General features: G+C 55.5%; 78 protein-coding genes and 1 pseudogene (1 of these 79 cut by a window edge). 57 read left to right on the top strand and 22 right to left on the bottom strand.

All coding sequences use genetic code 11. From position 1 onward, the window contains the following. The first annotated feature begins 131 nt into the window (after window positions 1-131). Both B2Q93_RS18340 and B2Q93_RS18335 read left to right on the top strand, forming a co-directional pair. A complete protein-coding gene (locus B2Q93_RS18340; protein WP_286783328.1) occupies window positions 132-587 on the top strand; it encodes a DUF4385 domain-containing protein in 456 nt (151 codons plus the stop codon). A 152-nt stretch (window positions 588-739) separates the two neighbouring features. Beyond that, window positions 740-2047, top strand: a complete 1308-nt coding sequence (locus B2Q93_RS18335) for an MFS transporter (RefSeq protein ID WP_212478437.1) — start codon at window positions 740-742, stop codon at window positions 2045-2047. On the opposite strand, the gene B2Q93_RS18330 is transcribed toward B2Q93_RS18335, so the two are convergent. From B2Q93_RS18330 to trxC, 5 genes are all read right to left on the bottom strand, one after another. Continuing rightward, entirely contained in the window at window positions 2044-2367 is a 324-nt protein-coding gene (locus B2Q93_RS18330) for a YfiM family lipoprotein (protein ID WP_286933987.1), read from the bottom strand. The two genes, B2Q93_RS18335 and B2Q93_RS18330, sit on opposite strands and share 4 nt — an antisense overlap. A gap of 44 nt (window positions 2368-2411) precedes the next feature. Further along, window positions 2412-3767, bottom strand: coding sequence for a CDP-diacylglycerol--serine O-phosphatidyltransferase (gene pssA, locus B2Q93_RS18325; RefSeq protein WP_040074448.1), 1356 nt, complete (start codon window positions 3765-3767; stop codon window positions 2412-2414). Between the two features lie 110 nt (window positions 3768-3877). Beyond that, window positions 3878-6541: a bifunctional acetate--CoA ligase family protein/GNAT family N-acetyltransferase gene (locus B2Q93_RS18315; protein WP_286933986.1), complete on the bottom strand. Its 2664-nt coding sequence runs from the start codon at window positions 6539-6541 to the stop codon at window positions 3878-3880. 35 nt (window positions 6542-6576) lie between these two features. Next, window positions 6577-7275, bottom strand: coding sequence for a tRNA-uridine aminocarboxypropyltransferase (gene tapT, locus B2Q93_RS18310; protein WP_286933985.1), 699 nt, complete (start codon window positions 7273-7275; stop codon window positions 6577-6579). Between the two features lie 71 nt (window positions 7276-7346). After that, window positions 7347-7766 (bottom strand): thioredoxin TrxC, encoded by a 420-nt coding sequence (trxC, locus tag B2Q93_RS18305; protein WP_040074452.1) that lies wholly within the window; start codon window positions 7764-7766, stop codon window positions 7347-7349. A 205-nt stretch (window positions 7767-7971) separates the two neighbouring features. On the opposite strand from trxC, the gene B2Q93_RS18300 reads away from it, so the two are divergent. After that, complete coding sequence (locus tag B2Q93_RS18300; protein ID WP_040074454.1) at window positions 7972-9042, top strand: tRNA/rRNA methyltransferase; 1071 nt, start codon at window positions 7972-7974, stop codon at window positions 9040-9042. Window positions 9043-9089: 47 nt separating this feature from the next. Here the strand turns inward: B2Q93_RS18300 and ung are convergent, their stop codons facing one another. Beyond that, window positions 9090-9779, bottom strand: a complete 690-nt coding sequence (gene ung, locus B2Q93_RS18295) for a uracil-DNA glycosylase (RefSeq protein WP_207292230.1) — start codon at window positions 9777-9779, stop codon at window positions 9090-9092. 314 nt (window positions 9780-10093) lie between these two features. Here ung and grcA point away from each other — a divergent pair, with 314 nt between their 5' ends. After that, entirely contained in the window at window positions 10094-10477 is a 384-nt protein-coding gene (gene grcA, locus B2Q93_RS18290; protein ID WP_286933984.1) for an autonomous glycyl radical cofactor GrcA, read from the top strand. 49 nt (window positions 10478-10526) lie between these two features. Here grcA and srmB read toward each other — a convergent pair whose 3' ends face one another. Further along, entirely contained in the window at window positions 10527-11855 is a 1329-nt protein-coding gene (srmB, locus tag B2Q93_RS18285; RefSeq protein ID WP_046884527.1) for an ATP-dependent RNA helicase SrmB, read from the bottom strand. A 132-nt stretch (window positions 11856-11987) separates the two neighbouring features. On the opposite strand from srmB, the gene trmN reads away from it, so the two are divergent. Beyond that, window positions 11988-12725, top strand: a complete 738-nt coding sequence (gene trmN / locus B2Q93_RS18280) for a tRNA(1)(Val) (adenine(37)-N(6))-methyltransferase TrmN (RefSeq protein ID WP_286933983.1) — start codon at window positions 11988-11990, stop codon at window positions 12723-12725. On the opposite strand, the gene nadB is transcribed toward trmN, so the two are convergent. Next, the gene (nadB, locus tag B2Q93_RS18275) at window positions 12710-14329 is read right to left on the bottom strand and encodes an L-aspartate oxidase (protein WP_046884529.1); all 1620 of its coding nucleotides are present in this window, start codon (window positions 14327-14329) and stop codon (window positions 12710-12712) included. The genes trmN and nadB overlap by 16 nt on opposite strands. Before the next feature lie 86 nt (window positions 14330-14415). On the opposite strand from nadB, the gene B2Q93_RS18270 reads away from it, so the two are divergent. The 13 genes from B2Q93_RS18270 (at window position 14416) to acpS (ending at window position 24080) form a co-directional block, all read left to right on the top strand. After that, window positions 14416-14697, top strand: a complete 282-nt coding sequence (locus B2Q93_RS18270; protein ID WP_286933982.1) for a hypothetical protein — start codon at window positions 14416-14418, stop codon at window positions 14695-14697. After that, window positions 14685-14753, top strand: coding sequence for a rpoE leader peptide RseD (gene rseD, locus B2Q93_RS21240; RefSeq protein WP_231313890.1), 69 nt, complete (start codon window positions 14685-14687; stop codon window positions 14751-14753). The genes B2Q93_RS18270 and rseD overlap by 13 nt, the downstream gene beginning before the upstream one ends. Then, window positions 14750-15325 carry an RNA polymerase sigma factor RpoE gene (gene rpoE / locus B2Q93_RS18265; protein ID WP_032613187.1) on the top strand — a complete coding sequence of 192 codons (576 nt, stop codon included), beginning with the start codon at window positions 14750-14752 and terminating at the stop codon, window positions 15323-15325. The genes rseD and rpoE overlap by 4 nt, the downstream gene beginning before the upstream one ends. A 31-nt stretch (window positions 15326-15356) precedes the next feature. Then, window positions 15357-16007: an anti-sigma-E factor RseA gene (gene rseA / locus B2Q93_RS18260; RefSeq protein ID WP_040074461.1), complete on the top strand. Its 651-nt coding sequence runs from the start codon at window positions 15357-15359 to the stop codon at window positions 16005-16007. Beyond that, complete coding sequence (gene rseB / locus B2Q93_RS18255) at window positions 16007-16960, top strand: sigma-E factor regulatory protein RseB (RefSeq protein WP_040074462.1); 954 nt, start codon at window positions 16007-16009, stop codon at window positions 16958-16960. Before rseA ends, rseB begins: the two co-directional genes overlap by 1 nt. Next, window positions 16957-17433, top strand: a complete 477-nt coding sequence (rseC, locus tag B2Q93_RS18250) for a SoxR-reducing system protein RseC (protein WP_046884531.1) — start codon at window positions 16957-16959, stop codon at window positions 17431-17433. The genes rseB and rseC overlap by 4 nt, the downstream gene beginning before the upstream one ends. Before the next feature lie 186 nt (window positions 17434-17619). Then, entirely contained in the window at window positions 17620-19419 is a 1800-nt protein-coding gene (lepA, locus tag B2Q93_RS18245; RefSeq protein ID WP_046884532.1) for a translation elongation factor 4, read from the top strand. 15 nt (window positions 19420-19434) lie between these two features. Then, on the top strand, window positions 19435-20409 hold the full coding sequence (gene lepB / locus B2Q93_RS18240) for a signal peptidase I (protein WP_040074466.1): 975 nt from the start codon (window positions 19435-19437) through the stop codon (window positions 20407-20409). Window positions 20410-20632: 223 nt separating this feature from the next. Continuing rightward, the gene (rnc, locus tag B2Q93_RS18235) at window positions 20633-21313 is read left to right on the top strand and encodes a ribonuclease III (protein WP_040074467.1); all 681 of its coding nucleotides are present in this window, start codon (window positions 20633-20635) and stop codon (window positions 21311-21313) included. Then, complete coding sequence (gene era / locus B2Q93_RS18230) at window positions 21310-22215, top strand: GTPase Era (protein ID WP_040074468.1); 906 nt, start codon at window positions 21310-21312, stop codon at window positions 22213-22215. Before rnc ends, era begins: the two co-directional genes overlap by 4 nt. Before the next feature lie 18 nt (window positions 22216-22233). Then, window positions 22234-22944 carry a DNA repair protein RecO gene (recO, locus tag B2Q93_RS18225; RefSeq protein WP_046884533.1) on the top strand — a complete coding sequence of 237 codons (711 nt, stop codon included), beginning with the start codon at window positions 22234-22236 and terminating at the stop codon, window positions 22942-22944. Window positions 22945-22968: 24 nt separating this feature from the next. Beyond that, window positions 22969-23700 carry a pyridoxine 5'-phosphate synthase gene (pdxJ, locus tag B2Q93_RS18220; RefSeq protein ID WP_046884534.1) on the top strand — a complete coding sequence of 244 codons (732 nt, stop codon included), beginning with the start codon at window positions 22969-22971 and terminating at the stop codon, window positions 23698-23700. Continuing rightward, the gene (acpS, locus tag B2Q93_RS18215; RefSeq protein WP_040074471.1) at window positions 23700-24080 is read left to right on the top strand and encodes a holo-ACP synthase; all 381 of its coding nucleotides are present in this window, start codon (window positions 23700-23702) and stop codon (window positions 24078-24080) included. The genes pdxJ and acpS overlap by 1 nt, the downstream gene beginning before the upstream one ends. Here acpS and B2Q93_RS18210 read toward each other — a convergent pair. Both B2Q93_RS18210 and B2Q93_RS18205 read right to left on the bottom strand, forming a co-directional pair. After that, window positions 24077-24337 carry a YfhL family 4Fe-4S dicluster ferredoxin gene (locus B2Q93_RS18210; protein WP_040074472.1) on the bottom strand — a complete coding sequence of 87 codons (261 nt, stop codon included), beginning with the start codon at window positions 24335-24337 and terminating at the stop codon, window positions 24077-24079. The two genes, acpS and B2Q93_RS18210, sit on opposite strands and share 4 nt — an antisense overlap. A gap of 56 nt (window positions 24338-24393) precedes the next feature. Continuing rightward, entirely contained in the window at window positions 24394-25242 is an 849-nt protein-coding gene (locus tag B2Q93_RS18205) for a MurR/RpiR family transcriptional regulator (RefSeq protein WP_040074473.1), read from the bottom strand. A gap of 118 nt (window positions 25243-25360) precedes the next feature. Between B2Q93_RS18205 and murQ the strand changes: the two genes are divergently transcribed. Genes murQ through tadA form a run of 4 tightly spaced genes read left to right on the top strand, consistent with a single transcriptional unit; the run spans window position 25361 to window position 28820 of the window. Then, entirely contained in the window at window positions 25361-26254 is an 894-nt protein-coding gene (murQ, locus tag B2Q93_RS18200) for an N-acetylmuramic acid 6-phosphate etherase (protein ID WP_286933980.1), read from the top strand. Window positions 26255-26264: 10 nt separating this feature from the next. Further along, window positions 26265-27617: a PTS transporter subunit EIIC gene (locus tag B2Q93_RS18195; RefSeq protein WP_286933979.1), complete on the top strand. Its 1353-nt coding sequence runs from the start codon at window positions 26265-26267 to the stop codon at window positions 27615-27617. Between the two features lie 3 nt (window positions 27618-27620). Further along, a complete protein-coding gene (gene yfhb, locus B2Q93_RS18190) occupies window positions 27621-28256 on the top strand; it encodes a phosphatidylglycerophosphatase C (RefSeq protein ID WP_040074477.1) in 636 nt (211 codons plus the stop codon). A 24-nt stretch (window positions 28257-28280) separates the two neighbouring features. Further along, complete coding sequence (tadA, locus tag B2Q93_RS18185; RefSeq protein ID WP_286933977.1) at window positions 28281-28820, top strand: tRNA adenosine(34) deaminase TadA; 540 nt, start codon at window positions 28281-28283, stop codon at window positions 28818-28820. On the opposite strand, the gene mltF is transcribed toward tadA, so the two are convergent. Then, entirely contained in the window at window positions 28708-30258 is a 1551-nt protein-coding gene (gene mltF / locus B2Q93_RS18180) for a membrane-bound lytic murein transglycosylase MltF (protein ID WP_286933976.1), read from the bottom strand. The genes tadA and mltF overlap by 113 nt on opposite strands. Window positions 30259-30405: 147 nt before the next feature. Next, window positions 30406-30490: pseudogene (locus B2Q93_RS21290) on the bottom strand (hypothetical protein); the annotation flags it as partial. 36 nt (window positions 30491-30526) lie between these two features. On the opposite strand from B2Q93_RS21290, the gene purL reads away from it, so the two are divergent. From purL to glnB, 5 genes are all read left to right on the top strand, one after another. Beyond that, window positions 30527-34414, top strand: a complete 3888-nt coding sequence (gene purL, locus B2Q93_RS18175) for a phosphoribosylformylglycinamidine synthase (RefSeq protein WP_286933975.1) — start codon at window positions 30527-30529, stop codon at window positions 34412-34414. A 544-nt stretch (window positions 34415-34958) separates the two neighbouring features. Further along, a complete protein-coding gene (gene qseE, locus B2Q93_RS18170; protein WP_286933974.1) occupies window positions 34959-36392 on the top strand; it encodes a two component system sensor histidine kinase QseE/GlrK in 1434 nt (477 codons plus the stop codon). Further along, the gene (qseG, locus tag B2Q93_RS18165) at window positions 36389-37096 is read left to right on the top strand and encodes a two-component system QseEF-associated lipoprotein QseG (protein WP_286933973.1); all 708 of its coding nucleotides are present in this window, start codon (window positions 36389-36391) and stop codon (window positions 37094-37096) included. Before qseE ends, qseG begins: the two co-directional genes overlap by 4 nt. Further along, a complete protein-coding gene (gene glrR / locus B2Q93_RS18160; RefSeq protein ID WP_040074483.1) occupies window positions 37086-38420 on the top strand; it encodes a two-component system response regulator GlrR in 1335 nt (444 codons plus the stop codon). The genes qseG and glrR overlap by 11 nt, the downstream gene beginning before the upstream one ends. A 79-nt stretch (window positions 38421-38499) precedes the next feature. Then, window positions 38500-38838 (top strand): nitrogen regulatory protein P-II, encoded by a 339-nt coding sequence (gene glnB / locus B2Q93_RS18155; protein ID WP_003860685.1) that lies wholly within the window; start codon window positions 38500-38502, stop codon window positions 38836-38838. 64 nt (window positions 38839-38902) lie between these two features. On the opposite strand, the gene hmpA is transcribed toward glnB, so the two are convergent. Then, complete coding sequence (gene hmpA, locus B2Q93_RS18150; RefSeq protein ID WP_286933972.1) at window positions 38903-40093, bottom strand: NO-inducible flavohemoprotein; 1191 nt, start codon at window positions 40091-40093, stop codon at window positions 38903-38905. 304 nt (window positions 40094-40397) lie between these two features. Between hmpA and glyA the strand changes: the two genes are divergently transcribed. Further along, the gene (glyA, locus tag B2Q93_RS18145; RefSeq protein ID WP_046884544.1) at window positions 40398-41651 is read left to right on the top strand and encodes a serine hydroxymethyltransferase; all 1254 of its coding nucleotides are present in this window, start codon (window positions 40398-40400) and stop codon (window positions 41649-41651) included. A gap of 68 nt (window positions 41652-41719) precedes the next feature. Here the strand turns inward: glyA and B2Q93_RS18140 are convergent, their stop codons facing one another. Next, window positions 41720-42142, bottom strand: coding sequence for a DoxX family protein (locus tag B2Q93_RS18140; protein WP_233801479.1), 423 nt, complete (start codon window positions 42140-42142; stop codon window positions 41720-41722). A 158-nt stretch (window positions 42143-42300) separates the two neighbouring features. Between B2Q93_RS18140 and B2Q93_RS18135 the strand changes: the two genes are divergently transcribed. Continuing rightward, entirely contained in the window at window positions 42301-42798 is a 498-nt protein-coding gene (locus tag B2Q93_RS18135; RefSeq protein WP_263616553.1) for a DUF2569 domain-containing protein, read from the top strand. Between the two features lie 144 nt (window positions 42799-42942). Then, a complete protein-coding gene (locus tag B2Q93_RS18130) occupies window positions 42943-44079 on the top strand; it encodes a 3-phenylpropionate MFS transporter (RefSeq protein WP_286809499.1) in 1137 nt (378 codons plus the stop codon). Here B2Q93_RS18130 and csiE read toward each other — a convergent pair. Next, on the bottom strand, window positions 44076-45353 hold the full coding sequence (gene csiE / locus B2Q93_RS18125) for a stationary phase inducible protein CsiE (RefSeq protein WP_207292214.1): 1278 nt from the start codon (window positions 45351-45353) through the stop codon (window positions 44076-44078). The genes B2Q93_RS18130 and csiE overlap by 4 nt on opposite strands. A gap of 124 nt (window positions 45354-45477) precedes the next feature. Between csiE and B2Q93_RS18120 the strand changes: the two genes are divergently transcribed. Then, a complete protein-coding gene (locus B2Q93_RS18120; RefSeq protein ID WP_286933970.1) occupies window positions 45478-46116 on the top strand; it encodes a DUF1007 family protein in 639 nt (212 codons plus the stop codon). Then, window positions 46107-47087 (top strand): nickel/cobalt transporter, encoded by a 981-nt coding sequence (locus B2Q93_RS18115; RefSeq protein WP_040074491.1) that lies wholly within the window; start codon window positions 46107-46109, stop codon window positions 47085-47087. The genes B2Q93_RS18120 and B2Q93_RS18115 overlap by 10 nt, the downstream gene beginning before the upstream one ends. A gap of 193 nt (window positions 47088-47280) precedes the next feature. Here the strand turns inward: B2Q93_RS18115 and suhB are convergent, their stop codons facing one another. Next, a complete protein-coding gene (gene suhB / locus B2Q93_RS18110) occupies window positions 47281-48087 on the bottom strand; it encodes an inositol-1-monophosphatase (RefSeq protein ID WP_286933969.1) in 807 nt (268 codons plus the stop codon). 125 nt (window positions 48088-48212) lie between these two features. Here suhB and trmJ point away from each other — a divergent pair, with 125 nt between their 5' ends. The 11 genes from trmJ to sseB all read left to right on the top strand — a co-directional run bounded on the left by trmJ (window position 48213) and on the right by sseB (window position 57008). After that, window positions 48213-48941: a tRNA (cytosine(32)/uridine(32)-2'-O)-methyltransferase TrmJ gene (trmJ, locus tag B2Q93_RS18105; RefSeq protein ID WP_212478455.1), complete on the top strand. Its 729-nt coding sequence runs from the start codon at window positions 48213-48215 to the stop codon at window positions 48939-48941. Window positions 48942-49155: 214 nt separating this feature from the next. Beyond that, entirely contained in the window at window positions 49156-49647 is a 492-nt protein-coding gene (gene iscR / locus B2Q93_RS18100) for a Fe-S cluster assembly transcriptional regulator IscR (protein ID WP_040074494.1), read from the top strand. Between the two features lie 170 nt (window positions 49648-49817). Continuing rightward, the gene (locus tag B2Q93_RS18095; RefSeq protein WP_040074495.1) at window positions 49818-51032 is read left to right on the top strand and encodes an IscS subfamily cysteine desulfurase; all 1215 of its coding nucleotides are present in this window, start codon (window positions 49818-49820) and stop codon (window positions 51030-51032) included. Between the two features lie 24 nt (window positions 51033-51056). Continuing rightward, window positions 51057-51443 carry a Fe-S cluster assembly scaffold IscU gene (gene iscU / locus B2Q93_RS18090; protein WP_004866383.1) on the top strand — a complete coding sequence of 129 codons (387 nt, stop codon included), beginning with the start codon at window positions 51057-51059 and terminating at the stop codon, window positions 51441-51443. 15 nt (window positions 51444-51458) lie between these two features. Continuing rightward, window positions 51459-51782 carry an iron-sulfur cluster assembly protein IscA gene (gene iscA, locus B2Q93_RS18085; protein ID WP_286933966.1) on the top strand — a complete coding sequence of 108 codons (324 nt, stop codon included), beginning with the start codon at window positions 51459-51461 and terminating at the stop codon, window positions 51780-51782. 77 nt (window positions 51783-51859) lie between these two features. Then, window positions 51860-52375, top strand: coding sequence for a co-chaperone HscB (hscB, locus tag B2Q93_RS18080; RefSeq protein ID WP_046884550.1), 516 nt, complete (start codon window positions 51860-51862; stop codon window positions 52373-52375). Window positions 52376-52389: 14 nt separating this feature from the next. Continuing rightward, window positions 52390-54240, top strand: coding sequence for a Fe-S protein assembly chaperone HscA (hscA, locus tag B2Q93_RS18075; protein WP_286933965.1), 1851 nt, complete (start codon window positions 52390-52392; stop codon window positions 54238-54240). 1 nt (window position 54241) lies between these two features. Continuing rightward, the gene (gene fdx, locus B2Q93_RS18070; protein WP_040074501.1) at window positions 54242-54577 is read left to right on the top strand and encodes an ISC system 2Fe-2S type ferredoxin; all 336 of its coding nucleotides are present in this window, start codon (window positions 54242-54244) and stop codon (window positions 54575-54577) included. A 1-nt stretch (window position 54578) separates the two neighbouring features. Continuing rightward, a complete protein-coding gene (gene iscX / locus B2Q93_RS18065; RefSeq protein WP_040074502.1) occupies window positions 54579-54779 on the top strand; it encodes a Fe-S cluster assembly protein IscX in 201 nt (66 codons plus the stop codon). A 53-nt stretch (window positions 54780-54832) separates the two neighbouring features. Then, entirely contained in the window at window positions 54833-56119 is a 1287-nt protein-coding gene (pepB, locus tag B2Q93_RS18060) for an aminopeptidase PepB (protein WP_040074503.1), read from the top strand. Between the two features lie 112 nt (window positions 56120-56231). Continuing rightward, entirely contained in the window at window positions 56232-57008 is a 777-nt protein-coding gene (gene sseB / locus B2Q93_RS18055) for an enhanced serine sensitivity protein SseB (RefSeq protein WP_212478458.1), read from the top strand. 18 nt (window positions 57009-57026) lie between these two features. Here the strand turns inward: sseB and B2Q93_RS18050 are convergent, their stop codons facing one another. The 4 genes from B2Q93_RS18050 to B2Q93_RS18035 all read right to left on the bottom strand — a co-directional run bounded on the left by B2Q93_RS18050 (window position 57027) and on the right by B2Q93_RS18035 (window position 61660). Next, a complete protein-coding gene (locus B2Q93_RS18050; RefSeq protein WP_040074508.1) occupies window positions 57027-57797 on the bottom strand; it encodes a MurR/RpiR family transcriptional regulator in 771 nt (256 codons plus the stop codon). Beyond that, window positions 57797-58645, bottom strand: a complete 849-nt coding sequence (gene sseA / locus B2Q93_RS18045) for a 3-mercaptopyruvate sulfurtransferase (RefSeq protein WP_286933964.1) — start codon at window positions 58643-58645, stop codon at window positions 57797-57799. Before sseA ends, B2Q93_RS18050 begins: the two co-directional genes overlap by 1 nt. Before the next feature lie 93 nt (window positions 58646-58738). After that, window positions 58739-60103 carry a 6-phospho-alpha-glucosidase gene (locus B2Q93_RS18040; RefSeq protein WP_046884554.1) on the bottom strand — a complete coding sequence of 455 codons (1365 nt, stop codon included), beginning with the start codon at window positions 60101-60103 and terminating at the stop codon, window positions 58739-58741. 12 nt (window positions 60104-60115) lie between these two features. After that, window positions 60116-61660, bottom strand: coding sequence for a PTS transporter subunit EIIC (locus B2Q93_RS18035; RefSeq protein WP_286933963.1), 1545 nt, complete (start codon window positions 61658-61660; stop codon window positions 60116-60118). 286 nt (window positions 61661-61946) lie between these two features. Between B2Q93_RS18035 and B2Q93_RS18030 the strand changes: the two genes are divergently transcribed. The 13 genes from B2Q93_RS18030 (at window position 61947) to B2Q93_RS17970 (ending at window position 81651) form a co-directional block, all read left to right on the top strand. Further along, window positions 61947-66905 (top strand): alpha-2-macroglobulin family protein, encoded by a 4959-nt coding sequence (locus B2Q93_RS18030; protein WP_286933962.1) that lies wholly within the window; start codon window positions 61947-61949, stop codon window positions 66903-66905. Window position 66906: 1 nt separating this feature from the next. Next, entirely contained in the window at window positions 66907-69231 is a 2325-nt protein-coding gene (gene pbpC / locus B2Q93_RS18025; RefSeq protein WP_286933961.1) for a peptidoglycan glycosyltransferase PbpC, read from the top strand. Window positions 69232-69392: 161 nt separating this feature from the next. Then, window positions 69393-69824: a nucleoside-diphosphate kinase gene (ndk, locus tag B2Q93_RS18020; protein ID WP_003860625.1), complete on the top strand. Its 432-nt coding sequence runs from the start codon at window positions 69393-69395 to the stop codon at window positions 69822-69824. Between the two features lie 169 nt (window positions 69825-69993). Further along, window positions 69994-71160: a bifunctional tRNA (adenosine(37)-C2)-methyltransferase TrmG/ribosomal RNA large subunit methyltransferase RlmN gene (locus tag B2Q93_RS18015; protein WP_040074516.1), complete on the top strand. Its 1167-nt coding sequence runs from the start codon at window positions 69994-69996 to the stop codon at window positions 71158-71160. A gap of 292 nt (window positions 71161-71452) precedes the next feature. Then, window positions 71453-72448 carry a cytoskeleton protein RodZ gene (gene rodZ / locus B2Q93_RS18010; protein WP_207292204.1) on the top strand — a complete coding sequence of 332 codons (996 nt, stop codon included), beginning with the start codon at window positions 71453-71455 and terminating at the stop codon, window positions 72446-72448. Window positions 72449-72474: 26 nt separating this feature from the next. Next, window positions 72475-73593 (top strand): flavodoxin-dependent (E)-4-hydroxy-3-methylbut-2-enyl-diphosphate synthase, encoded by a 1119-nt coding sequence (gene ispG, locus B2Q93_RS18005; RefSeq protein ID WP_040074518.1) that lies wholly within the window; start codon window positions 72475-72477, stop codon window positions 73591-73593. A 92-nt stretch (window positions 73594-73685) separates the two neighbouring features. Beyond that, window positions 73686-74960 carry a histidine--tRNA ligase gene (gene hisS / locus B2Q93_RS18000; RefSeq protein WP_286933959.1) on the top strand — a complete coding sequence of 425 codons (1275 nt, stop codon included), beginning with the start codon at window positions 73686-73688 and terminating at the stop codon, window positions 74958-74960. A gap of 13 nt (window positions 74961-74973) precedes the next feature. Beyond that, window positions 74974-75594, top strand: coding sequence for a YfgM family protein (locus B2Q93_RS17995; RefSeq protein WP_040074522.1), 621 nt, complete (start codon window positions 74974-74976; stop codon window positions 75592-75594). 10 nt (window positions 75595-75604) lie between these two features. Next, window positions 75605-76783 carry an outer membrane protein assembly factor BamB gene (gene bamB, locus B2Q93_RS17990; protein WP_040074524.1) on the top strand — a complete coding sequence of 393 codons (1179 nt, stop codon included), beginning with the start codon at window positions 75605-75607 and terminating at the stop codon, window positions 76781-76783. A gap of 110 nt (window positions 76784-76893) precedes the next feature. Continuing rightward, complete coding sequence (gene der, locus B2Q93_RS17985; RefSeq protein WP_046884558.1) at window positions 76894-78366, top strand: ribosome biogenesis GTPase Der; 1473 nt, start codon at window positions 76894-76896, stop codon at window positions 78364-78366. Window positions 78367-78676: 310 nt separating this feature from the next. After that, the gene (locus B2Q93_RS17980; protein WP_286933958.1) at window positions 78677-80230 is read left to right on the top strand and encodes a peptide MFS transporter; all 1554 of its coding nucleotides are present in this window, start codon (window positions 78677-78679) and stop codon (window positions 80228-80230) included. 69 nt (window positions 80231-80299) lie between these two features. Continuing rightward, window positions 80300-81379 (top strand): oxidoreductase, encoded by a 1080-nt coding sequence (locus B2Q93_RS17975; RefSeq protein ID WP_286933957.1) that lies wholly within the window; start codon window positions 80300-80302, stop codon window positions 81377-81379. 50 nt (window positions 81380-81429) lie between these two features. Continuing rightward, entirely contained in the window at window positions 81430-81651 is a 222-nt protein-coding gene (locus B2Q93_RS17970; RefSeq protein ID WP_286933956.1) for a zinc ribbon domain-containing protein, read from the top strand. Here B2Q93_RS17970 and B2Q93_RS17965 read toward each other — a convergent pair. Both B2Q93_RS17965 and B2Q93_RS17960 read right to left on the bottom strand, forming a co-directional pair. After that, a complete protein-coding gene (locus B2Q93_RS17965) occupies window positions 81648-81998 on the bottom strand; it encodes a protealysin inhibitor emfourin (RefSeq protein ID WP_046884561.1) in 351 nt (116 codons plus the stop codon). The genes B2Q93_RS17970 and B2Q93_RS17965 overlap by 4 nt on opposite strands. Beyond that, window positions 81999-83018 carry a M4 family metallopeptidase gene (locus tag B2Q93_RS17960; RefSeq protein ID WP_286933955.1) on the bottom strand — a complete coding sequence of 340 codons (1020 nt, stop codon included), beginning with the start codon at window positions 83016-83018 and terminating at the stop codon, window positions 81999-82001. 159 nt (window positions 83019-83177) lie between these two features. On the opposite strand from B2Q93_RS17960, the gene B2Q93_RS17955 reads away from it, so the two are divergent. Then, window positions 83178-83622, top strand: partial view of an MFS transporter gene (locus B2Q93_RS17955; protein ID WP_286933954.1) — the start only. 698 nt of this gene lie beyond the right edge of the window; 445 of the gene's 1143 nt are visible here — the first part of the coding sequence; its start codon is at window positions 83178-83180; the stop codon falls past the right edge of the window.

Raw genomic sequence — 83622 nt, 5'->3', positions numbered from 1 at the left:
GGAACTGCCAGGCATCAATTAAGAAGAACCCCGCACCGTAAGGTGCGGGGTTTTTTGCTTTGCATTCGCATACGGCACGTTCACTATTCTCTGGCTAAAATAATAAAACAAATCACAGCAGTGAGGTTATTTTGCCGAACCCTCCTTTTAACTACCAACAAGATTTCGCCAACATAAACTTTCGCGAGCATCCGGAGCTCTACCAGGTCGGACGAGGAGAGCAGGGGGTGTTATTGGTTGAACCTTATAAAAGTGAAATCCTCCCCCACTGGCGCTATAAAAATGCTGAAGTTGCCACGACGTCTGCCCAGGAAATTTACGCTTTGTTCGAGCAATATCGGCAGAAGAATGACTTTGTCGGCATGGACATGGCCCGTAAATTCATTCAGATGGGATATACCCGTGCCAGACGCTATGCGAACCATAAAGGAGGAAAAAAATATGACGAAGATCGTAACGTGAAGCCATTAGATCACGATCCGGTGAAGGCCGAAGCGGCTAAAATCTTTAAAACGTGGTGGGATAAAATCCGCGCAGATGAAGACTATCTGCAACGAAAACAAGAGCATCAAAAGAAATGGGGCTAGGAGACATCACCAGAGGTTATCTTTTTTATGATTTGCCTCACAAAATTTAATGAAACATAAAAATAACAAGTTTTTTACCTAACGCTACATTTTAAATGCGGTTTTACTTGGTATGGGTGCAATGGCCCGCAATGTAAGACAGGGGATTTAAAATGACAGAAACCGTAGCCAGTACAGATACGGATCATAAACAGAGCGCGGTGCAGGATACCCGCCGCAGAATCTGGGCAATCGTTGGTGCCTCTTCAGGTAACCTGGTGGAGTGGTTTGACTTCTACGTCTACTCATTCTGTTCACTCTATTTTGCTCATATTTTCTTTCCATCCGGTAATACCACGACCCAGTTGCTGCAGACAGCAGGCGTTTTTGCAGCTGGATTTTTGATGCGCCCTATCGGTGGCTGGCTATTTGGCCGCATTGCCGATCGTAAAGGGCGTAAAACCTCTATGCTGATTTCAGTCTGCATGATGTGCTTTGGATCGCTAGTGATCGCGTGTCTGCCCGGCTATGCCGTTATCGGCACCTGGGCTCCGGCGCTCTTGCTGCTCGCTCGTCTATTCCAGGGATTATCCGTCGGCGGTGAATATGGCACGAGCGCGACCTATATGAGTGAAGTTGCCGTGGAAGGCCGTAAAGGTTTTTATGCTTCCTTCCAGTACGTAACGCTCATAGGCGGTCAACTGTTAGCCATACTGGCTGTGGTGATCCTGCAGCAGGTGCTGAGCGATGAAGACCTACGTGCATGGGGATGGCGCATACCTTTTGCGCTGGGTGCAGTGCTGGCAATAGTGGCACTGTGGCTACGTCGTCAACTGGATGAAACGTCACAGAAAGAGGTGCGCTCGCTGAAAGAGGCGGGTTCATTCAAGGGGCTATGGCGCAACCGAAAGGCATTTTTGATGGTGCTCGGTTTTACGGCAGGGGGATCGCTCACCTTCTATACCTTCACTACCTATATGCAGAAGTATCTGGTCAATACGACGGGTATGCACGCTAATGTGGCGAGTATGGTTATGACCGTGGCGCTTTTTGTCTTTATGTTGATCCAGCCTGTTATTGGCGCGCTGTCGGATAAAATTGGTCGCCGTAGTTCAATGCTTATATTCGGGGGAATGTCGACGTTATGCACCGTGCCTATCCTGACGGCATTACAACATGTCTCCTCACCCTACGCCGCCTTCGCGCTGGTGATGGTGGCACTTATTATCGCCAGCTTTTACACCTCGATCAGTGGCATTCTTAAAGCCGAAATGTTTCCAGCTCAGGTGCGTGCGCTTGGGGTTGGGTTGTCTTATGCGGTGGCCAATGCCCTTTTTGGTGGCTCGGCCGAGTATGTGGCGCTTTCATTGAAATCGATAGGTAGCGAGACGATCTTTTTCTGGTACGTCACGCTCATGGGCGCGCTGGCGTTCATCGTCTCCTTAATGCTGCACCGTAAAGGCAAAGGTATTCGTCTTTAGTGATCAGCCAGCTGCCATAGGGTATAGCCGGTGGTTGCGCCGGCGATATCCCAGGCAAAATCCTTCCAGCTCCAGCCGCTTCCTGCCGGGCGGCTGTCCCAAAATTCCTTGCTGACCCCCAGACTGACCGAGAACATCAGTCCGTAAGCTGCGCTGCGATCGCGGCTATAGCCCTGGTGCCGGGCATATTCATTCCCGGCGGCGGAGAGCATAGCGGAAGCCAGAAAGTGTTGGGCTTTATCCTGGCCCGCCCAGCTGTCTTGTGCCATGTGGCTACAGCCGCACAGTAGACAACAGCCCAGGAGAAGGAGATATCGCATTGCAACCTCCATAAAAAAGCCCCGTCAATGACGGGGCAGGTGCATTACAGAATACGGCTGATAAGCCGATCAATACGAATGCGGCGTAAACGGCGTATCAGCTTACGCACTTTTACCGGATAGTCAGCGATACTTTGTAGATCGCGGTAGTGGTTCACTATGGTGGTGTGCGTGCGGATCAGATCCAGCTCGCGTTCACGCTGTACCGATAGCTCTTTACGCGGATCGTGGATCAGGATCGCATTCTCAAGATCAAGTCGCCATGCGCGCGGGTTAAGGTTATTCCCCGTCAGCAGCATCCATTCATCGTCAACCCACATTCCCTTCAGGTGATAGCTATTATCTTCGTGCTTCCACAGACGCACGATCAGCTGATCGGTATTCACATAATACTGAAGGCGGCTCAGGAAGCGGCGCAGGTTGATCTCGTAGAGATAAGGCAGCGCACCGATGATTTTAAACGGTTGATCTTCAGGGATATAAAAATCGTTTGCCGTTTTATCGCCAACGATGATTTCCACTTTTTTACCATCGCGCAGTAGCTGGATGATGCTACGAACCAACACTGCCGGCAAATTGAAGTAGGGGGTACAAATCGTCAGTTTCTCGTTTGTACAGGGCATCAAATGGAAGATGGTTTTATTTAACAGGCTCGATTTGCCAAGGCCGACCAGCGGTGTAACCGAGAGCTGGTCGTTATCGGCATCGCCCTGGAAATGGAATGCAGCATCACGCAACTCCTGACGGAATAAGCGAATGTCATTTTTGATTTCCGGGCTTTTAGGGCGATGGGGATCATCAAGGCGATTAACGCCACGGCCGTGTACCAGGTTCTGATCGACCCATGCAAACATCACGTCCGCCATACGCGCATTGCGTACCAGGTGGTAACGATCGTAACGGTACTTATCAAGCTGATGCAGGTAAACGTCATTCAGGCTGGCGCCGCTATAGAGCACGCTGTCATCAATGATGAAACCTTTGAAATGCAGTACGCCCAGGGCTTCACGGGTGTTTACAGGGACACCGTAAACCGGAACGTCAACGCCCGGATTCTGCTGGGCCATGCGGCAATACCAGTCAGCGTTGGTGTTAGAGGCAGCATCGCCGATGCGTCCGCGCTGTGCCCGATGCCAGTCGACCAGTACACGCACGTCCAGTTCCGGACGCTGGCGCTTTGCTTCATAAATTGCGTGTAAAATAGCGCTGCCGCCTTCATCCTGTTCAAGATAAAGCGCCACGATGCAAATACGTTGCGTCGCGCTGGCAATTTTTTCCAGAAGCGTTTCCCGAAAATGGGCGGGAGCGTAAAAGAACTCGACATCATCAACTGACTGAGAAATCTTCGGTAGTTGAGCAAGGTGTTGTTGATGTTTGTTGCGCTTAAATTTTGACAACATCACAGTGCGTTTCTTCTCTGTTCATTGAAGGGTTATCTGTACTAAGCAGACAACAGAAGCGGACAATCATATCATTAGTACCCGCGAAAGTGGTCAACATTTCCAGTACCTTACTCTTGTTTACCCTGCTGCATCAGATGCAGCGTTAGCCCCACGATGCCTTCTTCAAGCTGCACATCTATGGTAAATCCAAGTTTTCGCGCCAGGGCGATCATGCCCCTATTGTTAGGCATAGTAATACCATTAAGGCGCAGTAATCCGTGATCGCGCGTATAGCTAATGAGCTTCTCCAGCAGCCGTCGCCCAAGACCTAATCCTTTCAGATCCGAGCGAATCAGCACGGCAAATTCAGCATCGACGTTATCAGGATCCGAAATGGCGCGCGTTACGCCGAGTATCTCATCACCTTCAGAGGTTCGCCGAACGGCAACAAACGCCATTTCCCGATCGTAGTCGATCTGCGTCATGTTAGCTAAATCTTCATGGGTAAATTCATTGATTTCGCTGAAATAGCGATAGTAGAGATCCTCTTTAGTCACCTGAGCGATAAAGCGCTGCAACTGCGGTTCATCTTCCGGCAGGATAGGGCGGAACAGCGATTTTTCCCCGTTTTTCATCTCGACCCACTCTTCCAGCTGTTGTGGGTAAGGGCGAATAGCCAGCCGGCTTTCGCGATCGCCGCTGAAGGCTGCTACATCCATGGTGACATCCAGAGCGGTCATCTCACTGCCTGACGCCAGCAGAGGATGAATATCCAGACGCTGAATTTCTGGGGTATCCACGATCAGGTTAGAGACCTGCACGAGGAACTGGCTCAGCCCGGCAATATCCAGAGGTCGCAGTGCACTGCGTCCACGGATCTTTTTGCTCTTGATCGCCTGGATCACCAGATAGCGTGCCAGGTTCATGTTCAGCGGTGGCAGAGCTACCACTGCCTGCTCCTCCGGATGCCATTCCACGCCCCCTTCACCAAGCATGATCAACGGGCCAAACACCGGATCGTGCTCAACGACCACCCTCAACTCTTGCGCGCCGGCGCGGTTGGCCATGCTTTGTACCAACAGGCCATGGATGCGTGCCCGGGGCCAGGTCATTTTAACGCGATCGATGATGGCATCGGCCGCCTGCTGAACCTCTGCGGCCGTGCGCAGATAGAGCATAACGCCCTGAACTTCAGACTTATGAGGGATATCCGGAGAACGCAGCTTAAGGGCGACCGGATAGCCGATCTGCTCGGCGATATGTACGGCTTCTGCGCTATCGCTGGCAATCCAGGTAGGCAGGGTATTCAGACCGTACGCCTGAAGAATCGGTTGCACCTCATGGGTGTCCAGCGCACGCGCGCCCTCATCAATGGCCCGCTGTAACAGGTTACGGGCACCACTGATGTTCGCGGTCAGATTGCCGGGAAGCGCGGGGGTTTCACGCAACTGTTTCTGGTTACGTCGGTACTCCACCATATGCATAAACGCGGTGATAGTCCCTTCGGGGGTCCGGTAGGTCGGCAGTCCTGCTTCACTGAAAAGGCGGCGTGCCTCCTGGGATGAAAATTCACCGCACCAGTTGGTCAGTACAGAGACATACTTGCCACGTGGATGATTTTTAATGCCATCAATCAGCGCCCGCGCGCTCTCGCTGCCCGGGGCAACGGCACTGGGCGAGTGAATGACCATCAGAGCATCGAAATCCTGACTGTCGAGCAGAAGGCTAAGGGCCGTTAAATAGTGCTGATTGCTGGCATCGTCACGGAGATCAAGCGGATTGCCCGGCTCAACGCCTGCGGGCAAGGCCTCGCGCAGTCGTTGTAACGTCTCTTCGCTAAGGGTGGCGAGTTTACCATTACGCAACCAGAGCTCATCGAGGGCCAGTGCGGCCGGGGCTGCGCCATTACTGATAATCATCAGCCTCTCTCCACGAAGCGGGCGCATATGGCTCAGCGTTTCAACGGCGGAGAAGAGTTCATGCGTGTCCTGCACGCGTAACAGACCCGCGCGCTGAATGGCGGCATCCCAGGCCGGATCCATTCCGGAGTGGGAGTGCAATAACCGTTGGGCTGCCGGACTACGTCCGCTTTTGATCACCAGGATAGGTTTATTGCGCGACGCGCTACGCGCCGCAGAGACAAACCGCCGCGCATCACTCAAATGTTCAAGATAGAGCAGGATAGCGCTGGTTTTGCTGTCTCTCGCCAAAAAATCGAGCAGCTCATCCACGTCGATGTCGAGGCTATCACCCAGCGCGATAAAATACGAAAAGCCCATCTCACGTTGCTGAGCCCAGTCGAGAATAGTATTGGAAACCGCTGCCGACTGGGAAATAAATGCCAGCTTGCCTTTACGAATGGGCACCGGAGAAAAACTGGCATTCAGACCCTGCCAGGGCGCCAGCAGGCCGAGGCTGTTTGGGCCAAGCAAACGCATCTGATAACGTGCCGCGCAGGCCAGCAGATCGTTGTGCTGTTCAGGAGGAGAGGAGAGGATAATGCAGGTTTTACACCCTTTCTTGCCGAGCGCTACCAGCAGATCCAGATTGCGCCGGGCGTGCGTGCAGAGCACCGCCAGGTCGGGGATATAAGGTAAGCTTTCGACATCCGGCCAGGCAAGTACCCCCTGCACCGCCTTCCAGGCAGGGGTAACGGGCAGCACAGGCCCGCTGAAGCCGCCAGCCAACAGGTTGCGCATCATCAGATAACCAGCGCGTTCTGGCTTCATTGACGCGCCGATAACGGCGATGGATTTGGGGCGGAGTAAGGCTTCTAACCCACGCTGGCTCATTCAGGTCTCCTGAGAGTACGAGTGACCTGATGATTTTAAACGCTTTCTGACTCGGCTGCTGTGACGCTTCCCTTATGTACGGTTTTTCCGGCCAGATAACGTTCGCGAAAACAGGAAAAATGCTGACCCAATGCGCCAGCCGCCTGGCGATCGCCTGCCAGATCCAGCAAGGCAATGGCAACCTCGGCGGTACAATACTGGCCGTCTGCATGCGCTTCGCGCAGCCGGTAGGCTGAGACGCGAGAGAGATCGACAGAGATCACCGGCAGCGCATCAAGATAAGGGCTTTTACGAAACATTTTGCGCGCTTCTGTCCAGGTACCGTCCAGCATGATGAACAGCGGCGGTTTTCCCGCCGCCGGCGTCGTCAACACCTGGCGATCCGGGCCGGCATAAGAGGCGGGGAACACCACCATCGGCTGATAAGCGTCACTGGCTACCAGCTCAAGTAGTGCCTCTGGCGGCTCGGTGCGCGACCATTGAAACGCGACGGTATCTGGCAGGATATCGGCAATCAATCGCCCGGTATTGCTGGGTTTCATGGGTTCTGTATCGAACATCACCAGGCAAAATCGGCTGGTAGCATGGCTCGGCGTCAGGGTAGCGCACAGACACTGTTTCAGCGGTAACAAACAGCGTTGGCAGCGTCGGATGCGGTTGCCACGGGCGAGAAAAGGGCGCGTTGCGCGGGCAAGGCGTTCAGCACGCAGTTGCAATACGGCGTTATCAGTCATGAGAGATGCGCAGAAAAAACGCCATTTTCGCAGAGGAGTGGGCGGGGCACAAGCGGTGTGCCCCGGGTATGTCAGAGGGATTCGTTCAGCCAGCTATCGAAGGGGGCTTTGGGTACCGCGCCGTTCAGCATATCGATGACTTCACCATTCTTGAAAATCATAATGGTGGGAATACTGCGAATGCGGAAACGAGCACTCAGTTCGCGCTCCGCTTCGGTGTTCACTTTCACAAAGCGCATCTTCCCGCTACGCTCTTCAGCCACATCTTCAAAAATAGGGGCAAAGTTACGGCAAGGACCGCACCATGGCGCCCAGAAATCCACGACCACCGGCAGATCGTCCTTCAGCAGTTTATCCAGAGTTGCACCGGTAGCGTTGATGACATCACCATCGAACAATTCATGACCGCAACGTCCGCATTTAGCCACATCATCAATTCGGTCTTCCGGAATGCGATTAAGGGCCTGGCAGTTGGCACATACGGTATTCATAACTAACCTCAGGAATAGCAGTGGAACATAGCGGCCCAGGGCCGGAGTGTTTCTAATATGTTACATATTATCAGTGACCCTGTTTGAAACGACAATGCGTTTTATTCAATAAGAACAATAGTCATAAGCTTTGATACGAAATAATGGCTATGAGTGGATACATCGGGTAATCTGCGCGCTTCGCGCAGCGCTGGTGGAGAAAAGCATGAACGACGAACTGAAAAACAAAAGCGGCAAGGTCAAAGTGATGTATGTCCGCAGTGATGATGACTCTGATAAACGCACCGCAAATCCGCGTACCGGAAAAGGCGGCGGACGTCCGGGTCCATCTCGTGCAGACGGTGGCCGTCGCCCCGCCCGCGATGAAAGAAACAACCGCGGTGAAGACCGCAAACGCGATGACCGTAAACGTGATGATGCCGGTCGTGATGGGGGATCGCCATGGCGTACCGTATCCCGTGCACCGGGCGAAGAGACCTCGGCAAAAACCGATCACGGCGGTATTAGCGGAAAAAGCTTTATCGATCCGGAAGTGTTGCGCCGTCAGCGTGCTGAAGAGACCCGCGTCTACGGTGAAAACGCATGTCAGGCTCTGTTCCAGAGCCGTCCGGACTGTATTGTTCGCGCCTGGTTTATTCAGAGCGTAACGCCGCGCTTCAAAGAAGCACTGCGCTGGATGGCGGCCAATCGCAAGGCGTACCATGTGGTCGATGATGCCGAGCTGACAAAAGCATCGGGTACTGAGCACCACGGTGGCGTTTGCTTCCTGATTAAAAAACGTAATGGTACCACCGTGCAGCAATGGGTAAGCGAGGCGGAAGCCGATGACTGTGTGTTGGCGCTGGAAGATGTGGGTAACCCGCATAACCTCGGTGCGATGATGCGCAGCTGTGCTCACTTTGGCGTAAAAGGTGTTTTACTGCAGGATGCCGCACTGCTTGAATCTGGCGCGGCTATCCGCACGGCGGAAGGCGGCGCGGAACATGTGCAGCCTATCACGGGTGACAGCGTTCTGGATGCCCTCGAGCAGTTCCGCAAAGCGGGTTACGCTATCGTAACCACCTCCAGCCACGCTGGTACGCCGCTGTTCAAAGCAACGCTGCCACGTAAAATGGTACTGGTATTAGGCCAGGAGCGAGATGGTCTGTCTGATGCTGCGCTGTCCAGTGCGGATCTGAGCGTCTCTATCGACGGAACAGGCAATGTTGAAAGTCTGAACGTTTCCGTGGCTACCGGCGTACTGCTGGCAGAGTGGTGGCGTCAGAATAAAGCCTAAACATTGATGTTACCTGTATGCCCGGTTAACCGGGCATACAATCAAGACTACTCCCCTTCAGCCGGTAACACTGGCATCCAGTCAATAGGCTTCTCGCCGCGTTTTTCCAGCCACTCATTCGCCAGTACAAAGTGATTACAGCCAAAGAAACCGCGATGTGCTGACAGCGGTGAAGGGTGCGGCGCTTTAAGAACATGATGACGCTCCGGGTCGATAATCGCCCCTTTCTTCTGCGCATGCGATCCCCAGAGTAAAAACACCACCCCTTCGCAATGCGTGTTAATCAGGCCGATCACTTTGTCCGTAAATGTCTCCCAGCCGAGGCTGGCATGGGAATGCGCCTGGCCTGCACGTACCGTCAGCACGGTGTTTAATAACAACACGCCCTGGCGGGCCCAGCTTTCAAGATAACCATGTTTTGGTCGGGTAAAACCGGGAATCGACCCTTCAAGCTCTTTATACATGTTCAGTAGTGAAGGGGGGATCGCAATACCAGGGCGTACGGAAAAGGCCAGTCCGTGTGCTTGTCCGGGCCCGTGATAGGGATCCTGCCCAAGGATAACCACCTTCACATCGCTCAGTTCGGTATAGCGAAAAGCGTTGAAAACATCTTTCTGTGGCGGGTAAATCGTCTGGCCAGCTTGCCGTTCGGCGGCAACAGTACTGAGGGTATTAACAAAATAGGGTTGTTGTTTCTCTTCTGCCAGTACGTCGTGCCATGTTAAGGATGTTGTCATTTCGCTCTCCTGCAAATCTCAATCGCCTAAGCTTACCTGTTAAATCCTGAGTAGCAAAATTCCACGCTGAAATTGCCGTTAAGTCATTCAATTTGTATTGAATATCTACGCGATAACTTGATTCGGTGAAGGCGTTAAATTGATCTAAAGCAACAAAATCAGACCGCACAGTTTGTGTGGTTGGCGTTTCTATTGATTTACATCAATAAATGGCGGGAGGGTGAGTGATATATATACACACAAGCAACAATGGTTTTACCAATTGCCCGAAGCCGGGCAGACACCATATTAATGTAGTCTAAGGGAGACACCACATGATTACGGGTATTCAGATTACTAAAGCAGCAAACGATGACCTGTTGAACTCATTCTGGCTGCTGGACAGCGAAAAAGGCGAAGCGCGCTGTGTTGCAGCAAGAGCGGGTTTTGCTGAAGACGAAATCGTACCGGTTAGCAAACTGGGCGAGATCGAATATCGCGAAATTCCAATGGAAGTGAAACCAGAAGTGCGCGTAGAAGGCGGTCAGCACCTGAACGTGAACGTGCTGCGTCGTCAAACGCTGGAAGATGCCGTTAAGCATCCGGAAAAATATCCACAACTGACCATTCGCGTGTCCGGCTATGCAGTACGTTTCAACTCGCTGACGCCAGAGCAGCAACGCGACGTTATCGCGCGTACCTTTACTGAAAGCCTCTAAGGTTCAGTTATTGGGCAAATAAAAAGCCGGGTTATCACCCGGCTTTTTTTTACTCTTCAGTTTTGGATTCGGCCGCCGAACTGCTTGGCTTACGACGCTTACCAATGTTTTTGGTGTCGCGGTGGCGCTGTTTAACGCGTGGCTTCTCTTTTTCTTTCTCTTTTCTCTCTGCACGTTTCGCGAGTGCTTTTTTGGACGGTTTACCCGTCATTTTCTCACTCGGTGCACGCGTGGTCGGACGAAGCTCATCGATAACGCGCGCTTTCAGCGGCTCCTCGACGTAGCGGCCGATTTTCTGCAGCAGCAGGTAGTCATGCGCCTCGACCAACGAAATCGCAATACCTTTACGGCCAGCACGACCCGTACGGCCAATGCGGTGCAGGTAGGTATCGCCGCTACGTGGCATATCGAAGTTGATGACATGGCTCACGTCAGGGATATCGATACCACGCGCCGCAACGTCGGTAGCGACCAGGACATTCACGCGGCCATCGGTCAAACGCTTAATCCCTTCAGTACGCTTGACCTGCGCCATCTCACCTTCGAGATAACAGTTATTAATCCCGGCGTTACGCAGCATTTCAGCTAACTCATGCACACGCTCACGCTTGCGTACAAACACAATGGTACGGGTCGCATCGTCCTGTTTGAGCAGGTGCTTCAGCAACTCCACTTTGTGCTCGAGGTTATCGGCGCGGTAATACCACTGATGAATTTTCTTGCGCTCACGGGTGGATGGCGTGGCTGACACTTCTACGGGATCTTCCAGCAGACGCTCTGCAAAGTCTTTGATGGCATCGCCTTCCAGCGTTGCGGAGAACAGCAGGGTCTGTTTACGCCAGCGAGTTTCACCGGCGATATGTTCGATATCTTGCGCGAAGCCCATGTCCAGCATGCGGTCAGCTTCGTCCAGAATGAGTGTCTCAACGGCGCGGCAGTCGAAGTTCTCTTCTTTGATGTACTGCAGCAGACGGCCCGTTGTGGCAACCACAATATCCTGGTTTTCGCTGAATACTTCGGCGTGATTCATATAGGCTACGCCGCCGGTGATAGTGGCGATGTCCAGATGGGTATTCGCCGCCAGTTCACGCGCATGTTCGGCAACCTGTGTCGCCAGTTCGCGGGTAGGCGTCAGGATTAAAATGCGCGGTGGGCCTGATTTTTTACGGGGGAAATCGAGCAGATGCTGCAACACCGGCAGCAAGTATGCTGCTGTTTTCCCCGTGCCGGTTGGCGCAGAACCGAGCACATCACGGCCCTCCAGTGCAGGCGGAATGGCCGCAGCCTGAATGGCGGTCGGGCGTGTGAAGCCTTTGCTCTCAAGCGCATTGAGCAGGCTTTCATCGAGTTCAAGTTCGGAAAAAGTCGTTACAGTCATGTTCTACCTCTGTGTGGGGCGCTGATTATAGACGTTACCGCTGCAATCTTCATCTGTTTGTGTGGATATCCCTTTTCCACCGTTACGCTTTCCCCTATGCTACTTCAGTTTCGTTTAGAAGGTTGCTCTGACATGTCTCAACTCAAAGCGCAATTGCGCCGCGATGGATTTACGTTTAAACAATTTTTCGTTGCACACGATCGCTGTGCAATGAAAGTGGGTACCGATGGCATCCTGCTTGGCGCCTGGGCGCCGGTAGCCGGCGCTAAACGTATTCTGGATATTGGCACCGGGAGCGGCCTGCTGGCGCTTATGCTGGCGCAGCGAACGGAGCAGTCGACGACCGTCGATGCCGTCGAGCTGGATCCCGAGGCAGCAGAGCAGGCGAGCGAAAACCAGGCCGAATCGCCCTGGGCCTCGCGCATCACTATTCATTGTGCGGATGTCCTTAGCTGGGCGCCAGAACAAACCGCACGTTATGATCTTATCGTGAGTAATCCGCCTTATTATGAACCCGGCGTCGAGTGTGCGACGCCGCAGCGCGAACAAGCGCGATATACCAGTTCACTCAGCCACAGTGCCTTGCTTGCCTGTGCCGCGGCGCTTATTTCGGAAGAGGGATTTTTCTGTGTCGTGCTGCCGGAAAGCACGGGTAGCCATTTCATAAATATGGCAACAGAGATGGGCTGGTATCTGCGCCTGCGCACCGATATCGCCGATACCGAAGGCAGGTTGCCGCACCGGGTGCTGCTGGCCTTGTCGCCGAAAGAGGGAGAGTGCTTTAGCGACAGAATGGTTATCCGTGGATCAGACCAGCGCTATTCCGAGGATTACACCGCGCTGACCCACCCTTTCTATCTCTTTATGTGAGCCAGCGGCGAGAGCACGGACGGCCCGGAGTGTTCCAGTTGCTCCGGATAATCCAGCGTATAGTGCAATCCGCGGCTCTCTTTACGCATCATCGCACAGCGAACAATCAACTCTGCCACCTGCACCAGGTTACGTAGCTCCAGCAAATTGTTAGAGACGCGGAAGTGGGCATAGTACTCATCAATTTCTTGCTGCAACATGGTAATACGACGCAGGGCGCGCTCCAGACGTTTGCTGGTGCGTACGATACCGACGTAATCCCACATAAACAGGCGCAACTCATGCCAGTTGTGCTGGATCACGACCAGTTCATCCGGATTTTCGACCCGGCTCTCATCCCAGGCGGGCAGGGTATGGGCATGGCGCGCATAGGGCATGCGCTTAACGATATCTTCCGCCGCCGACCAACCGTACACCAGACACTCCAGCAGAGAGTTAGAGGCCATGCGGTTTGCGCCGTGCAGGCCGGTATAACTCACTTCGCCAATTGCATACAACCCATCCACATCGGTACGACCATGATCGTCCACCATCACGCCGCCGCAAGTGTAGTGCGCGGCAGGTACTACGGGTACCGGATCCCGGGTGAGATCAATGCCTAAGCCGAGCAGCTTTTCGTAGATAGTCGGGAAATGCTGACGGACAAACTCGGCGGGCTTATGGCTGATGTCCAGATACATACAGTCCACTCCCAGGCGTTTCATCTCATGGTCGATAGCGCGGGCAACAATGTCACGTGGGGCAAGTTCGCCTCGCGGATCAAAGTCGGGCATAAAGCGTGTGCCATCGGGCCGCTTCAGGTGTGCGCCTTCACCGCGCAAGGCTTCTGTTAGCAGAAAATTGCGAGCTTGCGGATGGAAGAGGGCTGTCGGGTGGAACTGATTAAATTCCAGATTCGCCACGCGGCAGCCTGCACGCCACGCCATGGCGATACCATCTCCTGAGGAGATGTCCGGGTTAGTGGTGTACTGATAAACTTTTGACGCACCGCCGGTGGCCAGCACAACGGCTTTGGCCTGACAGGTTTCAACCGTCTCTTTATTACGGTTCCAGACCCAGGCCCCGACAACCCGACGCGTGCCGGGCAAGCCGATTTTGTCAGAGACAATTAAATCTACGGCGTTGCTGCGCTCCAGCACCTGGATATTTGGGTGACTCAACGCCTGGCTCACCAGGGTGGTTTCCACCGCTTTACCCGTGGCGTCGGCAGCATGCAGAATACGGCGATGGCTATGACCGCCTTCACGCGTCAGGTGATAACCCTCTTCCCCGTTTGGCTGCACGTGGGTATCAAACAAAACACCCTGATCGATCAGCCACTGGACGCAGTGGCGTGCGTTACTGGCAACAAATTCTGCGGCGTGTTTATCAACAATTCCGGCCCCGGCAATCAGGGTGTCTTCAACATGTGAAGCTATGCTGTCTGTTTCGTCAAACACGGCTGCGATACCGCCCTGGGCGTAGAAAGTTGATCCTTCGCTTACCGGTCCTTTACTCAGGACAATGACTTTTTGGTGTTTGGCGAGCCGCAGGGCGAGAGAGAGGCCCGCTGCACCACTGCCGACGATCAGGACGTCGCAAGAGAGTTCTGGAAGTGTGTTCATGATCTTTGTTTAATTTACTAAACAGTGTCTGGCCAGCATAGCACCCGAATGCGAGAAATCGCACGTTTTTTTTACTGGGTGTTGCAATGACTAAACAAGCCTGGGGGACCGCTCTGGGGCAAAAATGGGAGAAATATTTTGCGAAGCAGATCGTTAGCTTCAGATTATGTGGTGAAATAAAGCCCGCGTTGCGGTACTCTGCTGGCGGAAATGCCATTTCTTATCAGAAACTGGGTGCGTATCGTGAACAGACTTATAATGATAGAAAACGAACAGTCTGCAGCGCGATTAACAAAAACAAAGGCGTGACGGAACTTTTTAAGAAAACAGCCCTCTACACAACTGCTTGCTCACAGTGCAGTGTTTAGAGTGGCGTTTCGATAACGCGTGGATTTTAGGTTTGGGGAGACATTACCTCGGATGAGCGAGCAGTTAACGGACCAGATTCTGGTTGAACGGGTCCAGAAGGGAGATCAGAAAGCTTTTAACCTACTGGTGGTGCGCTACCAGCATAAGGTGGCGAGTCTGGTTTCCCGCTATGTACCTTCAGGGGATGTCCCTGATGTCGTACAGGAATCTTTTATTAAGGCCTATCGCGCGCTGGAATCATTCCGGGGGGATAGTGCTTTTTATACCTGGCTGTATCGAATTGCTGTCAATACGGCAAAGAATTACCTGGTCGCTCAGGGCCGTCGTCCGCCTTCCAGTGATGTTGATGCGATAGACGCAGAAAACTTCGAAAGCGGCGGCGCGTTGAAAGAAATTTCGAACCCTGAGAACTTAATGTTGTCAGAAGAACTGAGACAAATAGTTTTTCGTACCATCGAGTCGCTTCCGGAAGATTTACGCATGGCAATTACGTTGCGGGAGCTTGATGGCCTGAGCTATGAAGAGATAGCCGCTATCATGGATTGTCCGGTTGGTACGGTTCGTTCACGTATTTTCCGTGCGCGAGAAGCTATTGATAATAAAGTTCAACCGCTTATCAGGCGTTGACGATAGCGGGATACTGGAAAAGGTATTAGGCATGCAGAAAGAACAACTTTCCGCTTTAATGGATGGTGAAACGCTGGACAGTGAGCTGCTTCATGAGCTCTCTCGCTCTCCTGAGATGCAAAAAGCCTGGGAGAGTTATCATCTTATTCGCGATTCTATGCGCGGCGATACCAGCGAGCTCCTCCATTTCGATATCTCATCACGCGTAATGGCGGCGATAGAGAACGAACCTGTTACTCAGGCCACTCCGCTGATCCCTGAAGCCCAGCCTGCACCACACCTGTGGCAAAAAATGCCATTCTGGAATAAAGTGCGCCCGTGGGCGAGTCAACTGACCCAGATGGGTGTCGCAGCTTGCGTGTCGCTTGCGGTTATTGTTGGCGTCCAGCAGTATAACAGCCAATCTGAAGTCAACCAGCAACCTGAAGCGCCAGTGTTTAACACGCTGCCGATGATGGGCAAAGCCAGCCCGGTTAGCCTGGGTATTCCTTCCGACGCGTCGGCGGGTGCTGGCCAGCAGCAGCAGGTACAGGAGCAGCGTCGTCGCATTAATGCGATGTTGCAGGACTATGAATTGCAACGTCGTTTGCATTCAGAGCAGCTTCAGTTTGAACAGGCACAAACCCAGCAAGCCGCTGTGCAAGTGCCCGGAAACCAAACTTTAGGAACGCAATCGCAGTAATGAAGCAACTTTGGTGCGCCATGTCTTTGATGGCGGGTAGCTTGCTCTTCTCTGTCAACGCCTCGGCTGATGTATCGTCCGGGGCGTTGTTGCAGCAGATGAACCTCGCTAGCCAGTCACTCAACTATGAACTGGCTTTTATCAGTATCAATAAGCAGGGCGTCGAGTCGTTACGCTATCGCCACGCCCGTCTTGATAAACAGCCTCTCGCTCAGCTCTTGCAGATGGATGGCCCGCGCCGTGAAGTTGTGCAGCGTGGTAATGAAATCAGCTATTTTGAGCCGGGCCTTGAGCCTTTCACCCTTAATGGCGACTACATCGTCGATTCGCTGCCATCGCTGGTTTATACCGACTTTAAGCGTCTTGCCCCCTACTACGACTTTATTTCCGTTGGCCGTACGCGCATTGCAGACCGGTTATGTGAAGTCATCCGGGTCGTGGCCCGGGACGGGACGCGCTACAGCTATATCGTCTGGATGGATGCCGAAACCAAGCTTCCGATGCGGGTCGATCTACTTGATCGCGATGGTGAAACGCTGGAACAGTTCCGCGTGATCTCCTTCAGCGTCGATGATCAGGTCGGCAATAGCATGCAGAATCTTGCTAAAGCCAGTCTGCCGCCGCTGCTCTCTGTACCGGTAGGGGATACCATTAACTTTAACTGGGCCCCGACCTGGATCCCGCAAGGGTTCAGCGAGATCTCCAGCAGCAAACGCCAGCTTCCTACGATTGATACGCCGGTTGAATCGCGTCTCTACTCGGATGGTCTGTTCAGCTTCTCGGTGAATATCAACCGCGCCACCGCGATCAGTGCCGACCAGATGCTGCGTACCGGTCGTCGCACAGTGAGCACGACGGTGCGTGATAATGCCGAAATTACGGTCGTGGGTGAGCTTCCGCCGCAAACTGCAAAGCGTATCGCCGACAGTATCAAATTTAGGGCAGCACAATGATTAAAGAGTGGGCTACGGTCGTATCATGGCAAAATGGCGTCGCGCTGGTGAGTTGCGACGTTAAGGCCTCCTGCAGCAGCTGCGCCTCCCGCGCAGGATGCGGCAGCCGCGTGCTGAATAAACTGGGCCCGCAAACTACCCACACGCTTTCCGTTCCTAGCGAGCAACCGCTGGTGAAAGGGCAAAAAGTGGAGTTGGGGATTGCCGAAGCGAGCCTGCTGGGCTCGGCGATGCTGGTTTATCTCTCTCCGCTGGTGGGCTTGTTTGCCGTGGGTGGTCTTTTCCAGCTCCTGTTTGCCACCGATCTTGCCGCCATGTGCGGGGCCGCTCTTGGCGGCGTAGGCGGTTTTTTGCTGGCGCGGGGGCTTTCGCCCAGGCTTGCTGTGCGCGATAACTGGCAGCCAACCATTCTCAGCGTTGGCTTACCACCCGACGAACTGCGCGTTGAAACACTATCCTCAGAGGCCCGGTAAATACACCGGGCTTTATCTATGTTTGATTCTTATAAACCAAAACCCTCAAACTTAGCGCTATACCTGAATTCAAGAGCATTTCCTGGTGACGAAGATGTAGTGTAGAATGCTGCGTTTTCGCACTGAAAAACGTCAGGCTAAGAACAGCGGCCTCCAGGAATTCGTAAGGCAAAATTATTTAACTATATGAAGAACATACGTAACTTTTCGATCATAGCTCACATTGACCACGGTAAGTCGACGCTGTCTGACCGTATTATCCAGATTTGCGGTGGCCTGTCTGATCGTGAAATGGCAGCCCAGGTTCTGGACTCCATGGACCTGGAACGCGAACGCGGTATCACCATTAAAGCCCAGAGCGTAACGCTCGATTATAAAGCGTCTGACGGTGAAACTTATCAACTTAACTTTATCGACACCCCAGGCCACGTTGACTTCTCCTATGAAGTTTCCCGCTCGCTGGCGGCCTGTGAAGGCGCGCTGCTGGTGGTAGATGCCGGGCAGGGCGTAGAAGCCCAGACCCTGGCGAACTGCTACACCGCGATGGAAATGGACCTGGAAGTGGTGCCGGTACTGAACAAAATCGACCTGCCCGCCGCCGATCCTGAGCGCGTGGCGGAAGAGATTGAAGATATCGTGGGCATTGATGCCACCGATGCTGTGCGCTGCTCCGCGAAGACCGGCGTAGGTGTTCCGGATGTGCTGGAACGTCTGGTCCGCGATATCCCTGCTCCTGAAGGCGACCCGGATGCACCGCTGCAGGCACTGATCATTGACTCCTGGTTCGATAACTATCTGGGCGTTGTCTCGCTGGTACGTATTAAAAACGGCACCATGCGTAAAGGCGAAAAGATCAAGGTTATGAGCACCGGCCAGGTCTATAACGCCGATCGTCTGGGTATCTTCACCCCGAAACAGGTTGACCGTACCGAGCTGAAATGCGGTGAGGTAGGCTGGCTGGTCTGTGCAATTAAAGACATCCTCGGTGCGCCGGTTGGCGATACCTTGACGGGCGCCCGTAATCCGGCTGATAAAGCACTGCCTGGCTTTAAAAAAGTGAAGCCACAGGTATATGCAGGTCTCTTCCCGGTCAGCTCTGATGATTATGAAAACTTCCGTGACGCGCTTGGCAAACTGAGCCTGAACGATGCTTCTCTGTTCTATGAGCCAGAAAGCTCCACGGCGCTGGGCTTCGGCTTCCGCTGCGGCTTCCTCGGCCTGCTGCACATGGAGATCATTCAGGAACGTCTGGAGCGTGAGTACGATCTGGATCTGATCACCACCGCGCCGACGGTAGTTTACGAAGTGGAAACCACCTCGAAAGAGGTGATCTACGTCGATAGCCCGTCCAAGCTGCCGCCGCTGAACAACATTTCTGAGCTGCGCGAGCCTATCGCAGAGTGTCACATGCTGCTGCCGCAAGAGTTCCTCGGCAACGTCATCACCCTTTGTATCGAGAAGCGCGGCGTACAGACCAACATGGTTTACCACGGTAACCAGGTGGCGCTGACTTACGAAATCCCGATGGCGGAAGTGGTACTCGACTTCTTCGACCGTCTGAAGTCGACGTCCCGTGGCTACGCGTCACTGGATTACAACTTCAAACGTTTCCAGGCTTCCAACATGGTACGTGTAGATGTGCTGATTAACGGCGAGCGTGTCGATGCGCTGGCGCTGATCACGCATAACGACAACGCGCCATATCGCGGGCGTGAGCTGGTTGAGAAGATGAAAGAGCTGATCCCGCGTCAGCAATTTGATATCGCGATCCAGGCGGCCATTGGCAACCACATCATCGCGCGTTCTACCGTGAAACAGTTGCGTAAAAACGTTCTGGCAAAATGCTATGGCGGTGACGTCAGCCGTAAGAAAAAGCTGCTGCAGAAGCAGAAAGACGGTAAGAAACGTATGAAGCAGGTTGGTAACGTTGAGCTGCCGCAGGAAGCGTTCCTCGCCATTCTGCACGTAGGTAAAGACGGCAAATAATCCTAAGGAGTTGGCATGGCGAACATGTTTGCCCTGATCCTGGTCATTGCGACGCTGGTGACGGGTCTATTGTGGTGTCTGGATAAGTTTATTTTCGCCCCGAAACGTCGTGAACGTCAGGCTGCCGCGCAGGCAGCCACTGGCGACGGGCTTGATGCGAAGACCCTGAAAAAAGTCGGCCCGAAACCGGGCTGGCTGGAGACAGGGGCTTCGGTCTTCCCGGTGCTGGCGATTGTGCTGGTGGTACGTTCATTTATTTATGAACCTTTCCAGATCCCATCAGGTTCGATGATGCCAACGCTGCTGATTGGTGACTTCATCCTGGTTGAGAAGTTTGCCTACGGCATTAAAGATCCTATCTACCAGAAAACGTTGATCGAAACCGGTCATCCGAAACGCGGCGATATCGTGGTCTTTAAATACCCCGACGATCCGCGTCTGGATTACATCAAACGTGCGGTGGGTTTGCCTGGCGATAAAGTCTCTTACGATCCAGTTGCGAAAGAAGTGACGGTACAGCCTGGCTGCAGTTCTGGTACGGCCTGTGAAAGCGCGCTGCCCATTACCTACTCCAACGTAGAGCCGAGTGACTTTGTGCAGACCTTTGCCCGTCGTAACGGCGGTGAAGCTACCAGCGGTTTCTTCCAGATGCCAAAAGGCGAGACCAAAGAGAACGGTATCCGTCTGACTGAGCGTAAAGAGACGCTGGGTGACGTCACGCACCGTATTCTGACGGTGCCTATTGCGCAGGATCAACTGGGGATGTACTACCATCAGTCCGGTCAGCAGCTGGCTTCCTGGATTGTGCCGCCGGGCCAATACTTCATGATGGGTGATAACCGCGATAATTCTGCGGACAGCCGTTACTGGGGCTTTGTGCCGGAAGCGAATCTGGTCGGTAAAGCGACCGCCATCTGGATGAGCTTCGAGAAGCAGGAAGGCGAATGGCCGACCGGGGTACGTCTAAATCGTATCGGCGGGATCCATTAATTCGTGATATCTGAACACATCGCCCTTTATCTTAAGGGCGATGTGAATTATTTAAGCGATAAATCTCTCCAGACTAACGACAACCCCTGTCGTTGTGTATAGAATATTCCCCCGAAGTTTAAGGTTGGCGCTGAATCAGTGCCACGGCACACGAAACCGCGTTGGCTTTCTCAGGTCGGTTTCGTGTGCTGCATTTTTGACGCATTCATTCTATTGGTATCGCATGAACCCCATCGTAATTAATCGGCTTCAACGGAAGCTGGGCTACACTTTTCAGCATCAGGAGTTGTTGCAACAGGCATTAACCCATCGCAGTGCCAGCAGCAAACACAACGAACGTCTCGAATTTTTGGGCGATTCCATTTTAAGTTACGTAATTGCCAATGCGCTTTATCACCGTTTCCCACGCGTGGACGAAGGGGATATGAGCCGCATGCGTGCAACGCTGGTTCGCGGTAACACGCTGGCAGAAATTGCGCGTGAGTTCGAATTGGGTGAGTGCCTGCGTCTGGGGCCGGGCGAACTGAAAAGTGGCGGTTTCCGCCGTGAGTCCATTCTTGCGGACACGGTCGAAGCCTTAATCGGTGGCGTTTTCCTCGACAGCAATATTCAGACCGTCGAGCAACTGATTCTGAACTGGTATCAGACCCGTCTGGACGAAATTAGCCCAGGCGATAAACAAAAAGATCCGAAAACGCGTCTGCAGGAATATCTGCAGGGTCGTCACCTTCCGCTGCCATCTTATCTGGTGGTGCAGGTCCGTGGCGAAGCGCACGATCAGGAATTTACCATCCATTGCCAGGTCAGTGGCCTGAGTGAACCGGTGGTGGGCACAGGTTCTAGCCGTCGTAAGGCGGAACAGGCTGCCGCCGAACAGGCGTTGAAAATGCTGGAGCTGGAATGAGCGAAGAGAAAACCTATTGCGGATTTATTGCCATCGTTGGTCGTCCAAACGTTGGCAAATCCACCCTGTTGAATAATCTGCTTGGGCAGAAGATTTCTATCACCTCTCGTAAGGCGCAAACCACGCGCCACCGCATCGTCGGTATCCATACGGAAGGCGCGTATCAGGCGATTTATGTCGATACACCAGGCCTGCACATGGAAGAGAAGCGTGCGATCAACCGTCTGATGAACAAGGCGGCGAGCAGCTCTATCGGTGACGTTGAGCTGGTGATTTTTGTTGTGGAAGGCACCCGCTGGACGCCTGACGACGAAATGGTGCTCAACAAACTGCGTGATGGGAAAACCCCGGTGATCCTGGCGGTCAACAAAGTTGACAACGTGCAGGAAAAAGCCGATCTGCTGCCGCATCTGCAGTGGCTGGGCAGCCAGATGAACTTCCTCGATATCGTACCGCTGTCTGCAGAGACCGGTCTGAACGTGGATACCATCGCGGGCATCGTGCGTAAACATCTGCCGGAAGCGATCCATCACTTCCCGGAAGAGTACATCACCGATCGTTCTCAGCGCTTTATGGCCTCTGAGATCATCCGTGAAAAGCTGATGCGTTTCCTTGGCGCGGAGTTACCGTATTCTGTCACCGTTGAGATCGAACGTTTCCAGACGAACGAGCGTGGCGGCTATGATATCAACGGCCTGATCCTCGTGGAGCGTGAAGGGCAGAAGAAAATGGTGATTGGCAACAAAGGCGCCAAGATCAAAACCATCGGTATTGAAGCCCGTAAAGACATGCAGGAGATGTTCGAAGCACCGGTTCACCTGGAGCTGTGGGTGAAGGTGAAATCTGGCTGGGCCGATGATGAGCGTGCACTGCGCAGCCTCGGTTACGGCGAAGATCAGTAACGCAAGACGACGAACAGTATGGAAGGTTGGCAGCGTGCCTTCGTTCTCCATAGTCGTCCCTGGAGCGAAACCAGCCTGATACTGGACGTCTTCACGGAAGAGTCGGGTCGCGTGCGCCTTGTGGCTAAAGGCGCACGTTCCAAACGTTCTAATCTGAAAGGAACTTTACAGCCTTTCACACCGCTGCTGGTCCGCTTTGGTGGGCGAGGGGAGGTCAAAACCCTGCGCAGCGCCGAAGCCGTCTCCCTGGCACTTCCTCTCTCTGGTATCACTCTTTATAGCGGCCTGTACGTCAACGAACTCATTTCACGCGTGCTTGAGCATGAGACTCGCTTCTCTGAACTTTTCTTCGACTACCTGCACTGTATCCAGGCCCTGGCGGGGGTAACTGGCTCGCCTGAACCCGTCCTGCGCCGTTTTGAGCTGGCGCTGCTTGGCCATCTGGGTTACGGCGTTGATTTTCTTCACTGTGCAGGCAGTGGCGATCCGGTGGAAGAGACCATGACCTACCGCTATCGGGAAGAGAAAGGATTTATCGCCAGTATTGTGATTGATAATAGTACCTTTACCGGGCGTGACCTGCGCGCGTTAGCCGAGCGGGAATTTCCGGATGCAGAGACACTGCGGGCGGCAAAACGCTTTACCCGTATTGCGCTGAAGCCGTATCTTGGAGGCAAGCCCTTAAAGAGCCGCGAATTATTCAGGCAGTTTATGCCCAAGCGTAAATGAACAACGAGAAAACCGAGGATTGTCATGGCTGAATTACTGTTAGGCGTCAATATTGACCATATCGCCACCCTGCGTAACGCGCGCGGCACGGCCTATCCGGACCCGGTACAGGCCGCGTTTATTGCTGAGCAGGCGGGGGCCGACGGCATTACGGTACACCTGCGTGAGGACCGCCGTCACATCACCGATCGCGATGTACGGGTGCTGCGTCAAACGCTGGATACCCGCATGAACCTCGAGATGGCGGTGACCGAAGAGATGCTGAACATCGCCGTTGAGACGCAACCTCATTTTTGCTGCCTGGTACCAGAAAAACGTCAGGAAGTGACCACTGAAGGCGGCCTCGACGTTGCCGGCCAGCTGGAAAAAATGCGCGATGCCTGCACACGTCTGGCAGATGCCGGTATTCTGGTCTCGCTGTTTATTGATGCCGATGAGGCTCAAATCAAAGCCGCAGCAGACGTGGGTGCGCCCTACATCGAAATCCACACCGGTTGCTATGCGGATGCCAAAGACGAAGACACCCAGGCAAAAGAGCTTGAGCGCATCGCCAAAGCAGCGACCTACGCCGCAAGCCTCGGACTGAAGGTCAATGCCGGTCATGGCCTTACCTACCACAACGTGAAAGCCATCGCCGCCATTCCGGAGATGCACGAGCTGAATATTGGTCACGCCATCATTGGCCGTGCGGTGATGAGCGGCCTGAAAGAGGCGGTGGCAGAGATGAAACGCCTGATGCTGGAAGCCCGTCGTTAATGGCTATTCTTGGCTTAGGCACGGACATCGTTGAGATTTCGCGTATTGAAGCGGTGATTGCCCGTAGTGGCGATCGCCTTGCCCGTCGCGTACTTAGCAATAACGAGTGGGCCATCTGGGAGACGCACCAGCAGCCGGTGCGTTTTCTGGCTAAACGTTTTGCGGTGAAAGAGGCGGCGGCGAAAGCATTCGGCACGGGGATCCGTAACGGGCTGGCTTTCAATCAGTTCGAAGTTTTTAACGATGAGCTGGGCAAGCCGCGTCTGCGTCTGTGGGGAGAAGCGTTAAAACTGGCTGAGAAGCTGGGGGTAGCGCATATGCACGTCACGCTGGCGGATGAGCGCCACTACGCCTGCGCAACGGTCATTATTGAAAGTTAGATCTTATCCGCGTGGTGCATCAGTACAAATTTATCCCACAGCTGCTCTTCTGATTCAGTGTGTGCCGGATCCTTGAGAATGGTATTCGGGATTGGGCACACTTTCTGACAGGTCGGCGTCTCGTAATGGCCAACACACTCGGTGCAACGGTCGCTGTTAATCTCATAAATGCTATCACCCATGGAAATGGCCTCGTTAGGACATTCAGGTTCGCACATATCGCAATTGATACATTTTTTGGTAATTAACAGCGCCATCAGGTAATTCTCAGAAACATCACAAACAGGGCGGGCATTATACGCTCATTACGTACTCAAACCAGTTTTTTAACCAACGCTTCGCTGTGGCGAATACGATCCGGCGCATGTTCGAGATCTTGCTGCACCAGCGCCATAAACATCAGGTCCGTCAGCAGCATCTGTGCGCTGGTGGAAGAGATGGCCGCGCTCCGGGTCGCTTGCTCTTCTGCAATGGTATACAGGCAGCGAGAGGCGCGTTGCTGTAGGGCATTAGGGGTAAAACCGGTAATCGCAAGGATCTTCCCCCCCGCCCGCAGGGCTTCGTCTGCTGCCAGGTTGATTTCACGGCGTTCGCCGGAATAGGAGATGGCCAGCAGCACGTCACTGGGCTCCATAGCCTGAACGGTGGCCAGCAGAGCATGCATATCTTGCTCGACGATAGCGGTCAGGCCAATTTTATTCAGCTTCCAGCCAAAGTTGCGTGCTACCAGCCCCGACGCGCCAATACCCGTCAGGATCACCCGTCGTGCCGTGCGCAGCAAAGTCACGCTCTCCAGCAACTTCTCTTCAGTATTCACATCCAGGGTAGCGTGCATGGCCGCCACTTTTTCTTTGATCAGTTTCTCTCCGACCAGCCGCATCGGATCGTCGCCACGGATGTGGTTATGTACCGGCATCGACTGTGGGTTAGGGTGGCTGGCCAGCGCTTCGCTGATGGCCAGTTTGAGCGCGGGAAACCCTTTGAAGCCGATCTTCTGCGCAAATTTCACCACGCTCGACTGGCTGACGCCTGCCTCCTGGGCCAGCTGCTGTGAACTCAGATGCCGGGCATGGTCGGGCTGAGACAGCAGGAAATCCGCCAGTTTTTTGTCGCTCTGGGCAAAGCCCGCGTATCGCTGGCGAATTCGGATTAAACAGTTCATGAGGTCTCCTGGCGAAATGTGATAGCTGTTGCAAATTGCGAATATTGCTCGCCCGAATGAATTTTATATTCCATTATAGTGCGATTATTATGAATTAAAAATTCTTGAGGCACAAAAGATGAATCTAGGATCGCTTGTTTCTGAAACCCGTAACCCGCAAACCATGGATCTGGATGCGCTCTCCACTTTTGACCTTGTAAGCCGTTTTAATCAACAGGATACGCTGGTCGCGCAGGCAGTGAAAGAGACATTGCCCGAGGTTGCGAAAGCGGTCGATGCGGCGGCTACTGCATTGAAATCGGGCGGCCGCATTATTTACGTGGGGGCGGGGACCAGTGGTCGCCTGGGCGTGCTGGATGCTTCTGAATGTCCACCTACGTTCGGCGTACCGCACGGCCTGGTGATTGGCCTGATAGCTGGTGGGCCGGGGGCATTGTTAAAAGCCGTCGAGGGGGCGGAGGACAGCCCGCAGCTCGGTGAAGACGATTTACGCGACATTGCCCTGACACCGCAGGATCTGGTCGTCGGGCTGGCGGCATCGGGGTGCACGCCGTACGTGCTGGGTGGGCTGGCATATGCCAGACAGACCGGCTGCACGACGGTGGCCATCTCCTGTAATCCCGGATCCCCCATCGCCCAGGTGGCGGATATCGCTATTTCGCCTGTGGTAGGGCCTGAAGCTCTGACCGGCTCCACGCGACTCAAATCCGGCACGGCGCAGAAACTGGTGCTGAACATGATCTCTACCGGCGCGATGGTGAAATTCGGCAAGGTTTACCAGAACCTGATGGTGGATATGAAGGCCACTAACGTGAAGCTTATCGACAGGGCTTGTCGCATGGTCGTGGAAGCGACCGGCACCACGCGTGAAGAGGCCGAAAAGGTGCTCCAGCAGACCGATTATGACGTTAAGCCTGCCATTCTGATGATATTAAGCGGGCTAGATGCGACGACGGCGCGTGCCCGACTCGACCAGCACAGTGGTTTTTTACGGGCGGCGTTAGAAAACTAAAGAGGCGGATATGGAAAAAACGGCAGCGCTCGCCAGCGGTATCCTGCAGGGGATTGGCGGAGAGAAAAACATCCTGCGTCTGGAAAACTGCATGACGCGCGTGCGGGTGGAGGTAGTAGACGAGTCCAGGCTCGATCTCCCGCATCTGAAGAAACTGCCGGGCGTCAGCGGCTATGTGAAGCAGGGCGAGCAGCACCAGTTGATTGTCGGGCCGGGCAAAGCTGCGCAAGTCGTGGATGCCATGCGCGCGGTGATGGGGGGCGCAGCGGTGGATGACGCCGAGCGCACCAAAGCTCAGGTGAAGGCGCGCTATAAAGCACCGATGAGCGATGCCCTGCGCCAGCTGGCAAACGTCTTTATTCCGCTGATTCCGGCGTTTATCGCCTCCGGGCTGATCACCGGGATCATTAATATCCTGAAGCGCCCGGATATTGTCGGTGATTTTGCTACGCAGTACCCCAATCTGCTGGGGATCCTGGGCATCTTTGGCAGTGCTGTCTTCGCGATCATGAACATTTTGGTGGGGGTCAATACCGCCAAGGTATTTGGCGGCTCGCTTGCTATGGGCGGGGTTATGGCCGGGATCCTCTCCAGCCCACAGCTGGCGCAAATAAGCCTGTTTGGCGAGGCGCTCCAGCCTGGCCGTGGCGGGGTTATTGCCGTGCTGCTGGTGGTCGTGCTGATGTGTTGGGTCGAGAAAAAGCTGCGCAATGCCCTGCCGGGCTCGCTGGAGCTGATCCTCAACCCGCTGCTGACGACGCTCATTACGGGCAGTATTGCGATTATTGCCCTGCAACCGCTCGGCGGCTGGATCTCCGATGCGATTGCGCACGGTGCCTCCTGGGCTATCGACCGGGGTGGATTCCTGGTAGGGGCGGTGTTGGCCGGAACCTTCCTGCCGCTGGTGTTGACTGGCCTGCATCAGGGGCTGGTGCCCATCCACGTCGAGCTGGTGCAGGCCCACGGCTTTAACGCCTTGCTGCCGATTCTGTCGATGGCCGGTGTCGGGCAGGTGGGGGCGGCGATTGCGGTATTGATGAAAACCCGCAATGCACGCCTTAAAAAAGTGATTAAAGGGGCTCTGCCGGTGGGCTTACTCGGCATCGGCGAACCGCTCATTTTTGGCGTCACGCTGCCGCTCGGTAAGCCATTTATCGGTGCCTGCCTGGGCGGTGCCGTGGGTGGGGCGCTGATCAGTTTCTGGAAAGTGGCGACCGTCATCACCTTTGGTATTTCCGGTTTACCGCTGGCATTAACCATCGTGACCGGAAAAGTCATGCTCTATCTGTTAGGCTATTTAATAGCGGTGATCGCCGGGTTCCTCTTTACCTGGCTGTTAGGGTTCAACGATCCAGAGGAGTGAGGTTTGGTTAATAACGAGCGTCGGGTTGTCTTTTTTGATCTGGATGGAACGCTTCATCAACAGGATATGTTCGGTACGTTTATGCGTTATTTATTGCGCCGACAACCCCTGAATGCGTTGCTCGTATTGCCCCTCCTGCCGGTCATCGGCTGCGCGTTACTTATAAAAGGGCGCGCAGCCCGCTGGCCCATGAGTCTGTTGCTGTGGGGATGCACATTTGGCCACAGCGAGGCGCGACTGCAACAGCTGCGTCAGGATTTTGCCGACTGGTTTCGCCAGCATGTTACCGCCTTTCCGGTAGTGCAGCAGAGGCTCACCGACTATCTTGATGCGTTGGATGCCGATATTTGGTTGATTACCGGATCTCCACAGCCGTTGGTGGAGCTCGTCTATTTCGATACGCCGTGGTTGCCGAAAGTGAACCTTATCGCTACCCAGACAGGGCGACGCTACGGCGGTTGGGTGCTCACCATGCGCTGTCTTGGCCATGAAAAGGTGGCGCAACTGGAGAAAAGAATCGGTACGCCGCTGCGCCTGTACAGTGGTTACAGCGACAGTAAGCAAGATAACCCGCTGCTCTACTTCTGCCAGCACCGCTGGCGTGTCACTCCCCAGGGCGAGCTACAGCAGCTGGAATAGTGTTATACATAAGCTGTGTGTATAATGCGCCCGCTTTACAGACTGGAGTGCATGCCGTTGTCTAACCCTGAACCTAATCATGAATACTGGATGCGCCATGCGCTCTCGCTGGCTCAACGCGCCTGGGATGAGGGCGAAGTGCCCGTGGGTGCCGTGCTGGTACACAACAATAAGGTGATTGGCGAAGGGTGGAACCGCCCGATTGGCCGCCACGATCCTACCGCGCATGCAGAGATTATGGCGCTGCGTCAGGGGGGGCTGGTACTGCAAAACTACCGTCTGCTGGAGACCACGCTTTATGTTACCCTGGAGCCGTGCGTCATGTGCTCAGGTGCGATGGTCCACAGCCGCATTGGCACCGTGGTGTACGGCGCGCAGGATGAAAAAACCGGGGCCGCAGGTTCTCTTATGAACGTGCTGGGACACCCCGGAATGAATCATCAGGTTAATGTCATCGGTGGGGTACTTGCACCAGCCTGTTCGGCGATGCTGAGTGACTTTTTTCGAATGCGTCGCCTGCAGAAAAAGCAACAAAAGGCAGAATCGAAGTTACCGGGTGGTTAAGTTCGTCCGGGGCGACCACCGGGTAGTTTTCAGCCATCTGGCGCGCCTGCGCCGCCTCTTTCTCTTTCTCCATCAAATAACCCACCAGGCTTATCTGATATTTACGAATGTTTTCGACGTAGGCGTAGGCCTCATGGCCGCGCGCATACCCGTAGGTGAGCTTGTTGTACCAGGGTTTCTGGCTCAGGAGAGGCAGGCGCTGCTTCACGTCTGACCAGCTGTCCGGGTTGCCTTTGGTTTTGGCCGTCAGGGCGCGGGCATCGAGCATATGGGCGTAGCCCATGTTATACGCCGCCAGCGCAAACCAGATCCGCTCCTCTTCCGGTACTGCCTCCGGGACTTTGCTCATCATGTCCTGCAGATAGCGCGCCCCGCCGCTGATGCTCTGCTCCGCATCCGTCCTGTCGGTAAGGCCGAGACTCTGGGCGGTATTCTTGGTCAGCATCATCAATCCACGTACGCCGGTGGGCGAGGTGGCCAGCGCATCCCAGTGCGACTCCTGATATGAAATCGCGGCCAGCAACCGCCAGTCGATCTCCTGAGCGTATTTCTCAAACAACGGCTGAAGATCCGGTAACACGTTGTCGACGGCCCGCAGGAAGCTGCGGGTATCCACATAATCAAAGTCATCGCCATGACCGAGGTATTTTTCCTCCAGCCGTGCCAGGGTGCCATCTTCATTCAGGCCGCTGAAGAAATCGAGCATTGCGGCAGAGAGGGTCTGATCGTCATCAAGTTTACTGAACCAGGTCACCGGCTGCTCGTCGGTCACGTCCAGCGCCACGGCCAGTTCAGGATGTACACGCTGGAAGAGGCTAATGGCAACCGAGTCGGCGATGGTATAGGGCAGCTTCCCGTCTTTAACCTGTTCGAGCAGGGCCGTCGTGCCCAGCTTTTCATCGACCGTCCAGCTAAGGTCAGGATATTTTTTCTCTTTCAGGACGCGTAAGTCTTCGATTGCCACGTGGCCAGGCGCAATGACCAGCTGTTCAGCGGTCAGATTTGCCAGGGTACGCGGGCGCAGGCTGCCCACGCGGTAGACCAGCTGCTGCGAAACGGAATAGTAGGTTGGGCCCGGCTGATAATTTTTGCTGCGCTCGCTGTTGTAAACCAGACCGGCGGCCAGCAGGTCGGCATCGCCGTTATCGAGATCGTCGAAAAGCTGGCTAATGTTCTGGCGTACGGTTATTTTTAGCTTCACGCCCAGGTAGTCAGCAAAATGTTGCGCCAGCTCGTAGTCCAGCCCAATCACTTTATTGTTGATGGCGTTGTAGGTCAGCGGGGAGGTAATGGTACTGACGCGCAGCTCCCCCCGCGCCTGGATCGCGGCGATACGGTTTTCGGCTTTGCCGAACCAGGGGATAGAAGGCCATAAGGCCGCTGCCAGCAGCAAGGTAACAATGCCGATGAGCAGATAATTAATCTTTAATTTTTTCAATTAGTTAATTCTCTGCGTCAGCGCTTGCCTCAGTCTGCAGTGGCCATGTTAAACGTACGGTTTGCCATTGATTGAGCGGCATTTTGCGTAAACTTAAGCCAGTTGGCAACTTATTACAGATAACGGCAACACCTATTGTTAAATTTCCGCTGTGATTTTATTTCGACGCAAACGGTTTCGTCTGCGCTCAGGATTCTCTATAATGACGCCCGTTTTCCCCCCTTGCGCACACTGTAAGCGCCTCCGGCGCTTCGAAGACGAGAGACTTATGATGGAAATTCTGCGTGGTTCGCCTGCACTGTCTGCCTTCCGTATCAACAAACTGCTGGCACGTTTTCAGGCGGCCGACCTTCCGGTAAGCAATATTTACGCTGAGTATGTCCATTTTGCTGACCTGAATGCCCCTCTGGATGCAGAGGAGCGAGCGAGACTTGAGCGCCTGCTGAAGTATGGCCCGAGCCTGAGCAGCCATACCCCAACCGGTAAACTTCTGCTCGTCACCCCTCGCCCTGGTACCATCTCCCCCTGGTCTTCTAAAGCAACCGACATCGCCCATAACTGTGGCCTGACGCAGGTTAACCGCCTTGAGCGCGGCGTGGCTTATTACGTTGAAGCCTCAACGCTGACCGACGCCCAGTGGGCGACCGTGGCCGCTGAACTGCATGACCGCATGATGGAGAGCGTCTTCGGCGCGTTAAATGACGCGGAGCAGCTCTTCGCCCATCATCAGCCGGCGCCCGTGCAGAGCGTGGATGTGCTGGGGCAGGGCCGTCAGGCGCTGATTGACGCCAACCTGCGTCTCGGCCTGGCGCTGGCCGAAGATGAAATTGATTATCTGCAGGATGCGTTCGTTAAACTGAACCGCAATCCGAACGATATCGAACTCTATATGTTCGCCCAGGCGAACTCAGAACACTGCCGCCACAAAATCTTCAACGCCGACTGGGTGATTGACGGCGAACAGCAGCCGAAGTCGCTGTTCAAAATGATTAAAAACACCATGGAGCAAACCCCTGACCACGTGCTGTCTGCCTATAAAGACAACGCCGCGGTAATGGAGGGTTCCGAGGTGGGCCGCTTCTTTGCCGATCGCGAAGCAGGGCGCTATGACTTCCATCAGGAGCCAGCGCATATCCTGATGAAAGTAGAAACGCATAACCACCCGACGGCGATTTCGCCGTGGCCGGGTGCGGCGACCGGCTCCGGCGGTGAAATCCGTGACGAAGGGGCAACCGGTCGCGGTGCAAAACCCAAAGCGGGTCTGGTGGGCTTCTCCGTTTCCAACCTGCGTATCCCGGGCTTTGAACAGCCCTGGGAAGAAGATTTCGGTAAGCCGGAACGTATTGTCACCGCGTTGGATATTATGACCGACGGCCCACTGGGCGGTGCGGCATTCAACAACGAATTTGGTCGTCCGGCGCTTAACGGTTACTTCCGTACCTACGAAGAGAAAGTGGAGAGCCACAACGGCGAAGAGCTGCGCGGCTACCACAAACCCATCATGCTGGCTGGCGGGATCGGCAACATCCGCGCCGATCACGTGCAGAAAGGTGAGATCGTCGTCGGTGCGAAGCTGATCGTACTGGGCGGCCCGGCGATGAACATCGGTCTGGGCGGCGGGGCGGCCTCGTCCATGGCATCCGGTCAGTCTGATGCGGACCTCGATTTTGCCTCCGTACAGCGTGATAACCCGGAAATGGAGCGCCGTTGTCAGGAGGTGATCGACCGCTGCTGGCAGCTGGGCGATGCGAACCCGATTCTCTTCATCCACGACGTCGGGGCGGGCGGTCTCTCCAACGCTATGCCGGAGCTGGTGAGCGATGGCGGTCGCGGTGGCCGTTTCAACCTGCGCGACATCCTGAACGACGAACCGGGCATGAGCCCGCTGGAAATCTGGTGTAACGAATCGCAGGAGCGTTACGTGCTGGCGGTTTCGCCAGACCAGTTGCCGCTGTTCGATGAGTTGTGCCGTCGTGAACGTGCCCCTTATGCGGTGATCGGTGAAGCGACCGAAGAGATGCACCTCAGCCTGAATGACACCCATTTCGACAACCAGCCGATCGATCTGCCGCTGGACGTGCTGCTGGGCAAAACACCGAAGATGACCCGCGATGTCGAGACCCGTAAAGCGGCCGGCAAAGCGCTGGAGCGTCAGGACATCTCGATAGCAGAAGCGGTAAACCGCGTTCTGCATCTGCCCACCGTGGCGGAAAAAACTTTCCTGGTAACTATCGGCGACCGTACCGTGACCGGGATGGTCTCCCGTGACCAGATGGTAGGGCCATGGCAGATCCCGGTTGCCAACTGCGCGGTAACCACCGCCAGCCTCGATAGCTACTACGGTGAAGCGATGGCATTGGGCGAGCGTGCGCCGGTTGCACTGCTGGACTTCGGGGCTTCGGCTCGTCTGGCCGTGGGTGAAGCGTTGACCAACATCGCCGCTACCCGCATTGGCGATATCAAACGCATCAAACTCTCTGCTAACTGGATGGCCGCAGCGGGTCATCCGGGTGAAGACGCCGGGCTGTACGAAGCGGTGAAAGCCGTGGGCGAAGAGCTCTGTCCGGCGCTGGGGCTGACCATTCCGGTGGGTAAAGACTCCATGTCGATGAAAACCCGCTGGCAGGAAGGTAGCGAACAGCGCGAGATGACATCCCCGCTGTCGCTGGTGATTACCGCCTTTGCCCGCGTGGAAGATGTGCGTCAGACCATTACCCCTGAGCTGTCTCTCGAAGATAATGCCCTGTTGCTGATCGATCTCGGCAAAGGCCAGAACGCCCTCGGGGCAACCGCGCTGGCGCAGGTTTACCGTCAACTGGGCGATAAGCCTGCCGACGTGCGTGACGTGGCGCAGCTGAAAGGCTTCTACGATGCGATTCAGACGCTGGTGGCGCAGCGCAAACTGTTGGCTTATCACGACCGTTCCGACGGCGGTCTGCTGGTGACTCTGGCAGAGATGGCCTTTACCGGTCACTGTGGCGTGGAAGCCAACATCGCGACGCTGGGCGAGGATCGTCTGGCCGCACTGTTCAATGAAGAGCTGGGCGCAGTGATTCAGGTGCGTGCTGCCGATCGCGACGCGGTTGAGGCCCTGCTGGCTCAGCATGGCCTGGCAGATTGCGTGCACTATCTGGGTAAAGCCGTACAGGGCGATCGCTTCGTGATTGAAGCGGACGGCCATGCGGTGTTCAGCGAAAGCCGTACCACCCTGCGTATGTGGTGGGCAGAGACCACCTGGCAGATGCAGCGCCTGCGCGATAACCCGGAATGTGCCGATCAGGAACACGAGGCTAAGGCCAACGATAACGATCCAGGGCTGAATGTGAAGCTCTCCTTCGATATCAACGAGGATATCGCCGCGCCTTATATCGCGACCGGCGCGCGCCCGAAAGTGGCGGTTCTGCGTGAGCAGGGGGTGAACTCTCACGTTGAGATGGCAGCGGCCTTCCACCGTGCGGGCTTCGATGCCATCGATGTGCACATGAGCGACCTGATTGGCGGACGCAGGGGTCTGGAAGATTTCCATGCGCTGGTAGCCTGCGGTGGTTTCTCTTACGGTGACGTACTGGGGGCCGGTGAAGGCTGGGCGAAATCGATCCTCTTCAACAGCCGCGTGCGCGATGAGTTCGAAACCTTCTTCCATCGTCCGCAGACCCTGGCGCTGGGCGTGTGTAACGGCTGCCAGATGATGTCTAACCTGCGCGAGCTGATCCCAGGTAGCGAAGCCTGGCCGCGCTTTGTGCGTAACCAGTCCGATCGCTTCGAAGCGCGTTTCAGCCTGGTTGAAGTGACCCAAAGCCCGTCTCTGCTGCTGCAGGGGATGGTAGGATCGCAGATGCCGATTGCCGTCTCTCACGGCGAAGGGCAGGTAGAAGTACGTGATGCGGCGCATCTCGCTCAGCTGGAAAGTAAAGGGCTGGTGGCGCTGCGCTTCGTGGATAACTTCGGCAAAGTCACCCAGACCTACCCGGCGAACCCGAACGGCTCAGTCAATGGTATTACCGCGGTCACCAGCGAAAGCGGCCGTGCGACCATTATGATGCCGCACCCGGAACGCGTCTTCCGTACCGTCAGCAACTCCTGGCACCCGGAAAACTGGGGCGAAGACAGCCCGTGGATGCGTATCTTCCGCAACGCGCGTAAACAGCTGGGTTAATTCCCCGGCAAGTAATAAGGCCCGGCAAACGCCGGGCTTTTTTATTTGTGATGGAGAACACGCGATAGTGTCGGGAAATTGCGACAAGCGCAATAATCGGGTGTCTCTATATGGTGACACATAAATTATTGATTTTTATAGGGTGGGGTAATTGCACTTTAAGCTGTTGCTAAATGGCGACAGTTAGCCTGAAAATCATTCAGTGGCAAACTAACGTCTTTTATACATTAAACCCTTATAAATCATATAAATAATAAATTTATTTGCATTCTGGCACGAGTGTTGCATAATTATAACCAGTGGCTCATTCACCTTCTTATGTCAGCCCCTTCGGGACGCGCTACATAAACTTCGAATGACGCACAACAAGGTGCCTGCCGTCCAACTACTGATAATTGCTTTGCTTTATCAGACCCAGGGCGAAACGTCGAGTTAGGCACCGCCTCATTCCACAACAAAGCCGGGTTTTTACCCGGCTTTGTTGTATCTGAAGCGCGTAGTCAGTAGCATCCCACTCACCCCCTATTTAGCTGAGAGTAATGCGTTGAAACGCTGGCCTGTTTTTCCTCGCTCCCTGCGACAGTTAGTTATGATGGCCTTTATCCTGATCCTGCTGCCGCTACTGGTGCTGGCATGGCAGGCCTGGCAGAGCCTGAACGCGCTCAGCGCCCAGGCGGCGCTGACTAACCGGACCACGCTGATTGATGCCCGTCGCAGTGAGGCGATGACCAATGCCGCACTGGAGATGGAGCGCAGCTACCGGCAATACTGCGTACTGGATGACCGTACGCTGGCGCGGGTGTACCAGAATCAGCGCAAGCGTTACAGTGAAATGCTGGATGCCCACGCCGGGGTATTACCGGACGATAAACTCTATCAGGCGTTGCGTCAGGATCTCAACGCGCTTGCCCAGCTTCAATGCCATAACAGCGGCCCGGACGCCGACGCCGCCTCCCGACTGGAAGCCTTCGCCACGGCCAATACCGAGATGGTACAGGCTACCCGGTCGGTGATCTTCTCTCGTGGCCAGCAGCTACAGCAGGAGATCGCCGAACGCGGGCAGTTCTTCGGCTGGCAGGCGCTGGTGCTGTTTCTGGTCAGCCTGATCCTGGTGCTGCTCTTTACCCGCATGATCATCGGCCCGGTAAAAGGCATTGAGCGGATGATCAACCGCCTGGGGGAAGGGCGCTCTCTGGGCAATACCGTGGTCTTTACCGGCCCGCGCGAGCTGCGTTCGGTGGGGCAGCGTATCATCTGGCTCTCGGAACGGCTGGCGTGGCTTGAGTCACAACGCCACCAGTTCCTGCGCCATATATCCCATGAATTGAAAACGCCGCTGGCCAGCATGCGTGAAGGCACCGAATTGTTGGCGGATCAGGTTGCCGGGCCGCTCACCCCTGAGCAAAAAGAGATAGTGGATATTCTCGATGACAGCAGCCGCAATCTGCAAAAATTGATTGAGCAGCTGCTTGATTACAACCGTAAACTGGCGGATGGTGCGCCAGAGCTTGAGCGGGTTGAGATTGCGCCGCTGGTCGATATGGTGCTCTCCGCCCATAGCTTGCCGGCGCGAGCTAAAATGATGCATACCGAAATGGATCTGCAGGCGTCAGCCTGTGTTGCCGAGCCAATGCTACTGATGAGCGTGCTGGACAATCTTTATTCCAATGCGGTGCACTATGGTACTGAATCCGGTACCATTTATATTCGGAGTTTTACCCAGGGTTCGCGGATCTGTATTGATGTCGCCAATACTGGAAGCCCTATCCCTGATGACGAGCAGGAGATGATCTTTGAGCCCTTCTACCAGGGGAGCCATCAGCGCAAAGGGGCGGTCAAGGGGAGCGGCCTGGGTCTGAGCATCGCTCGCGACTGCATTCGCCGCATGCACGGAGAGCTAAACCTAATTACTGACGACCGTACCGATGTTTGCTTTCGCATCGAACTGCCGCTTAAGCCGGAAAAATCAATGAAATGAATCTATGCCTGGTGAGTATGTCACATATCTTTTCCCGCGCCATTAACGCGGTATTTAACAGCAAATGTCTACGTATCAGCCTTGCCGGTCTGCTGCTGAGCGGTTGTGTTACCCATGCGCCGACCAGCGCCATTAGCAATAAGCCGGAAGAGAAGCTGCCTGAACATCAACTGGCCGATTTCCTCTCCACGGACTGCAATAATATCTGGCGATTAAAGGGACACGAAACCGAGACTAACCCTCTTTACTGGCTGCGCAGCATGGACTGTGCCGAACGCCTGGCGCCGTCGGTGGCCCGCGCAGAGGCAAGGAACTGGGCGGATGATAGCTGGCAAGGAACCTTTAAACGCGGCATCCTGCTGGCAAATGCCAAAATCAGCCCTGTGGAGCGCCGCGCCTATACCACCCGGCTTGATGCCCTGAGCCCACAGATCCCGGCACAGGTACGCCCCTTATTCCAGGTCTGGCGTGACGGGCAGATGCAGCAGCTGCAGCTTGCCGAAGAGCGTTCGCGTTACAGTAAGCTTCAGCAAGCGAGTGACGAAGAGCTGGATACACTGCGCCAGCAGCAGCAATATTTGCGTGGCGAGCTGGAGACCACTACCCGCAAGCTGGAAAACCTGACCGATATTGAGCGTCAACTCTCCACCCGCAAACCGGTGGGCGATATGCCAAAATCTGAGGAAGTGAGCCATGAGCCGTAAACCTGCGCACCTTTTACTGGTAGATGATGATCCTGGGCTGCTAAAGCTGCTGGGAATGCGTCTGATGAGTGAAGGCTACAGCGTCGTGACCGCCGAAAGCGGACAGGAAGGGTTGCGGGTGCTGGCACGGGAAAAAGTGGATCTGGTGATTAGCGATCTGCGCATGGATGAGATGGATGGCATGCAGCTCTTTATCGAGATCCAACGAGTCCAGCCCGGCATGCCGGTGATCATCCTTACCGCCCACGGATCGATTCCCGATGCCGTGGCGGCCACGCAGCAGGGGGTGTTCAGTTTTCTCACCAAGCCAGTGGATAAAGATGCGCTCTACAAAGCCATCGACGATGCGCTTGAACATACTGCCTCATCCGGCGATGACCAGTGGCGCGAGGCGATTGTGACCCGCAGCCCCATTATGCTGCGTCTGCTTGAGCAGGCGAGAATGGTGGCTCAGTCTGACGTCAGCGTATTGATTAACGGCCAGAGTGGTACCGGGAAAGAGATCCTCGCCCAGGCCATTCACAACGCCAGCCCGCGTAGTAAAAATGCCTTTATCGCCATTAACTGCGGCGCCTTGCCTGAACAGTTGCTGGAGTCGGAGCTCTTTGGTCATGCCCGTGGCGCCTTTACCGGGGCCGTGAGCAGCCGCGAAGGGCTGTTCCAGGCCGCAGAGGGCGGCACGCTATTTCTGGATGAGATCGGCGATATGCCCGCGCCTTTGCAGGTGAAACTCCTGCGCGTCTTGCAGGAGCGTAAAGTACGTCCGCTGGGCAGTAACCGCGATATCGACATCAATGTCCGCATTATTTCTGCAACCCATCGCGATCTGCCAAAAGCGATGGAGCGCAAAGAGTTCCGTGAAGATCTCTACTATCGTCTTAACGTGGTGAATTTGAAAATACCGCCGCTGGCAGAGCGTGCTGAAGATATCCCGCTGCTGGCGACGCAACTGCTGCGCCAGTCGGCTGAGCGGCATAAACCCTTTGTGCGAGCCTTTTCAACCGATGCCATGAAGCGGCTGATGACCGCCGGCTGGCCGGGCAACGTGCGCCAGCTGGTGAACGTGATCGAGCAGTGCGTAGCGCTGACCTCCTCGCCGGTGATCAGTGATGCGCTGGTTGAGCAGGCGCTGGAAGGGGAGAACACCGCGTTGCCCACCTTTGTGGAAGCGCGTAATCAGTTTGAACTTAACTACCTGCGTAAGCTGCTGCAAATTACCAAAGGCAACGTGACCCATGCGGCCCGTATGGCTGGACGCAACCGTACCGAGTTTTACAAATTGCTGTCGCGCCATGAGCTGGAAGCAAACGACTTTAAAGAGTAATACCGCTAAATCCATCGGGTATGATACTGTGAGCAACCGATTACGATGCTGCTGACAGGTACGATTTCAAGGACTCACCATGAAAAAAATTGATGCGATTATTAAACCTTTCAAACTGGACGATGTGCGTGAAGCGCTGGCGGAAGTCGGCATCACCGGGATGACGGTAACTGAAGTGAAAGGCTTTGGTCGCCAGAAGGGCCATACTGAGCTGTATCGTGGCGCAGAGTACATGGTGGACTTTCTGCCGAAGGTGAAAATTGAGATCGTGGTCAGCGACGATATCGTCGACACCTGCGTGGATACGATTATTCGCACCGCTCAGACCGGCAAAATTGGCGACGGAAAGATCTTTGTCTTTGATGTCGCGCGGGTGATCCGTATTCGTACGGGTGAAGAGGACGACGCGGCGATCTAAACCCGCATCACGCTGACTCATCTGTACAAAAAAAGCCCCCGGTAATTGCCGGGGGCTTTTTGCATTACAGCACCTTGTGCGGGCCGAAACATTCGTAATGGATGTTCTCTTTATTGACTCCCAGTTCGACCAGCTGCGCAGCTGCGAACTGCATAAAGGCTACCGGGCCACAGACATAAAACAGCATCTCCGGGGCGTTAAATAGGCCTTTATGCTGGGCTAAATCCATCAAACCTTCGCTATTAAAGCGTGCTGCTGTGCGATCGGTCTCCGTCGGCAGGCGGTACCAGGTATGTGCGGTAAAGTGCGGCAGCTGAGCGGCCAGAGCCTGTACTTCATCGGCAAACGCATGCACATCACCGTTCTCGGCGGCGTGGAACCAGTTTACCGGCGCGCTGTGCTGCGATTTCGCCAGAGTATCCAGCATCGCCAGCATCGGGGTTTGCCCCACGCCTGCGGAAATCAGCGTAACCGGCGTGTGGGTGTCAACGGCCATAAAGAAATCACCGGCCGGCGCGGCCAGATGCACCACGTTGCCTACTTTCGCTTCGTTATGCAGCCAGGTTGAGACCTGACCACCCTCTTCGCGTTTCACGGCGATACGATAGCTCTTAGCATTGGCTTTGCGGGTGAGGGAATACTGGCGGATCTCCTGATGCGGGAAGCCTTCGGGTTTCAGCCACACGGCCAGATACTGGCCAGGCTGATAATCCGCTACGGGTTTACCATCCACCGGTTCGAATTCGAAGCTGGTAATCAGCGCGCTGCGCGGGGTTTTCTCTACGATACGGAAGGCGCGAGTGCCCTCCCAGCCACCCTTTTTGCTGGCATGCTCGCTGTAGATCTGCGCTTCTCGGTTGATAAAGACATTAGCCAGCACGCCGTAAGCTTTACCCCAGGCATCCAGCACCTCCTGACCCGGGCTGAACATCTCATCCAGGGTGGCAAGCAGGTGAGTACCCACGATGTTGTACTGCTCCGGCTTGATCTGGAAGCTGGTGTGCTTCTGCGCAATTTTCTCGACTGCCGGCAGTAGGGCCGCCAGGTTATCGATGTTGCTGGCATAGGCGGCAATCGCATTAAACAGCGCTTCGCGCTGATTGCCGTTACGCTGGTTGCTCATGTTAAAAATTTCTTTGAGCTCGGGATTGTGGGCGAACATCCGGTCGTAAAAGTGGGCGGTAAGTTTAGGACCTGTTTCAACCAGCAGGGGGATAGTGGCTTTCACGGTTGCGATGGTTTGGGCGTCGAGCATGGCTGCTTCCTTTTCTGTAACTCTAATGATGTATTTTAAATACATCTTATAAAAAATAACCCTGCGTTGTAAATGGTTCTTTGCAACGTGAAATATTCACATCACAAACCTGAAAAGAAATCCCTTACTTGCCGTCTGCGCTTTATGTGTCAAACCCTTGCGTGGCGGGCAGGAAAACGTTTGCGTAAAATCGTTTGTCAAGACCTGTTATCACAGAACTAATCAGTTATACTGTTGCGCGTTGTCCAACAGGACTGCCTTTTTCAGGTCAAAATTTTATTGTTAGCTGAGTCAGGAGATGCGGATGTTAAAGCGTGAAATGAACATTGCCGATTATGATGCCGAACTGTGGCAGGCTATGGAGCAGGAAAAAGTACGTCAGGAAGAGCACATCGAACTGATCGCCTCCGAGAACTACACCAGCCCGCGTGTGATGCAGGCGCAGGGCTCTCAGCTGACCAACAAATACGCTGAAGGTTATCCGGGCAAGCGCTACTACGGCGGTTGCGAGTACGTGGATATCGTTGAGCAGCTGGCAATCGACCGCGCGAAAGAGCTGTTTGGCGCCGACTACGCTAACGTCCAGCCGCACTCCGGTTCTCAGGCTAACTTCGCGGTTTACACCGCACTGCTGCAGCCGGGCGATACCGTTCTGGGTATGAACCTGGCGCAGGGCGGCCACCTGACTCACGGCTCTCCGGTTAACTTCTCGGGCAAACTGTACAACATCATTCCTTACGGTATTGATGAGTCCGGTAAAATTGACTACGAAGATATGGCGAAGCAGGCCAAAGAGCACAAGCCGAAGATGATCATCGGCGGCTTCTCTGCCTACTCCGGTATCGTTGACTGGGCTAAAATGCGCGAAATCGCGGACAGCATCGGCGCATATCTGTTTGTGGATATGGCGCACGTTGCCGGTCTGATTGCTGCGGGCGTTTACCCGAACCCGGTTCCACATGCGCACGTTGTCACCACCACGACTCACAAAACCCTGGCGGGTCCACGCGGTGGCCTGATCCTGGCGAAGGGCGGCGACGAAGATCTGTACAAAAAACTGAACTCTGCTGTCTTCCCAAGCGCGCAGGGCGGCCCGCTGATGCACGTTATCGCAGCGAAAGCCGTGGCGCTGAAAGAAGCGATGGAGCCAGAGTTCAAAGTGTATCAGCAGCAGGTTGCTAAAAACGCTAAAGCGATGGTGGAAGTGTTCCTGAACCGTGGCTACAAAGTGGTGTCTGGCGGTACTGAAAACCACCTGTTCCTGCTGGATCTGGTGGATAAAAACCTGACCGGTAAAGAGGCTGACGCTGCCCTGGGCCGTGCCAACATTACCGTAAACAAAAACAGCGTACCTAACGATCCGAAGAGCCCGTTCGTGACCTCCGGTATCCGTATCGGTTCACCGGCCGTTACTCGCCGTGGCTTTAAAGAAGCGGAAGTGAAAGAGCTGGCAGGCTGGATGTGTGACGTGCTGGACAATATCAATGACGACGCGGTTATCGAGCGCGTTAAAGGTAAAGTTCTGGAAATCTGCGCACGCTTCCCGGTATACGCATAATTCTGCTTCGCAGAAAGAGAAAAGGCCGCGCAAGCGGCCTTTTTTATTTAGAGGCGAAAAGGGAAGGTTTAGCGCCGGTCAATAGAAATTGCGCCAGGCCCGGTGACGGCCAATAATAAAAAGGCCCCAGCAATACTGATATTTTTATAAAAGTTAATCATATTCGGCATGACGGCGTCGCCGCTCATATCCCAGTAAGGATGGCCGATAACTGCCGTACCCAGCGTGTAAAAGACAAACAGCAGTGCGATAGGGCGGGTAAAGAAACCCAGCACGATCAAAATAGCCGCCGGGATCTCCATCACCACCGCAATAATCGCCGCCAGCATCGGCATGGGGGCGCCCAGCTTCGCCATATATTGCACGGTGCCATCAAACCCGGTCATTTTCGGCAGACCAAAAATAATAAACAGCAGCACGATAGCGATCCGGGCAATCAAAAGAAGCAGAGGGCGTGACTGACCGAAATCTAAATAGCGAAGTGCGTTCATGATGAGCTCGCTTTTCGGTGGGGCATAATTTAACCCTAATACAAATTATCGGCGCCTGCCATTGACCTTCCCGCAATAAATTAGCCGTTAGGGTGATTTTAATTTCAAGGTCACAGGCTGGCTGTGTAGAATTCTCATTTTTCGGCAAGGATATCGCGATGCAATGTATTGAATGTCAGGAACAACCGGCCAATAAAGAGTCGGGGTTATGTCATCAGTGTGAAAGTCTGGATGAGAAGAAAATTAACGGCCTGCTCTATCTTCCTGCGGCCGGGTTAGTCATCAATATGCTCATCTCCCCCTTCAATGCCTGGGAATTTATCTCGTTCATTGTGGGCTTTATGCGACAAGGAATGGCAATCACCCCTTTCGGTATAGGCGGCGTGGCGCTGATTGTTATTGATGTTGTGCTGACTTTCCTGACGGGCTGGTACTTCTTCAAAAGGAAGCGAAATATTCGCAAGGTGATTATTCCATACTATCTTTTTGGCCTGCTCTATATGCTGTACTTTGTCGCCTTACGCGTGTGGCTGTTCGGGGCCACGCTGGATACTATGGATATTCGCAATGCGCTCACGCCCGTTGTCGGCGCGCTAATCTGGATCCCGTATTTTCTCTTCTCAAAACGGATCCCGCGCGTTTTCACTCAGGAGTGACTCCTGACACCGCGCAATTATAGCCGGGGCAGGAAGGGAAGGCCGGTGATAAAAGTTAAATAAAAGTTAATGCTTAGCCAGCTTATGGACTTGCGCAGTATCGCCTTTCTCGCCAGACTATCGCCTCCATAACGGGAGGGATTCATGGTTTTGCATTCCACACGCTGGCTGGCGCTCAGCTACTTCACCTACTTTTTTAGCTACGGTATTTTTCTACCTTTCTGGAGCGTCTGGCTTAAAGGCATAGGCCTGACGCCCGAGACTATTGGAGTACTGCTGGGCGCAGGTCTGGTGGCGCGTTTCCTCGGTAGCCTGCTGATTGCCCCCCGCGTGAGCGATCCCGCTCTTCTGATCAACGCCGTGCGCGTCCTGGCGCTGTTAACCCTGGTGTTTCTCTGCGGCTTCTGGGTCAGCCAGCAGTTTGCGTGGTTAATGGTGGTGATGGTTGGCTTTAACCTCTTTTTCTCACCGCTGGTGCCCCTCACCGATGCGCTGGCAAACACCTGGCAGAAACAGATCACCATGGATTATGGTCGGGTGCGCCTGTGGGGATCGATCGCCTTTGTCATTGGCTCTGCGCTGGTGGGCAAACTGGTTAGCCTGTATGACTATCAGGCGATTCTGGCGCTGTTAACCCTCGGTATTTTCTCGATGCTGCTTGGGCTACTGTTGCGCCCGTCGGTAATGCCGCAGGGAGAAAGCCGTCATCAGGAGAGCGCAGGCTGGCCGGCCTGGCGCGCTCTGGTAACCCAGAGCTGGCGGTTCCTGGCTTGCGTCTGCCTACTACAGGGGGCGCACGCGGCCTATTACGGCTTTAGCGCCATCTACTGGCAGGGGGCAGGGTATTCAGCCTCGGCGGTGGGGTATCTCTGGTCGCTGGGCGTGGTGGCGGAAGTGATTATCTTTGCCTTAAGCAACAGGCTGTTCCGCCGCTTCGGCGCCCGGGACCTGCTGCTGCTCTCTGCCGTTTGCGGCCTGGCCCGCTGGGGGATCATGGGCTGGACGACAGCGTTGCCGTGGCTCATCGTCGCCCAGATCCTGCACTGCGGCACGTTCACGGTCTGCCACCTGGCGGCGATGCGCTACATCGCTTCACGGGAAGGGGCCGACGTGATTCGTCTACAGGCGGTCTATTCTGCGGTGGCGATGGGGGGAAGTATTGCGGTCATGACCGTATTTGCAGGCTTCCTGTATCAGCATCTCGGTCAGGGTGTCTTCTGGGTAATGGCGCTGCTGGCGCTGCCGGCCATGGTGCTCCGACCGCGCGTGGCAGCGCGCTAGGTCTCCAGCATCACGCGAATATGTTCCTGCTGCTGCGCATTCAACGTCTCTACCGCGTGGATAAGCGGCGGCGAGAAGAGCGGCAGGGCGGTCGCGTAGGGGGTCACTACCAGGGCTGCTTCCCGGGGGGCGCCCTCCTTCTGAAAAGCCTGTAATGGCACATAGCGAATGTTTAAGGGCAGGAGGGTCAGTTCGCGAAGTTGCTGCTCGATCGCCTCTTCGCTCGCTTTATCCGTCCCGGTTAACAGCACCACCTGTTTTTCATGCAGGTCATTTTCCTGCATCAGCCAGGCGCCAAATATCACCGCCACCAGGCTGGCCTCCTCTTCGGAAAAAGAGAGCGAAAACGTGCTCTCCAGCTCCAGGAGCGCATCGCGGGTGGTGCGCATCAGCCGTGGATAAAGGCGCTGGATCTCCTCCGCCAGGCTGTTATCAATCCCAATCCCGAACAGAGACCGGTTTAGTGCCTGGGCAAGATGAATATAGAGCTGATCGGTCAGCCCTTGCTCGTCACTAAAACGCATCCCCGTCTGGCAATGAAAGCGGGTAATCATTCGGCCAATCGCCTGGCGTAACTGTTCATCCTGGTTTTGCATATCCCGTAGCGGATCCGGGGTGCGCAGCATCATAAAGAGTAGCGTCAGGAAAGGCTGCTCATCCTCATGAGGCAGGGGGAGCACGCGGCGCTGCCAGTGGCGGACAATCTCCTGCGCCATCAGATACTCACCACGTTGTTGCGTCCAGCTGCGCTGAATCTCCGAAAACTGCGGCGTCTGGCCCAGATGGTGTTGAATCAGACAATATTGCAGGTAAAGCTGTAAAAACTGCACGTCGCGGCACTCAAATTGACGCTGCAAGCGGCGGGAGCAGAAATTTATCAGCGCCCGTAAATTGGTATCGTCATACAACGTGCGCGCAATGCCATGCTGTTTAAGCGCGGTTTTCAGAGATGGGGTAAACTGCTGCGCGACGAAATGCGGGCAGAGTCGGAGTGCCCGCCGCAGCCAGTGCAGCAAGCATAAGCGTTGGTCAAGTGTGGTGCCTTCAATCCGGTAGCTGCCGTCATGGTGCGTAGCAATGTTGAGCCGATGATAGCGCTGGATTTCATCGCGCGTCTCGGCTATATCTTGCCGGGCAATGCTGTGATCCACCCCGTTGATTTCACCGATGCGCTGCTCGGTGGCGATAAAATCCGGCAGATAGAGCATCAGCAGCACCTGGCAGCGGCGCTGCGAACTGGAAAGCACAGATGGCATTTCGAGAGTCGTCATCATCTGCAAGGTTCCAGTAAGAATGTTTGATAAGAATAGCTAAAGGATCTGCGTAATAGCGCGCGTTCAGGGCTCTTTCCTTCAGGAATGCGGGCGGACATCACAGAATTTTTGACGTGAGGAAGAGATGCAAATAGTTAAACAAAGCGCTGCGGCGCTATTTTTGGCGGTAATATCTTCTGCCGTGGCCGCGCATCCTCACAGTTTTATCACCCTCAAAACCGAGATCGTGGCTAACGACAGTCAACTTACCGGGCTTAAGATGCGCTGGACCATGGATGAAATGACCTCCGCCGATCTGCTGTACGACGCCGGCGATGCGCGTCCGGGAGATAAGATCTGGAAAAAGCTGGCGGCAGAAGTGATGGCCAATGTGCTCGGTCAGCACTACTTCACCGAATTCTGGCATAACGGGCAGAAGGTGAAGTTTCTCAATCGTCCTACGGAGTACGGCATGAGCCGCGAGGATCACCAGGCCGTGCTGACCTTTGTGCTGCCGCTGGCGCAACCGCAGCCGCTGGCCGGGCAGACCTACACCTTCTCTACCTTCGATCCCTCTTATTATGTGGACATGAGCTACGCCGAAGATGGCGATGTCACGCTGCCAGCCGCGCTGCAGAAAAAATGTTCCCTCGCGGTTCATACCCCCGAGCCCAGCGAAGAGACGCTCAATTTTGCCATTTCTCTTGATAAGGACGATGCGCCGCCGGAGGACATGGACCTCGGTAAACAGTTTGCTCAACAGGTGACCTTACAATGTCAGTAACCTTTTCTCAGCCCACCAAACAGCGCCGCTGGCTGCATCTCTGGCCGCTGGGACTCTTTATGCTACTGGCCGTCGGGGCAGCAATCTGGTTATGGCAGGCCTGGCCGCAGGTCATGATGCAGAGCGTTATCTGGCAGCGTGAGGTTAACCAGCAGATGAGCGGGTTGCTGAAGGCGGTGGCGGATAACCCTGCCCGTGCGGGCGGTTCGCTGCTGATTTTCAGCTTTCTCTATGGTGTGCTGCATGCGCTCGGGCCCGGGCATGGCAAGATTGTTATTACTACATGGCTGGCAACCCATCCCTCTAAGCTGAAATCCAGTATTGGCCTGACGCTTGCCTCCTCGCTGCTGCAGGGGCTGGTGGCCATTGCGTTAGTGATCGTGGTGCTAACGCTTCTGCAACTGCCCGCACGCCAGCTTCATGCCAGCAGTTTCTGGCTAGAAAAGGGGAGCTATGCGCTAGTGGGGGTACTGGGAGTGATGCTCTGCTGGCGGGCAATAAAAAAGTTACGTGCGTTGCTGCGTAAGCCGACGTTTAAACGTTTTGCGCCGCATCATGTGCACGATGCCCACTGTGGTTGCGGCCATCAACATCTGCCCACCGGGGCGCAATTACAGCAAGGCGATGACTGGCGCGCCAGACTGATGATCATTCTCTCTATGGGGATGCGGCCCTGCTCCGGGGCGATTATGGTATTGCTCTTCAGTAAAGTTATCGGCGTCTTCGGTTGGGGCGTCATCTCTGCCCTGGCGATGTCGGCAGGCACCTCTATTACCATCAGCGCGCTGGCGTTGCTGGTGCATAGCTTTCGCCAGTTGGCCATCAGGCTTAGCGGCAATAAAACCCCTGTACTGTGGCAGCAAATTGGCTGGACGACCTTAGCCCTGGCCGGCGGGGTGATGTTGCTCGCGGCTGCAGTAGTGATGTGGGTCAGTGCGGTTCCGGTAGGACGAGGGCTGCGGCCGTTTTAGTCTCTCTGCCGACAACGGGTCGGCTGGACTGGGCGCAGCTGGATCTTACAGTGCGGTGTATTTGTCACTGTTATTCGGCGCTGAGAGTTAAATTGCGGGGATGTTTTGCGGTGCTCTGCGTTCGCTGTTGGCTTGAGCGCGTGAGAGATTTGCGGCAGTAGCGGGTGAGGAAAACCTCACCCGCCCACAGAGATTAACGCTTCAGCGCTTCGCTCAGTTCGTCACGCATGCTGGCCAGCATGGCTTTGACGACGCGCGGATTACCGGCAACAAGGTTGCCCGTCATCATGTAGTTGTGACCACCGGTGAAATCACACACCAGCGCGCCGGCTTCACGGGCAATCAGCTCGCCTGCGGCAAAGTCCCATGGCTTAAGGCCAATTTCAAAATAGCCATCCACGCGCGCTGCGGCAACGTATGCCAGATCCAGTGCTGCAGAACCGGTGCGACGGAAGTCAGCACATTCAGTAAAGAGTTTGCCCAGTACCTTCATATAGGCAGGAGCGTGCTGTTTCGCTTTGAACGGGAAGCCGGTCGCCAGAATAGTGCCATCCAGATCGCGGGCGTTGCTGCCGCGCAGACGGTAGCCGTTCAGCTGTGCGCCCTGGCCGCGGGTCGCGGTGAAGAGTTCGTTACGCATTGGATCGTAAACCACGGCGACTTCAGTACGGCCTTTAATGCGTACGGCGATAGAAACAGCAAAGTGGGGCAGACGTTTTACGAAGTTGGTGGTGCCATCCAGCGGATCGATAATCCATTGAACATCCTGATCTTCGCCCACGTGCTCACCGCTTTCTTCGGTGATGATGGTGTGTTGCGGGTAAGATTTGCGAATGGTTTCGATAATCATCGCTTCTGCGGCTTTATCGACGTTGGTCACAAAATCATTGCTGCCTTTCTGGCTGGTTTCTACGGAATCTGGCGTCTCGTAGTGCTTGGCAATTACATTACCCGCCTTGCGCGCTGCGCGCACGGCGATGGTCAACATTGGATGTTGCATCGGTTACTCTCACTGGATGTTAAAGAACGGGGGATACGAAAACGGCGCAGAGTATAGCAGCGAGTTCGGAATATGTCTTCCGTTTATGGTAGCATGGCCGAATATTCTTCAGACTCAGAAAAATTATGCTGCAAAATATTCGAATTGTGCTGGTCGAAACCTCGCATACCGGCAACATGGGCTCCGTGGCCCGCGCGATGAAAACCATGGGCTTAACCAACCTCTGGCTGGTTAACCCGCTGGTCAAACCCGACTCACAGGCCATTGCGCTCGCGGCGGGTGCCAGCGATGTCATCGGTAACGCGCAAATCGTCGATACCCTGGATGAAGCCCTGGCGGGTTGCAGCCTGGTTGTTGGCACCAGTGCACGCTCCCGCACGCTGCCGTGGCCAATGCTTGACCCTCGCGAATGCGGTCTGAAAAGCGTTGCTGAAGGGCAGCACGCCCCTGTGGCGCTGGTGTTTGGCCGTGAACGCGTCGGCCTGACTAACGAAGAGTTGCAAAAGTGCCATTATCACGTGGCCATTGCAGCGAACCCGGAATACAGCTCGCTGAACCTGGCGATGGCGGTACAGGTTATTGCTTACGAAGTGCGTATGGCATGGCTGGCAACCCAGGAAAACGCGCCGGCCACCGAGCCGGAAGAGGCGCCATACCCGCTGGTGGACGATCTGGAACGGTTCTACGGGCACCTTGAAAAAACGCTGCTGGGCACCGGGTTTATCCGCGCCGACCATCCGGGTCAGGTTATGAATAAGCTGCGTCGTCTGTTTACGCGCGCCCGTCCGGAAAGCCAGGAGCTGAATATCCTGCGCGGCATTCTGGCGTCGATTGAGCAGAAGAATAAAGAGTAGCGCCACTCTCTCACTTTTCCCCTGGAAGAGGGGAGAGGTGAGGGCATCAGGCCGCACTTTTATGATACGGCACAGAAGGTTAAATACCTGACTAAAACAGTCAACTAAATAGTTGACCATTTTAGTCGGGAATGTCAGACTTGGCCCTGCTATGCAATACCCCATTTTACAATAAAAAACCCCGGGCAGGGGCGAGTTTGAGGTTAAGTAAGACATGAGACTGACATCTAAAGGGCGTTATGCCGTGACCGCGATGCTGGACGTTGCGCTCAACTCCGAAGCGGGCCCGGTACCGTTGGCTGATATTTCTGAACGTCAGGGAATTTCCCTCTCTTATCTGGAACAGCTGTTTTCAAGACTGCGTAAAAATGGCCTGGTTTCCAGCGTCCGTGGTCCTGGCGGTGGTTATTTACTGGGTAAAGACGCAGGCAGTATTGCGGTTGGCGAAGTCATTAGCGCAGTGGACGAGTCCGTTGACGCGACCCGCTGCCAGGGCAAAGGGGGTTGTCAGGGTGGTGATAAATGCCTGACGCACGCGCTGTGGCGCGACCTGAGCGACCGTCTGACCGGCTTCCTGAACAACATCACCATCGGTGAACTGGTTAACAACCAGGAAGTGCTGGACGTCTCTGACCGTCAGCATAATCACGAAGCACAGCGCAATACCCGCACGCAAGACGCCATCGACGTTAAACTGCGCGCGTAGTTTCCCTGGCCTGTTTTCGGTGCGTTGCAGCCCCGCAAAATAGTCAGGGTAAAAATTATAAAGAATTTTAGAATCAGGCCGGGGCGTTAACTCGCCCCGTGTACTCGGTCGTACATCCAGCCGGTAGCCTGATTCCTTGCATTGAAGCGATGTACGGAGTTTAAAGAGCAATGAAATTACCGATCTATCTCGATTACTCCGCAACCACGCCGGTGGACCCGCGTGTTGCCGAGAAAATGATGCAGTGTCTGACCCTGGACGGAAACTTTGGTAACCCTGCCTCCCGTTCACACCGTTTTGGCTGGCATGCTGAAGAGGCGGTTGATATCGCCCGTAATCAGATTGCTGAGCTGGTTGGCGCTGACCCGCGTGAAATTGTTTTCACCTCCGGTGCCACCGAATCCGATAACCTGGCGATTAAAGGTGCGGCCAACTTCTATCAGAAAAAAGGCAAGCACATCATCACCAGCAAAACCGAGCACAAAGCCGTGCTGGATACCTGCCGTCAGCTGGAGCGTGAAGGGTTTGAAGTGACCTACCTCGCCCCGCAGAGCAACGGTATCATCGACCTGAAAGAGCTCGAAGCGGCAATGCGTGATGACACCATTCTGGTCTCCATCATGCACGTAAACAACGAAATTGGCGTGGTTCAGGATATCGCCACCATCGGCGAACTGTGCCGTGCACGCGGTATTATCTACCACGTGGATGCAACCCAGAGCGTGGGCAAACTGCCTATCGACCTGAGCCAGCTGAAAGTGGATCTGATGTCCTTCTCCGGCCACAAAATCTATGGCCCGAAAGGCATTGGCGCGCTGTATGTGCGTCGCAAACCGCGTATCCGTATCGAATCCCAGATGCACGGCGGCGGTCACGAGCGCGGCATGCGTTCCGGTACTCTGCCTGTTCACCAGATCGTGGGCATGGGCGAAGCGTATCGTATCGCCAAAGAAGAGATGGAAACCGAGATGGCACGCCTGCGTACGCTGCGTAACCGTCTGTGGGATGGCGTGAAAGATATGGAAGAAGTGTATCTGAACGGCGATCTTGAGCAGGGCGCGCCAAACATCCTCAACGTCAGCTTTAACTACGTTGAAGGCGAATCGCTGATCATGGCGCTGAAAGATCTGGCGGTCTCTTCCGGTTCTGCCTGTACTTCTGCAAGCCTCGAGCCATCCTACGTGCTGCGCGCGCTGGGCATGACCGACGAGCTGGCACACAGCTCCATTCGTTTCTCTTTAGGTCGTTTTACTACCGATGAAGAGATTGACTACACCATCAAGCTGGTTCGCAACTCCATTGGCCGTCTGCGTGAGCTTTCTCCTCTGTGGGAAATGTTCAAAGAAGGCGTGGATCTGAACAGCATTGAATGGTCACATCACTAATCGGTTTATAAGGAGAATTCAATCATGGCATACAGCGAAAAAGTTATTGATCATTACGAGAACCCACGCAACGTTGGCTCTTTCGACAACAGCGACGACAGCGTAGGTAGCGGCATGGTTGGCGCACCGGCGTGTGGCGACGTCATGAAGCTGCAGATCAAAGTTAACAATGAAGGTATCATTGAAGATGCGCGCTTCAAGACTTACGGCTGCGGTTCCGCCATTGCCTCCAGCTCGCTGGTCACCGAATGGGTGAAAGGCAAGTCTCTGGACGAAGCGCAGGCGATTAAAAACACCGATATCGCCGATGAACTCGAACTGCCGCCGGTGAAAATTCACTGCTCTATCCTGGCAGAAGACGCGATCAAAGCCGCAATTGCGGATTACAAAAGTAAACGTGAAGCAAAATAATTAGTTGAGGTTGTTATGTCGATTACCCTTAGCGACAGCGCTGCCGCGCGCGTAAGCGCCTTCCTGGCAAACCGTGGTAAAGGTTTTGGCCTGCGCCTGGGCGTGCGGACTTCCGGCTGCTCTGGCATGGCGTACGTCCTGGAGTTCGTTGATGAACCGGCGTCTGACGATACCGTGTTTGAAGACAAGGGCGTGAGGGTGGTGGTCGATGGCAAAAGCCTACAGTTCCTCAACGGCACTCAGCTGGACTTTGTTAAAGAAGGTCTGAACGAAGGGTTTAAATTCACCAACCCGAACGTAAAAGATGAGTGCGGCTGCGGCGAAAGCTTCCACGTTTGATTGTGCGTCACCCGAATAACCCCACCGCAGTTACCTGCGCGTGGGGTTTGTTCTAACAGGCTACCCCTGAGATTGTTATGGATTACTTCACACTCTTCGGACTACCCGCTCAATACCCGATCGATATCCCGGCTTTAACGACCCGCTTTCAGGATCTGCAGCGCCAGTATCATCCGGATAAATTCGCGAGTGGGACGCAGTCAGAACAGTTGGCTGCCGTTTCACACTCTGCCACCATCAATCAGGCCTGGCAGACGCTGCGTCATCCTCTGACCCGCGCTGAGTATCTGCTCTCGCTCCACGGTTTCGACCTGGCGAGCGAACAGCATACCGTACGTGATACCGCGTTCCTGATGGAACAGCTGGAACTGCGCGAAGAGCTGGATGAGATTGAACAAGCCAAAGACGAAGCGCGTCTGGAACGTTTTATCACCCGCGTGAAGGGCATGTTTGATACCCGCCATCAGCAGATGGTGGAGCAGTTGAACAATGAGACGTGGGACGTAGCGGCCGACACGGTACGCAAACTCCGTTTTCTCGATAAACTGCGAAGCAGTGCTGAACAACTCGAAGAAAAGCTGCTCGATTTTTAATTTCGGAAGCAATTATGGCCTTATTACAAATTAGTGAGCCCGGTTTAAGTGCTGCGCCGCACCAGCGTCGTCTGGCGGTGGGCATTGATTTAGGCACCACCAACTCGCTGGTGGCAACCGTGCGTAGCGGCGAGGCCAGTACGCTGGCAGATGAACAGGGCCAGCACCTGTTGCCGTCGGTGGTCCACTACCAGCAACAGGGTCACACGGTCGGTTACCACGCGCGTGCTAATGCTGCCAAAGATCCGGCTAATACCATTAGCTCTGTGAAGCGCATGATGGGCCGTTCCCTGGCCGACATCCAGACCCGTTACCCGCATCTGCCGTATCAGCTGCAGGCGAGTGAGAACGGTCTGCCGATGATTGCCACCGCTGCCGGTTTGCTCAACCCGATTCGTGTCTCTTCAGACATTCTTAAAGCGCTGGCCGCGCGCGCCACTGACTCGCTGCAGGGCGAACTGGATGGCGTAGTGATCACCGTTCCGGCCTATTTTGACGATGCACAACGTCAAGGCACCAAAGACGCCGCGCGTCTGGCGGGCCTGCACGTTCTGCGTCTGCTCAATGAACCAACCGCCGCCGCCATTGCCTACGGCCTCGACTCCGGTCAGGAAGGGGTCATTGCCGTCTTCGATCTTGGCGGTGGGACCTTTGATATCTCTATTTTGCGCCTGAGCCGCGGCGTATTCGAAGTGCTGGCCACCGGTGGTGATTCAGCCCTGGGCGGTGATGACTTCGACCACCTGCTGGCAGATTTCATTCGCCTGCAGGCGGGGATTGACGATCGCAGCGACGCGCGCGTACAGCGTGAACTGCTGGATGCGGCGATTGCGGCCAAAATTGCCCTTAGCGATGCACAAAGCGTCACCGTTGAGGTCGCTGGCTGGAAGGGGGAGATCACCCGTGACCAGTTTAATGACCTGATCGCCTCCCTGGTTAAACGCACGCTGCTGGCCTGCCGTCGCGCATTGAAAGATGCTGGCGTAGAGGCGCAGGACGTACTGGAAGTGGTCATGGTGGGCGGTTCAACCCGCGTACCGCTGGTGCGTGAGCGCGTGGGTGAGTTCTTTGGCCGTACGCCACTGACCTCTATCGACCCGGACAAAGTGGTCGCTATCGGGGCGGCGATTCAGGCGGATATTCTGGTGGGGAACAAACCGGACAGCGAAATGCTGTTGCTGGATGTGATCCCGCTCTCCCTGGGGCTCGAAACCATGGGTGGCCTGGTGGAGAAAGTGATCCCGCGTAATACCACCATTCCGGTGGCGCGTGCGCAGGAGTTCACCACCTTTAAAGATGGCCAGACCGCCATGTCTATTCACGTGATGCAGGGTGAACGTGAGCTGGTACAGGATTGCCGCTCGCTGGCGCGCTTTGCGCTGCGCGGGATCCCGGCGCTGCCTGCGGGCGGGGCACATATTCGTGTCACCTTCCAGGTGGATGCCGATGGCCTGCTGAGCGTGACGGCGATGGAAAAATCCACCGGTGTCGAATCCTCCATTCAGGTTAAGCCGTCTTACGGGCTGACCGAGGGCGAAATCGCCTCCATGATTCAGGACTCAATGAGCTTTGCCGAACAGGACGTGAAGGCGCGTATGCTGGCTGAACAAAAAGTTGAAGCCGCACGTGTGCTGGAAAGCCTGACCGGTGCGCTCACTGCCGATGCCGCGCTGCTAAGCGCCGCAGAACGTCAGGCCATTGACGATGCCATCGCACAACTGCATGCGGTAGCAGAAGGCAATGACGCTGACGCCATAGAACAAGCGATTAAAAACGTTGATAAACAAACCCAGGAGTTTGCCGCTCGCCGTATGGATCAGTCGGTCCGTGTCGCGCTGAAAGGCCACTCCGTGGACGAGGTTTAATATGCCAAAGATTGTTTTTCTGCCTCATGCGGACCTCTGTCCGGATGGCGCAGTTCTGGAAGCTGAGACCGGCGAAACCATCCTTGACGTTGCCCTGCGTAACGGTATTGAAGTGGAACACGCCTGTGAAAAATCCTGTGCCTGCACAACCTGCCACTGCGTCGTACGTGAAGGTTTTGACTCGCTCGCCGAAAGCACCGAAGACGAAGATGACATGCTGGATAAAGCATGGGGTCTGGAGCCAGACAGCCGTTTAAGCTGCCAGGCACGCGTCACCGATGAAGATCTGGTGGTCGAATTCCCGCGTTACACCATTAACCACGCACGCGAGCATTGATATGGGACTGAAGTGGACAGACAGCCGTGAAATCGGCGAAGCGCTTTATGACGCGAACCCGGATCTTGATCCCAGGACCGTACGATTCACCGATATGCACCAGTGGATCTGCGATTTGGAGGATTTTGACGATGATCCTAACGCATCCAATGAAAAAATTCTGGAGGCGATTCTGTTAGTCTGGTTAGATGAGGCTAGCTAAATCACATTACGGGCTGCCTTCAGGCGGCCCGTTTGCTAATAAGGATAAATAAAATGACCGAAGCGATGAAGATTACGATTTCGCATCAGCCAGCCGACGCGCGCTGGGGCGAAAAAGCCACTTACAGTATCAATAACGACGGTATTACCCTGCACCTGACGGGCCAGGATGACGCCGGTCTGATTCAACGCGCAGCACGTAAAATCGACGGTCTTGGCATTAAACATGTCTCTTTAGCGGGTGAAGGCTGGGATATCGATCGTAGCTGGGCATTCTGGGCCGGATATAAAGGGCCGAAAGGCACCCGTAAAATCGAGTGGGCGAACCTCGACGAAGCCGGACAGAAAGAGCTGGAAAGCCGTCTGACCATTATTGACTGGGTACGTGACACCATCAACGCGCCGGCGGAAGAGCTCGGTCCTGAGCAGCTGGCGCAGCGTGCCGTTGACCTGCTCTGCGGCGTGGCGGGGGACAACATGTCTTACCGCATCACCAAAGGTGAAGATCTGCGCGAGCAGAACTATATGGGCATCCACACCGTGGGCCGCGGCTCTGAGCGTCCGCCGGTGCTGCTGGCGCTGGACTACAACCCAACCGGTGATAAAGAAGCGCCCGTATTTGCCTGCCTGGTCGGTAAAGGCATCACCTTCGATACCGGTGGTTACAGCCTGAAGCAGAGCGCCTTTATGGACTCCATGAAGTCCGATATGGGCGGCGCGGCCACCATTACCGGTGCGCTGGCTTTCGCCATTACCCGTGGTCTGAATAAGCGTGTGAAGCTGTACCTGTGCTGCGCGGATAACATGGTTAGCGGCAATGCCTTTAAGCTGGGCGACATTATTCGCTACCGCAACGGTAAAAATGTGGAGGTGATGAACACCGACGCCGAAGGCCGTCTGGTGCTGGCCGATGGCCTGATCGATGCCTCTGCCCAGAAACCTGAGCTGATTATCGATATGGCGACCCTGACCGGTGCCGCGAAAACCGCGTTGGGTAATGACTACCACGCGCTGTTCAGCTTCGACGACAAGCTGGCGGCTCGCGTACTGGCGAGTGCTGCCGAAGAAAACGAACCCTTCTGGCGTCTGCCGCTGGCCGAGTTCCACCGCAGCCAGTTGCCCTCTAACTTTGCCGAGCTGAACAACACTGCCAGCGCCGCCTACCCGGCGGGAGCAAGCACGGCGGCAGGTTTCCTGTCCCACTTTGTTGAAAACTACCGCGAAGGCTGGCTGCACATCGATTGCTCTGCGACCTACCGCAAAGCGGCGGTTGAACAGTGGTCCGCAGGGGCAACCGGGCTGGGCGTGCGTACCATTGCAAACCTGCTGACGGCAGAGTAACTGTTACCGCTTCACCCTGACCCTCTCCCATGGTGGAGAGGGGATGGTTTGCTCCCTCTCCCTTGAGGGAGAGGGCCGGGGTGAGGGGGCGAATGCACCATCTGGAATAATTATGTCCGAAACCAAAAACGAATTAGAAACCCTGCTGGAGCAGGCGGCGACCGAGCCCGCCCACCGTCCGGCATTTTTCCGCACGCTGCTGGAGTCTACCGTCTGGGTGCCCGGTACCGCGGCGGAAGGTGAGCAAGTTGTTGAAGACAGCGCGCTGGATCTGCTGCACTGGGAGAAAGACGACGGCACGTCGGTGATCCCGTTCTTCACCTCTCTTGAAGCCCTACAGACAGCGGTGGAAGACGAACAGGCGTTTGTGGTCATGCCCGTACGTACCCTTTTTGAGATGACCCTGGGCCAGACGTTGTTCCTTAACGCCAAATTGCCGACCGGGAAAGAGTTTACCCCACGCGAAATCAGTCATCTGATGGGTGAAGAAGGCAATCCGCTCAGCACGCAGGAGGTGCTGGAAGGGGGCGAAACGCTGCTGCTCTCAGAAGTGGCCGAGCCGCCGGCGCAGATGATTGACTCTTTAACCACGCTGTTTAAAACCATGAAGCCCGTCAGACGCGCGTTTCTCTGCTCCATCAAAGAGCGAGCCGACGAGCAGCCTGTGCTGTTGATTGGCATTGAGGCAGACGGCGATATCGATGAGATTATCCAGGCGGCGGGCAGTGTGGCGACCGACACGCTGCCGGGCGATGAACCTATTGATATCTGTCAGGTGTTGAAAGGCGAGAAGGGCATTAGCCACTTTATTACCGAGCACATTACACCCTTTTATGAGCGTCGCTGGGGCGGGTTCCTGCGCGATCTCAAAACGACCCGTATCATTTGATGAAGACGGGGTGGTTTTTCACCCCGTTGCTTCCAGCAGCAGTAAATCCATCAGCAACACCAGGTTCGACTCAAACGAGGTGACACCGGCGGCCTCGGCGGCAAAGTGCACCGCTTCGTCATACAGGGCGAAATGCAGATCGGCCATGCCCGCCAGCGTATTTGCCGAGGCGCGCGTAAAGGCCACCACGACCATCCCTACGTTCTGCGCAATCCGCGCTTTATCCAGCACCTGTTCCGTTTCGCCGCTGCGCGAGACGGCGATAAAGACCTGATAGCGGGCGGCATTACTGAGGAAGATATTCCGGCTGTCGCCCGGCCCCGAGATAAACGCCGTTTTTCCCAATACCTGCAGTTTTTTGGTCAGGTACTCGGCAAACAGATAAGAAAACCCGGCACCGTACAGAAAAAAGCTCTCTTTCTCGCTAAGCAGTGCGCGGAAGCGCTGACGCTTCTCCACCGTCGCCCATTGTAATGTCTGCTGATAGTTGGCAATAAACCGATGGAAGAGTTCGGGCACGTCGCTGGAGGCACTGGCCTCAATGGCAATATGCGGGGTGTCAGACAGCAGTTGCTTACAGTGCCAGATAAATTCGCTAAACCCGCTGAACCCCAGCTTCTGGCAAAGCCGCATGATTGTGGCGGTCGAAACGAATGTCGCCTGCGCGAGCTCGCGTACCGTAATGTTGCCGACCAGCAGCGGATGCTCCGTCAGATGGGAAAGTACGCGGTACTCCGCGCGGGTCAGTGACTCCCCGCGCGTGAGAAGCGTCGCCAGACGATTATCCATTAGTGAGCCGGTTCAATCGGCAGATCGTCCCGTGCACCCCATTCGCTCCAGGCGCCGTCGTAAAGCGTGACGTCGGTTTTACCGAGGGTAGCAAGGGCAAGAATTACCACGCAGGCGGTGACGCCAGAGCCGCAGCTGGCAACAATGGGTTTGCTCAGATCCACACCCTGACGCTCAAAGATAGCCTGCAGTTCGTCGGTGGTTTTCAGCTCCCCTTCAAACACTAAATCGCCCCAGGGCACGTTTAGCGCGCCGGGAATATGGCCACGCTTCAGGCCAGCCCGCGGCTCGTCCGCTTCGGCATTGAAGCGTGGGGCAGGGCGGGCATCGACGATTTGCGCCGTTTTTTCATGGCTGACGACCAGCACGTCGGTCAGACGTTTTACGACATGCGGGTCAAAGGTTGCGTCAAACTCCCCTTCCGGCAGCGTCACGTCGCCCTGCTGCAGCGGCAGTTCATCCCGCTGCCAGCCCGCAAGCCCGCCCGCCAGAATAGAGACTTTTTCAACGCCGTAATTTTTCAGCATCCACCAGGCACGCGGCGCGGAGAAAAGATTACCCTCGTCGTAGATCACCAGATGCTTGTCGCGACTGATGCCCAGCTCGCGCATTGCGACGGAAAACGCCTCCGGGCGGATAAGCATATGTGGCAGTGATGAGGTGTGATCGGATAAGGCTTCAATATCGAAAAATACCGCCCCCGGCAGATGCCCGGCGCGGTATTCAGCGGTCATATCGCGGAGATGCTCCTGCCCTGCAGGGGCCATTCGCGCGTCGAGGATCTGGATTTCCGGGTCGTCGCTGTGCTCAATCAGCCAGTCGGCGGCGACAAAATATGAGGTGGACATGGGTTGCCTCCGTTCTTTTCCGTAAAAGAGGATTGTCGGTGTTTTTTCTGACACCGACAAGCAAACCACGTTCAACTCGCGAGCAAGCCCGTATTATTTCACTGCTTCGCCATCCCGCCAGGCTTTTTGCAGCGCTGGCCAGTACTCACGATTCGCTTCAATCATCTCATCCAGAATCGCTTTCGCGTGCTCCATGGTGGGCACGGTGCGGTTCAGGGTAAATGCCTGCAGCGCTTTTTCGTAGCTGCCTTCGATGGTCGCTTCCACCAGTAGCTGCTCCGAAGCGAGCTGCTGCTGCAACAGCGTCTGATGGAACAGGGGAACCTGCCCCACGCGGATCGGCTCTGGCCCTTCAGAGGTGATATAAGCGGGCACTTCCACCACGGCATCGTACGGCAAGTTGGTAATCGCTCCCTGGTTTTCCACCATCACCAGATGGCGCTGACGCAGGTTAAACGCCAGCGAGCGGGCCACATCAACGATAAACTCACCGTGCACCCCCACGTGAAACGCATCGGGCAAAATCCCGGTACGTTGATACTCTTCGGCGGCGGCAAACAGTTTTTTCTCACGACCGTTCATCACTTCGTTAGCGCGCGTGTACTCCGGATTTTGATGCTCGACGATCTGGTTCGGCATCAGGTAATACTGCAAATACGGGTTTGGCAAATACTCGGGGAAGTTATCCATAATTGGCTTAATGTTGCGCCAGGTCTTCACCCATGACGGATCTGAGTGTTGCGGGTCGGTTTTGGCGGCATCTTCCGTTAGCAGGCCAAATTTAGCGATATGGCGACGCAGCTCTGGCAGTCTGTCTTCGCCGTCTACCAGCACGCGGGTAAACCAGCCGAAATGGTTCAGACCAAAATAGTCCACCTCCAGCTTATGACGATCAACGCCCAGAATCGCTCCCATATTGCGCATAGCCGCTACCGGCATATCGCAGATATTCAGCACCCGCGCGTTAGGACGAAGACGACGTACACCTTCGGCGACGATCGCCGCCGGGTTAGAGTAGTTGACGATCCAGGCTTTCTCGTGGGCGTGGCGCTCTACCAAATCGATCAGCTCTACCATCGGCAGGATCGTACGCAAGCCATACGCCAGCCCGCCTGGTCCACAGGTCTCCTGGCCAACCACGCCGTGGCGCAGCGGGATCTTCTCATCCTGCTCGCGCATCTTATACTGCCCAACGCGCATCTGGGCGAAGATGAAGTGGGCGCCGCTAAAGGCGACTTCCGGGTCGGTGGTGACCGTAAATTTGATGCTCTGGCTATGGTCACGAATCACCTTCTCGACCACCGGCGCAATGGTGTTCTGGCGTGCTTCATCGATGTCGTAGAGGCGAATCTCCGCCAGCGGGAAATCCTGCAGGCGCACCATCAGGCTTTTCACAATACCCGGCGTATAGGTACTGCCACCGCCGGCGATAGAGAGAATGAATGGGGGTTTAAACATCTTTAGCTCCTTTCAGAGAAACGTCTCAACGGCTTCTCGCATTTTTTTGACATGCAGCCCGTAGACCACCTGAACATTGTTACCTTGTTTGATAATGCCTTTCGCACCCGTCGCTTTCAGTCGCGGCTCGTCGATGATCGCCACGTCTTTTACCGTGACGCGCAGGCGGGTGTAGCAGTTATCCACCACTTCAATGTTTTCGCGCCCGCCCAGGCCAATCACAATGGATTCACCCAGACCGTCGTTATTGCCTTTCGCCTGATACTCCTGCTTGCTATAGAGACGGGTCTCTTGCTCGTCATCTTCCCGACCCGGCGTCTTCATGTTGAAGTGAACAATCAGGAAGCGGAAAATCACAAAGTAGAGAGCAAACATGATGAGCCCGACCAAAATGTACATCGGCCAGTTGGACTTCTCGGTGCCCAGCGGCAGGTTATAAAGAATGAAATCGATAATGCCGTTCGCACCGATGGCGTGAACGCCAAACAGGGAGAAGAGCATCATGCCAATCCCGGTCAGTACCGCATGCACCACGAACAGCAGCGGGGCGACGAACAGGAAGGAGAACTCGATAGGTTCGGTCACGCCCACCAGAAGGGAGGTGAGGGCTGCCGGGATCAGAATCGCTTTTGCCGCAGCTTTACGCTCAGGCTTCGCGGTCATGTACATCGCCAGCGCCGCCGCAGGCAGGCCAAACATTTTGCTGATACCGCGCGCATCCCAGACCACCGTACTGCTCAGTTGCTTCACGCCCGGACAGGCCATTTCGGCAAAGTAGATGTTGCGCGCGCCCTGGTAGGTGGTGCCGCATACCTCCTGGGTACCGCCCAGTTCGGTATAGAGGAACGGGGTATAGACCAGATGGTGAAGACCGGTCGGCACCAGGATACGTTCAAGGAAGCCATACACCGCCACCCCAAACGGGCCTGCCCCTTTAATGGCCAGCGCCATTGCGCTAATACCATGCTGGGCGAACGGCCAGAGCTCACTCATCACCACGCCCAGCAGCATTGAGACGGGCAGCATCACGATAGCGACGAAGCAGTGACCGGAGTAGATGGCCATCGCCCCGTTAAACTGTACCCCGGAATATTTGTTGTAGAGGTAGCCCGACAGCGCGCCGGTCAGGATCCCGGCGAAAACGCCCATCTCCAGGACTTGTACCCCGAGTACCATCGCCTGCCCGGCAGCTTTCATCTGATCGGCAGGGGCAAGCGCGCCTTGTAACTGCAGGGTCACGTTCATGGCGTTGATAAAGACCACAAAGGTCACCAGGCCGATCAGGGCCGCGTAACCTTTATCGCGTGTCGCCAGGCCGATAGGGATCCCTACAGCGAATACCAGCGCCAGGTTTACTAACACCGAAACGGCAGACTTGGCGATTAACTGCCCAAGGCTCTGCACCAACGGATGCCCAAGAAACGGCAGGTAATCGGCAAGCGCGCCATTACCCAGCACGTTACCAAAGGCGATAAACAGACCAACGATCGGCAGGATAAGTACCGGTCCGTACAATGATTTTCCGAAATTTTGTAGGGCGTTCACGGCTCGTTTCATGGCTATCTCTCTTATTGAACCGCGCACTCGGGGTGCGTCTTAGGCATAAAACTAGCAGGCGCTAACGGAGCTTAGCCAGCTATCTTATTGTTTTAAAAACAAATGACCTAAAAGGTAACATGTAACCATGCAGGTTGTGATCGGTATAACAGGGTGGACGCTGTTCCCTATACCATTTTGCGAGATGCTTTCCAGCCCCCTCAAAATGGGCTTTTGTATTAATGAAACTTGCGGATAATACTTAACCCGACGACGACCAACAGGCCTCTCAGGCCAGGGATGCAGGATGAAACCGTTTCGCCTCGCCGCGCTGTCCATAGCGCTGCTGACAGCCTTTACGCTTGCCGGCTGTGATGACAACACCGAGAAACCCCATGCAGAAGCGCCGGCAACCGCTGCGGCAACGCCTGCTGAACCGAAGGCCGCGACCAAACCCGACGATGCCACGCTGCAAAAACTGGCGGAACAGAGTCAGGGCAAGCCGCTGACGCTGCTGGATGCGTCGGAAATTCAGCTCGACGGCGCATCGACGCTGGTGCTCACCTTCTCGGTGCCGCTCGATCCTTCCCAGGATTTCGCAAAAACCCTCCACGTCGTGGACAAGAAAAGCGGCAAGGTGGATGGCGCATGGGAACTGGCGCCAAATCTGAAAGAGGTCCGTTTACGTCATCTGGAGCCCAACCGCAATCTGGTGGTGACCGTTGAGCGTGGCCTGCTGGCACTGAATAAAGCCACCTTCGATAGCGACTACGAAAAAGCGATAACCACGCGCGATATCGAGCCTACCGTCGGCTTTGCCAGCCGCGGCTCGCTGCTGCCGGGCAAGGTGGTAGAGGGGCTGCCGGTCATGGCGCTGAACGTCAGCAACGTTGACGTCAATTTCTATCGGGTGAAACCGGAGTCGCTGGCGGCATTTGTCAGCCAGTGGGAATACCGTAACTCCCTGACCAACTGGGAATCCGACAATTTGCTTAAAATGGCGGAGCTGGTCTATACCGGCCGCTTCGACCTCAACCCGGCGCGTAACACCCGTGAAAAACTGCTGTTACCGCTGCGTGATATCGCGCCGCTGCAGCAGGCCGGTGTTTACCTGGCGGTAATGAACCAGGCGGGGCATTACAATTACAGCAATGCCGCCACGCTCTTTACCCTCAGCGATATTGGCCTGTCGGTTCACCGCTACCACAACCGGCTGGATATCTTTACCCAGAGCATTGAAAACGGTGGCGCGCAGGCCGGCGTTGATGTCGTGCTGCTCAACGACAAAGGCCAGACGCTGGCTCAGGCCGCCAGCGACGGCGATGGCCACGCTGTGCTGCAAACGGATAAAGAAGCGGCGCTTATTCTGGCGCGTAAAGAGGGGCAAACCACGCTTCTCGACCTCAATCTGCCCGCTCTCGACCTCGCCGAATTCGCTATTGCCGGTGCGCCAGGTTTTAGCAAACAGTTCTTTATGTTTGGCCCGCGTGACCTCTACCGGCCGGGAGAAACGGTAATTCTTAATGGCTTACTGCGCGACAGTGATGGCAAACCCTTGCCTGACCAGCCGGTAAAACTGGAAGTATTACGCCCGGATGGACAGGTGGCGCGAACCGTCGTGAGCCAGCCGGAAAATGGCCTCTATCGCTTTAACTATGCGCTGGATAGCGGCGCCCAGACCGGGATGTGGCACATCCGCGCCAGCACCGGCGATAATCAAAAACAGATGTGGGATTTCCACGTCGAAGACTTTATGCCGGAGCGGATGGCCCTGAATATCAGCGGGCAAAAAGCGCCTGTTAAACCGCAGGACAATATCAGCTTCGACGTGAACGGGTATTACCTGTATGGCGCGCCCGCAAACGGCAATAGTCTACAGGGGCAGCTGTTCCTGCGCCCGCTGCGTGAGGCGGTCGCGGCACTGCCGGGATTCCAGTTTGGCGATATCGCTGAAGAGAACCTGAGCCGCAGTCTGGATGAAGTTCAACTCACGTTAAATGACGAGGGGCGCGGGCAGGTCAGCGCGGAGAGCCAGTGGAAAGAGACGCACTCACCGCTGCAGCTCATTTTGCAGGCCAGCCTGCTGGAGTCCGGTGGCCGCCCGGTGACACGTCGCGCTGAACAGGCTATCTGGCCGGCGGACACGCTGGCGGGGATTCGCCCGCAGTTCGCCAGCAAAGCGGTCTATGACTACCGCACCGACACCACCGTGACGCAGCCCATCGTGGACGAAAATAGCCAGGCCGGTTTCGATATTGTTTACACCGATGCCAGCGGCGCCAAAAAAGCAGTTTCAGGTCTGCAGGTTCGCCTTATCCGCGAGCGTCGTGACTACTTCTGGAACTGGTCAGAGAGCGAAGGCTGGCAGTCCCAGTACGATCAAAAAGATCTGATCGAAGCGGAGCAGGCGCTGGATCTGAAGGCCGATGAGACCGGTAAAGTGAGCTTCCCGGTGGAGTGGGGATCATATCGTCTGGAAGTAAAAGCGCCAAACGACACCGTCAGCAGCGTCCGTTTCTGGGCCGGTTATAGCTGGCAAGATAACAGTGAAGGCAGCGGCGCGGCGCGCCCGGATCGCGTTACGTTGAAGATAGACAAACCGGCTTACCAGCCTGGCGATACCATCAAGCTGCATATTGCCGCCCCGGCTGCCGGGAAAGGCTATGCGATGATCGAATCCAGCGAAGGGCCGCTATGGTGGAAAGAGATCAATGTTCCGGCCGACGGGCTGGAGCTCTCTATTCCTGTCGATAAAGCCTGGAAACGCCACGACCTCTACCTCAGTACGCTGGTGGTACGTCCCGGCGATAAGTCTAAATCTGCCACGCCAAAACGCGCCGTCGGCCTGCTGCACTTGCCGATGGGGGATGAAAACCGTCGTCTGAATCTTTCGCTGGAAAACCCGCCAAAAATGCGTCCTGACCAGACGGTGACGGTGAAGGTGAAAGCCAGCGTTAAAGAGGGGGCGGTGCCGCAGAAAGTGAATGTCCTGCTCTCGGCGGTGGACAGCGGCGTGCTAAACATTACCGACTATGTCACGCCGGATCCCTGGCAGGCCTTCTTTGGGCAGAAGCGTTACGGCGCCGATATTTACGACATCTACGGCCAGGTCATAGAGGGGCAGGGGCGTCTGGCCTCCCTGCGCTTCGGCGGCGATGGCGATGAGCTCAAACGTGGCGGCAAACCGCCTGTTAATCACGTGACCATCATCGCCCAGCAGGCGCAGCCGGTTGAGCTGGATGCTAACGGCGAAGGCACCATTACGATGCCGATCGGCGATTTTAACGGTGAGCTTCGTCTGATGGCACAAGCCTGGACCGACGACGACTTTGGCAGCGGCGAAAGTAAGGTCGTGGTCGCGGCACCGGTCATCGCTGAGCTCAACACCCCACGCTTCCTCGCCAGCGGCGATATTTCGCGGCTGACGCTGGATCTCACTAACTTGACCGATCGGCCGCAGACGCTGAACGTGGCGTTAACGGTTCACGGCAAACTGGCGCTGGAAGGGGGGCAACCGCAGCCCGTAAAACTGGCGCCCGGTGCACGTAGCACCCTATTCATCCCGGTGCGTGCGCTGGAGGGATATGGCGACGGAGAGGTAGTGGCCCAGGTCAATGGCCTGTCGCTTCCCGGCGAAACCTTCGCGCCGTTGAGTAAAAACTGGAAAATCGGCGTGCGTCCGGCCTTCCCGGCACAGACGGTTAACTCGGGTACGATGCTCAACCCGGGGGAGAGCTGGATTGCGCCAGGGCAACACCTTGCCGGTTTCTCGCCTGCTACGTTGCAGGGGCAACTGATGCTGAGCGGTAAACCGCCGCTCAACCTCGCGCGTTATATCCGTGAACTGCAGGCCTATCCTTATGGCTGCCTGGAGCAGACTACCAGTGGACTCTTCCCGTCGCTCTACACCAATGCCGCGCAGCTGGCTGCGCTGGGTATCAAAGGTGACACCGATGAAAAACGGCGTGGTGCCATTGATGTAGGCATCTCGCGTCTGTTACAGATGCAGCGGGATGACGGCGGTTTTGCGCTCTGGGATAAAAACGGCCCGGAAGAGTACTGGCTGACGGCCTACGTGACTGACTTCCTGGTACGTGCGGGCGAGCAGGGCTATAGCGTGCCGGCAGAGGCGCTAAACAGTGCTAACAACCGTCTGCTGCGTTATCTGCAGGACCCGGGCATGATCTCTATTCGCTACAGTAACGATACCCAGGCCAGTAAGTTCGCGGTGCAGGCTTATGCCGCGCTGGTGCTGGCGCGTCAGCAAAAAGCCCCGCTGGGTGCGCTGCGTGAAATATGGGAAAAGCATGCGCAGGCAAAATCGGGTCTGCCGCTGATGCAGTTAGGCATCGCGTTGAAGATGATGGGAGATGCGCCACGAAGCCAGCAGGCGCTGGAAGCTGCGCTGCAAACCCCTCGTATCGAGTCGCAAAACTGGATCGCGGATTACGGCAGTCAGCTGCGTGATAACGCCATGATGCTCGCGCTGTTGCAGGAAAATTCTCTGTTACCGCAGGCACAAAACACCCTGCTGAATGCCCTGGTACAGCAGGCATTCAGCCAGCGCTGGCTATCAACCCAGGAGAGTAATGCCCTGTTCCTCGCCGGACGCGCGCAACAAACGCTCTCTGGTGCGTGGCAGGCCACCACCAGCCTGGCAGAAGAGCCGGCGCACGGTGACAAACCGCAGGTAACCAATGTCGATGGCGATCGGCTGGCTGCGCTGCAGGTGACTAACAGTGGCACCAGTCCGCTGTGGGTACGTCTCGACAGTAGCGGCTATCCACAGCGTGCGCCGCAGCCTTCCTCGAAGGTGCTGAAAATCGAGCGCCACATTCTGGCCACCGATGGCAGAAGCAAAGATCTCTCTACCCTGAAGAGCGGTGAGCTGGTACTGGTCTGGCTCGAGGTGCAGGCCAGCCAGAACGTACCGGATGCGCTGGTGGTTGATCTGCTCCCTGCCGGTCTTGAGCTGGAAAATCAAAATCTGGCCAGCAGCAGCGCCAGCCTGCAGGAGAGCGGTAGCGAAGTGCAAAATCTGTTAAACCAGATGCAGCAGGCGGATATCCAGCACATGGAGTTTCGCGATGACCGTTTTGTGGCCGCAGTACCGGTGAATGAAGGCCAGCCCGTTACGCTGGTCTACCTGGCACGTGCCGTGACGCCGGGGACCTATCAGGTGCCGGTCCCCATGGTTGAATCGATGTACGTTCCCCAGTGGCGGGCAACGGGTGCGGCAAGTGGCCCGCTGACTGTAGCCCCGTAACGTGCCGGTTCTTTCACCATTGCGCTCCCGCTGGCTGTGGCTGGCGGGGGCGATTCTGCTGATATGGGGGCTGGTTGTTACCGCCGATCGCCTGTGGCCGCTACCGTTAAAAGAGGTTAATCCCGCGCGGGTTGTTGTGGACGAACAGGGCACGCCGCTCTGGCGCTTTGCCGACAGTGAAGGGATTTGGCGCTATCCGGTCACAATAGAAGAGGTCTCTCCCCGCTATCTTGAAGCGCTGATCCAGTACGAAGATCGCTGGTTCTGGGATCATCCGGGCGTAAACCCCTTTTCCGTTCTGCGTGCCGCCTGGCAAGATCTTACCTCTGGCAGAGTGGTTTCCGGAGGGAGCACCCTGACCATGCAGGTCGCGCGCCTTCTCGATCCACATCCCCGCACCTTTGGCGGCAAAATTCGTCAACTCTGGCGTGCCCTGCAGCTGGAGTGGCACCTGTCAAAGCGCGATATCCTGACGCTCTACCTCAATCGCGCCCCCTTTGGCGGCACATTGCAGGGGGTAGGGGCTGCAAGCTGGGCCTACCTGGGCAAATCACCGGCACAGCTCAGCTACTCCGAGGCGGCATTGCTGGCAGTATTGCCGCAGGCGCCGAGCCGTCTGCGTCCTGACCGCTGGCCCGGGCGCGCCGAAGCGGCGCGCAACAAAGTGCTGGCGCGGATGGAAACCCAGGGGGTGTGGGGCGCGAAGCAGGTGCGGGAATCCCGTGAAGAGCCGGTGTGGCTGGCGCCGCGTCAGATGCCGCAGCTGGCGCCGCTGTTCTCGCGAATGATGCTGGGCAAAAGCCGCGACGATAAAATTGTCACCACGCTGGATGCCGCCTTGCAGCGCCAGCTTGAAGAGCTGGCAATGAACTGGAAAGGGCGCCTGCCGTCGCGTAGCTCGCTGGCAATGATCGTTGTCGATCACGCCACGATGAAAGTGCGCGGCTGGGTGGGATCGGTAGACATTAACGATGACAGTCGCTTCAGTCATGTGGATATGGTGAGCGCAATCCGATCCCCGGGATCGGTGCTGAAGCCCTTCGTTTATGGCCTGGCGATGGACGACGGACTGATCCATCCGGCCTCGCTGCTACAGGACGTTCCTCGCCGCACCGGCGATTATCGGCCTGGCAATTTCGATAGCGGATTCCATGGCCCAATCAGTATGAGCGAGGCGTTGCTACGCTCGCTGAATCTCCCTGCGGTACAGGTGCTGGAAGCCTACGGACCGAAAAAATTTGCCGGGAAGCTGCGTAACGTCGGCTTACCGCTCATCTTGCCCGCCGGAGCCCAGCCCAATCTGGCGCTGATTCTGGGCGGGGCGGGGGCACGCCTGCAGGATATTGTCGCCGCCTACAGTGCTTTTGCCCGGCATGGAAATGCCGCGCGACTGCGTCTGTTACCCGGCGATCCGCTGGTTGAACGCCCGTTAATGACGCCGGGGGCGGCGTGGATCATTCGTCGAATACTGGCTAACCAGGCCCAGCCTTTGCCAGATAGCGCGTTGCCTCAGGTGGTGCCGCTGGCGGTTAAGACCGGCACCAGCTATGGCTATCGCGATGCCTGGGCTATCGGTGTTAATGCCCGCTATGTCATCGGCATCTGGACCGGTCGGCCGGACGGCACGCCGGTGGCGGGGCAGTTTGGCTATGCCAGCGCGGTACCGCTGCTTAACCAGGTGAACAATTTGCTGCTATCGCACTCGGTGGTGGATGAAGCTCGACTCCCACGCGACCCGCGCCCTGCGTCTGTGGGTCGCGGGGTCATCTGCTGGCCTGGAGGCCAGGCATTGCCTGATGGGGATGATAACTGCCGTCGACGTCTGGCAACCTGGCTGCTCGATGGCAGCCAGCCGCCTACGCTTTTACTGCCCGAGCAGGAGGGGATGCGAGGGATCCGCTTCCCGCTGTGGCTGGATAGCGCCGGTAAACGGGTCGCGGCAGATTGCCCGCAGGCGAGGCAGAAAACAGTCGACGTCTGGCCGCTGGCGCTGGAGCCGTGGCTGCCGGGAACAGAGCGGCGGGCGGAGCGTATTCCGCTGTCATCGACGCAGTGCCCGCCGTTGAGTCAGGACGATCCAGTGCCGTTAATTCTTTCCGGTATTCAGGAGGGGGCGGTTGTTAAGCGTCTTCCGGGCGAGCCGCGCGTGTCGCTGCCGCTACAGGTTAGCGGCAGTACGGGGCAGCGCTGGTGGTTTTTAAACGGTGAACCGCTCAATGCGCAAGGGCGGACCTATACCTTAAAACTGGAACAGGCCGGGGAGTATCAACTTCTGGTGATGGATGAAGCCGGGCAGGTGGCCACTGTGCACTTTACGCTGCAGTAGGTAAACGGAGAAAAGGGGTCTCTGAATGTTTCTGTTGTTGAAACTCGTCTTATTTTAAAAAAATGTTACATCCATCCATAGGCAATGGCGCTATTGCTCATTATAATCCGCGCCAGGTCTAACGCTGTATGCAAACCACATAACAAATCACAGAGGTAATCATGGCTATTGAACGTACTTTTTCCATCATCAAACCAAACGCGGTGGCAAAAAACGTTATTGGCAGCATCTTTGCTCGCTTTGAATCTGCAGGGTTCAAAATCGTTGGCACCAAAATGCTGCATCTGACCGTAGAGCAGGCTCGCGGTTTCTACGCTGAGCATGAAGGTCGCCCATTCTTCGACGGCCTGGTAGAGTTCATGACCTCTGGCCCAATCGTTGTCTCTGTACTGGAAGGCGAAAACGCGGTTCAGCGTCACCGCGATCTGCTGGGTGCAACCAACCCGGACAACGCCCTGGCGGGTACGCTGCGCGCTGACTACGCAGACAGCTTCACCGAGAACGGCACCCACGGTTCCGACTCTGTTGAATCAGCAGCCCGTGAAATCGCTTTCTTCTTCGCAGAAGGCGAAGTGTGTCCACGTACCCGTTAATTTAACGGTTTCGTTTACACATTATTTTCGTAAATGCCACGTGCAAACGTGGCATCCCTGCGCCAGACTTTGTACAATGCAACGCCCCGGATGAGCACACTGCTTTCCGGGGCGTTTCTTTTCAACCCTCCACGGGCCATAACGTGTAACAACGAGGCCGGAAAAAATTATGTCTGAATTAGTGAACACCTCCGAAATCGCCACGCCTGCGGTTCCAAATAAAAATGGAAAAATTAACCTGCTGGATCTGAACCGTCAGCAGATGCGCGAGTTCTTTAAAGAGATGGGCGAGAAGCCATTTCGTGCCGATCAGGTCATGAAATGGATGTACCACTATTGCAGCGACAACTTTGATGACATGACTGACATCAATAAAGTGCTGCGTAACAAGCTTAAAGAAGTGGCTGAGATTCGCGCGCCGGAAGTCGTAGAAGAGCAACGCTCTTCTGACGGCACCATTAAGTGGGCCATCGCCGTGGGCGATCAGCGTGTTGAAACGGTCTACATTCCGGAAGACGATCGTGCAACGCTGTGTGTCTCTTCACAAGTTGGCTGCGCGCTGGAGTGTAAATTCTGCTCTACGGCTCAGCAAGGCTTTAACCGCAACCTGCGCGTGTCCGAAATTATTGGCCAGGTCTGGCGTGCGGCGAAAATCGTCGGTGCGGCAAAAGTGACCGGTACCCGTCCGATTACGAACGTTGTGATGATGGGCATGGGCGAACCGCTGCTCAACCTGACGAACGTTGTGCCGGCCATGGAGATCATGCTCGACGACTTCGGCTTTGGTCTGTCTAAACGTCGCGTTACCCTCTCTACCTCAGGCGTTGTGCCTGCGCTGGATAAACTGGGTGACATGATCGACGTGGCGCTGGCTATCTCCCTGCACGCACCTAACGACGAAATTCGTGACGAAATTGTACCAATCAACAAAAAGTACAATATCGAAGCTTTCCTTGCCGGTGTACGCCGCTATCTGGAGAAGTCCAACGCTAACCAGGGCCGCGTGACCATTGAGTACGTGATGCTGGATCATGTGAACGACGGTACCGAGCATGCGCATGAGTTAGCCGAGCTGCTGAAAGATACGCCATGCAAGATCAACCTGATCCCATGGAACCCGTTCCCTGGCGCGCCGTATGGCCGTAGCTCTAACAGCCGCATCGACCGTTTCTCCAAAGTTCTGATGGAGTACGGTTTCACCACTATCGTGCGTAAAACTCGCGGTGATGATATCGATGCCGCCTGTGGTCAGCTGGCGGGTGACGTCATTGACCGTACCAAACGCACGCTGCGTAAACGCATGCAGGGCGAGTCGATTGCGGTCAAAGCCGTCTAATCCTTATGCCGTCACCGCGCAGGTTTTGCGCGGTGACGGCGTCTCACGCGCATAATCATTCCGTGTGCGAGTGAAGGGGAAATAATTACGGTGCGTTTCTGATGACTTTAGGGCAGTATGTAACGACGCAACAACAGTTTAGCCTCGCGGGCAGGCCTCTTCTGTCAACAAAAACCTGACAGTCCAGGACTGTCTTACTAAGGTTAACTGACCAGAAGTTTCGCGGTGCGGGTAGCATTGTGACTCACCGGCACCTGGATCCTTAATTTTCACGTACCAGTAGTTGTAGCGAATGAATACTGAAGCCACTCACGACCAAAATGCAGCACTTTCCACCGGCGTTCGTCTCCGCAACGCCCGTGAACAACTCGGACTTAGCCAGCAAGCCGTTGCAGAGCGCCTATGTCTGAAGGTTTCCACGGTTCGCGATATTGAAGAAGACAAGGCTCCGGCCGATCTCGCTTCAACGTTTCTGCGTGGTTATATCCGCTCTTATGCAAAACTGGTGCATATCCCCGAAGAAGAACTTCTGCCTATGATGGAAAAGCAGGCACCGGTCAGAGCGGCTAAGGTCGCGCCGATGCAGACTTTTTCTTTAGGTAAACGCCGCAAAAAACGCGACGGCTGGTTGATGAGCTTTACCTGGCTGGTGCTGTTTGTAGTGATCGGTCTGACGGGCGCATGGTGGTGGCAGAACCACAAAGCGCAGCAAGAAGAGATCACCACCATGGCCGATCAATCTTCTATCGAGCTTAACAACTCCGGAAACAGCGGCGCGCAGAACGTTCCTCTGAACACCGACAGCAGCACGCCTTCAGCCGATCCGCAGACAGCAGCAACCGCTGCGCCTGCGGCGACGCCGGCACAGACGCCAGCCGCCGATCAGCCTGCACAGGCACCGGTGGATAACGCCGTGGTTTCTCCGTCTCAGGCGAACGTCGATTCTGGCGCTCCGGCCACCACGACGACGGATACCGCCCAGACTCTGCCGTCCGATCCGGCAGGGGTGGCAACCCCCGCGGCTGACCCTAATGCACTGGTCATGAACTTCACCGCCGATTGCTGGCTGGAAGTGACCGATGCCACAGGCAAAAAACTCTTCAGCGGCCTGCAGCGTAAAGATGGCAGTTTAAATCTGGCAGGCCAGACACCGTACAAACTTAAAATCGGTGCACCATCAGCCGTACAGATTCAGTTCCAGGGTAAACCTGTCGATCTGAGCCGTTTTATCAGAACTAACCAGGTTGCGCGTCTGACCCTCGATGCCGAACAATCAGCAGCACAGTAACAGACAGGCGACGCGGGAGATTTTTCATGCATAACCAGGCCCCTATTCAGCGTAGAAAGTCCAAACGCATTTACGTTGGGAATGTGCCAATCGGCGATGGGGCACCTATCGCCGTTCAGTCCATGACGAACACACGCACCACGGATGTGGAAGCGACGGTTAATCAGATTAAAGCGTTAGAACGCGTAGGCGCCGATATTGTTCGCGTCTCCGTGCCAACCATGGATGCCGCCGAGGCGTTCAAACTTATCAAACAGCAGGTCAGCGTTCCGCTGGTTGCAGACATCCATTTTGACTACCGTATCGCCCTGAAAGTGGCGGAATATGGCGTGGACTGCCTGCGTATCAACCCGGGTAACATCGGTAGTGAAGAGCGTATTCGCACCGTCGTTGACTGCGCTCGCGATAAAAACATTCCTATCCGTATCGGTGTGAACGCCGGTTCGCTGGAAAAAGATCTGCAGGAAAAGTATGGCGAGCCAACGCCGCAGGCTTTGCTCGAATCCGCTATGCGCCATGTGGATCACCTCGATCGTCTGAACTTCGATCAGTTTAAAGTCAGCGTGAAAGCGTCTGACGTCTTCCTTGCCGTAGAGTCCTATCGCCTGCTGGCAAAACAGATCGATCAGCCGCTGCACCTGGGGATCACCGAAGCCGGTGGACTGCGCAGCGGATCGGTGAAATCAGCCATTGGCCTGGGCCTGCTGCTCTCCGAAGGGATCGGCGACACGCTGCGCGTTTCACTGGCGGCGGATCCGGTCGAAGAGATCAAAGTCGGTTTCGATATCCTTAAATCGCTGCGCATCCGCTCGCGCGGGATCAACTTCATCGCCTGCCCAACCTGTTCACGTCAGGAGTTTGACGTTATCGGTACGGTTAATGCCCTGGAGCAGCGTCTGGAAGATATCATCACGCCAATGGATGTCTCTATCATTGGCTGCGTGGTCAATGGCCCGGGCGAAGCGCTGGTCTCTACCCTGGGCGTAACCGGCGGTAACAAGAAAAGCGGTCTCTATGAAGATGGCGTTCGCAAAGATCGTCTGGATAATAACGACATGATTGATCAGCTGGAAGCCCGCATTCGTGCCAAGGCAACCATGCTAGATGAGACGCAACGCATCAGCGTGCAACACGTCGAAAAATAACGAGATGGGAAGCGGTGCGCTTCCTGTGTATGATTGAACCCTTGGGTTAATGAATCTTTGGGTTCATTTTTGTATATAGAAAGAGAATAAACGTGGCAAAAAACATTCAAGCCATTCGCGGCATGAACGATTATCTGCCTGGCGAGACCGCCATCTGGCAGCGCATTGAAGGCACACTGAAACAGGTGCTCGGCAGCTACGGTTACAGCGAAATCCGTTTGCCGATTGTAGAGCAGACCCCGTTATTCAAGCGCGCAATCGGCGAAGTAACCGACGTGGTTGAAAAAGAGATGTATACCTTTGAAGACCGCAATGGCGATAGCCTGACGCTGCGTCCTGAAGGTACGGCGGGTTGTGTACGCGCCGGCATCGAACATGGTCTCCTGTACAATCAGGAGCAGCGCCTGTGGTATATCGGCCCGATGTTCCGCCACGAACGTCCACAAAAAGGCCGCTATCGTCAGTTTAACCAGCTGGGTGTTGAAGTCTTTGGCCTGCAGGGGCCGGACATTGACGCCGAACTGATTATGTTGACCGCCCGCTGGTGGCGTGCGCTCGGTATTGCTGAGCACGTTTCCCTGGAACTGAACTCTATCGGCTCTCTGGAAGCGCGAGCCAACTACCGTGACGCGCTGGTCGCGTTCCTTGAACAGCATAAAGAGAAGCTGGACGACGATTGCAAACGCCGGATGTACAGCAACCCCCTGCGCGTACTGGACTCCAAAAACGCCGAGGTACAGGCGCTATTGAACGACGCGCCTGCGCTGGGTGATTATCTGGACGACGAGTCGCGTGAACACTTCACCGGTCTGTGCAAATTACTTGAAGCGGCGGGCATTGCCTACACCGTGAACCAGCGCCTGGTACGTGGTCTGGACTACTATAACCGTACCGTATTTGAGTGGGTAACCACCAGCCTGGGCTCGCAGGGTACAGTCTGCGCAGGCGGTCGTTACGATGGCCTGGTTGAGCAACTGGGTGGGCGTGCTGCGCCTGCAGTGGGCTTCGCCATGGGTCTTGAGCGACTTGTTTTGCTGGTTCAGGCAGTTAATCCGGAATTTAAAGCAGAATCTGTTGTCGATATATACCTGGTCGCCTCGGGTGCGGATACGCAACCTGCGGCAATGCAGCTGGCCGAACGCATTCGTGATGAATTGCCGGGCGTTAAGCTGATGACCAACCATGGTGGCGGCAACTTTAAAAAACAGTTTGTGCGTGCCGATAAGTGGGGCGCACAGGTGGCACTGGTACTGGGTGAGTCTGAAGTCGCTGCGGGTAACGTCGTGGTGAAAGACTTGCGCTCTGGTGAACAGATTACGGTAACGCAGGACGGCGTTGCGGCGCACTTGCGCTCTTTGACTTTCTAAGGAGAAGGACGGCGTGGAAATGTACGAAAACGAAAACGACCAGGTTGATGCCATCAAGCGCTTCTTTGCTGAAAACGGCAAGGCTCTGGCAGTTGGGGTTATTTTAGGTGTTGGCGCATTAATTGGCTGGCGTTACTGGACCAGTCATCAGGTGGATTCCGTGCGTGGCTCCTCGCTGCAGTATGAAAATACGGTCAGCGCGATCAAAGCCGACCAGCCGCAAACCCTGGCCGCCGCTGAGAAATTCGCCGCGGAGACAAAAAACACCTATGGTGCACTGGCGTCGCTGGAAGTTGCGCAGCAGTTCGTTGATAAAAACGACCTGGATAAAGCAGCGGCTCAGCTTCAGCAAGGTCTGGCTGCCGCCAGCGACGATAACCTGAAAGCGCTGATCAACTTGCGTCTGGCACGCGTTCAGGTTCAGCAGAAGAAAGCTGACGAAGCGCTGAAAACGCTCGACACCATTAAAGGTGAAGGTTTTGCCTCTATTGTTGCCGATCTGCGCGGTGAAGCACTGCTGAGCAAAGGCGATAAACAAGGCGCGCGCAGCGCATGGGAAGCGGGCGTAAAAAGCAACGCCTCGCCAGCGCTGAGCGAAATGATGCAGATGAAAATAAATAATTTGTCCGTCTGAGAGGGACCCGATGCAATTGCGTAAATTACTTCTGCCAGGACTGCTTTCCGTTACGTTATTGAGTGGCTGTTCACTGTTCAGTGGCGAAGAAGATGTTGTCACCATGTCTCCGCTGCCGACGGTGGAAAATCAATTCACCCCGTCTACTGCGTGGAGTACCTCCGTCGGTGACGGTATCGGTGATTTCTACTCCAACCTGCACCCGGCCTATGCGGATAGCGTCGTCTATGCGGCCGATCGTAAAGGCACCGTGAAAGCGGTCAACGCCGACGACGGAAAAGAGATTTGGTCGATCAATCTGGCAGAAAAAAGCGGCTGGTTCTCCCGTAACCCAGCGCTGCTCTCTGGCGGTTTAACCGTGTCCGGTGGACGCGTGTATGTGGCCAGTGAAAAAGCACAGGTCTACGCCCTGGACAGCGGCGATGGCTCAATCGTCTGGCAGAGTCGTGTTGCAGGCGAAGCGCTTTCTCGTCCGGTCGTGAGCGATGGTATGGTGCTGGTTCACACGGCAAATGGTCAGCTTCAGGCGCTTAACGAAGCCGATGGCGCGGTAAAATGGACCGTTAACCTGGATATGCCTGCGCTCTCTCTGCGCGGTGAATCCGCTCCTGCAACCGCTTTTGGCGCAGCCATCGTGGGCGGTGATAACGGTCGTGTGAACGCCGTGCTGATGCAGCAGGGCCAGTTGATTTGGCAACAGCGTATCTCGCAGGCGACCGGTCCGACTGAGATCGACCGTCTGAGCGACGTGGATACCACGCCGGTTATCGTCAACGGCGTCGTCTACGCGCTGGCGTACAACGGCAATCTGACCGCGCTGGATCTGCGTAGTGGCCAGATCATGTGGAAACGTGAGCTGGGTTCAGTGAATGATTTCATCGTTGATGGCGACCGTATCTACCTGGTTGACCAGAACGATCGTCTGCTGGCGCTGAGCACCGAAGGGGGCGTGACCCTGTGGACGCAAAGCGATCTGCTGCACCGTCTGCTGACCGCACCGGCGCTCTATAATGGCAGCCTGGTGGTGGGCGATAGCGAAGGCTATATGCACTGGATCGACCCGTCAAACGGCCGCTTTGTTGCTCAGGATAAAGTCGACAGCTCCGGCTTCCTGACGGAACCTGTCGTCGCTGACGGCAAACTGCTGATTCAGGCAAAAGACGGCACGCTGTACGCGATCACGCGTTAATCACAGCGGTTGTAGTATAATAAACGGCTCCTGTCTCTTCAGGGGCCGTTTTGACTTTTTTATCTACGCCGCAAAAGCGACGTAGTAATGCATTTTATGAGGCTTTAAACATGGTACCTGTGGTCGCGCTTGTCGGGCGCCCGAACGTTGGAAAATCCACTCTTTTTAACCGTTTAACACGCACCCGTGATGCGCTGGTTGCGGATTTCCCGGGGCTCACGCGTGACCGTAAGTACGGTCGTGCAGAAGTGGAAGGTCGTGAATTCATCTGTATTGATACCGGCGGTATCGACGGAACCGAAGACGGCGTTGAAACGCGTATGGCTGAGCAGTCTCTGCTGGCTATCGAAGAAGCCGATGTCGTCCTTTTCCTGGTGGATGCCCGCGCGGGTCTGATGCCTGCGGATTCCGCTATTGCCAAGCACCTGCGTTCGCGTCAAAAGCCGACCTTCCTGGTGGCGAACAAGACAGACGGTATTGATGTCGACCAGGCGATGGCCGATTTCTGGTCTCTGGGTCTGGGCGATATTTATCCTATCGCGGCCTCCCATGGCCGTGGCGTAACCAGCCTGCTCGAAACCGCACTGCTGCCGTTCGTTGATGAAATCAGCCCGCCGGAAGAGATTGATGAAGACGCCGAATACTGGGCGCAGTTTGAAGAGCGTGAAGAGGGCGAAGAAGAGCCGGAAGACGACTTCAACCCGCAGGATCTGCCGATTAAACTGGCTATCGTGGGGCGTCCGAACGTAGGTAAGTCTACGCTTACTAACCGTATCCTCGGCGAAGACCGCGTGGTGGTTTACGATATGCCGGGCACCACCCGCGACAGTATCTATATTCCGATGCAGCGTGACGAGCGTGAATACGTTCTGATTGACACCGCAGGTGTGCGTAAGCGCGGCAAAATTACCGATGTGGTGGAAAAATTCTCGGTTATTAAGACCCTGCAAGCGATCGAAGATGCCAACGTAGTTATGCTGGTTATCGATGCCCGTGAAGGTATTTCCGATCAGGATCTCTCTCTGCTCGGCTTCATCCTGAATAGTGGGCGCTCACTGGTGATTGTGGTTAACAAGTGGGATGGCCTGAGCAATGAAGTGAGAGAGCAGGTGAAAGAGACCCTGGACTACCGTCTGGGCTTTATCGACTTTGCGCGCGTGCACTTCATCTCTGCTCTGCATGGCAGTGGGGTAGGTAATCTATTTGAATCCGTACGTGAAGCCTATGACAGCTCCACCCGCCGCGTAGGCACGGCGATGCTGACCCGCATCATGACCATGGCCGCTGAAGACCATCAGCCGCCGCTGGTGCGTGGCCGTCGCGTGAAGCTGAAATATGCGCACGCCGGTGGTTATAACCCACCGATTGTGGTGATTCACGGTAACCAGGTAAAAGACCTGCCGGATTCCTACAAACGTTATCTGATGAACTACTTCCGTAAGTCTCTGGACGTAATGGGCACGCCGATTCGTATCCAGTTCAAGGAAGGGGATAACCCGTTCGCCAATAAGCGCAACACCCTGACGCCAAACCAGATGCGTAAACGTAAGCGTTTAATCAAACACATCAAAAAGGGCAAATAACCGTTTCATGTGACCTGTTGCTCAATAAGCCCGCTTTCAGCGGGCTTTTTACTTTTCACGCTCTTTCACCTTCCTGACGTCAGTGCGCTGATGTCAATCACAATTCTGCTTTTTCCAGCATAAAATCTACGAAAAGAGATACCTGTCGAATTTTCGTCTTAACGTTCCGCATCTGGCACTAGACAAAACCAGCGACTGGTTATCAAATGGTTAAATAAAATTTTCGGAGTGTATTGATCGACCTGAACCCTAACTGGCCGACCTTAATTCCGCGTTTATAAGCACAACGACACACCTCTTCGGGAGAACTATGCAATCCTCAGTTAATAATAAAGAAAGCCGGACCTTCTTCGGCCACCCGTATCCGCTTGGCTCGCTCTTTTTCACAGAGATGTGGGAACGTTTCTCGTTCTATGGCATTCGCCCGTTACTGATTCTGTTCATGGCGGCCACCGTTTATGACGGCGGCATGGGGCTGGCACGTGAAAATGCCTCGGCTATCGTCGGGATCTTCGCCGGTACCATGTATCTGGCGGCCCTGCCGGGTGGGTGGCTGGCCGACAACTGGCTCGGCCAGCAGAGAGCAGTCTGGTACGGCTCCATTCTGATTGCGCTCGGCCACCTGTCGATTGCGCTGTCGGCGGTGATGGGGAACAATTTGTTCTTTATCGGCCTGATGTTCATTGTGCTGGGATCGGGTCTGTTCAAAACCTGTATCTCGGTGATGGTAGGGACCCTGTATAAAAAAGGCGATACGCGTCGTGATGGCGGCTTCTCGCTCTTTTATATGGGCATCAACATGGGGTCATTTATCGCGCCACTGATTTCCGGCTGGCTGATTAAATCTCATGGCTGGCACTGGGGCTTCGGCATCGGTGGTATCGGGATGCTGGTTGCCCTGGTGATCTTCCGTCTATTCGCCGTGCCATCAATGAAACGCTATGACCGCGAAGTGGGACTCGACTCCACCTGGAACAGCCCGGTGGCGAAGAAAAATGGCGTCGGTGCCTGGCTGGTGGCGCTGGCGGTGGGTGTGGCGATTGTCGTTGCGCTGATTGCTCAGGGCGTGATTATGATTAATCCGGTCGCGGTCGCCAGCGCGCTGGTCTACGTGATTGCCGCCTCGGTAGCGCTGTACTTCATCTGGCTGTTCGTCTTTGCCGGTCTCAATCGCAAAGAGCGTGCCCGCCTGCTGGTCTGCTTCATTCTGCTGATTTCGGCGGCCTTCTTCTGGTCTGCGTTTGAACAGAAACCTACCTCGTTCAACCTGTTCGCCAATGACTATACGAATCGTATGATCGGCGACTTTGAAATTCCGGCGGTATGGTTCCAGTCTATTAATGCTCTGTTCATTATTTTGCTGGCACCGGTCTTTAGCTGGGCGTGGCCGAAGATGGCGAGCATGAACATTCGTCCGGGCAGCATCACCAAATTTGTCATCGGTATTCTCTGCGCAGCGGCAGGTTTTGGCCTGATGATGCTGGCGGCACAGAACGTGCTGCAAAATGGCGGGGCAGGCGTATCGCCGTTCTGGCTGGTGGGCAGTATCCTGATGCTGACCCTGGGTGAGCTGTGTCTGAGTCCGATTGGCCTGGCAACCATGACGTTGCTGGCCCCAGAAAGAATGCGTGGCCAGATGATGGGCCTGTGGTTCTGTGCCAGTGCGCTGGGCAACCTGGCGGCGGGCCTGATTGGTGGCCACGTTAAGGCCGATCAGCTGGATATGCTGCCGGATCTCTTTGCACGCTGCTCTATTGCCCTGCTGATCTGTGCTGCCGTACTGATCGTCCTCATTGTTCCGGTCCGCCGCATGCTGGAAAATGCGCAGACGAAAAGTGAGGAAAAACCGGTAACCACCGCCTAATGGCAGGGTTATAACCAGACAAAACCGGCGCCTTGTACGCCGGTTTTTTTATATTGAGCGAGGCAGAATATGAATGTCGGCTTTATCGGCCTGGGGGCGGTGGTGGAAACGGCTTATCTCCCTGCGCTACGACAGACGGGGGCAAACTGTTACGGCTTTGACCTTCGCCCAGACCGCCAGCCTGAGGGGATCATTCGCTGTCCCACGCTGTCGACGCTCCTGCACTCCCCACTGGAAACGCTGTTTATCACCACCACTTCGCTCCATCACCTTGAAGTACTCGAGCAGGCCCTGGCTTCCCCGATCCCCCGTATCGTGGTGGAAAAACCGATTATTGCGACCCTCGCTCAGGCCACCCGGTTAAACGGGCTGTTGAACGATCCCCGGGTCGCCCGCCGGGTACTGGCCCTCGATCACTGGATGGCGCGAACCGGTGCGCTGCAGCTGGCGCTGGGGCAACTGGATCCCCGCTGGCAGCCGCAGGGTGAAGCATGCCCAATGCGCGCCATTTCCGGCGTTGCAGATATCGTCAAAATAGAGGGCTTTTTGCTGGAACCCAGCGGTTTTAATGAGGCAGGAGAACCTGTCGCTCTTAACTTCGCTACCGGGGAGCCTGATCCACGTACGTTGCACCATCCGGACGGCGTAATTCTGGATATTGGCACCCACGTACTGGCAATGATGCGGGAAACGGTTTGCTATCTCGGGGGAAATAACGACATGGCGCTGCAGGTGATCTCCGCCAGGGATCGGCTGGGGCGCGATATCGAGAGAGGCGATCTGCGCACGGCAGAAGGTGAAGCGCATTTAGAAGGGCATCTGAGCGGTATTCCGGTGGCTGTCTGGCTTAATAAATATGCCGGGCCTCAGGGCGGACAAAAAGGGCTGCGGCTGCATCTTCGCGATGGCCGCATTATCAGCCACGACAGGCGAGGCCAGCAGGATGTGCTAACGCTCACCGAAGGTGAACATCTCCAGCGCTGGGCGCGTACCGGTACGCTCTATGAACACTGCCTCGCAGAACAGATCCTTGGGGAGGCGAGCCTGTTTTCCCGCGCGCCGGATGAGGTGCGCCACATTACCCGACGGCGACTGGACGAAGTCACACTGCTCCTGAATTTACAGCAACGGCTGCGTGGCCCCCACTGACCGCGCTGTGGTAAAATCAGCCCATGCTGAACCCCTTTTAAGGAGTCACAATGCCTGTTACCTGCCCGGATTGTCATGCAGAATTAACCCCGCAAAATGGCCTGGCGCACTGTGCGGCCTGTAACAAAGAGATTGCGCTGCAAGCCCTTTGCCCGGAGTGCCATCAGCCTTTGCAGGTCTTAAAAGCTTGCGGCGCAGTGGATTATTTTTGCAAGAATGGCCACGGTCTGATCTCGAAAAAGCGCGTGGAGTTTGTTCTGCCAGAGGCTTAATCGCAAACGCAACCTTCGCCTTTCAACCACAAATCCACCAGCGACGGCGGCGCTTCCTGTTCGGGTACCAGCAAGATGACATCCGTATATTGCGCCTGATTGTGCCGGGTCCAGACGATCTGAATACGAAAGTAGCGCTGATCGCCCTGGCCTGGCGACGCAGGCTGGCCGGGCGGTTGGCCCAGCTCCAGCGCCTGGTCCAGAATCTCTACCACCTTTTGGCGCTGTTGCGCATTCAGTGAAGAGAGCGCGATTCTGCGCAGGCCGCTTAACTTTGGAATAAAGGCGACGCCGCCTTCACGCGCCAGTTCAACAACGGCGTCTTCAGTCAATTCCGGAATCTGCATTTACAGCACCCCTGTGGTTTTCCAGGCCGCCTCGATTGCTGCTGCCACCGCGCTGCCGGACCGTTTGCCCCCGTGGTTGATTGTCAATCGGGCGAAGGTCGCGAAATCGGCATCCTGCGGGAGGGCCCGGTCGCAAACCGTATCATACCAAGCATATCCGGCCTGCTCCCATGCATAGCCCCCCAGCGCGGTCGCGGCGAGATAGAATGCGCGATTAGGTATCCCGGAGTTAATATGCACGCCCCCGTTATCCTCACGGGTTTTCAGGAAATCATTCATATGGCCCGGCTGCGGATCTTTACCCAGCAGAGGGTCGTCATAGGCGCTACCGGGCTCCTTCATGGAGCGTAGCCCTTTCCCGTTAATTCCGGATGCCAGCAACCCTTCACCAATGAGCCAGTCGGCTTCCTGGGCGGTCTGCTTAAGATGGTATTGCTTAACCAGCGAGCCAAAGACATCTGAAAGCGATTCGTTCAGCGCGCCGGATTGTTCGTAATAAATTAATCCCGCTTCGGTTTCGGTCACGCCGTGACTCAGTTCATGGGCCACCACGTCGATGGCGATGGTAAAGCGGTTAAATATTTCGCCGTCGCCGTCGCCGAACAAGATCTGCTCGCCATTCCAGAAAGCATTTTGATATTCCCGGCCATAATGTACGGTGCCGGTCAATATTAGCCCCTTACCATCCAGCGAATCGCGCTGATAGTTTTCCCAGAAAAAGTCATGCGTGACGCCGAGGTAATCATAGGCCTCATCCACCGCGATATCGCCGGTTGAGGGTTGTCCTTCATAGCGAATCTGCGTTCCCGGTAGCTCCTGCAGATTTCGGGCATCATAGATATCACGCTCCAGCTGACCGGCATTGTTGACGTGCGGGGCGGCGGGTTTGCCGGGCATATGGGCCATTAAGGTCTGCACGTGGGTTAATGTCTGGCGAGCACACTGCTGCTGTAATTCAGAGCCGCGATCGATGATGCGGCGCAAGATGTAGGGGGGAATAACGCTATAAGGCTGGGTCATGCTGCTCTCCTGTTTTCTGGCAATGCCGAAAAAAGAACCAGTGTAAGTGTAAGCCATCGACACGGGGATGGGCATAAGTCGGACAAATCGCGCAGCGTAAAACTGGCACTCTACTGGTTCAGGGATTAGGTTTTAGCGGGGTACATAACGAGGATCAGAATGAAAAAAAGCATGGCATTCGCCTTCAGCGGTTTTGTCTTGATCGCCGTGACCTATGGGATGGCAAGGTTTTCATGGGGCATTATGCTGCCCGATATAAAACAGGCCATCCCGCTCTCTGTGGAAACCGCCGGTCTGATTGCCGCCTGTAGCTACGCGGCATACTGCCTGTCGGTATTATTTGCGTCGTTGTTTACCAACCGATTCGGTGCCCGGTTCACGGCGTCGCTCGCGGCCATCACCGCGGCCGTCGGGCTACTGATACTGGCCGTTTCACCTTCGCCGCTCTGTCTGGCCATCGGACTGTTTATTGCGGGACTGAGCTCTGGCCTGGCGTCCCCCTCGTTGGCCGGCGCGGTCAGCGCGGTGATACCGCCTGAGCGTAACACGCAAGTGAATACGGTCATCAATGCGGGTACCAGCGGAGGGATCATCCTCTCGGTAC

This window comes from Leclercia sp. UBA5958 (assembly GCF_002430365.1).
In the GTDB taxonomy this organism is placed as follows: domain Bacteria; phylum Pseudomonadota; class Gammaproteobacteria; order Enterobacterales; family Enterobacteriaceae; genus Enterobacter; species Enterobacter pneumoniae.
The sequence above is the reverse complement of the archived record's forward strand: the minus strand, read 5'-3'. Positions and strand labels throughout refer to the sequence as shown.

What these genes read in the sequence shown, in the direction of transcription:
- B2Q93_RS18335 (WP_212478437.1), top strand. Translation starts at nt 740, where the DNA reads ATGACAGAAACCGTAGCCAGTACAGATACGGATCATAAACAGAGCGCG.
- B2Q93_RS18330 (WP_286933987.1), bottom strand. Translation starts at nt 2,367, where the DNA reads ATGCGATATCTCCTTCTCCTGGGCTGTTGTCTACTGTGCGGCTGTAGC.
- pssA (WP_040074448.1), bottom strand. Translation starts at nt 3,767, where the DNA reads ATGTTGTCAAAATTTAAGCGCAACAAACATCAACAACACCTTGCTCAA.
- B2Q93_RS18315 (WP_286933986.1), bottom strand. Translation starts at nt 6,541, where the DNA reads ATGAGCCAGCGTGGGTTAGAAGCCTTACTCCGCCCCAAATCCATCGCC.
- tapT (WP_286933985.1), bottom strand. Translation starts at nt 7,275, where the DNA reads ATGACTGATAACGCCGTATTGCAACTGCGTGCTGAACGCCTTGCCCGC.
- trxC (WP_040074452.1), bottom strand. Translation starts at nt 7,766, where the DNA reads ATGAATACCGTATGTGCCAACTGCCAGGCCCTTAATCGCATTCCGGAA.
- B2Q93_RS18300 (WP_040074454.1), top strand. Translation starts at nt 7,972, where the DNA reads ATGAACGACGAACTGAAAAACAAAAGCGGCAAGGTCAAAGTGATGTAT.
- ung (WP_207292230.1), bottom strand. Translation starts at nt 9,779, where the DNA reads ATGACAACATCCTTAACATGGCACGACGTACTGGCAGAAGAGAAACAA.
- grcA (WP_286933984.1), top strand. Translation starts at nt 10,094, where the DNA reads ATGATTACGGGTATTCAGATTACTAAAGCAGCAAACGATGACCTGTTG.
- srmB (WP_046884527.1), bottom strand. Translation starts at nt 11,855, where the DNA reads ATGACTGTAACGACTTTTTCCGAACTTGAACTCGATGAAAGCCTGCTC.
- trmN (WP_286933983.1), top strand. Translation starts at nt 11,988, where the DNA reads ATGTCTCAACTCAAAGCGCAATTGCGCCGCGATGGATTTACGTTTAAA.
- nadB (WP_046884529.1), bottom strand. Translation starts at nt 14,329, where the DNA reads ATGAACACACTTCCAGAACTCTCTTGCGACGTCCTGATCGTCGGCAGT.
- B2Q93_RS18270 (WP_286933982.1), top strand. Translation starts at nt 14,416, where the DNA reads ATGACTAAACAAGCCTGGGGGACCGCTCTGGGGCAAAAATGGGAGAAA.
- rpoE (WP_032613187.1), top strand. Translation starts at nt 14,750, where the DNA reads ATGAGCGAGCAGTTAACGGACCAGATTCTGGTTGAACGGGTCCAGAAG.
- rseA (WP_040074461.1), top strand. Translation starts at nt 15,357, where the DNA reads ATGCAGAAAGAACAACTTTCCGCTTTAATGGATGGTGAAACGCTGGAC.
- rseB (WP_040074462.1), top strand. Translation starts at nt 16,007, where the DNA reads ATGAAGCAACTTTGGTGCGCCATGTCTTTGATGGCGGGTAGCTTGCTC.
- rseC (WP_046884531.1), top strand. Translation starts at nt 16,957, where the DNA reads ATGATTAAAGAGTGGGCTACGGTCGTATCATGGCAAAATGGCGTCGCG.
- lepA (WP_046884532.1), top strand. Translation starts at nt 17,620, where the DNA reads ATGAAGAACATACGTAACTTTTCGATCATAGCTCACATTGACCACGGT.
- lepB (WP_040074466.1), top strand. Translation starts at nt 19,435, where the DNA reads ATGGCGAACATGTTTGCCCTGATCCTGGTCATTGCGACGCTGGTGACG.
- rnc (WP_040074467.1), top strand. Translation starts at nt 20,633, where the DNA reads ATGAACCCCATCGTAATTAATCGGCTTCAACGGAAGCTGGGCTACACT.
- era (WP_040074468.1), top strand. Translation starts at nt 21,310, where the DNA reads ATGAGCGAAGAGAAAACCTATTGCGGATTTATTGCCATCGTTGGTCGT.
- recO (WP_046884533.1), top strand. Translation starts at nt 22,234, where the DNA reads ATGGAAGGTTGGCAGCGTGCCTTCGTTCTCCATAGTCGTCCCTGGAGC.
- pdxJ (WP_046884534.1), top strand. Translation starts at nt 22,969, where the DNA reads ATGGCTGAATTACTGTTAGGCGTCAATATTGACCATATCGCCACCCTG.
- acpS (WP_040074471.1), top strand. Translation starts at nt 23,700, where the DNA reads ATGGCTATTCTTGGCTTAGGCACGGACATCGTTGAGATTTCGCGTATT.
- B2Q93_RS18210 (WP_040074472.1), bottom strand. Translation starts at nt 24,337, where the DNA reads ATGGCGCTGTTAATTACCAAAAAATGTATCAATTGCGATATGTGCGAA.
- B2Q93_RS18205 (WP_040074473.1), bottom strand. Translation starts at nt 25,242, where the DNA reads ATGAACTGTTTAATCCGAATTCGCCAGCGATACGCGGGCTTTGCCCAG.
- murQ (WP_286933980.1), top strand. Translation starts at nt 25,361, where the DNA reads ATGAATCTAGGATCGCTTGTTTCTGAAACCCGTAACCCGCAAACCATG.
- B2Q93_RS18195 (WP_286933979.1), top strand. Translation starts at nt 26,265, where the DNA reads ATGGAAAAAACGGCAGCGCTCGCCAGCGGTATCCTGCAGGGGATTGGC.
- tadA (WP_286933977.1), top strand. Translation starts at nt 28,281, where the DNA reads ATGCGCCCGCTTTACAGACTGGAGTGCATGCCGTTGTCTAACCCTGAA.
- purL (WP_286933975.1), top strand. Translation starts at nt 30,527, where the DNA reads ATGATGGAAATTCTGCGTGGTTCGCCTGCACTGTCTGCCTTCCGTATC.
- qseG (WP_286933973.1), top strand. Translation starts at nt 36,389, where the DNA reads ATGAATCTATGCCTGGTGAGTATGTCACATATCTTTTCCCGCGCCATT.
- glrR (WP_040074483.1), top strand. Translation starts at nt 37,086, where the DNA reads ATGAGCCGTAAACCTGCGCACCTTTTACTGGTAGATGATGATCCTGGG.
- glnB (WP_003860685.1), top strand. Translation starts at nt 38,500, where the DNA reads ATGAAAAAAATTGATGCGATTATTAAACCTTTCAAACTGGACGATGTG.
- hmpA (WP_286933972.1), bottom strand. Translation starts at nt 40,093, where the DNA reads ATGCTCGACGCCCAAACCATCGCAACCGTGAAAGCCACTATCCCCCTG.
- glyA (WP_046884544.1), top strand. Translation starts at nt 40,398, where the DNA reads ATGTTAAAGCGTGAAATGAACATTGCCGATTATGATGCCGAACTGTGG.
- B2Q93_RS18140 (WP_233801479.1), bottom strand. Translation starts at nt 42,142, where the DNA reads ATGAACGCACTTCGCTATTTAGATTTCGGTCAGTCACGCCCTCTGCTT.
- B2Q93_RS18135 (WP_263616553.1), top strand. Translation starts at nt 42,301, where the DNA reads ATGCAATGTATTGAATGTCAGGAACAACCGGCCAATAAAGAGTCGGGG.
- B2Q93_RS18130 (WP_286809499.1), top strand. Translation starts at nt 42,943, where the DNA reads ATGGTTTTGCATTCCACACGCTGGCTGGCGCTCAGCTACTTCACCTAC.
- csiE (WP_207292214.1), bottom strand. Translation starts at nt 45,353, where the DNA reads ATGATGACGACTCTCGAAATGCCATCTGTGCTTTCCAGTTCGCAGCGC.
- B2Q93_RS18120 (WP_286933970.1), top strand. Translation starts at nt 45,478, where the DNA reads ATGCAAATAGTTAAACAAAGCGCTGCGGCGCTATTTTTGGCGGTAATA.
- B2Q93_RS18115 (WP_040074491.1), top strand. Translation starts at nt 46,107, where the DNA reads ATGTCAGTAACCTTTTCTCAGCCCACCAAACAGCGCCGCTGGCTGCAT.
- suhB (WP_286933969.1), bottom strand. Translation starts at nt 48,087, where the DNA reads ATGCAACATCCAATGTTGACCATCGCCGTGCGCGCAGCGCGCAAGGCG.
- trmJ (WP_212478455.1), top strand. Translation starts at nt 48,213, where the DNA reads ATGCTGCAAAATATTCGAATTGTGCTGGTCGAAACCTCGCATACCGGC.
- iscR (WP_040074494.1), top strand. Translation starts at nt 49,156, where the DNA reads ATGAGACTGACATCTAAAGGGCGTTATGCCGTGACCGCGATGCTGGAC.
- B2Q93_RS18095 (WP_040074495.1), top strand. Translation starts at nt 49,818, where the DNA reads ATGAAATTACCGATCTATCTCGATTACTCCGCAACCACGCCGGTGGAC.
- iscU (WP_004866383.1), top strand. Translation starts at nt 51,057, where the DNA reads ATGGCATACAGCGAAAAAGTTATTGATCATTACGAGAACCCACGCAAC.
- iscA (WP_286933966.1), top strand. Translation starts at nt 51,459, where the DNA reads ATGTCGATTACCCTTAGCGACAGCGCTGCCGCGCGCGTAAGCGCCTTC.
- hscB (WP_046884550.1), top strand. Translation starts at nt 51,860, where the DNA reads ATGGATTACTTCACACTCTTCGGACTACCCGCTCAATACCCGATCGAT.
- hscA (WP_286933965.1), top strand. Translation starts at nt 52,390, where the DNA reads ATGGCCTTATTACAAATTAGTGAGCCCGGTTTAAGTGCTGCGCCGCAC.
- fdx (WP_040074501.1), top strand. Translation starts at nt 54,242, where the DNA reads ATGCCAAAGATTGTTTTTCTGCCTCATGCGGACCTCTGTCCGGATGGC.
- iscX (WP_040074502.1), top strand. Translation starts at nt 54,579, where the DNA reads ATGGGACTGAAGTGGACAGACAGCCGTGAAATCGGCGAAGCGCTTTAT.
- pepB (WP_040074503.1), top strand. Translation starts at nt 54,833, where the DNA reads ATGACCGAAGCGATGAAGATTACGATTTCGCATCAGCCAGCCGACGCG.
- sseB (WP_212478458.1), top strand. Translation starts at nt 56,232, where the DNA reads ATGTCCGAAACCAAAAACGAATTAGAAACCCTGCTGGAGCAGGCGGCG.
- B2Q93_RS18050 (WP_040074508.1), bottom strand. Translation starts at nt 57,797, where the DNA reads ATGGATAATCGTCTGGCGACGCTTCTCACGCGCGGGGAGTCACTGACC.
- sseA (WP_286933964.1), bottom strand. Translation starts at nt 58,645, where the DNA reads ATGTCCACCTCATATTTTGTCGCCGCCGACTGGCTGATTGAGCACAGC.
- B2Q93_RS18040 (WP_046884554.1), bottom strand. Translation starts at nt 60,103, where the DNA reads ATGTTTAAACCCCCATTCATTCTCTCTATCGCCGGCGGTGGCAGTACC.
- B2Q93_RS18035 (WP_286933963.1), bottom strand. Translation starts at nt 61,660, where the DNA reads ATGAAACGAGCCGTGAACGCCCTACAAAATTTCGGAAAATCATTGTAC.
- B2Q93_RS18030 (WP_286933962.1), top strand. Translation starts at nt 61,947, where the DNA reads ATGAAACCGTTTCGCCTCGCCGCGCTGTCCATAGCGCTGCTGACAGCC.
- ndk (WP_003860625.1), top strand. Translation starts at nt 69,393, where the DNA reads ATGGCTATTGAACGTACTTTTTCCATCATCAAACCAAACGCGGTGGCA.
- B2Q93_RS18015 (WP_040074516.1), top strand. Translation starts at nt 69,994, where the DNA reads ATGTCTGAATTAGTGAACACCTCCGAAATCGCCACGCCTGCGGTTCCA.
- rodZ (WP_207292204.1), top strand. Translation starts at nt 71,453, where the DNA reads ATGAATACTGAAGCCACTCACGACCAAAATGCAGCACTTTCCACCGGC.
- ispG (WP_040074518.1), top strand. Translation starts at nt 72,475, where the DNA reads ATGCATAACCAGGCCCCTATTCAGCGTAGAAAGTCCAAACGCATTTAC.
- bamB (WP_040074524.1), top strand. Translation starts at nt 75,605, where the DNA reads ATGCAATTGCGTAAATTACTTCTGCCAGGACTGCTTTCCGTTACGTTA.
- der (WP_046884558.1), top strand. Translation starts at nt 76,894, where the DNA reads ATGGTACCTGTGGTCGCGCTTGTCGGGCGCCCGAACGTTGGAAAATCC.
- B2Q93_RS17980 (WP_286933958.1), top strand. Translation starts at nt 78,677, where the DNA reads ATGCAATCCTCAGTTAATAATAAAGAAAGCCGGACCTTCTTCGGCCAC.
- B2Q93_RS17975 (WP_286933957.1), top strand. Translation starts at nt 80,300, where the DNA reads ATGAATGTCGGCTTTATCGGCCTGGGGGCGGTGGTGGAAACGGCTTAT.
- B2Q93_RS17970 (WP_286933956.1), top strand. Translation starts at nt 81,430, where the DNA reads ATGCCTGTTACCTGCCCGGATTGTCATGCAGAATTAACCCCGCAAAAT.
- B2Q93_RS17965 (WP_046884561.1), bottom strand. Translation starts at nt 81,998, where the DNA reads ATGCAGATTCCGGAATTGACTGAAGACGCCGTTGTTGAACTGGCGCGT.
- B2Q93_RS17960 (WP_286933955.1), bottom strand. Translation starts at nt 83,018, where the DNA reads ATGACCCAGCCTTATAGCGTTATTCCCCCCTACATCTTGCGCCGCATC.